The organism is Pseudonocardia sp. GCM10023141, from assembly GCF_042653605.1.
The window spans coordinates 1-108,510 of sequence record NZ_JBHSIR010000062.1 but is presented as its reverse complement, the minus strand read 5'-3'; the positions used below and the strand labels follow the sequence as shown (position 1 = coordinate 108,510).

The 108,510-nt window shown below is 70.4% G+C and carries 106 protein-coding genes and 3 pseudogenes; 59 read left to right on the top strand and 50 right to left on the bottom strand.

Annotation, left to right across the window (positions count from 1 at the left end; translation table 11 throughout):
* Nucleotides 1-65: 65 nt before the first annotated feature.
* The gene (locus ACFPFQ_RS35195; protein WP_379626761.1) at nt 66-266 is read right to left on the bottom strand and encodes a ferredoxin; all 201 of its coding nucleotides are present in this window, start codon (nt 264-266) and stop codon (nt 66-68) included.
* A 13-nt stretch (nt 267-279) separates the two neighbouring features.
* Nucleotides 280-1,395, bottom strand: coding sequence for an aromatic ring-hydroxylating oxygenase subunit alpha (locus ACFPFQ_RS35190; RefSeq protein WP_379626759.1), 1,116 nt, complete (start codon nt 1,393-1,395; stop codon nt 280-282).
* A 304-nt stretch (nt 1,396-1,699) separates the two neighbouring features.
* On the opposite strand from ACFPFQ_RS35190, the gene ACFPFQ_RS35185 reads away from it, so the two are divergent.
* The 9 genes from ACFPFQ_RS35185 to ACFPFQ_RS35145 all read left to right on the top strand — a co-directional run bounded on the left by ACFPFQ_RS35185 (nt 1,700) and on the right by ACFPFQ_RS35145 (nt 11,026).
* Nucleotides 1,700-2,944, top strand: coding sequence for a cytochrome P450 (locus tag ACFPFQ_RS35185; RefSeq protein WP_379626757.1), 1,245 nt, complete (start codon nt 1,700-1,702; stop codon nt 2,942-2,944).
* Nucleotides 2,945-2,954: 10 nt separating this feature from the next.
* On the top strand, nt 2,955-3,170 hold the full coding sequence (locus ACFPFQ_RS35180; RefSeq protein ID WP_379626754.1) for a ferredoxin: 216 nt from the start codon (nt 2,955-2,957) through the stop codon (nt 3,168-3,170).
* A 40-nt stretch (nt 3,171-3,210) separates the two neighbouring features.
* Nucleotides 3,211-4,053 (top strand): mycofactocin-coupled SDR family oxidoreductase, encoded by an 843-nt coding sequence (locus ACFPFQ_RS35175; RefSeq protein WP_379626752.1) that lies wholly within the window; start codon nt 3,211-3,213, stop codon nt 4,051-4,053.
* A gap of 98 nt (nt 4,054-4,151) precedes the next feature.
* Nucleotides 4,152-5,045, top strand: a complete 894-nt coding sequence (locus tag ACFPFQ_RS35170; RefSeq protein ID WP_379626750.1) for an AAA family ATPase — start codon at nt 4,152-4,154, stop codon at nt 5,043-5,045.
* 62 nt (nt 5,046-5,107) lie between these two features.
* Nucleotides 5,108-6,034 (top strand): vWA domain-containing protein, encoded by a 927-nt coding sequence (locus ACFPFQ_RS35165; protein ID WP_379626748.1) that lies wholly within the window; start codon nt 5,108-5,110, stop codon nt 6,032-6,034.
* A gap of 51 nt (nt 6,035-6,085) precedes the next feature.
* Nucleotides 6,086-7,318: an epoxide hydrolase family protein gene (locus tag ACFPFQ_RS35160; protein WP_379626746.1), complete on the top strand. Its 1,233-nt coding sequence runs from the start codon at nt 6,086-6,088 to the stop codon at nt 7,316-7,318.
* Nucleotides 7,319-7,328: 10 nt separating this feature from the next.
* A complete protein-coding gene (locus ACFPFQ_RS35155; RefSeq protein ID WP_379626744.1) occupies nt 7,329-8,546 on the top strand; it encodes an acyl-CoA dehydrogenase family protein in 1,218 nt (405 codons plus the stop codon).
* A 13-nt stretch (nt 8,547-8,559) separates the two neighbouring features.
* Nucleotides 8,560-9,720 carry an LLM class flavin-dependent oxidoreductase gene (locus tag ACFPFQ_RS35150; RefSeq protein WP_379626742.1) on the top strand — a complete coding sequence of 387 codons (1,161 nt, stop codon included), beginning with the start codon at nt 8,560-8,562 and terminating at the stop codon, nt 9,718-9,720.
* Nucleotides 9,721-9,730: 10 nt separating this feature from the next.
* Nucleotides 9,731-11,026, top strand: a complete 1,296-nt coding sequence (locus ACFPFQ_RS35145; RefSeq protein WP_379626740.1) for an MFS transporter — start codon at nt 9,731-9,733, stop codon at nt 11,024-11,026.
* 4 nt (nt 11,027-11,030) lie between these two features.
* On the opposite strand, the gene ACFPFQ_RS35140 is transcribed toward ACFPFQ_RS35145, so the two are convergent.
* Complete coding sequence (locus tag ACFPFQ_RS35140; RefSeq protein WP_379626738.1) at nt 11,031-11,798, bottom strand: SDR family NAD(P)-dependent oxidoreductase; 768 nt, start codon at nt 11,796-11,798, stop codon at nt 11,031-11,033.
* Nucleotides 11,799-11,850: 52 nt separating this feature from the next.
* On the opposite strand from ACFPFQ_RS35140, the gene ACFPFQ_RS35135 reads away from it, so the two are divergent.
* Nucleotides 11,851-13,047 carry a CaiB/BaiF CoA transferase family protein gene (locus tag ACFPFQ_RS35135; protein ID WP_379626736.1) on the top strand — a complete coding sequence of 399 codons (1,197 nt, stop codon included), beginning with the start codon at nt 11,851-11,853 and terminating at the stop codon, nt 13,045-13,047.
* A 12-nt stretch (nt 13,048-13,059) separates the two neighbouring features.
* Here the strand turns inward: ACFPFQ_RS35135 and ACFPFQ_RS35130 are convergent, their stop codons facing one another.
* A complete protein-coding gene (locus tag ACFPFQ_RS35130; protein ID WP_379626734.1) occupies nt 13,060-13,269 on the bottom strand; it encodes a hypothetical protein in 210 nt (69 codons plus the stop codon).
* Between the two features lie 29 nt (nt 13,270-13,298).
* Here ACFPFQ_RS35130 and ACFPFQ_RS35125 point away from each other — a divergent pair, with 29 nt between their 5' ends.
* Nucleotides 13,299-13,886 carry a FadR/GntR family transcriptional regulator gene (locus ACFPFQ_RS35125; RefSeq protein ID WP_379626732.1) on the top strand — a complete coding sequence of 196 codons (588 nt, stop codon included), beginning with the start codon at nt 13,299-13,301 and terminating at the stop codon, nt 13,884-13,886.
* Nucleotides 13,887-14,451: 565 nt separating this feature from the next.
* Here the strand turns inward: ACFPFQ_RS35125 and ACFPFQ_RS35120 are convergent.
* Together ACFPFQ_RS35120 and ACFPFQ_RS35115 are read right to left on the bottom strand one after the other, a co-directional pair.
* Nucleotides 14,452-15,237 carry a hypothetical protein gene (locus ACFPFQ_RS35120; protein ID WP_379626730.1) on the bottom strand — a complete coding sequence of 262 codons (786 nt, stop codon included), beginning with the start codon at nt 15,235-15,237 and terminating at the stop codon, nt 14,452-14,454.
* 574 nt (nt 15,238-15,811) lie between these two features.
* Nucleotides 15,812-16,852 carry an Lrp/AsnC family transcriptional regulator gene (locus ACFPFQ_RS35115; RefSeq protein ID WP_379626728.1) on the bottom strand — a complete coding sequence of 347 codons (1,041 nt, stop codon included), beginning with the start codon at nt 16,850-16,852 and terminating at the stop codon, nt 15,812-15,814.
* Between the two features lie 389 nt (nt 16,853-17,241).
* Between ACFPFQ_RS35115 and ACFPFQ_RS35110 the strand changes: the two genes are divergently transcribed.
* The 7 genes from ACFPFQ_RS35110 (at nt 17,242) to ACFPFQ_RS35080 (ending at nt 25,235) form a co-directional block, all read left to right on the top strand.
* Nucleotides 17,242-18,678, top strand: coding sequence for an amidohydrolase family protein (locus tag ACFPFQ_RS35110; RefSeq protein ID WP_379626726.1), 1,437 nt, complete (start codon nt 17,242-17,244; stop codon nt 18,676-18,678).
* A gap of 82 nt (nt 18,679-18,760) precedes the next feature.
* Entirely contained in the window at nt 18,761-20,137 is a 1,377-nt protein-coding gene (locus ACFPFQ_RS35105; RefSeq protein WP_379626724.1) for an MFS transporter, read from the top strand.
* Nucleotides 20,134-21,081 (top strand): fumarylacetoacetate hydrolase family protein, encoded by a 948-nt coding sequence (locus ACFPFQ_RS35100; RefSeq protein ID WP_379626723.1) that lies wholly within the window; start codon nt 20,134-20,136, stop codon nt 21,079-21,081. Before ACFPFQ_RS35105 ends, ACFPFQ_RS35100 begins: the two co-directional genes overlap by 4 nt.
* 19 nt (nt 21,082-21,100) lie before the next feature.
* A complete protein-coding gene (locus ACFPFQ_RS35095) occupies nt 21,101-21,631 on the top strand; it encodes a cupin domain-containing protein (protein ID WP_379626721.1) in 531 nt (176 codons plus the stop codon).
* Nucleotides 21,628-22,683 carry an amidohydrolase family protein gene (locus ACFPFQ_RS35090; RefSeq protein ID WP_379626717.1) on the top strand — a complete coding sequence of 352 codons (1,056 nt, stop codon included), beginning with the start codon at nt 21,628-21,630 and terminating at the stop codon, nt 22,681-22,683. The genes ACFPFQ_RS35095 and ACFPFQ_RS35090 overlap by 4 nt, the downstream gene beginning before the upstream one ends.
* Complete coding sequence (locus ACFPFQ_RS35085) at nt 22,647-24,185, top strand: AMP-binding protein (RefSeq protein WP_379626715.1); 1,539 nt, start codon at nt 22,647-22,649, stop codon at nt 24,183-24,185. The genes ACFPFQ_RS35090 and ACFPFQ_RS35085 overlap by 37 nt, the downstream gene beginning before the upstream one ends.
* 96 nt (nt 24,186-24,281) lie before the next feature.
* Nucleotides 24,282-25,235 carry a LysR family transcriptional regulator gene (locus ACFPFQ_RS35080; protein WP_379626714.1) on the top strand — a complete coding sequence of 318 codons (954 nt, stop codon included), beginning with the start codon at nt 24,282-24,284 and terminating at the stop codon, nt 25,233-25,235.
* Nucleotides 25,236-25,287: 52 nt separating this feature from the next.
* On the opposite strand, the gene ACFPFQ_RS35075 is transcribed toward ACFPFQ_RS35080, so the two are convergent.
* Both ACFPFQ_RS35075 and ACFPFQ_RS35070 read right to left on the bottom strand, forming a co-directional pair.
* Complete coding sequence (locus tag ACFPFQ_RS35075; protein WP_379626712.1) at nt 25,288-26,193, bottom strand: dioxygenase; 906 nt, start codon at nt 26,191-26,193, stop codon at nt 25,288-25,290.
* Nucleotides 26,194-26,286: 93 nt separating this feature from the next.
* Complete coding sequence (locus ACFPFQ_RS35070; protein WP_379626710.1) at nt 26,287-28,539, bottom strand: helix-turn-helix transcriptional regulator; 2,253 nt, start codon at nt 28,537-28,539, stop codon at nt 26,287-26,289.
* A gap of 146 nt (nt 28,540-28,685) precedes the next feature.
* Here ACFPFQ_RS35070 and ACFPFQ_RS35065 point away from each other — a divergent pair, with 146 nt between their 5' ends.
* Nucleotides 28,686-30,221: a 4-hydroxyphenylacetate 3-hydroxylase N-terminal domain-containing protein gene (locus tag ACFPFQ_RS35065; RefSeq protein ID WP_379626708.1), complete on the top strand. Its 1,536-nt coding sequence runs from the start codon at nt 28,686-28,688 to the stop codon at nt 30,219-30,221.
* 10 nt (nt 30,222-30,231) lie between these two features.
* Here the strand turns inward: ACFPFQ_RS35065 and ACFPFQ_RS35060 are convergent, their stop codons facing one another.
* Together ACFPFQ_RS35060 and ACFPFQ_RS35055 are read right to left on the bottom strand one after the other, a co-directional pair.
* Nucleotides 30,232-32,196 (bottom strand): LuxR C-terminal-related transcriptional regulator, encoded by a 1,965-nt coding sequence (locus ACFPFQ_RS35060; protein WP_379626706.1) that lies wholly within the window; start codon nt 32,194-32,196, stop codon nt 30,232-30,234.
* Nucleotides 32,197-32,198: 2 nt separating this feature from the next.
* Nucleotides 32,199-32,681, bottom strand: coding sequence for a flavin reductase family protein (locus ACFPFQ_RS35055; RefSeq protein ID WP_379626704.1), 483 nt, complete (start codon nt 32,679-32,681; stop codon nt 32,199-32,201).
* Nucleotides 32,682-32,837: 156 nt separating this feature from the next.
* On the opposite strand from ACFPFQ_RS35055, the gene ACFPFQ_RS35050 reads away from it, so the two are divergent.
* The 3 genes from ACFPFQ_RS35050 to ACFPFQ_RS35040 all read left to right on the top strand — a co-directional run bounded on the left by ACFPFQ_RS35050 (nt 32,838) and on the right by ACFPFQ_RS35040 (nt 36,975).
* Nucleotides 32,838-35,861 (top strand): BTAD domain-containing putative transcriptional regulator, encoded by a 3,024-nt coding sequence (locus tag ACFPFQ_RS35050; RefSeq protein WP_379626702.1) that lies wholly within the window; start codon nt 32,838-32,840, stop codon nt 35,859-35,861.
* A 151-nt stretch (nt 35,862-36,012) separates the two neighbouring features.
* The gene (locus tag ACFPFQ_RS35045; RefSeq protein ID WP_379626700.1) at nt 36,013-36,405 is read left to right on the top strand and encodes a YciI family protein; all 393 of its coding nucleotides are present in this window, start codon (nt 36,013-36,015) and stop codon (nt 36,403-36,405) included.
* A 39-nt stretch (nt 36,406-36,444) separates the two neighbouring features.
* A complete protein-coding gene (locus ACFPFQ_RS35040; RefSeq protein ID WP_379626698.1) occupies nt 36,445-36,975 on the top strand; it encodes a DoxX family protein in 531 nt (176 codons plus the stop codon).
* Between the two features lie 17 nt (nt 36,976-36,992).
* On the opposite strand, the gene ACFPFQ_RS35035 is transcribed toward ACFPFQ_RS35040, so the two are convergent.
* From ACFPFQ_RS35035 to ACFPFQ_RS35015, 5 genes are all read right to left on the bottom strand, one after another.
* Nucleotides 36,993-37,121 (bottom strand): hypothetical protein, encoded by a 129-nt coding sequence (locus tag ACFPFQ_RS35035; RefSeq protein WP_379626696.1) that lies wholly within the window; start codon nt 37,119-37,121, stop codon nt 36,993-36,995.
* Nucleotides 37,122-37,383: 262 nt separating this feature from the next.
* Entirely contained in the window at nt 37,384-38,154 is a 771-nt protein-coding gene (locus ACFPFQ_RS35030; protein WP_379626694.1) for a DeoR/GlpR family DNA-binding transcription regulator, read from the bottom strand.
* Nucleotides 38,155-38,175: 21 nt separating this feature from the next.
* Nucleotides 38,176-38,931, bottom strand: coding sequence for an alpha/beta fold hydrolase (locus ACFPFQ_RS35025; RefSeq protein WP_379626693.1), 756 nt, complete (start codon nt 38,929-38,931; stop codon nt 38,176-38,178).
* A 65-nt stretch (nt 38,932-38,996) separates the two neighbouring features.
* Nucleotides 38,997-39,851: a sugar phosphate isomerase/epimerase family protein gene (locus tag ACFPFQ_RS35020; RefSeq protein ID WP_379626691.1), complete on the bottom strand. Its 855-nt coding sequence runs from the start codon at nt 39,849-39,851 to the stop codon at nt 38,997-38,999.
* Nucleotides 39,848-40,888 carry a Gfo/Idh/MocA family protein gene (locus ACFPFQ_RS35015; RefSeq protein ID WP_379626689.1) on the bottom strand — a complete coding sequence of 347 codons (1,041 nt, stop codon included), beginning with the start codon at nt 40,886-40,888 and terminating at the stop codon, nt 39,848-39,850. The genes ACFPFQ_RS35020 and ACFPFQ_RS35015 overlap by 4 nt, the downstream gene beginning before the upstream one ends.
* Before the next feature lie 171 nt (nt 40,889-41,059).
* On the opposite strand from ACFPFQ_RS35015, the gene ACFPFQ_RS35010 reads away from it, so the two are divergent.
* The 6 genes from ACFPFQ_RS35010 (at nt 41,060) to ACFPFQ_RS34985 (ending at nt 47,047) form a co-directional block, all read left to right on the top strand.
* Nucleotides 41,060-41,971, top strand: a complete 912-nt coding sequence (locus ACFPFQ_RS35010; RefSeq protein ID WP_379626687.1) for an ROK family protein — start codon at nt 41,060-41,062, stop codon at nt 41,969-41,971.
* 85 nt (nt 41,972-42,056) lie between these two features.
* A complete protein-coding gene (locus tag ACFPFQ_RS35005) occupies nt 42,057-43,211 on the top strand; it encodes a sugar ABC transporter substrate-binding protein (RefSeq protein ID WP_379626771.1) in 1,155 nt (384 codons plus the stop codon).
* A 23-nt stretch (nt 43,212-43,234) separates the two neighbouring features.
* Nucleotides 43,235-44,017: an ATP-binding cassette domain-containing protein gene (locus ACFPFQ_RS35000; RefSeq protein WP_379626685.1), complete on the top strand. Its 783-nt coding sequence runs from the start codon at nt 43,235-43,237 to the stop codon at nt 44,015-44,017.
* Nucleotides 44,018-44,031: 14 nt separating this feature from the next.
* Nucleotides 44,032-45,465 carry a sugar ABC transporter permease gene (locus tag ACFPFQ_RS34995; RefSeq protein ID WP_379626683.1) on the top strand — a complete coding sequence of 478 codons (1,434 nt, stop codon included), beginning with the start codon at nt 44,032-44,034 and terminating at the stop codon, nt 45,463-45,465.
* Between the two features lie 30 nt (nt 45,466-45,495).
* Nucleotides 45,496-46,515 carry a zinc-dependent alcohol dehydrogenase family protein gene (locus tag ACFPFQ_RS34990; protein WP_379626681.1) on the top strand — a complete coding sequence of 340 codons (1,020 nt, stop codon included), beginning with the start codon at nt 45,496-45,498 and terminating at the stop codon, nt 46,513-46,515.
* A 76-nt stretch (nt 46,516-46,591) separates the two neighbouring features.
* Nucleotides 46,592-47,047 (top strand): RbsD/FucU family protein, encoded by a 456-nt coding sequence (locus ACFPFQ_RS34985; RefSeq protein ID WP_379626679.1) that lies wholly within the window; start codon nt 46,592-46,594, stop codon nt 47,045-47,047.
* A gap of 360 nt (nt 47,048-47,407) precedes the next feature.
* Here ACFPFQ_RS34985 and ACFPFQ_RS34980 read toward each other — a convergent pair whose 3' ends face one another.
* The 5 genes from ACFPFQ_RS34980 to ACFPFQ_RS34960 are packed head-to-tail and all read right to left on the bottom strand — an operon-like array spanning nt 47,408 to nt 51,929.
* Nucleotides 47,408-47,824 carry a tautomerase family protein gene (locus ACFPFQ_RS34980; RefSeq protein WP_379626677.1) on the bottom strand — a complete coding sequence of 139 codons (417 nt, stop codon included), beginning with the start codon at nt 47,822-47,824 and terminating at the stop codon, nt 47,408-47,410.
* Between the two features lies 1 nt (nt 47,825).
* Nucleotides 47,826-48,572, bottom strand: coding sequence for an SDR family NAD(P)-dependent oxidoreductase (locus tag ACFPFQ_RS34975; protein WP_379626675.1), 747 nt, complete (start codon nt 48,570-48,572; stop codon nt 47,826-47,828).
* Complete coding sequence (locus ACFPFQ_RS34970; protein ID WP_379626673.1) at nt 48,569-50,023, bottom strand: aldehyde dehydrogenase; 1,455 nt, start codon at nt 50,021-50,023, stop codon at nt 48,569-48,571. The genes ACFPFQ_RS34975 and ACFPFQ_RS34970 overlap by 4 nt, the downstream gene beginning before the upstream one ends.
* Nucleotides 50,020-51,057 (bottom strand): 4-hydroxy-2-oxovalerate aldolase, encoded by a 1,038-nt coding sequence (gene dmpG / locus ACFPFQ_RS34965; RefSeq protein WP_379626671.1) that lies wholly within the window; start codon nt 51,055-51,057, stop codon nt 50,020-50,022. Before dmpG ends, ACFPFQ_RS34970 begins: the two co-directional genes overlap by 4 nt.
* Nucleotides 51,054-51,929 carry an acetaldehyde dehydrogenase (acetylating) gene (locus ACFPFQ_RS34960; RefSeq protein WP_379626669.1) on the bottom strand — a complete coding sequence of 292 codons (876 nt, stop codon included), beginning with the start codon at nt 51,927-51,929 and terminating at the stop codon, nt 51,054-51,056. Before ACFPFQ_RS34960 ends, dmpG begins: the two co-directional genes overlap by 4 nt.
* Nucleotides 51,930-52,167: 238 nt before the next feature.
* Between ACFPFQ_RS34960 and ACFPFQ_RS34955 the strand changes: the two genes are divergently transcribed.
* The 3 genes from ACFPFQ_RS34955 to nphA are packed head-to-tail and all read left to right on the top strand — an operon-like array spanning nt 52,168 to nt 55,269.
* Entirely contained in the window at nt 52,168-53,190 is a 1,023-nt protein-coding gene (locus ACFPFQ_RS34955) for a VOC family protein (protein WP_379626667.1), read from the top strand.
* Nucleotides 53,191-53,200: 10 nt separating this feature from the next.
* Nucleotides 53,201-54,754 (top strand): 4-hydroxyphenylacetate 3-hydroxylase family protein, encoded by a 1,554-nt coding sequence (locus tag ACFPFQ_RS34950; RefSeq protein ID WP_379626665.1) that lies wholly within the window; start codon nt 53,201-53,203, stop codon nt 54,752-54,754.
* A gap of 29 nt (nt 54,755-54,783) precedes the next feature.
* Nucleotides 54,784-55,269 (top strand): NADH-dependent flavin reductase, encoded by a 486-nt coding sequence (nphA, locus tag ACFPFQ_RS34945; RefSeq protein ID WP_379626769.1) that lies wholly within the window; start codon nt 54,784-54,786, stop codon nt 55,267-55,269.
* A 22-nt stretch (nt 55,270-55,291) separates the two neighbouring features.
* Here the strand turns inward: nphA and ACFPFQ_RS34940 are convergent, their stop codons facing one another.
* Entirely contained in the window at nt 55,292-56,293 is a 1,002-nt protein-coding gene (locus ACFPFQ_RS34940; RefSeq protein ID WP_379626663.1) for an AraC family transcriptional regulator, read from the bottom strand.
* A gap of 165 nt (nt 56,294-56,458) precedes the next feature.
* On the opposite strand from ACFPFQ_RS34940, the gene ACFPFQ_RS34935 reads away from it, so the two are divergent.
* The 4 genes from ACFPFQ_RS34935 (at nt 56,459) to ACFPFQ_RS34920 (ending at nt 59,049) form a co-directional block, all read left to right on the top strand.
* Nucleotides 56,459-57,256: an IclR family transcriptional regulator gene (locus tag ACFPFQ_RS34935; protein WP_379626661.1), complete on the top strand. Its 798-nt coding sequence runs from the start codon at nt 56,459-56,461 to the stop codon at nt 57,254-57,256.
* Between the two features lie 86 nt (nt 57,257-57,342).
* Complete coding sequence (locus ACFPFQ_RS34930; RefSeq protein ID WP_379626767.1) at nt 57,343-58,068, top strand: 2-keto-4-pentenoate hydratase; 726 nt, start codon at nt 57,343-57,345, stop codon at nt 58,066-58,068.
* A complete protein-coding gene (locus ACFPFQ_RS34925) occupies nt 58,065-58,865 on the top strand; it encodes a 2-keto-4-pentenoate hydratase (protein WP_379626659.1) in 801 nt (266 codons plus the stop codon). The genes ACFPFQ_RS34930 and ACFPFQ_RS34925 overlap by 4 nt, the downstream gene beginning before the upstream one ends.
* On the top strand, nt 58,852-59,049 hold the full coding sequence (locus ACFPFQ_RS34920; protein ID WP_379626657.1) for a tautomerase family protein: 198 nt from the start codon (nt 58,852-58,854) through the stop codon (nt 59,047-59,049). Before ACFPFQ_RS34925 ends, ACFPFQ_RS34920 begins: the two co-directional genes overlap by 14 nt.
* A gap of 114 nt (nt 59,050-59,163) precedes the next feature.
* Here the strand turns inward: ACFPFQ_RS34920 and ACFPFQ_RS34915 are convergent, their stop codons facing one another.
* A complete protein-coding gene (locus tag ACFPFQ_RS34915) occupies nt 59,164-59,361 on the bottom strand; it encodes a BBE domain-containing protein (RefSeq protein WP_379626655.1) in 198 nt (65 codons plus the stop codon).
* A 70-nt stretch (nt 59,362-59,431) separates the two neighbouring features.
* Between ACFPFQ_RS34915 and ACFPFQ_RS34910 the strand changes: the two genes are divergently transcribed.
* Nucleotides 59,432-60,400 (top strand): ParB/RepB/Spo0J family partition protein, encoded by a 969-nt coding sequence (locus ACFPFQ_RS34910; protein WP_379626653.1) that lies wholly within the window; start codon nt 59,432-59,434, stop codon nt 60,398-60,400.
* Nucleotides 60,401-60,856: 456 nt separating this feature from the next.
* Here ACFPFQ_RS34910 and ACFPFQ_RS34905 read toward each other — a convergent pair whose 3' ends face one another.
* The 9 genes and pseudogenes from ACFPFQ_RS34905 to ACFPFQ_RS34865 all read right to left on the bottom strand — a co-directional run bounded on the left by ACFPFQ_RS34905 (nt 60,857) and on the right by ACFPFQ_RS34865 (nt 70,692).
* Entirely contained in the window at nt 60,857-61,987 is a 1,131-nt protein-coding gene (locus ACFPFQ_RS34905; RefSeq protein ID WP_379626651.1) for a hypothetical protein, read from the bottom strand.
* Between the two features lie 807 nt (nt 61,988-62,794).
* On the bottom strand, nt 62,795-63,802 hold the full coding sequence (locus ACFPFQ_RS34900; RefSeq protein ID WP_379626649.1) for a pyruvate formate lyase family protein: 1,008 nt from the start codon (nt 63,800-63,802) through the stop codon (nt 62,795-62,797).
* A gap of 138 nt (nt 63,803-63,940) precedes the next feature.
* A complete protein-coding gene (locus tag ACFPFQ_RS34895; RefSeq protein WP_379626647.1) occupies nt 63,941-64,552 on the bottom strand; it encodes an SPFH domain-containing protein in 612 nt (203 codons plus the stop codon).
* An 85-nt stretch (nt 64,553-64,637) separates the two neighbouring features.
* Nucleotides 64,638-64,739, bottom strand: a pseudogene (locus ACFPFQ_RS34890) (slipin family protein); the annotation flags it as partial.
* A 51-nt stretch (nt 64,740-64,790) separates the two neighbouring features.
* Nucleotides 64,791-65,690, bottom strand: a complete 900-nt coding sequence (locus tag ACFPFQ_RS34885) for a universal stress protein (protein ID WP_379626645.1) — start codon at nt 65,688-65,690, stop codon at nt 64,791-64,793.
* 530 nt (nt 65,691-66,220) lie between these two features.
* The gene (locus ACFPFQ_RS34880) at nt 66,221-66,940 is read right to left on the bottom strand and encodes a cold-shock protein (RefSeq protein WP_379626765.1); all 720 of its coding nucleotides are present in this window, start codon (nt 66,938-66,940) and stop codon (nt 66,221-66,223) included.
* Between the two features lie 30 nt (nt 66,941-66,970).
* Nucleotides 66,971-67,168: pseudogene (locus ACFPFQ_RS34875) on the bottom strand (cold-shock protein); the annotation flags it as partial.
* 165 nt (nt 67,169-67,333) lie between these two features.
* The gene (locus ACFPFQ_RS34870; RefSeq protein ID WP_379626643.1) at nt 67,334-68,551 is read right to left on the bottom strand and encodes a molybdopterin molybdotransferase MoeA; all 1,218 of its coding nucleotides are present in this window, start codon (nt 68,549-68,551) and stop codon (nt 67,334-67,336) included.
* Nucleotides 68,551-70,692 carry a molybdopterin-containing oxidoreductase family protein gene (locus tag ACFPFQ_RS34865; protein ID WP_379626641.1) on the bottom strand — a complete coding sequence of 714 codons (2,142 nt, stop codon included), beginning with the start codon at nt 70,690-70,692 and terminating at the stop codon, nt 68,551-68,553. The genes ACFPFQ_RS34870 and ACFPFQ_RS34865 overlap by 1 nt, the downstream gene beginning before the upstream one ends.
* 142 nt (nt 70,693-70,834) lie before the next feature.
* On the opposite strand from ACFPFQ_RS34865, the gene ACFPFQ_RS34860 reads away from it, so the two are divergent.
* Nucleotides 70,835-71,761: a helix-turn-helix domain-containing protein gene (locus tag ACFPFQ_RS34860; RefSeq protein ID WP_379626639.1), complete on the top strand. Its 927-nt coding sequence runs from the start codon at nt 70,835-70,837 to the stop codon at nt 71,759-71,761.
* Between the two features lie 65 nt (nt 71,762-71,826).
* Here ACFPFQ_RS34860 and purU read toward each other — a convergent pair whose 3' ends face one another.
* From purU to ACFPFQ_RS34845, 3 genes are all read right to left on the bottom strand, one after another.
* On the bottom strand, nt 71,827-72,705 hold the full coding sequence (gene purU / locus ACFPFQ_RS34855; RefSeq protein ID WP_379626637.1) for a formyltetrahydrofolate deformylase: 879 nt from the start codon (nt 72,703-72,705) through the stop codon (nt 71,827-71,829).
* Between the two features lie 244 nt (nt 72,706-72,949).
* On the bottom strand, nt 72,950-74,287 hold the full coding sequence (locus ACFPFQ_RS34850) for an aminomethyl transferase family protein (protein WP_379626635.1): 1,338 nt from the start codon (nt 74,285-74,287) through the stop codon (nt 72,950-72,952).
* Nucleotides 74,288-74,317: 30 nt separating this feature from the next.
* Nucleotides 74,318-75,187, bottom strand: a complete 870-nt coding sequence (locus ACFPFQ_RS34845) for a methylenetetrahydrofolate reductase (RefSeq protein WP_379626633.1) — start codon at nt 75,185-75,187, stop codon at nt 74,318-74,320.
* A 232-nt stretch (nt 75,188-75,419) separates the two neighbouring features.
* On the opposite strand from ACFPFQ_RS34845, the gene ACFPFQ_RS34840 reads away from it, so the two are divergent.
* The 3 genes from ACFPFQ_RS34840 to trxA all read left to right on the top strand — a co-directional run bounded on the left by ACFPFQ_RS34840 (nt 75,420) and on the right by trxA (nt 77,599).
* The gene (locus ACFPFQ_RS34840) at nt 75,420-76,016 is read left to right on the top strand and encodes a MarR family winged helix-turn-helix transcriptional regulator (protein ID WP_379626631.1); all 597 of its coding nucleotides are present in this window, start codon (nt 75,420-75,422) and stop codon (nt 76,014-76,016) included.
* A 253-nt stretch (nt 76,017-76,269) separates the two neighbouring features.
* Nucleotides 76,270-77,229 (top strand): thioredoxin-disulfide reductase, encoded by a 960-nt coding sequence (gene trxB, locus ACFPFQ_RS34835; protein WP_379626630.1) that lies wholly within the window; start codon nt 76,270-76,272, stop codon nt 77,227-77,229.
* A gap of 40 nt (nt 77,230-77,269) precedes the next feature.
* Nucleotides 77,270-77,599 (top strand): thioredoxin, encoded by a 330-nt coding sequence (trxA, locus tag ACFPFQ_RS34830; protein ID WP_379626628.1) that lies wholly within the window; start codon nt 77,270-77,272, stop codon nt 77,597-77,599.
* 282 nt (nt 77,600-77,881) lie between these two features.
* On the opposite strand, the gene ACFPFQ_RS34825 is transcribed toward trxA, so the two are convergent.
* The 6 genes from ACFPFQ_RS34825 to ACFPFQ_RS34800 all read right to left on the bottom strand — a co-directional run bounded on the left by ACFPFQ_RS34825 (nt 77,882) and on the right by ACFPFQ_RS34800 (nt 81,407).
* Complete coding sequence (locus ACFPFQ_RS34825) at nt 77,882-78,511, bottom strand: methylated-DNA--[protein]-cysteine S-methyltransferase (protein ID WP_379626626.1); 630 nt, start codon at nt 78,509-78,511, stop codon at nt 77,882-77,884.
* The gene (locus tag ACFPFQ_RS34820; protein WP_379626624.1) at nt 78,508-79,005 is read right to left on the bottom strand and encodes an RNA polymerase sigma factor; all 498 of its coding nucleotides are present in this window, start codon (nt 79,003-79,005) and stop codon (nt 78,508-78,510) included. Before ACFPFQ_RS34820 ends, ACFPFQ_RS34825 begins: the two co-directional genes overlap by 4 nt.
* Entirely contained in the window at nt 79,002-79,298 is a 297-nt protein-coding gene (locus ACFPFQ_RS34815; protein ID WP_379626622.1) for a hypothetical protein, read from the bottom strand. Before ACFPFQ_RS34815 ends, ACFPFQ_RS34820 begins: the two co-directional genes overlap by 4 nt.
* On the bottom strand, nt 79,295-79,840 hold the full coding sequence (locus ACFPFQ_RS34810) for a methylated-DNA--[protein]-cysteine S-methyltransferase (protein ID WP_379626620.1): 546 nt from the start codon (nt 79,838-79,840) through the stop codon (nt 79,295-79,297). Before ACFPFQ_RS34810 ends, ACFPFQ_RS34815 begins: the two co-directional genes overlap by 4 nt.
* A 168-nt stretch (nt 79,841-80,008) precedes the next feature.
* Entirely contained in the window at nt 80,009-80,515 is a 507-nt protein-coding gene (locus tag ACFPFQ_RS34805) for a helix-turn-helix domain-containing protein (RefSeq protein ID WP_379626619.1), read from the bottom strand.
* 472 nt (nt 80,516-80,987) lie between these two features.
* On the bottom strand, nt 80,988-81,407 hold the full coding sequence (locus ACFPFQ_RS34800; protein ID WP_379626617.1) for a VOC family protein: 420 nt from the start codon (nt 81,405-81,407) through the stop codon (nt 80,988-80,990).
* Between the two features lie 178 nt (nt 81,408-81,585).
* On the opposite strand from ACFPFQ_RS34800, the gene ACFPFQ_RS34795 reads away from it, so the two are divergent.
* Entirely contained in the window at nt 81,586-81,996 is a 411-nt protein-coding gene (locus ACFPFQ_RS34795; RefSeq protein ID WP_379626615.1) for a VOC family protein, read from the top strand.
* Between the two features lie 460 nt (nt 81,997-82,456).
* Here the strand turns inward: ACFPFQ_RS34795 and ACFPFQ_RS34790 are convergent, their stop codons facing one another.
* Nucleotides 82,457-83,389 carry an NAD(P)H-flavin reductase gene (locus tag ACFPFQ_RS34790; RefSeq protein WP_379626613.1) on the bottom strand — a complete coding sequence of 311 codons (933 nt, stop codon included), beginning with the start codon at nt 83,387-83,389 and terminating at the stop codon, nt 82,457-82,459.
* Nucleotides 83,390-83,705: 316 nt separating this feature from the next.
* Here ACFPFQ_RS34790 and ACFPFQ_RS34785 point away from each other — a divergent pair, with 316 nt between their 5' ends.
* Genes ACFPFQ_RS34785 through ACFPFQ_RS34760 form a run of 6 tightly spaced genes read left to right on the top strand, consistent with a single transcriptional unit; the run spans nt 83,706 to nt 90,167 of the window.
* Nucleotides 83,706-84,896 carry a 2-hydroxyacyl-CoA dehydratase subunit D gene (locus ACFPFQ_RS34785; RefSeq protein ID WP_379626611.1) on the top strand — a complete coding sequence of 397 codons (1,191 nt, stop codon included), beginning with the start codon at nt 83,706-83,708 and terminating at the stop codon, nt 84,894-84,896.
* The gene (locus ACFPFQ_RS34780; protein WP_379626609.1) at nt 84,893-86,230 is read left to right on the top strand and encodes a 2-hydroxyacyl-CoA dehydratase subunit D; all 1,338 of its coding nucleotides are present in this window, start codon (nt 84,893-84,895) and stop codon (nt 86,228-86,230) included. Before ACFPFQ_RS34785 ends, ACFPFQ_RS34780 begins: the two co-directional genes overlap by 4 nt.
* A complete protein-coding gene (locus ACFPFQ_RS34775) occupies nt 86,227-87,120 on the top strand; it encodes an acyl-CoA dehydratase activase (RefSeq protein WP_379626607.1) in 894 nt (297 codons plus the stop codon). The genes ACFPFQ_RS34780 and ACFPFQ_RS34775 overlap by 4 nt, the downstream gene beginning before the upstream one ends.
* Nucleotides 87,117-87,881: an SDR family NAD(P)-dependent oxidoreductase gene (locus ACFPFQ_RS34770; protein WP_379626605.1), complete on the top strand. Its 765-nt coding sequence runs from the start codon at nt 87,117-87,119 to the stop codon at nt 87,879-87,881. The genes ACFPFQ_RS34775 and ACFPFQ_RS34770 overlap by 4 nt, the downstream gene beginning before the upstream one ends.
* Nucleotides 87,878-88,501 (top strand): TetR/AcrR family transcriptional regulator, encoded by a 624-nt coding sequence (locus ACFPFQ_RS34765; protein ID WP_379626603.1) that lies wholly within the window; start codon nt 87,878-87,880, stop codon nt 88,499-88,501. Before ACFPFQ_RS34770 ends, ACFPFQ_RS34765 begins: the two co-directional genes overlap by 4 nt.
* A gap of 16 nt (nt 88,502-88,517) precedes the next feature.
* Entirely contained in the window at nt 88,518-90,167 is a 1,650-nt protein-coding gene (locus ACFPFQ_RS34760) for an AMP-binding protein (protein WP_379626601.1), read from the top strand.
* On the opposite strand, the gene ACFPFQ_RS34755 is transcribed toward ACFPFQ_RS34760, so the two are convergent.
* Together ACFPFQ_RS34755 and ACFPFQ_RS34750 are read right to left on the bottom strand one after the other, a co-directional pair.
* A complete protein-coding gene (locus ACFPFQ_RS34755; protein WP_379626763.1) occupies nt 90,168-90,542 on the bottom strand; it encodes an alpha/beta fold hydrolase in 375 nt (124 codons plus the stop codon).
* Nucleotides 90,470-90,751, bottom strand: a complete 282-nt coding sequence (locus tag ACFPFQ_RS34750) for an alpha/beta hydrolase (protein ID WP_379626600.1) — start codon at nt 90,749-90,751, stop codon at nt 90,470-90,472. The genes ACFPFQ_RS34755 and ACFPFQ_RS34750 overlap by 73 nt, the downstream gene beginning before the upstream one ends.
* Nucleotides 90,752-90,961: 210 nt before the next feature.
* Between ACFPFQ_RS34750 and ACFPFQ_RS34745 the strand changes: the two genes are divergently transcribed.
* A complete protein-coding gene (locus tag ACFPFQ_RS34745) occupies nt 90,962-92,149 on the top strand; it encodes an acyl-CoA dehydrogenase family protein (RefSeq protein WP_379626598.1) in 1,188 nt (395 codons plus the stop codon).
* Nucleotides 92,150-92,247: 98 nt separating this feature from the next.
* Here ACFPFQ_RS34745 and ACFPFQ_RS34740 read toward each other — a convergent pair whose 3' ends face one another.
* A complete protein-coding gene (locus ACFPFQ_RS34740; protein WP_379626596.1) occupies nt 92,248-93,003 on the bottom strand; it encodes a FadR/GntR family transcriptional regulator in 756 nt (251 codons plus the stop codon).
* Nucleotides 93,004-93,102: 99 nt separating this feature from the next.
* On the opposite strand from ACFPFQ_RS34740, the gene ACFPFQ_RS34735 reads away from it, so the two are divergent.
* The 9 genes from ACFPFQ_RS34735 to ACFPFQ_RS34695 all read left to right on the top strand — a co-directional run bounded on the left by ACFPFQ_RS34735 (nt 93,103) and on the right by ACFPFQ_RS34695 (nt 102,245).
* The gene (locus ACFPFQ_RS34735; RefSeq protein WP_379626594.1) at nt 93,103-94,197 is read left to right on the top strand and encodes an acyl-CoA dehydrogenase family protein; all 1,095 of its coding nucleotides are present in this window, start codon (nt 93,103-93,105) and stop codon (nt 94,195-94,197) included.
* 90 nt (nt 94,198-94,287) lie between these two features.
* Nucleotides 94,288-95,454 carry an acyl-CoA dehydrogenase family protein gene (locus ACFPFQ_RS34730; protein ID WP_379626592.1) on the top strand — a complete coding sequence of 389 codons (1,167 nt, stop codon included), beginning with the start codon at nt 94,288-94,290 and terminating at the stop codon, nt 95,452-95,454.
* A 13-nt stretch (nt 95,455-95,467) separates the two neighbouring features.
* A complete protein-coding gene (locus tag ACFPFQ_RS34725; protein WP_379626590.1) occupies nt 95,468-96,232 on the top strand; it encodes an SDR family NAD(P)-dependent oxidoreductase in 765 nt (254 codons plus the stop codon).
* A 1-nt stretch (nt 96,233) separates the two neighbouring features.
* Entirely contained in the window at nt 96,234-97,436 is a 1,203-nt protein-coding gene (locus tag ACFPFQ_RS34720; protein ID WP_379626588.1) for a thiolase family protein, read from the top strand.
* Nucleotides 97,437-97,438: 2 nt separating this feature from the next.
* A complete protein-coding gene (locus ACFPFQ_RS34715; RefSeq protein ID WP_379626586.1) occupies nt 97,439-98,653 on the top strand; it encodes an acetyl-CoA hydrolase/transferase family protein in 1,215 nt (404 codons plus the stop codon).
* On the top strand, nt 98,650-99,561 hold the full coding sequence (locus ACFPFQ_RS34710; RefSeq protein ID WP_379626585.1) for a hydroxymethylglutaryl-CoA lyase: 912 nt from the start codon (nt 98,650-98,652) through the stop codon (nt 99,559-99,561). The genes ACFPFQ_RS34715 and ACFPFQ_RS34710 overlap by 4 nt, the downstream gene beginning before the upstream one ends.
* 44 nt (nt 99,562-99,605) lie before the next feature.
* Nucleotides 99,606-100,364 carry an SDR family NAD(P)-dependent oxidoreductase gene (locus ACFPFQ_RS34705; RefSeq protein ID WP_379626583.1) on the top strand — a complete coding sequence of 253 codons (759 nt, stop codon included), beginning with the start codon at nt 99,606-99,608 and terminating at the stop codon, nt 100,362-100,364.
* A 55-nt stretch (nt 100,365-100,419) separates the two neighbouring features.
* Nucleotides 100,420-101,184 carry an enoyl-CoA hydratase-related protein gene (locus tag ACFPFQ_RS34700; RefSeq protein ID WP_379626582.1) on the top strand — a complete coding sequence of 255 codons (765 nt, stop codon included), beginning with the start codon at nt 100,420-100,422 and terminating at the stop codon, nt 101,182-101,184.
* Between the two features lie 14 nt (nt 101,185-101,198).
* Nucleotides 101,199-102,245 (top strand): LLM class flavin-dependent oxidoreductase, encoded by a 1,047-nt coding sequence (locus ACFPFQ_RS34695; protein ID WP_379626580.1) that lies wholly within the window; start codon nt 101,199-101,201, stop codon nt 102,243-102,245.
* A 35-nt stretch (nt 102,246-102,280) separates the two neighbouring features.
* On the opposite strand, the gene ACFPFQ_RS34690 is transcribed toward ACFPFQ_RS34695, so the two are convergent.
* The 4 genes from ACFPFQ_RS34690 to ACFPFQ_RS34675 form a co-directional block, all read right to left on the bottom strand.
* Nucleotides 102,281-103,417 (bottom strand): acyl-CoA dehydrogenase family protein, encoded by a 1,137-nt coding sequence (locus ACFPFQ_RS34690; RefSeq protein ID WP_379626578.1) that lies wholly within the window; start codon nt 103,415-103,417, stop codon nt 102,281-102,283.
* A gap of 14 nt (nt 103,418-103,431) precedes the next feature.
* Complete coding sequence (locus ACFPFQ_RS34685) at nt 103,432-104,232, bottom strand: enoyl-CoA hydratase-related protein (RefSeq protein ID WP_379626576.1); 801 nt, start codon at nt 104,230-104,232, stop codon at nt 103,432-103,434.
* Nucleotides 104,233-104,370: 138 nt separating this feature from the next.
* Nucleotides 104,371-106,050 carry an AMP-binding protein gene (locus ACFPFQ_RS34680; RefSeq protein ID WP_379626574.1) on the bottom strand — a complete coding sequence of 560 codons (1,680 nt, stop codon included), beginning with the start codon at nt 106,048-106,050 and terminating at the stop codon, nt 104,371-104,373.
* Between the two features lie 162 nt (nt 106,051-106,212).
* On the bottom strand, nt 106,213-106,488 hold the full coding sequence (locus ACFPFQ_RS34675; RefSeq protein ID WP_379626572.1) for a hypothetical protein: 276 nt from the start codon (nt 106,486-106,488) through the stop codon (nt 106,213-106,215).
* A gap of 32 nt (nt 106,489-106,520) precedes the next feature.
* On the opposite strand from ACFPFQ_RS34675, the pseudogene ACFPFQ_RS34670 reads away from it, so the two are divergent.
* Nucleotides 106,521-106,670, top strand: a pseudogene (locus tag ACFPFQ_RS34670) (TetR family transcriptional regulator); the annotation flags it as partial.
* Between the two features lie 209 nt (nt 106,671-106,879).
* Here the strand turns inward: ACFPFQ_RS34670 and ACFPFQ_RS34665 are convergent.
* The gene (locus tag ACFPFQ_RS34665; protein ID WP_379626570.1) at nt 106,880-107,944 is read right to left on the bottom strand and encodes a helix-turn-helix domain-containing protein; all 1,065 of its coding nucleotides are present in this window, start codon (nt 107,942-107,944) and stop codon (nt 106,880-106,882) included.
* A 60-nt stretch (nt 107,945-108,004) separates the two neighbouring features.
* Here ACFPFQ_RS34665 and ACFPFQ_RS34660 point away from each other — a divergent pair, with 60 nt between their 5' ends.
* A complete protein-coding gene (locus tag ACFPFQ_RS34660) occupies nt 108,005-108,220 on the top strand; it encodes a hypothetical protein (RefSeq protein WP_379626568.1) in 216 nt (71 codons plus the stop codon).
* A gap of 31 nt (nt 108,221-108,251) precedes the next feature.
* On the opposite strand, the gene ACFPFQ_RS34655 is transcribed toward ACFPFQ_RS34660, so the two are convergent.
* Nucleotides 108,252-108,510, bottom strand: a 259-nt coding sequence (locus ACFPFQ_RS34655; RefSeq protein WP_379626566.1) for an iron-containing redox enzyme family protein, incomplete at its 5' end; no start/stop codon positions are given.

Genomic DNA, 108,510 nt, shown 5'->3' with positions numbered 1-108,510 from the left:
TCAACGATCACCTGCAGCTACCAAAGCTGCCACGCCGTCACACCACCGGGTTCGACAACACCCTCTCAGTCGTTCTCGACGACGGTGATCGCTTCGCTGGGGCAGTCGTAGGCTGCTCGCTTGGCCGCGGCGAGACCGTCCGGTGCCACCGTGTGGCTGCTGAGGACGACCAGGCCGTCGTCGTCGATGTCGAAGAGGGTGGAATCGGCCAGCACGCAGTTGCCGTAGCCCTGGCAGACGTCGCGGTCGGCCTTGATGGTGATCATGAGCTCTCCCGGATCAGTGCAGGCGCGCGGCGACCTCGTCGTGAAATGCGGTCAGCCGGCTCTCGGCGGTGTTGAACATGTTGCGGCGGAAGCCCTTCGACCCGATGACCTTCGCGAAGTCGTTGATGACGCCCGTGTCCTCGTCGAGCACCTCGAGGAACTGCTTCCAGTCACGTTCGGTGCGCCGAGCCCACTTCTCGTCGGTCATGCCGTCCGGCGCCGGCCCGTTGAGCTGGTAGGCGCACAGGACGGTCTCGTCGGCCGAGACGGGCCAAGCCGACCACATCTGCAGGTGGGTGGGGAAGCAGCTGAAGATCGTGTTGGGGAACACCAGGTAGTGGCAGATGTGGTTGCGGCGGTGGTCGGCCGACTCCACCTTGTCGGTGAGGCCGCGCACCGGCAGCGTCATCCAGGAGTGCGGTGAGGTGATCTTGAGGACGGCCTCACGCCACAGCACGACTCCGCCGAGCGTCTCGGGGTGGGTGAAGGGCACGTGCCAGGTCTCGTTGAAGGCGTCGACGACGATCTTCCAGTTGGCCTTGAGCACAGCCGTTTGCCGGTGGACGGTGGTGTAGCTGTCCAGCCCGTAGCCGGACAGCTCCTCGCCGATCTCGCCGAGATAGGGGACGAGGTCCGGGATGTCGTCGGCCAGGGTCATCCAGATCCAGCTGCCCCACTCGACGACGCGCACCGCGGGGGAGCGCAACCCGGCCAGCTCGGCCTCGTCGAAGGAGCCGCGCAACGGGACCGCGCCGACGACGCCCTCGAGGTTGTAGACGAAACCGTGCCAAGGGCATCGGAACTTGCCGGTCGGGCAGCTGCCCGCGCCGTCGACCAGCCGGGCCCCGCGATGCTGGCAGACGTTGTGGAACGCCGCGACCGACCCGTCGTCGAGCCTGGTGACCACGACCGACTGGCCGAGCTGCTCCCACACAGCGTAGTCGCGTGCTGCCGGCACGTCCGAGGACGGGAACACGGGGTACCAGGCCCGCAGCAGCACGTCCTCGATCTCACGCCGGTACCGGGCGGGGTCGCGGTAGGTCTGTGCGTCGAGCAGCGAGGGTGCCAGCGGATACTGCATCTCCGCAGCGGTCATGGCGGTGTCGCGCTGGGGTGAGGTCTGGGTCATGGGGCCTCCTCGACCGGTGCGACGGGTATTGAACAATCATTTGTTTACAGGCTAGGTCCGGGCCCGTCGCGCTGTCAACCGAGCCCGTGATGGCCGGGACGTGGCTGTGCGGGTGTGGGCGTTGACACCCTGTGATTTGGGCCGCTACAGTCGAAACAACTGATTGTTTGTTCGCCACGAAGGCACGGACCACCGGGCCGGCGACTCGTTCCCGAGGTCGCCCTGCCCGACGCCGGTGTGTGCTCGTCCCTGGTCGGCTCCGACCGTCCGACCCGATGTCCCCGATGAAGGAGGCACCAACAGAATGGCCTACAAGTCCCAGGAGACCGTGTTCACGGCTCCCACCCAAGAGGACGTCGACGAGTCCATCCGCAAGTACGGCCGTGACATCTACAACGACTTCGACCTCGACGACCCGGTCTTCAACGACCGGAACTCCGAGATCATCGACGACCTGGTGGAGAAGTGCCCGGTCGCGCACAGCAAGACCGGCAACGGCTACTACCTGGTCTCGCAGAACAAGCTGGTACGCGAGGTCGGGCAGGACTGGCGCACGTTCTCCGCGGCCGGGGGCTACATGCCCAACCGTCCCGACGGCCTGCCCTACCTGTTCCCGGAGGAGTGCGACCCGCCGCTGCACACCGCATGGCGTTCCGAGCTGAACCCGTTCATGGGCCCGGGTGTCATCAAGGACTACGACGCCCAGATCCGGTCGGACGCCAACGCCCTCATCGACTCGTTCATCGACAAGGGTGAATGCGAGTTCGTCAGCCAGTTCTCCGCGGTGCTGCCCGGGTGGGCCTTCTTCAAGAACGTGCTCGGGGTGCCGATCGCCGACCTCGACAAGCTGGTCGACGGCGTCGAGTCGGGCACGTTCTCACCTGATCTCGAGGAGCGGGGCGCGAAGTTCGGGTTCGTGTTCCAGTACCTGGGCGAATACCTGAAGCAGCGCTCGGAGGAGCCGCCGCGCGGCGACATGGTGGACATGATCGCTGCCGGGGTCACCTACGACGACGGCACCACGTCGCCGTGGGAGGACCGCGTCTCGGTCCTCGTCGACATGACCTTCGGCGGCATCGCGACCACCACCTACGTCATCTCGTCGGCCATCAACTGGCTGGCCGAGAACCCCGAGGCCAAGAAGTTGCTCCTCGACGACCCGGACACGTACATGCCGCGGGCGATCGAGGAGTTCGCGCGGGTGTTCGCGCCGGTGGTGGCGCTGGGTCGGACCTGCACGAAGGATGTCGAGCTCGGCGGTCGCGACCTGAAGAAGGGCGACTTCGTGATGATGGTCTACGCAGGCGCCTCGCGGGATCCCCGCGTCGTGGAGGACGCCAAGACGATCGACATCACCCGTGAGACGGTGCTGCACTCGGCGTTCGGTGTCGGCATCCACCGGTGCATCGGCTCGAACCTCGCCCGGCTCGAGCTGCGGGCGACCTTCGAGGAGTTCCTCAAGCGCATCCCGGAGTACCGCGTCGTCGAGGAGCCGACCTACGTGAGCGGGTACCTGCGCTCGATGCGGACGCTGAAGCTCGCCTGGTGAGGAGTGCGGCGTGAAGGTCCACATCAAGCTCGGCGACGACGGTGGCCAGCAGGGCTGCACGGGCCACGCCCGGTGTGCGGCGATGGCCGGCGACTTCTACGAGGTCGACGACGAGGGATACAACCTCCGCCGCGGCGAGACGGTGGATGTCCCGCCGGACATGGCGGAGACGGCCCGGTTCGGTGCCACCGTCTGCCCGGAACGGGCCATCGTCGTCGAGGACTAGCACGAACGGAAAGACGCGAAGACCACCACGAGGAGACTTCATGGGACAGCTCGACGGCAAGGTCGCCCTGATCACGGGAGCGGCACGCGGCCAGGGACGGTCGCACGCGATCCGACTGGCGCAGGAGGGCGCGGACATCATCGCGATCGACATCTGCGGGCAGATCGAGTCCGTGTCGTACCCGATGTCGACCCCCGACGACCTGAAGGAGACCCAGCACCAGGTCGAGGCGCTGGACCGGCGGATCGTGACCCAGCAGGCCGACATCCGCGACCTCACAGGGCTGCGCGCGGCGGTCGCGACAGGCGTCGCCGAGCTCGGACGGCTCGACATCGTCAGCGCCAATGCCGCCATCTGGTGCGTCCACCCCGAACAGCAGCCGAAGGATCCCGCCGTGCGCGCGGCGATCTGGAAGGACACGATCGACACCAACCTGACGGGCACCTGGCACACGCTCGAGGCGACCGTGCCCATCCTGGTCGAGCAGGGCCAGGGTGGCGCCGTCATCATCACGAGCTCGACGGCCGGGCTGAAGGGCTCGACCTACAACGACCTGTCGCTCACCGCGTACGTCGCGGCTAAGCACGGTCTCACCGGGCTGATGCGCGGCTACGCCAAGGACTACGCGCAGTACTCGATCCGGTTCAACACGGTGCACCCGACCGGTGTGCACACGCCGATGCCGGAGAACGAGATCATGGCGGGCCGGATCGAGAGGGACCCCGACCTGCTCGCGGTCATGGCCAACGCGCTGCCGGTGGACGCCGTCGATCCGGTGGACATCAGCAACGCCGTGCTGTACCTCGCTGCCGACTCCGGCCGCTATGTCACCGGTGTGGCATTGTCGGTCGACGCGGGGTTCAACGTGTCGGCCGCAGGCTGACGTTCGCGCGAACCGGCACGTGAGGTGGGTGCGCCGATCCGGCGTACCCACCTCGGTCCTCATGCACAGGAGAAGATCGTGAACGAGAGCCGCTTGCTGTGACGACGACATCGGTCTCCGCCCGCGACGAGATCGCCGCGGCGGTGGTCGGGCGCTCGCGCGAGCTGAACTTGGTGCTGGCCGCGGTGGCCGCGGGGCGCGACATCCTACTGGAGGGTCCGCCTGGCACGTCGAAATCGACGATGCTGCGCGCGATCACCGCGAACTGGGGCGTGCCGTTCGTGCTGGTGGAGGGCAACGCCGAGCTCACGCCGGCGCGGCTGGTCGGGCACCACAACCCGGCCAGGGTGCTGCGCGAGGACTACTCGGCGGAGAACTTCGTGGCCGGCCCGCTCGTCGAGGCGATGCAAGCCGGCGGGTTCCTCTACATCGAGGAGCTCAACCGCGCGCCGGAGGACACCCTCAACACGTTGCTGGGGGCGATGTCCGAGCGGGCGGTGACGGTGCCGCGCGTCGGCACGATCACGGCCCGCTCGACGTTCCGGGTGCTGGCGTCGATGAACCCGTTCGACAACGTGGGCACCGCACGGATCTCCGACTCGGTGTACGACCGGTGGTGCCGTCTCGCGGTGGGCTACCAGGACGCGGCCGAGGAGGCCGACATCGTCGCGGTCCGCACGGGCTGCGCCGACCGGGCCCTGATCGACGACGCGGTGGCGCTCACCCGGGCGAGCCGGATCCATCCCGAGCTACGCCGCGGGTCGTCGGTACGGGGCGCGATCGACCTGGTCGCGATCGCCGTCGAGCTGGAGAAGCTGGGCTCGCATCCCGACCGGGAACGACGGATCCTCGACGCCGCGTTGCTCGCGTTGTCGGCGAGGATCGGCGTCGACGAGGCGTCGGACGCCAGCCCGGAACAGGTGATCACCGAGATCTGGGAGAGCCATTTTTTCTCCGTCCCCGGCGGGCAGCGCCGGGACCGCACCGCCTGAAGGTCGACAACGCCGTCGCGCTGCCCACCGCCGAACCCGGTGAGCGACGGAGCCTGGATCCCTTGCGGCGCAAGCCCAAGCGGCTCGCGGAGGCGCCGACCGTGTTCGAGGCGGGCAAGGGCTCGCCGGTGGTCGCCGAGCTCGATCCCGACCGCACCGGCGCGGTCGGCGCCGGGCCCGGCGGCGGCCAGGGCGTTCTCGTCACCACGCAGGCCGCCCGTCGTCGCGAGCTCGCGGAGCTGCTGGCGGACGGGCCCGTCGACCACGAGGTGGCCGCCATGGCCCAGCGCATCGCCCGGCGGCTCTCGATCCGGCGCCGGCCGCGCGACGCTCGTGCCGAACGGGGGACGGGCGCGCTGGCGTCGGTGCCCTACCGCTACCGCTCCGACGACATCGACCTGGACAAGACGATCGAGGTGCTCACCGAGCGGCCCTTCCCCGCCGACACCGACATCGTGGTTCGCGAGCGGATGAGCCCGCGCCGCGCGGCCGTGCTGATCGTGGACGTCTCGGGGTCGATGCGCGGCGAGAAGGTGCGCATCGCGGCGGCGACCGTGGCGGCGCTGTCGGCCGATCTCGGGGGAGCGGGCGATCAGCTCGCGGTCCTTGCGTTCTGGTCGGACGCCGCGCTGCTCAAGCCGCTGACCACGCCCGCGACCTCGGCCAAGCTGCTCGACCAGCTGCTGCGCATTCCGGCCCGCGGGCTCACCAACGTCGGGTTCGGGTTGCAGGTGGCGCACGCCGAGCTGGGCCGCTCGGCGGCCCGGCGACGCACCGCGGTGCTGCTGACCGACGCCGTGCACAACGCCGGTCCCGATCCGCGGGCGATTGCGCGGCGCTTCGCCGAGCTGCACGTGCTGCTCGAGACCGACGGCGAGCACGACGCCCCGCTGGCCCGCGACATCGCGCGCCTCGGGCACGGGCGCCTCGCCCCGGTGCACACCCACCGCGACGTCGCCCCGGCCCTGAACCGCCTGCTCACGACCTGAGCGCTCCCACACTTGTTGAAAACAACTGTTTGTTGTTAACGTCTCCGCGGGGTGCTCGACGACGAGGAGGCGGCCGTGGTCCACGCAGGAGTCCCGTTGCTCGGCCACGGCGACCCGGAGCCGTTCACCGTCGCCGTGTCCGACGCCGACCTCGACGATCTTCGCTCCCGGCTGCGGCGCACCCGCTGGCCTGCCGACGCGGGGAACGCCGACTGGTCCTACGGCGTGGAGCGGTCGTGGTTGCAGGACCTCGTGGGCTACTGGGCCGAGGAGCACGACTGGCGCGCGCAGGAGAAGGAGATCAACACCTTCCCCCAGTACCGGGTCGACATCGGCGGCACGCCGATCCACTACGTCCACGTCCGCGGCAAGGGGCCCAACCCGACGCCGATCATCCTGTCGCACGGCTGGCCCTGGACGTTCTGGGACTGGCGCAAGGTCATCGGCCCACTCACCGACCCGGCCGCCCACGGTGGCGACCCGGCCGACTCCTTCGACGTCGTCGTACCGTCGCTGCCGGGCTTCGGGTTCTCGGTGCCGCTGACCGGCACCGGATTCGGAGCCCGCGCGATCGCCGACCACTGGCACGTCCTCATGACCGACGTGCTCGGCTACGACCGTTACGCCGCGGGCGGCGGGGACTGGGGCTCGACCATCACCGGCGAGCTCGGCCACGGCTACCCCGAGTCGGTGATCGGCGTCTGGCTGACGCTGCCGAACGTGCCGGGGGTGCGGCTGTGGGACGTCACCGGGGACGACTTCGAACCGGACGAGCAGTGGATGTGGGACCGCTGCCTCGCGGCGCGACCCACGATCACCAGCCACTCCACCGTGCACCGCAATGAGCCGCAGACCCTGGCGTACGCGCTGACCGACTCGCCTGCCGGGCTGGCCGGCTGGATCCTCGGGCGGCGCAAGAACTGGGGTGACTGGCGCGCGGTCGGGGACAGCGTGTTCGACCTGTTCGACCGCGACTTCCTGTGCACCACCGCGTCGATCTACTGGCTCTCGGGATCCATCGGGTCCTCGATGCGGATCTACCACGACCACTACACGAACAACCTGCCGCCGCCGCCGCGCCACGACCGCACGCCGGCGATCGGCGTGCCCACGGCGTTCGCGGTGTTCCCGAAGGAGCTGCTGCTCCTGCCCCGGAAGGTCGCGGCCGCCGCGTGCGACCTGCAGCGCTGGACCGTCATGCCCCGCGGAGGTCACTACCCGCCTGCCGAGCAACCCGATCTGGTCGTCACCGAGCTGCGCGAGTTCTTCCGCGGCAGAGACTGAGGTGTCCCCGATGCACAAGCACACCCCCGAGATCACCGCCGACGAGCGCGCGAACCTGCTGGACGAGGCCCGCCAGCTCGGCAAGACGTGGGAGCCCATCGGCCGCGAATGCGATGTGGAGAACCGGTTCCCGATCGAGACCGTTCAGGCGTACAAGCAGAGCTCGATCACCGCCATGTCGGTGCCGAAGAAGTGGGGCGGCCTCGGCGCCGACATGCTCACCGCATCGCTGGTCGGGCGGGAGCTGGCCAAGGGCGACCCGAGCATCGCGCTGGCCTACAACATGCACCAGGCGATGGTGGGCATCTTCCGCAACACCCCGGCCCTCGGCGAGGACATCCGGGAGTCGATCATGCGGCGGGTCGCCGAGGACCGGGCCATCCTCTGTGGACCGTTCAGTGAGGCGCGGGCCGGGCTGTCGGGGCTGGCCGACACCGTGGCGATCCCCGATCCTGCGGGCGGGTGGCGGATCACCGGCAACAAGAACTGGTCGACCCTTGTCGAGGGATCGGACCTGATCGCGCTCAACGCCACCGTCACCGACGCCGACGGCACCATCCCCGAGGACTTCCGCGAACACGCCCAGCGGGAGACCTGCTTCGTGATCCCGAAGCTGTCGGACGGCCTCACGATCGACCACACCTGGGACACGATGGGCATGCGCGCCACCGGCAGCCACACCATCGTCATGGAGGGTGTGTACGCCGCACCGGAGACGAACGCCGGCAACTTCCGGCAGGGCCTCGTCGGTGAGGCGGAATGGGCGGCGATGCTGTTCGGCGGCGTCTACCTCGGGCTGGCCGACAAGGCGTACGAGGCGGCGCGGGAGATCCTCAAGGAGAAGCACCTCGGCGCCACGCTCGGTGCGCAGGACACCGACGTCAAGCAGGTGGGCTACGTCCAGTACCTGCTGGGGAAGATGCGCGGCGAGCTCGATGTCGCCGAGCGGGTGCTGGAGGCGACCGGGCAGATCGCGATCGACGGTCGCTACGAGGAGTGGCCGATCAGCGTGCGCAAGGCCAAGTGGGACCTGGTGAAGGTCGTCACGACCGAGACCGGCATGAGCATCACCGACGAGGCCTTCCGGCTCGTCGGCGGCTCCGCCTTCCGTCGCGGCCACATCCTCGAGCGGCTCTACCGCGACGCGCGCGCCGGATACCTGCACTCGTTCACCACGAACCAGCTCTACGACTACTGGGGCAAGTTCGAACTGGGGCTGATGGGTTGAGGGGGCTGGGCTGATGTCACTCAAGTTCGGTGTCTTCTATCCGCCGCAGAACGTCGTCGGGCTCAATCCCACCCTCGCGCTGCGCCGCTCCGTCGAGCTCGCCGTGCACCTCGACCAGCTCGGTTTCGACGAGATCTGGTTCGGCGAGCACCACTCCGGCGGCACCGAGCTGTCCGCGTCCCCGGAGCTGATGATCGCCGCAGCTGCCGAGCGCACCACCCACATCCGGCTCGGCACCGGGGTCATCTCGCTGCCCTACCACCACCCGTTCCAGGTGGCGGCGCGGATGGTGCAGCTCTCGCACCTGACCCGGGGCCGCGTCATGTTCGGCGCGGGGCCAGGGCAGCTGCCGACGGACGCGGCCATGTTCGGGATGGACGCCACCGCGCTGCGCCCGCGGATGGAGGAGGCGCTCGACGTCATCGTCCGCCTGCTGGCGGGGGAGACGGTCACCGCGAAGTCCGAGTGGTTCAACCTCCAGGAAGCGGTGCTGCAGCTCGCGCCCTACGGCGACCTCGAGACCTCGGTCGTCGGCACCGTCTCGCCGTCGGGACCGAAGCTCGCCGGTCGCTACGGGCTCGGGTTGCTCTCGCTGGCCGCCACCGATCCGACGGGCAACGACCAGCTGCCCGTGCACTGGGGGATCGTGCAGGAGGAGGCCGCGCGGCGCGGGCGCACCGTCGACCGCTCGCGGTGGCGGCTCATGGGCCCCATGCACATCGCCGAGACCGAGCAGCGGGCTCGCCGCAACTGCGACTACGGCCTGCGCTGGCAGTACGAGTACCTCTCGCACATCACGCCGTCGGCGATCGCGGTGCCGGACACCACCGACGAGCTCGCCGACGTCCTCAACTCCACCGGGCGCGGCGTCATCGGCACCCCGGACATGGCCGCCGCGCAGATCGAAAGACTCGTGGAGCGCTCCGGCGGCTTCGGCACCTACCTGTTCCAGGGCGCCGACTTCGCCAACTGGGCCGACACCCTGCGCAGCTACGAGCTGTTCGCCGAGGAGGTCATCCCGCAGTTCAACGGCCACCTCGCGCCGGTCATGAAGTCCTACGAGCACGTACTGGCCGAGACCGAAGCCAACCGTGCCGCTACCACCGCCGCCCGCTCCGCCGCCACCGCGCAGTGGCAGCACGAACGGGGACAGCACGAGCGCGGCGCGCGCTGAAGGAGATCTGATGTCCAGCGATACCGACGTGAGCAGTGCACCGGAGCTGCGTGCGTCCCGGTCCCGGGTCGTTGTCTCGTCCCTGCTCGGCTCGACGATCGAGTGGTTCGACTTCTACATCTACGGCGCCGCCAGCGCCCTGTACTTCGCCACCGAGTTCTTCCCGAACGCCGACCCGCTCGTCGGGGTGCTGGCGTCCTTCGCCGCGCTGGCGGGCGGCTTCCTCGTCCGCCCGATCGGCGGCCTGATCGGCGGGCACATCGGCGACCGGTACGGCCGCAAGAAGGTACTCGTCGCCAGCATGATCGTGATGGGGATCAGCACCGTACTGGTCGGACTGCTGCCCGGCTACGCGACGATCGGGGTCTGGGCGCCGCTGCTGCTGGTCGTGCTGCGGGTGGTGCAGGGCCTCGGCGCCGGGGCGGAGTGGGGCGGCGGCGTGCTCATGGTCGTGGAGCACTTCGCCAAGGGCCGCCGCGGATTCTGGGGCAGCATCGGTGTGCTGGGGGTCTACACCGGGATCACCCTGTCGACATTGCTGTTCTTCCTGCTGTCCCGGTTGCCCGCTGCCGATCAGGCGTGGGCGTGGCGGATCCCGTTCCTGTGCTCGGCCGTGCTCGTGGTCGTGGGTCTGTGGATCCGACTGGGGGTGGCGGAGAGCCCGCAGTTCGTCAAGCGAACCGAGCGGCCGCGGATCCCCGTGGTGGACCTGCTGCGCCGGCACTGGCCCCGGGTCCTGATCGCGATCGCGCTGGCCATCGGGCCCGCCGTGCCGTACCAGGTCTACGTGACGTTCGGGAACTCGTACGGCAAGCTCGTCGGCTTCGACGTCTCGACGCTGCTGCTGATGCAGTTCGTCGCCTCGGTGCTGGCCATGATCATGGCGCCGGCCTTCGGGGCGCTCTCGGACGTCGTCGGGCGGCGGCCGGTGGTGATCGCCGGCTGCGTCGTGCTGTGCCCGGCGGGGTTCTGGTTCTTCAGCGCGCTGAACGGCGGCACCGTCGTCGGTGCGATGACGGCGCTGGTGGTGCTGGAGATCGGGCACTCCGCGATCTACGGGCCACAGAGCGCCATGCTGTCCGAGCTGTTCGGCACGAGCACGCGCTACACCGGTGCGTCCCTCGCCTACCAGGTCGCGGGCGCCCTCTCCGGTCTCGCCCCGCTCATCTCGGCGGCACTGCTGTTCGCCGGTGGCGGGGCGCCGCACGTGACGCTCGTGCCGGCGTTGCTGTTGCTCACCTCGGCGGGTGCGGTGGTCGCGGCGCTGGCCGCCCCGGAGACGGCAAGAGCGCCGCTCGCACCCTGACCGGCTAACTCTCAACGGCGATGGTGAGGCCGCCGTCGACGACGATCGTCTGGCCCGTAACGTAGGAGGCGTCGGGCCCGGCCAGGAAGCCGATCACGCTCGCCACCTCCTCTGGCCTGCAGAGCCTGCTGAGGGGAACCCTAGCCGACAGCTCCCGCCCGCGAGCCTCGCCCATGCGAAGGTCGAAGCCCGCGGTGCGGACGTAGCCGGGGGCGACGGCGTTGACGCGGATGCCTAGCCCGGCCCACTCGACGGCGAGCACCCGGGTCAGCGAGACGACGCCGGCCTTCGCGGCGGCATACCCCGCTCGTCCCGCCATCCCGACCAGCGCTGCCACTGACGCCATGTTCACCACGGCGGGCGCAGGCGCGGCGCGCAGCAGCGGCAGGGCAGCGCGCGAGCAGCGCAGGGTGCCGCCGAGGTTGATCTCCAGTGCCGCGTGCCAGTCTCCGTCCGTCAGCGTCGCCACCGGGCCCGACACCGGCAGCCCGGCAATGTTCACCAGCGCGTCGAGCCGGCCGAACCGCTGCCTGACGGCGGCGAGCAGCGCGTCGACGTCGGCGGTGCGGGTCACGTCTGCGCCGACAGCAAGGGAGTCCGAACCGGGGCCGTCGAGCGCGGCGCGCTCCTTCTCGGCCCGTTCGCCGTCGAGATCGGCGAACGCGATCCGCCAGCCGCGTCGCCACAGCAGGATCGCTGTCGCGAGACCGATCCCGTTCGCCGCGCCGGTCACCAGCGCGACGTTCTCCCGGACCACCACGGGCACCTCCACGACGTTGAACAAATGTTTGCTTTCGCGCCTTCCGCCAGGCTAGCGTCGAGGGATGAGCAGCGCGACCACGTACACCGGGTTGCGGGTGGTGGAGCTGACCACGACCATCGCCGGCCCCTACTGCGCGATGATCCTGGGTGATCTCGGTGCGGATGTGATCAAGGTCGAGCGGCCCGGTGGCGGCGACGACGCGCGATCGATGCCACCGCATCGCACCACCCCGGACGGTCGCGACGAGAGTGCCGTTTTCCACGCCGTGAACCGCAACAAGCGCAGCGTCGTGCTCGACCTCAAGACTGACGCCGGCCGCGAGGCGTTCCTGCGGCTCGCCGATGGCGCCGACGTTGTCGTGCAGAGCTACCGGCCCGGCGCCGCCGACGCGCTGGGCGTCGGCTTCGACGTCGTGCGCGCCCGAAACCCGCGCGCGGTCTACTGCTCGGTCTCGGCCTTCGGCAGCTCCGGTGCCGCGGCCGGGCTGCCCGGCTACGACCCGCTCATCCAGGCCTTCTCGGGCCTGATGAGCATGACGGGGGAGCCGGGCGGCGCGCCCGTCCGGGTCGCTGCGTCGCTGATCGACCTGACCACCGGCATGTGGTCGGCGATGGCTGTGATGGCCGCACTCGTCCGGCGGGACGCGACGGGAGTGGGCGAGCACGTCGGCGCGACGCTGATCGACAGTGGCTACAACCTGTTGTGCCACCAGATCATCGGCATGTACGCGACCGGGGAGGTGCCCGGCCCGCTCGGCTCGGCGTCGCCCATCACCGCCCCCTACGAGACGTTCGCGACCTCCGACGGCTGGGTCATGATCGCGGCAGGCAACAACGGGCTCTGGGCGCGGTTGTGCACTGCCCTCGATGTTCCCAAGCTGCTCGCCGACGAGCGCCTCGCCGGCTCTGCGGGACGGGTCCGCCACCGAGACGAGGTGCACGCGGCGATCCAGGAACAGGTCGGAAAGCGCGACACGGCCGGCTGCCTGGCGTTGCTGCGCGGGGCGGGCGTGCCGGTCGGGCCGGTGCACGACCTGCGGCAGGCCGTCGAGCACCCCGTTGCCGTCGAGCGCGGCATTCTGGTGGGCGAGAGTGTCGACGAGCTCCCGCTCGTGCGCCTCCCGATCGACGACGACACCGCGCACTACCGTCGACCGCCTCGACTGGGCGAACACACGGCGGAGGTGCTGCACCAGGCCGGGTTCACCGCTGCCGAGGTCGCCGGCCTGGCCCAGGTCCAGCGCCCGCCTCGCGCGTAACCGCGCCCAGCTCTAGCGGACCCGAGGCGAGGCGGCTGGGATGAGTGGCCGGCGCTTGTAGGTGACGGTGCTGACCCGGTCAGCCGGCTCGGACGGGATCGCCCAGTCGTCGGGGGCGCCGGTCGTGCTGGGGTCGTGGGCGGCGGCGGCCTCGATGACGGCTTCGACGTCGGCGACGGCGATGGCGTTGAACCGGATGCCGGCCTTGCCCGGTCCGTCCACGGCGACGACGGCGTCTTCGGGGAAACCGCATGCTGGGGATCGAACAGTCGCTGCGCACGCTCGTGACCGAAGGTGCGCAGCAGGGAACCTGGGGTCCCGGGTCGACGTTGCCGACCGAACGTGCCCTTGTCGAGCAACTCGCCGCGCCCCGCAGTGCCATCCGCCGGGCCCTGGAATCACTCGAGCGCGACGGGCTGGTCATCCGCCACGTCGGACGCGGCACGTTCCTCACCGATGCCGTGCTCACGCAGGGTGAGGCTGCGCCCGCCGACACCGGTCCCGCTGAGATCATGCAGGTCCGCCTCCTGCTCGAACCCCAGGTGGCCACCCTCGCCTCCCGCGTCGCCAACCAGGCCGACCTCGACCGGATCGGCGAGTGCCTCGCCGCCGGCGGCGGGAGCACGGACTTCGAAGGCTTACACCTGCGCCGCTGGGCGGTTGGCCGGCTGCCGAGGTCCCTGGAGACATCATCGGGGGACGATCCTCCGCAGGCTGTAACGCTCCCGGCAGCCGACGAAACGCCGGGGGAGTGGTGTCCCTGGAGGTGTGTTCGGGTTATCGAACGACTGCTGCGATGGTATCGATATAGGTTGTGGAGCGGGCATTGCTCGGACTGAGTGGGTTAGGGTGGTTCCCACTCGTGCATCGGAAAATGACAGTACCGTGCTCATGCCGGTAGGGCTGGTCAGTCGCACTCGGCTGTACTGCATGATCGGCAGTTGCCGGTTGTTCTTGAACCGTCGATCGGGTCCGCCGTTCTTGTTGACGAACTTCCAGGTTGTACCGACGACGGCGGCGTCTCCGGGAAGGCGGCCGTCCTCGATGAACCTTTCGAGGTCGGCCGCAACCGACAGTTGGTCATACGACTGCTCGGCATACACCGACCCGTCCTTCACCAGGACCCTGTCGGGGAGCAGATAGACCCATCGGGACGACGACTGCAAGGTGGGAATCGCGATGTTGCCGGCCATGTGCGGTGGACCTGCGTAGTTGTCGCAGATCAGGTGCACGTCCAGCTCGGCGGGCACGGTCTTGTCGATCGTGATCAGGAAACGTGCGGAACTCGATAGCGCGGTGCTTGCGGTGCAGCTCGCCCAGCGGGCCGCGCAGCCGGGGAGCCCCCTCGCGAGCGGAGACCAGCTTGCGGAGGGGGTTTCAACCGAGATGCGGCTTCGCTCCGTGTCAGGCCCGGACCGTCCTCTCCAGCGCGGGCTGGTCCACGTCGACCGTCGCGCGTCGGGTGGCCCAGCCTTCCGCGACGTGCGCGACGGCGCGGATCACGGCAAGGCACAGCGCCACCGACAACGCTGCGGCCCCCCATCTGGCGATCTCGGGCAGGTCGGAATAGTTGGAGACGTAGAGCGGCCAGGTCGTGGCGGCGAAGGTCAGGGGCAGGGCCGCCACGATCCGGGACCCCGCGCCCATGTTCGAGACGAACACGTAGTAGATCAGCGCTAACACCAGTGGCATCGCTGCCATCTGCACCGTTCCGCCACCGAGGTGGCCCCGCCATGCGGTCTGGCCGTAGTACGCCCACGCGTGTAGCCCCGCAGCGTTGATGATCTCTGTTGCGGCGACCGACGCGCACAGGCCGGCTGCGATCAGATAGAGGGTCCGGCGGGGCAAGCCGGCGTGCATGCGCCGCATCACCACGTAGGGAACGAGACCGACCCAGGGGATGTAGCCGATGACGAGGAACCACGGGATCGAGCGGCCGAAAGCCGTATAGGCGACTGCCGCCGGTGGCAGAACCGGATAGCCGATCTTCGCCAGCACATCGAAGATCGGTTCGTTGAAGGCACAGATCATCGCGCCGACGCAGGCGGCCACCGGCAGCGGGTCGCGGTTCCGGACGGCGAGACGGGTGGCGAGGACCACAGCGACGAGGGCGACGCTGCCGAACATCGCCAGGGCGAAGGTGGGATCGAGCGGCATCTCGTAGACAGGTGGATCAGGGATCGAGGACATGCGGACCTCCGACGTGGGCGGGTGACGAGCGGAGCGGCCACGGCCGGGTCGCTCGGTAGTGCCCGCAGGATGCGGAGCCAATGTCGACGGCCGGACAGTTGCCTCCGCGAACTGTAGGGCGAGATCCGGTCCTGATCAAGACATTGCGTACCATACCGGCACATCTGATACGCACTCTCTACTTGAGAACGTCGGCGATGCCAGCGCGTCAGGGGCCCCACACGCGACCTCTGAGGTCCCAATCCAACGAGGACGCCCGCGTAGGATTTGCGGCCCGCCCGCACTCGAGCACATCCGGCGACATCCAGCCTCTGAAGATGCGTAGTACAACAGCCTCGCCGGTACGCATCGAAGCATTTTCGCTCAGGCCGCTCGCGGTGCACCTGATCGACCAGCTCGTCGGCGTTCCGCACGAGGTGAGCAGGCCACGACACGCTCGAAGCCCGGGCCGGCCGGTTCCCGACGGATCTGCCCCTCACCTCCGCCATCACCGCCCCGTCGTCGCCGAATCCGACCCCAGCGCCCGCCGCTGACGAGACCGTGTGCGCCTCGCCGGGCCGTGCGGCCGGCGCGCTCAGGCTGGGAAATGCTTGAGAAAGGGGTCGAAGCGGACGATGTCGATCATCTCGAGGACATCGACGTCGAGGACGCCGTTCAGACTGCGCACCGATCGCTGCACGATGCCGACCAGCTGCGCGTGATCGGCCACCGCGAGGACCACGTGCAGGTCGGCGCTCCCGATCGTGGTCGCCGCAACGGCGACCTCGGCGATCGTCGACACCTTGCTGGTGACCTCGTGAAGCAGGTCGCGACGGACCTGGATCGCGAGATGGGCGATCAGGCCGGCCATCCCCACCGCGACCGGGTTGACCATCGCCACCAACTTGACCAGTTTGGCGTCCAGCAACCGTCCCAGACGCGTCCGCACTGTCCCTTCCGACACCGACAGCGTGCGACTGATCCGGCGGTTGGACTGACGACCGTCCTCCATCAGCAACTCGACGATCGCGACATCGAGGGCGTCCATCGACACGACCGGCCGTGGCAGGCGGAGGTCCTCCGTTCCTACGGCGAGGAAGGTCGTCTCCCCGAGCATCGTGACCGTGGTGGCCAGAGCGATGTCCGCGGCGACGCGGGAGATCCCCTCGACGGCATCCAGCCTGGCGCCGAGGAGATCTCGCACCTCCGCCCTGTCCGCGACGAGGAAGTAGCCCAGGACGTCGGCGGCGCCGAACACCGCACTCGCCGCGATGCACCCGGGCACCGCGCCCACCTGCCTCGCGACCTCGACGGGGTCCCGACCCGTCACGGTGATCCGACAGATCACGAACCAGTCGTACCCGGCCGCCTCCCAGTCGATGACGGCCGTGAAGACCAGGATGTTCTTCGCCACCAGGCGTCGCAGGCGAGAACCGACGGTCACCTCGCTGACGGCAACCATGCCGGCGAGCGCACGATTGCCGAGCCTGCCGTTCTGCATGAGGTGCGAGACGAGCTGCAGGTCGAGCGCGTCTAGCGTGGGGGGCTCCACAGTGGGCGACGACGGCGCCGACCCGACGTCCTTGATCCGTGCAGGAAGCCGGACGCGGACCGCGCGCTCGTCCCCGTCCGTCACGTTCGGGCCACATCCCCTCGGTCGATGTCGACGATCGTAGTTGGCCGCCCTCCGACCGGAGCCCGGCGATGACCGTAGCGCGCACTGGTCACCGGGCTCGGCGACTCGGCGCGTCGACGTGCCGCGCGGCCGAACCCGTCCGGGACGGAGGCGCCCGCCCCTCCACCGTCCCGACCCGGGTCAACGAGGCCCGGCAACCGTGACGACGTCGCCCGCGGACGTCAAGGAGGACAGGCTCGGTATTCTTTGCAGGAATGGACGCCATGGGTTATTGGCATTAGCTCAACGGTTGCAGCGGTGCTAGCCTGGTTTCGCGGCCGGTTTCGACGTCGAATAATGGTGAGATTGCGAATCGGGCATCGGTGCGCGAATCGCGGAATCGAGGACTGATGAGTGCTGGCGGGAATGCGCTTGCGGATCGGGCCGGCGAGCGCCGGCTCGAGGCCCTCATCGAGCGGCACGCCGCCCGCGAGCCTGCTGCGGTGAATTCCCAGCAGATCCTCGTCCAGGGGGGATCGGTGCTGTCGATGGACAGCGGTGTGGGCGACTTCGCCGTCGGTGACGTGTTGATCGTCGGGGACCGGATCGCCGAGGTCGGGGCCGCGATCTCCGCGCCGGGCGCGGTCGTCATCGACGCGCGCGACCACATCGTCATGCCGGGCTTCTGCGACCCGCACATCCACTGCTGGGAAGGCTCACTCGGCCGGATCATCCCCGAGAACATCCCCCAGACGACCGAGGACGCCGTCGGTGGGGCACCGGTCTCGGGCCGCAGCTACATGTACGCCGCACACCGGGCGTTCGGGCCGGCGTGCCGACCCGAGGACATCTACGCGGGAACGCTGATCACGCTGCTGGCCGCGCTCAACGGTGGGATCACCACCGTCGTCGACAACATGCACAACGCCCGCTCGCCCGAGCATTCGGACGCCGGGATCGAGGCGCTCCTCGAGTCCGGATTGCGGGGTGTGCACGCCGTCGGGCGCCCCCGCGCGGGAGCCTGGGCCGAGTCGTTCCCCGCGGATGCCCGGCGGCTGCGGGACCGGTACTTCCGCGGCGCCGACGACCTGTGCTCGATGCGGCTGTACGCGGCCGGTTCCGACAATCTCACCGACCTCCTACCTATTCGCAAGGAGCTCGATCTCTGGTTCTCCTTCGACAGCGGGATCGAGAAGCAGGATCTCGCGGCGTTGTACACGGACGGTTCTTTCGACGGGCGGGAGGCGATCAACCACGCGAACTTCCTCGCACCCGAGCAGCGACGGCACGTGATCGACAACGGTGCGCAGGTGAATGTGTGTCCGCGCATCGAGAGCCAGTTCCGGTACGGCCGGATTCCCTACAACGAGTGGGTCGAACAGGGGCTGCGGCCGGGCCTGAGCAACGACAACCCGATGACCTACGCGATCGACATGTTCGCCGAGATGCGCACGCTCTACCAGATGCAGCGGGTCGACCAGCACCGCTGCGGGAGCGTCTCGGCCACGCTGCGGGAGATCCTGCAGTCCGCCACGCAGCAGGGCGCGAACAACTGCGGCGTGGGGGACGTCGCGGGCTCCCTGACGCCGGGCAAGAAGGCCGACCTCATCCTCGTCGACACCTCGGCGCCGCACCTGTTCCCGCGCAACAACGTGCTGGCCTCTGTCGTACAGGGCGCCGGGGTCGAGTCCGTCACCGCCGTGCTGGTGAACGGCCGGGTCGTCAAGTGGGACGGCCGCCTGATCGGCGTCGACCTGGACCGGGCCCGGCGCCGGGTGCAGGAGTCCCACGATCACCTGATCGACGCCGTGAACTGGCCGCACGCTGCCGTCGACTTCGACGACTGACCCGACGGGCCGGTCGGCTCCACCGCCTCGCGTGCCTCGGTGTCCGCCCGACGGCGACGCACTCACAGAAGGATGCTCTGCAATGACGCGATCATCGTCGGCCGAGGCCGAACGGAGAGCCAGGCGCAACATCCGCCTGGGTTCGTTGGGCGCCGCTCTCGAGTACTACGACTTCGTCGTCTACCTCTACGTGGCGACCCTGATCGGCCAGGCCTTCTTCCCGGCGGACCTGTCGCCGACGATGCGGCTGCTCCAGACCCTCGGCGTCTACTCGATCGGCCTGCTGATCAGGCCGGTCGCGGGAATCCTCATCGCCCGGGTGGCCGACCGGGTGGGACGCAAGCGCATGTTCATCCTGACCGTCGCCGTGATGTCGGTGGCCACGCTGCTCATCGGGTTGCTGCCGACCTACGACCACATCGGCTGGCCCGCGCCGGTGCTGCTGTTGCTGCTGCGCGTCGCCCAGGGCTGCGCGGTGGGGGGCGAGCTCCCCGCGGCCGCGGTCTTCGTCACCGAGCACGCCCGGCCGGACGGTGTCGCGCGGGCGGGTGCGTTCCAGCAGATGACGGCGTACAGCGGGTTCCTGCTCGGCGCAGGGGCGGCGTTCGTGGCGGGTCTCGTGGCGACGCACCTGACGCCGGACCTGCCTTCGCTCGCATGGCGTCTCCCATTCCTCGTCGGCGGGTTGCTCGGTGTCGTGTCGATCTACCTCAGGCGCCGGATCGACGAGACGCCGGCGTTCGTCAGCGAGACCGTCGAGGAGGGGCGGCGTCCGGCTGCGCCGGTTCGTGAGGTGCTCGGCAGGCACCGCAGGTCGGTCCTGTTCGCGGTCCTGCTCGTCGTCGCGCTGACGCTGGTCAACATCACCTACTTCAACTTCTGGGCGATCTACCTCCAGACTGCTCTCGGCTACACCCCGACGACGGCGCTGATCGCCAGCCTGATCTCGATCGCGGGAGCGATGGCGTCCATGCCCGCCTGGGGCTACGTCGCTGACCGGTACGGCTGGAGCCGGATGCTGTTCTGGGCGGGAGTGTCGACCGCGGCGACGACGGTGCTGCTGCTGATGGTCGTCCCCACGCTGCCTCCGGGGTCGGAACTCGCCGTGTGGATCCAGCTGCCCGCCGCGTTGACGGCGGGTGGGATCGCGGCCGCCGTCCCGGGCATGGTCTCGGTGGTCTTCCCGACCGAGGTGCGCCAGACCGGCTACTCGGTCCCGTACAACATCGTCGTCGCCGTACTGGGCGGCTTCCTCAACCTGATCCTGGTGTGGTTGGTGGCGAGCGTCGGCCTCGGGGCGCCGATGTACGTCGTGCTGGTCGCGTGCATCCTGACGATCGTCGCGTCCTTCGCCGTCCTGCGGGTCCCCATCCATCTCGGCCGGGGCGCCCGGCCGGTCGGTGGGTTCTCGACGGCCGCTGTCGCCACGACCGCCGGCGACGCGGCGGTGACCGGATGAGGTGGGTCACCTACGAGGCGGGCGACGGCGTCCGCACCGGCGTCATCGACGGAGAGTCCGTTCGTGGGCTCGCCGCGGGCGCGACCCTGGAGGGACTGCTGGCCGACGACGCTCTCGCCGAGGCGGGAGAGGACGCGCGGCGTGCGCCCGCAGAGGTCCGGGGGCTGGACGCGGTTCGGCTGCTCGCCCCGTTGCGCCGTCCGCCGTCGGTGCGGGACGGCCTGTGCTTCCTCGACCACCTCCGCGGGTGCTACAAGGCACTCGGCCGCGACGTCGAGCTGGCCGAGGTGTGGTCGCAGAGCCCGGCCTTCTACTTCGCGAACGCGGACGCGATCGTCGGGCCGTACGACGACGTCCCGATCGCGCCGGGTTCGACGATGTTCGACCTCGAGCTGGAGGTCGGGGCGGTGATCGGGCGCGGCGGCCGTGACCTGCACCCGGACCGGGCCGAGGAGCACATCGCCGGATTCACCCTCTACAACGACTGGACCGCGCGGGACCACCAGGTCGTGGACATGGCCCAGGGCATCGGCATGGCGAAGAGCAAGGACAGCGCGATCACGCTGGGGCCGGCGCTGGTCACCGTCGACGAGCTCGAACCGCACCGCCGCGACGGGCGGCTGGTGCTCGAGCTGTCCGCGACGGTCAACGGTGTCGAGCTGACTCGCGACACCCTCGACCGGATGGACTGGACCTTCGGCGAGCTCCTCGCCTACATCTCGCGGGGGACCGACCTGCGGCCCGGGGCGGTGATCGGGTCCGGCACGGTTCCCGGTGGCTGCCTGCTCGAGCACGTCGACACCGCCGAACTCGGGGACTTCACGGGCTGGCTGCAGCCGGGGGACGTGGTGGGCCTCAGCGGGGTCGGGCTGGGGGAGACGCGGCAGACGGTGACCGAGGGGATCGACGTCGTGCCGCTGCGCGCCGCCGGCCGACCGCGCTGACCAGGGAAGGACGAACTCGATGAGCTTCAGTTTCCGGCGGGTCGTGACCGGCCACTCCGAGGACGGGAAGGCCGTCGTCAGGTCCGACGAGATCGTGGGCTCGGCTCCGCGCCTGCCCGGCTACGAGGCGCGGGTCGTGTGGTGCACGGGGCAGCTCCCCGCCAGCAACGACGAGGACGGCTTCGACGACGGCACCCCCGGTCCCCGGGGCGCACGGGTGCTCTTCCGCGTCGCGGAGTTCGATCCGGCGGCGGCCGAGCACACGAACATGCACCGCACCGAGACCCAGGACGTCGCCCTGGTGCTCTCGGGTCGGCTGGACATGGTCCTCGACAGCGGTGAGGTCGTCGAGCAGCTGACCGCGGGCGACGTCCTCGTCCAGCGGGGCACCATGCACTCCTGGGTCGCCCGGGGCGACGAGCCGGTCCGGGTGCTGTTCGTGCTGATCGACGCGCTGCCCGTACGGATCGGCGACGTCGTCCTCCGGGAGGACCTGTCGGCGCTGGCCGGACGGGCCTCGCCCATGCCGCAGGGCGGCGACCCCGGATGACGGGCTCGCCGGGTGCGCCGCGGTTCACCGCGGTGGACGTCCACGCGCACCACCTGGGGCCGGGGCTCCCCGCCCTGCCCAGCGGAGCACCGCGACTCGTCCTGGAGGACGGCGGCGGACGGATCGTGCGGGGGGACGGCGGCTCCCGTGCCGTGCCGCCGGCGCTGTGGCACCTCCCGACGCGGTTGGCGGAGATGGACCGGGTGGGCCTGTCCCATCAGGTGATCTCGCCGGTCCCGGAGATCATGGAGCAGGCGTGGACGGACGATCCCGCCTACGCCCGCGCCGTGAACGACGCGATCGCGACGGCCTGCCGGGCGGCGGACGGTCGGCTGATCGGCCTCGGGTGCCTGCCCCGGTCCGATCCGGCGACCGAGCTGGCCCGGTGCCTGGACCTCGGCCTGCGCGGTGTCGAGATCGGCACCCGGATGGACGGCCACGACCTGGACGCCGCGCAGCCGTCGGTGGTGTGGACGATCTGCGAAGAGGCGGCCGCATGCGTCCTCGTGCATCCCGTCGATCGCGGGCGCGGGGTGCTGCACCGGTCCGGGCCGCAGCTCGAGATCGGGCTCGGCATGCCGGTGGACGCCGCGGCCGCGGCGTTCGCTCTGGTGTTCGGGGGCGTCCTGGAGCGGCATCCCGGCCTGCGCGTCGCGCTCACCCACGGGTGTGGTGCCTTTCCGTGGGTCTATCCACGGCTGCGGATGGCGGCGGACGACGGTGTCCCCGACCGGTGGGACGCCCTGGTGCGGAGGATGTTCGTCGACACGCTGGTCCTGGATCCCGAGCAGGTGCCGCTGCTCGCGCACCGGTTCGGGGCCGATCGGCTGCTCCTGGGGACCGACAGCCCGTTCCTGCCGGAACAGCTCGACGAGGCGGCGCGGATCGCCGATGCCCTGCCGGACCCGTGGCGTCGCGCGGTAGCGGTGCACAACGCTCTCGCCTTTCTCGGTCTTCCTCCGGATCCCCACCGGGGCGACGATCCGTTCCACACACCCGACCCGAGGAGGAGTCCTTGCCGGACATCGAAGACACCGTCGGGCGCTGGCTGAGCGAGTACGCCGCGCCCGGGGCGACCGTCGCGACCCTGCTGTGCGACCGACACGACCCCGACGCCGTCGCGTTCCGGTTCGTGGACGAGGGCCTGGCCGGTACGACCATGACCTACGGCGAGCTCGCCGACCGGTCCCGGCGGCTCGCGACGGCCCTCGCCGAGCGCGGGGTGAAGCGCGCGGAGCGGGTGGCTGTGCTGATGTCCAAGCGGCCCGAGCTCGTCGTCACCCTGCTGGCGATCTGGCGGCTGGGCGCCGTGCACGTGCCGCTGTTCACGGCCTTCGCCGACGGCGCGATCCGTCTGCGGGTGGAGAGCGCGGCGGCGCGGCTGGTCGTCACCGAGCCGGAGCAGCGGGCGAAGCTCGACTCCCTCGCGGGCGTCGACGTGATCGAGACCGGCGTGGACTTCGACCGCCTCGTCGCCGACAGCACCCCGTCGACCACGTCCGAGGTCGTCGGCGGCGACGGCGCCTTCCTGCAGCTCTACACCAGCGGTACGACCGGGAAGCCGAAAGGCGTCGTCGTGCCCGTGCGAGCCCTCGCCGCCTTCCACAGCTATCTGCACTACGGGCTCGACGTGCAGGCGGGGGACGTCTACTGGAACGCGGCGGACCCCGGCTGGGCCTACGGGCTCTACTACGGCATCGTCGCGCCGCTCGTGGGCGGGCGGGCCAACCTGCTCTCCCGCGGGGCGTTCACCCCGGAGTCGACGGCGGCGGTGATGCAGGGGTTCGGCGTCACCAACTTCGCCGGCGCCCCCACGATGTATCGGGCGATGAGCAAGTCGGCGGCAACCGGCCGGATCGCGCTGCGCCGGGCCTCGTCGGCCGGGGAGCCGCTCACCCCGGACGTGGTGGAGTGGGGGGAGACGACCTTCGGGGTCCCGATCGGGGACCACTACGGCCAGACCGAGCTGGGCATGGTCATCGGCAACCACTGGCACGACGACGTCGTGCGGCCCATCCGGGCCGGCTCGATGGGACGTCCGCTACCCGGCTTCGTCGCCGGCCTGGTGGACGGCCAGATCGCGATCGACGCGTCCGCGAGCCCGCTGTTCTGGTTCGACGGCTACCAGCACGAGCCGGACAGGACGGCCGAGCGCTTCGCCGAGGCCGGACGGTGGTACCTCACCGGCGACACCGGCCGTGCGGATGACGACGGGTACTACTTCTTCACCGCCCGCGACGACGACGTCATCCTGGCGTCGGGGTACCGCATCGGTCCCTTCGACGTCGAGAGCGTGCTGATCACCCATCCCGCCGTCACCGACGTCGCCGTGGTCGGCAGGCCGGACCCCGAGGGCATCCGCGGGGAGATCGTCGAGGCGTTCGTCGTCACGAGCGCGTCGCCCGATGCGCGCGACGCGCTGGCCCGGGACCTCCAGACCCTCGTCCGGGACACCTACTCGCGCCACGCCTACCCGCGGGTCGTCCACTTCGTCGAGGCGCTGCCGAAGACGCCGAGCGGCAAGATCCAGCGGTTCCTGCTGCGGCGCGGCTGAACGCCCCACCCTGTCGGCGGTGGACCGTTCCGGCAGCATTCCTGGATGGAATACGGTCGCGACGGTGGCGCAGATCCGCCAGGAACGGGTGACGCGATGGACGTGCGGCAGTTCCAGTCCTTCTCGGCGATCGTGCGCGAGGGGAGCTTCAGTCGCGCGGCCCGGAAGCTGCACGTCGGCCAGCCGGCGCTCAGCAAGCAGATCCAGGCGCTCGAGCGGGAGCTGGGCGTCGAGCTGCTGGTCCGGCTGCCCGACGGCGTCCGCCCGACGGTCGCCGGCACCCGTCTGTACGAGATGGCCCAGACCCTCCTCACCTACTTCGACGACATCAGGTCGGCGGTGCGGGAGGCTGCCACGTCGCTGGTCGGCACCGTGCGACTCGGCCTGTCACCGTCACTCGTCTCCGCACTGGCGGGCTACCTCGAGGCGAGGTTCGCCGAGGAGCATCCGCAGGCCCGCGTCGAGATCGTCGAGGCGCTGCCGATGTTCCTCGGGGAGCGGGTCGAGGAGGGACGGCTGGATCTCGGCATCTTCACCCACCAGTCCGAGCACACGAACCCGCACCTGTCGGTCACCGAGATCGGATCCGACGAGATGCTGCTCGTGGGGAAGCCGGGCACGCTCTGCGGCATCGGGGACCACGTCACCCCGAGCGTGCTCCAGTCCCTCCGGCTGGTCCTGACCCCGGGATTCCGCGATCTCCTGCTCGCGAGCGTGGAGCCGGGCCAGGTGCCGGGCGACATCGGTTCCCGGACCGACTCCATCCATCTGGTGCGAGACATCGTGGCCCGGGGTGAGTACTGCTCCGTCCTGCCGTACACCTTCGTCCGGGACGACCTGGACGCAGGCATCCTCACGGCGATGGCGTTCGCGCCCGTGTTGGAGCGACAACTCGTGGCGGTGACCCGTGCGGGACGCCAGCCCGCGCCCGCCGTGCGTGTCGTCATCGAGATGAGCCGTGTCCGGCTCGGCGAGCTCGCCGAGCACCGTCGATCGACTCGACCAGGTCCAGTCGGGTCTAGCGGTCATGGCGCAGATCTCGCGTTCTGAATCACTGCGCCGAGGCCGAGCCGCCGACGACCATGGGCGAATGCCGGGACGATCACGCGCTCGCCCGGTCGAGGACGACGGCGAACTCGACGGTGCGGAAGGGGTTGGGCATGCCCGACTCGGCGGCCCGGGCCGGGTCGTCGATCGTCGGGAACTCCCGCACGAGGCTCTCCTTCACCCCGAACACGGCGTCGGAGTCGAGGTAGGGGCTGCCGTCGACGAACAGGTGCGTGGTCACGGTGCGCATCCCCGGCGCCGAGACCTCGAAGTGGATGTGCGCGGGTCGGTTCGGGTGCCGGGACGTGGCCTGCAGCAGCGTGCCGACCGTGCCGTCGGACGGGATCGGGTAGTACCGCGGGACGATCGTGCGGAACCAGAACCGGCCCTGCTCGTCGGTGGTGAACAGGCCCCGGAGGTTGTCCTCGGCCGCGAGATCGGGCTGCTGGACGTCGTAGGAGCCATCGGCGTCCGCCTGCCAGACATCGACGCTCGCCCCCGGCAGGGGGCGTCCGTGCGCGTCGGTGACGGTGCCTTCCACCAGGCAGGGGTCGCCCTCGGCGGCGCCGCAGATGCGCGCGCCGAGCTCGCGTGGGGGCGAGTCGACCATGTGGAACGGTCCCTCGACCGTCGTCTCGGTCAGCACCCCGTCGGAGCGGTTGTTGATCGTCTCGACCAGCATGGAGGCTCCCAGCACGTCGGACAGCAGGATGAACTCCTGCCTGGTGTCGGTGCACAGCCGGCCGGTCTCGGTGAGGTACCGGATCGCGGTCTCCCACTCGGCCCGCGTGAGCTGGACGTCCTTGATGAACTCGTGCAGGTGCCGGACGAGCGAGACGATGACGCGCCGCAGCCGCGGGTCGGGGGTCGAGGCGAAGCTCGCCGCCACGACCTCCACGGACCGAGCTTCGGAGAACAGCTCGCCTGCCTTGGCCGCGGTGCGGTCCGGTTCGTCGTCCATGGTGTCCTCCTGGCGGCCTGCGAGCGTGCGGGATGCCGGCCGATTGTCGGCAGGCGCGGAGGCTCGCCACATCACGCATTCACGCGATGTGCGCTACCCGGGTCGGCGGCCGTGCGTCAGCGCCATGCGGGTCAGCTCGACGCGGGTGTTGATGTCGAGCTTGGTGAACGCATGGCGCAGGTGCGTGCCCACGGTGTGGATCGAGACGTGGAGCTGCTCGGCGATCGCGCGGTTGGTGTGCCCGTCGGCGACGAGTGCGGCGACCCGCAGTTCCGAGGCGGTCAGGCTGCCCCACCCCGACGCGGGGCGCTGCGCTGTCCCCGTGGCGGCGATCCGCGGGTGCGTGGACCCGGTGGCGGCGGTGACGACCGCGTGCTGGTCACGCGCGGCGCGGGCGATCTCGGTGAGCGCGCCGCGGACCCGACCGCGCGACCGGTCGGGATCGACGAGGCTGGGCCACACCGTCGGCGCCAGCGACATCATCCGGGCCACGTTGGCGTGCCGGTCGAGCCAGCGGCGGGCCTCGTCCGCCCCGTCGGGAGCCAGCCGGACCTGCGCGGCCGCCGTCCAGATGTCGTAGGTGCCGGGCCGTCGGGGGAGCGTCCGGCCGTCGAGGACCCGCCGTGCAGCCGCGTCCCGGCCACGCTCGGCCTCGATGATCGCCAGTACGGCCTGGGTGAGCTGCCGCGGACGGACCATGTCCAGACGGGTCGCGGCGTCCAGCGCGGTCTCGGCCTCAGCGGCCGCGTCGTCCAGCTCGTGCCGCATCCACCGCTCGATCGCTCGCACGGTGTGCCAGTACGGCGCCGACCATCCCAGACCGCGCCGCTCGTAGTGGCGCTGCCCGTCGAGCAGGAGCTCCGACGCCTCGTCGAACCGGTCGGACGACAGCAGCACCGTGGCCAGCCAGAGCTCCGGGATCCGGGGGGCGTGCAGCGGCCGGGTGGCCGAGACCTCGACCCCGGACGCCGCCTGCTCGGCCAGGTGCAGCGCGGTCGTCACCTCGGCCCGGCCGAACGCCAGCTGCGAGGCGAACAGGTCGGCGCTGACCCGCGTCGCCGGGTCCGGGCTGCTGCGCGCGGCGCTCAGGATCGGGCGGGAGACGTGCTCGGCGGCGTCGACCTCGCCCAGGTTGACGTGGCCCGCCGAGCGGATCTTGAGCAGCGCGAGTTGCACATGGCCGTCGACGGCGGGGAGGGCCAGCGCGCGCGTCACGTGCTCCATCGCCGCGATGTCGTCGCCCGCGGCCTGGTGGAGATGGGCGGAGACGAGCCGCAGCCGGGCCTCCTCGCGGGTGGTGAGTCCACTCACCGCCAGGCGCTCCAGCATCGACAGCGCTTCACCGGCCCGGCTGGTCCTGCCGAGGTGCGTGGCCCCGGTGATGACGAACTCGACGTGGTGCGGATCCGGTGACGGGTAGAGCCCGCTGATACGGAAGGCGAGTTCGGCGGCGTCCTCCGGGGAGACCGCGGCCAGCCGCCCGATCGCGCCGCGGACCACGGCCAGATCCGCCGTCGAGAGCCGCCCGGTCGAGCGGGACAGGTGCCAGACGGCCTTGACCTCCTCGCCCGGCCACGCCAGCCGGCACCGGGCGATCTCGTGGTGCAGTGCGCGCCGCACGGAGGAGGGGAGCGCGACGTAGAGCCGGTCTCGGTAGCGCAGATCGGCGAACCGCAGGGCCGCGCCGCGGTCCACGAGCACGCCCTCGGCCAACGCGCTGTCGATCTCACCGAGGATGCTGCCCACCGGGCGGCCGAGCACCTGCGCGGCCAGCTGCGGGTCGAACTCCGCCCCGATGACGGCCCCGACCTGCAGCAGCGCGACCCGATCGCTGCCGGTCGCCGGCCGCTCCGGCGTGTCCGCGGGCACCGTGAGCGCACCCAGCCGCTCCAGCGGTGCGATGGCCCGATCGGCTCGTGCGTCGCCTGCCGCCAGCCCGATCACCCATCCGATCGGGAGATGTCCCAGCTGTTCGGGAACGGTGCGGAGGGCGAGGAGGGTCCCCGGGTCGGTCCACCCCGCGTCCTCGACGATGACCACGACCGGAGCGCTCTGCGCCGCTGCGTCGAGCAGCTCGGCCACCCGGTTGGCGATCGCGCCGCCGTCGCCGACCGGGTGCTCGGATCCGGTCAGCGCATCGAGGAGGCGTGGTCGGGCCGAGAGCTGGTCGCTCTCGACCGCCCCGACCGTGACGGTGCGGTACCCCGCACCGCTCGCCGCGGTCCGCAGCTCGGCGAACACTCCCGAGGCGCGGGTCGCCGGATCCAGGTGGACGACGAGGACGGACGGCGTGCCCCGGTGCAGGCGGCGCAGCGCCTCGGCGATCTGGGCCGACCCGGCGGACATCGCGCCAGCATGCCCGTCCGCGCCGCGTCGGTGCACCGGCCGATCGTGGCCTTTCACCCGGGTGAAAGGCCGCGACCGGCGGGGATCTCACCCCGACCGCGATGACACTCCCGGCGACCCGAGAGCCCGACAGGCAAGGACGCCCCATGCGAACTGGCAAGCAGTACCTGGAAGCGCTCGACGACGGCCGCCGCGTGTGGGTCGGTGACGAGCTCGTCGACAACGTCGCGACCCACCCCAAGACGCGCGCCTTCGCCCAGCTGACCGCGGACTTCTACGACCTGCACCACCGTCTCGACCTCGAGGACGTGATGACCTTCGTCGACGACGACGGCGTCCGCCGCTCGATGATGTGGTTCAAGAACACCGACAAGGCCGGCCTCAAGCGCAAGCGGCACTACCACGAGACCGTCGTCCGGCTGCTCGGTGCCGGCTCGGCGCCGCGATCCCCTGATGTCAACAACTCCGTGCTGCGCACCTACGTCGACGACCCCGCACCGTGGAGCGATCAGTCCATCGGCACCGACGGGCGCGACCTGACCGCTGGCATCCTCGATTTCTTCGAGGAGATGCGCGCGGGCGACCTCAACGCCGCCATCGCCTTCGTCGATCCGCAGACCGACCGCTCCCGCGAGTCCGCGCAGGCGGAGTCCCCGGCGCTGCGCGTGGTCTCGCGATCGGACGACGGCATCGTCGTGACGGGGGTCAAGGCCATCGCCACCGGCGCCGTGTTCTGCGACGTGCTCAACGTCGGGGTGTTCTTCCGGCCCGGCATCCCGCAGGAGCAGATCATCTTCGCGGCGGTGCCGGCGAACGCCCCCGGCGTCACGATGGTCTCGCGCGAGAGCAACGTGCGCGACGGGGAGACCGTTGAGCACCCGATGGCGTCGCAGGGCGACGAGCTCGACACGACGGTCATCTTCGAAGAGGTCTTCATCCCGTGGAACCGGGTGTTCCACCTCGGCAACCCGGCGCACGCGTCGTACTACCCCCAGCGGGTGTTCGACTGGGTCCACTACCAGGGTCTCGTGCGGGAGATGGTCCGCGCGGAGCTGATGCTCGGGCTCGCGCTGCTGATCACCGAGCACACCGGCGTCGGTCAGCTGCCACCGGTGGCGGCGCGGGTCTCCCAGTTCGCCGGTTTCCATCAGACGCTGAAGGCGCACCTGGTCGGCTGCGAGGACGAGGGTTTCCTGACCCCGGGCGGGACCTACAAGCCCAACGTGCTGATGTTCGACTTCGGCCGCGCCTACTACCTCGAGAACATCGCGCGGCTGAGCGCGGAGCTGGTCGATCTCGCCGGCCGGGCCGCGCTGGTGTTCCCGACCGAGGGCCAGTGGCAGCAGCCGCAGCTGCGGCCGTGGCTCGAAGCCCTGCACACGGGTCCGGTCGGCCGGCCCTACGACCGACTGAAGATCAGCAGGGTCATCCGCGACCTGTTCCAGTCGGACTGGGGCGACCGCATGGCGACGTTCGAGAACTTCAACGGCACCCCGCTGCTGACGATCCGCACGTTCACCATGCGGCGGGCCGAACTCTCCGCCGCAGGCCCGATCGCCGATCTCGCCCGGCAGATCTGCGGCATCGAGACGGTGCGCGCCGACGACAACGACAACGACCGGACCGAGTACCTGACACAGGCGGAGTACGCGCGCCGGCAGGACAGCGCGGCGGCGGTCTGACCCAGGCCCCTCAGCGCTGCATCGAGCCCCACGATCGGGCGGCTGCGACTGCGCCCGCCCGATCGTGGACACCCAGCTTGCGGAAGATCGCCCGGACCTGGCTCTTGACCGTGTTGTGCGAGACGTAGAGCTCGGCGGCGATCTCCCGCAGGGTCAACGGGCCGCACAGCGCGCGCAGCACCCGCCGCTCGCGCACCGACAGGTCGGCCGGCGCTGCGCGCGGCCGTGTCGGCGACGTATCGAGGGATCCGAGGATCTCCCGGGCACGGGCCCGGGTCCGCTGCTCCAGCTCGTCGGGGTAGCCGCCGAGCACCGCCAGCGCCTCGGCAGCGGCGTCGCGCGCGCCACGAGCGGCACCGGCGGACAGGTGTGCGGTCGCCAGCGCGAGGTGGGCGTTCGCCACCACCCAGCGGCAGCCGGGCGAGAGGCGGTCGGCCACAGCGATCGCCTCGTCGGCCGGCAGGAGCGCGTCGCCGCCGTCGAGTGCAGCAGCGAGGGCGAGACCGGAGAGGGCATGGACGAGCGCGAGCTGATCGCCCGAGACCCGGGACGCGGTCTCCGCGCGGCGGAAGCGGCGGGTCGCGCCCGCGTGGTCGCCCGACCACAGCAGCGCGAGCCCGTCGGCGACCTCGGAGATGGCGCTCCACAGCCCGCGCAGGGGGTGCTCGATCGGGCGGGTCGGGACCGTGCCGGACGTCACCGCGCAGGTGAGCCGGTGCGAGACCGCCACCGCCACACCGACCGGCGTGCCCGGCTCCAGCTCCACGCCCGCCCGAGCCTCGGCGGGGTGGGCCTCGGCGACATCGACCCAACGCCGCCACGCGCGGACGTCCCCCACAGCGAGGTGCACCATGGCCAAGACGACGCACAGCCGCGGATCGCTGGACAGCCGCTCCGGGAGCAGCTCGTCGAGCGCTGCGCGGACCACCTCGGGGTGGCCCGACAGCACGACCCGCTGCCAGCGGGCGAGCAGCGAGCTGCACGCCGTCGCGGCGTCCCCCACGGCGAGGTACTCGCGGGTCGACAGGTCCAGCCGGTCCTGCTCCGCGAGCCACGCCGCGTGCCGCTGCCGGAGCGCGACGAACGGCTCCCACTCGGTCGCGAGCTCGTCGCGCAGGTGCCGGGCGAGGACCGGGTGCAGCGTGAACAGCGGGCCCTCGGTGACGGTTGCGAACTGGGTGGTGTCGGCGAACTGCGTGAGCAGCCTGCCGGCGGCCGGGTTGCCCGAGATGTGGATGGCCGCCGCCGGGCAGACCGCACCGGCGACCGACGCGGCGTGGAGCAGGTGGCGCACCTCGGTCGTCACCCGGTCGGTGACCTCGGCGCGGAGGAAGTCGTGAACGGCCGCCCGGGCAGCGGCGTGTCCCAGCTCGGCGGTGAGGCCGACGCCCAATGCCCAGCCGGCGTACTCGGGCAGGTCGGCCCCGAGCAGCGCTGTCACCTCGGCCGGATCGAGCCGCAACTCGTCCGCAGCGATGATCGACGCGCCGCCGCACGCGCGACGGCGGACGACCCAGCTCGGGTTGCGGTGGCGGGTGGTCACCAGCAGGCGCAGCGTCGCCGGCCGGTGCTCGACCAGCTCGCGCAGCAACAGCTGGGCGTCCGGGTCGGTGACGGCGTCGGCGCCCTCGAGGACCAGCCAGTACGGGCGGTCCGGGGTGTCGAGCTCCGGCGAGCCGGTGATGGCGGCGAGCCAGCTGCGCACGTCGTCGGGGTCGATCCCGGCGGCCGCGATCCCGAGTGCGTCGAGGATCCCGTCGAGCAGCGCCGCGGCCGTGTCGTGGCGCCGCGTCACGCTCAGGACCCGGACGTTCTGCTCGCTGCGCGCCCAGCTCTCGACGAGGGTCGTCTTGCCGGCACCGGCCGGCCCGCTGATCACCACGACGGGATCGGGGCACGCCCGCAGCCGGTCGACCAGCCGCTGCCGGACCGGCGCTGGTCTGCCGGGCGAGACCGGTGCCCGGCCGCGCGTCACGCTCAGGCGATCCGGCCGAACTCGCCGCAGCAGTGGACCAGGGGACGACCCGCGGTGCTGTGCGCGAACCGCCGAGCGGTGCCGACGAAGATCGTGTGGTCGCCGCCCGGCAGCTCGGTGGCCACCTCGCAGAGCACGCTCGCGATCGCCACGCGGAGCATCGGGACGCCGTCCTCCTCGTCGTACGCGACCCCGGCGAAGCGATCGCCCTTCGCCGCGAACTGCCGGGCGAGCTCCTGCGAACCCTCGCCCAGGACGTTGACCCCGAACATGCCGTGCGCAGCGATGGCCTTCCTCGTGAAGAGGCGGTTGCTCACGCAGACCAGCAGCTGCAGCGGTTCGAGCGACAGCGCCGTGACGGAGCTGGCGGTCATGCCCACCGGGAGGTCGCCGGCCCGGGTCGTGATCACCGAGACCCCCGAGGGCAGGCGTGACATCGTCGCCCGGAACGCGCGGGCCTGGTCAACGATGGTTGAAGCGGTCACGGCAACCTCCGGGGCTGGTCGTGGATCCGCTGCGGCCCCTGCCGCGCGGTTCCTTGGGTCCGTCCTGACTGCGGACGACCATGCCCGGGCAGCGGTGGGCGTCACATCGCGTGAACACGTGATTTCCGCGCGCCCGGATGCGGTGGTGAGGTCCCGATGACCGGGGTGGTGGCGGCGAGGTCGCGTGTTCTCGGACACCGGCCGGTCATCCGGCGCAAGCTGGAGATCCCGGCGAGCGTGCGGGCGGCGGTGCCCCGCCCGCGCGTCGCCGACGCGCTCCGTGCGCTCCTCCGGGAGCACCGCGTCGTGACGGTGTCCGCGTCCGCGGGGTCGGGCAGGTCGACCGCCGTCGCGGACGTGGTGCGCACCCTCGACCGTCCGGTGGCCTGGGTGTCGCTCGACGGGACCGAGCAGCCGGCCGCTCGGCTGCTCGCCTATCTGGAGGCGGCTGTGGCGCCGCATGTGCCCGCGGCGGGCCAGGTCGCCGGCGACGCGCTCCGCAGCGGCCTGCACGTCGGGGAGGCGGCCGGCCTGGTGGCGGAGAGCCTGCACGGCAGCCGGCTCGTGATCGTCCTCGACGACGTCGAGCAGGTGATCGGGGACGACGGCGCCCGTGCCGTGCTGGAGGGGCTCACCCGCTACCTGCCGGACGGGCTCAGCGTCGTCCTGATCTCGACCACCGACGTGGTCCTGCGATCGCAGTCGGCTGCCGACTGCGCGGTCGGCAACCTGACGGAGGCGGACCTGGCCTTCACCGTCGAGGAGGCAGCCGCTGTGCTCGAGCGGGCGGGCCGCGGCGACGTCGATGCCGTCGAGGCGGTGCGCCGTGCCGGGGGTTGGGTGACCGGCGTGCTGCTCGGATCGGCCGACGGCGACGACGGGCCGGGTACCCGGCTCGCCGGCTACCTCACCGGCACCGTGCTCGGGGCGCTCGCCCCGGCGCACCGCACCTTCCTGCTGCACACGAGCCTGCTCGACGAGGTCACGGCGCCGGGCGCGCGGGCACTGGGGCAGGCAGGCGCGCCGCAGACCATGGGACGGCTGCGCGCGACGCACCTGCCGGTGTCGTGGTCGCACGACGGCACCCGGATGACCCCGCACCCCCAGTTCCGCGCGTTCCTGCGGGAGTTCCTGGCCAGGGAGGATCCCGAGACCCACGTGCTGCTGCACCGGCGGCTCGCCGACGTCCTGCTCGCGCGGGGCGAGGGCGAGGGAGCGGTCGATGCCCTGCTGCAGATCGGTGACGTCGACAACGCCTGGGACCGGGCGGCGGAGGTGTTGCCGGACCTGGTCGCGCGGATGGACTTCGCGCCGGCGGTCCGCTGGCTCGACGAGGTCGGGGCGTCGAGCCGGTGTCCGACGCCCCGCGCCGGCGCCGCGGTCCTGCGCGTGGCGTTCGCCCTGGAGCGGTTCGATCGTGCCGGGAAGATCCTCGACAGGTTCGGTGACCGGTGGTTGCCGGGACCGGGAGCACCCGACCACGAGGAGGCGACCGTCCTCGCCGCGTGGTGCCGCTGGCACCTCGGGCGCGTCGACGAGGCCGCGGCACTGGCGTCCCGGCTGCCCGCGGGACGGGCACGGGACACCGCGATGGTCCTCGTGGGTCTGGCGACGGGCGACGGGCCCGCGCTCCCGGCGGCTGCCGGCCCACCGGCCGGACCTCTCGACGGCATCCTCGTCAGGTGCACCTACCTGCGGGGGCGGGTCGCCGGTCTCGGTGAACCAGTGCCCTCCGATCCCTGGCGCACAGTGCTCGGCGCTCCCTGGGTGGTGGCCGGCCTGCGGGCGAGCGGGCGGCTGGACGAGGCCATGGCGATGTACGAGGCGCGCCGGACCTCGGACCGGCCGCTCTGGCTGCACGCTTTCGACGCCGTGGAGCTGATGCTCGACCTCGGCCGCGGCGCGGACGCGTGGGAGACGTTGCGGGCCGGTCGTGCCCTCGCCGTCGCATCGGGCTCGATGATCTACCGCGTGCTGAGCCTGCTCCTGGAGGCGAAGCTGTGGCTCCGGCTGCACCACGACGCGGAGCGGGCCGACCGGGCACTCGACGCCGCAGCGGAGGCGGGCTCGGGGAACTACGCCTTCGCCGCCGAGGTCGGCGGGATGTGGCGCGGGCTGTCCCTGCTGTTGCGCGACCGCAACGCCGAGGCCCAGGAGGTACTGGAGGCGGCCGTCACGAGCATGCAGCGCGGCGACCGCAAGCTCGAGCTGGCCACCGCAGCGGCCTACCTGGCGGAAGCGCACTGGCGGATGGGTGCGGAGCACCGGTCGGACGCCGCCGCGCAGCTGGCGCTGGACGTGTCGGCGGAACACGATGTGAAGCACCTGCTGCTCGCGGCCCTCACCGACGTCCCCGACGTGGCCACCCGCTCCGCGGACGCGTCGCCGACGCGGATGTCGCGCTGGCACGAGATCACCGGTCAGCTCGCCTCGCCGGGGGTGATCCGGCTGCGGACCAGCGCACCGCGGCTGGTCGTGGAGGAGTTCGGGGAGCCGTGCCTGACGGTGGACGGCGCGGTCGTCCAACCCGGCCTCACGAAGAGCGTCGAGATCCTGTGCTTCCTCATCGGCGCACGCGGGCAGCGGGCGACCCGGCAGCAGATCCTCGACGCGGTCTTCGACGGCCGCACCGACGCGGCGGGCCGCAGCTACCTCCGGCAGGCACTGTTCAAGCTCAGGGCCGTGCTGCCGCACGACCTCGCGCCACACCAGGACGGTGCGGTGTACGCGGTCCCCGGCGACCACGTCGTCGGCACGGCGCAGAGCGTGCTGGACCTGCTCGCGCTGGGCGCGCGGCAGCCGGATGAGCAGCGGTTGGCGACGCTGCAGGACGCGATCGCGCGCACCTCCCCCGGGCCCTACCTCGCCACGCTGGCGAGCGAATGGGTCCGCACGCGGCGGAGCGAGCTCGACGAGGAGCTGTCCGGCGCCCGCGTCGACGCCGCGCGGATCGCGTTCCGGCTCAGCCGCTACGCGCTCGCGAGGCAGCTGCTCGGCGACGTCCTGCGCGAGCACCCCGACCGGGAGCAGGCGTGGCAGCTGGCCATCTCGGTCGCGCACGCCACGGGCAACGACGACGCGGTGCTCGCCGTGTTCCGCCGCTACGCCGCCGCGATGGGTGAGCTCGGCCTCGGTCCGTCCGCCGAGGTGCGCCGGCTCGTCACGTGGCTGCGCGGTTGAGGAGATACCCGTTAATGCGCTGTGAAGACTGTTTGACCAGGTGCCGGCAGAAATGGTTCGGTCTGATCACTGCTCGATCGCCGGCGTATTGATCAGCGCTATTCGCGAATTCGTCGCAGTTCCATCACCTACCGATCGACAGGAGAATGTCATGTCCACGGATACTGCCGGAGCCAAGCCGGACGAGCGGCACTCCGGCGCTCAGTTCGTCGTCTTCCTCTGCTTCACCGAGCCCGCGGCCGGGGTGTCCTCGGAGGAGGACATCCGTCCCCACCTCGGCGTCCACAAGGAGTGGCTGGCCGGCGCCGAGGCCTCAGGGGAGCTGCTGTTCGCAGGTCCGATGCTCGACGGCGAGTACCGGTACTCGGGATCGGGCCTGCTCGTGCTGCGCGCGACCTCGGTGGCGGAGGCCAGCGCGATCGTCGACCGCGATCCGCTGCACGAAAAGGGCCTGCGCGTCTATCGGATCGTGCCGTGGCAGATCAACGAAGGCGCGTTCGACGTGCGCCTGACCTTCTCCTCGACGCAGTTCCGGATCGTCTGATCCAGCCCGAGCGGCTGAATTCCAGGAAAGGAGAGCGCCATGGCGGTGGACGTCGGTGTGCTGGTGGTGCGCATGGTGGTCGGGTTCGTCCTGTTCGCCCACGCCACCCAGAAGGTGATCGGCTGGTTCCACGGTCCCGGGCTCGACAAGGCCGCGGCCGTGTTCGAAGCGCTGGGGCAGCGTCCCGGACGGCGGATGGCGGTGCTGGCCTCGCTCTGCGAGTCCGTCGCCGCCGCGCTGCTCGTCCTGGGCGTCGCGACGCCGCTGGGTTCCGCGGTGGGCGCCGGAACAATGCTCGTCGCGGCCGCCGCGACGACGATGAAGTCCGGTTCGCGGTGGAACACCGGCGGAGGCGGCGAGTACCCGCTCGTGCTGGCGATCGTGGTGGCGGCGCTCGCCTTCACCGGGCCCGGCCGGTACTCCGTCGACGCGCTCGCCGGGCTGCCCACGGCCGACCCCGACCTTCGGGTCGGCCTGACTGCGGTTCTGGTCGCGGTCGCCGTCGCTGCCGTTCCGATCGCGCGGACCCGCCGGCAGCTCCGATCGCGGGTCGGGGTCACGGACGGCTGACCGACCCGACGGCCGGGTCAGGCGAGGAAGGTCACCAGCATCTCCTGGCCGGGGCGGCCGACCGCGCTCCGGCTGCCGACGATGCGGGGCCGGCCGTCGAAGCTGCCGATGGCGACGCTGCGCTCGTGGCGGCGCACATCGTCCATGCTCACGACGGAGGGAGGGGTGAGGGTGGTCGCAGCTGGTGGGTCCTCGAGCGGACGGACTGACCGAGGAGCAGCTACTCGCGTCGCTCGAGAGGATCGGTGGCGGTGGCAGGCAGGACGCGGGGCTGGCAATAACGCTGACGTGAGGCGTATCGATCGCCCCGTCGGCCGCGGGGGGCCCGTATCCGCGATAGCGCCACTGGTAGGAGCGTGGCGCAGCGTCGGCGGACAAGCTGTCCGCCGGCGTGACCCTGGTCGTCGCTCAGGTGACGATGCGCAGCTTGATGCTGTTCAGTGCGCACAACGCCTGGATCTCAGCACTCGCGCGCTCGGTGATGACGGTGTCGATCGGCCCGAGATCGCACACGGTGACGAAGTCATTGACCCCGAACTTGCTGCTGTCGATCGGCACGATGACTCGCCGGGCACGTTCGATGACGGCTTGCTTGACCTGCGCGTCCGCGACGTCCGCGACAGAGATCCCCTCCGCGGTGAAGCCGCTGGCACTGATGAAGGCGATGTTCACGGTGAACCGGCCGAGTGTGTAGAGCGCGACGGGGCCGACGATCGTGCCGCCCAAGGGGCGGAGCGATCCACCCAGGAGGGTGTGTCGAATCCCCGGCTTCTCGGCCAACGTCGTCGCGACACCGATCGCGTTCGTGAGCACATTGACCGACTGCTGCTCCAGGTGCTCGGCGATGCGCTGCACGGTGGTGCCGCCGTCCAGATAGACGGAGTCGCCTTCAGCGATCTCCTCCATGCAGGCGCGCGAGATGAGGTCCTTCGCATCTCCGTGCAGGCCGAACCGGTCATCGATGGTCGGCTCGAAATGTGGCCGCACGGCGATGGCGCCCCCGTGGGTGCGCCGCAGCAGCTTCTGTTCCTCGAGAGTGGTCAGGTCCTTGCGGATCGTGGGCTCGGAGACGCCCATCATGGTCACCAGCTCGGCGATCCGAACCCGGCCCTGCGCGTCCAGCATCGTCAGGATTCTCTGACGACGCTCCTCAGCGAACACCGGCTGTTCCTCGGTCATCGGCGCGACGGTAACAGGAGGTCATGTCTGCTCGTCGAGGTAGCTGTGGACCGCCCGGCGCAGCGCGGCTTCGTGCGCGGTCGGGTCCTGCAGCTTTCGGGGAAGGCGCCCCACACGAGCATGCGGCAGGTACTCGGCAAGGCGGAGCCCAAGTTCGAGCGGGTGAACAGGGTCCTGCGGCGCGACGAGCACCAGCGTGTCGGCTGTGATCCCTCGGTACGCCTCCCGGTCGGGCAGTGGCAGGCTGCGCGGGATCTCAGCAAGCACCCGTGAGCGCTTGCGCGCTTCGGGCCTGCGGAACTGTGCGAGAAGCGACCCGGCCATCGCCGGCGCCTCGCGTTCGATGGCAGCCCACATGGCGCTGGCTGCGAATGCCCGCTCGGCCGCTTCGGCCTCGAACTCGTGCAACAGCTCGGCTATGGCCTGGAACGGCGCCAGGTTGGCGGCCGGGGTGCGGACCAACCACGATGGCCTGATCAATACGAGGCGCTGAACGAGGTCGCGGCGCGCGGCGGCCAGCGCCAGCGCTACGCCGGCGCCCATGGACACGCCCACGACAGGGATCGGCTCGGACGGAATGCGCCCGGCTGCAACGAGGTGGTCGAGGAGGTCTGCGGTCAGTTCGGCGAAGTGCGCGAAGGTGATCGGCTCGCCGTCCTCGATGCTGGTGTCACCGTGGCCGGGCATCTCGGCGGCAATGCGAGTGTGGCGGTCCGCAACCGGAATCAGGCGCAGCGCCTGCTCCCGGTCCCCACCGAGACCGTGCAGCAGCAGCACCGCCGGGCCGTCGCCAGCCACGACGTGCGCAAGCCGTGGTACGCGATGGCGTGCGTTCGGTGACGTCATGGGCCGACGGCCGCAGCGTGCCAGCGCAGCAGGTCGTGGCGCACGCGCTCCGCGTCTGCTTCGGTGGCGTCCTGGACGACGAGCGGCACGGCCGCCAGTCGCTCGAGCAGCCGGAACACCAGCGGATAATCCATCAACCCAGCCCCAGCGGCGGAATACCCGCTGGCTACCACGTCCTTCGCCTGCACGCCGACGACCCGCGGGCCGAGTAGATCGACCGCCTCGGTGAGTATCCGCTGCTGATACGGGATCGTTTCCGGAACAAGCAGATTGGCGGGGTCGAGAACGATGCCGATCGGTGCGGAATCGCCGAGTTCATCGAGCAGCCGGGCAGCCGCGCGGGCGTCCGCGACCACATTGCCCCGTTCCGGTTCGACGCCGAGCACGACCCCGGCTCCAGAAGCCGCCGCGAGCAGGACGTCGAGCCCGGCCCGCATGTCCCGCCACGCGTCCGGATCCGAATTGCCCGGATGCGCGCGCCACATGTTCTCCGTGTCGCGTGTTCCGGTGCAGAGCGTGACCACCTCGACGCCGAGCACACCCACCCTGCGGATCAGCTTGACCGCCTCGGCGAGGCGCAGGGCGCGCAGCTCTGCATCGGGGTGAGCGAGGTTGAACGTGGCGGAGGCGCTGGGGATGGCGATGCCCGCCCCGTCGAAAGCAGCTCGAACCCGGTGAAACTCTGCGTCGTCGACATCGACCGCGAGCGTCGGCAGCCCGATGGCCGCGAAGTTCCAATGCGCAAGCGCGTACCCCGTCGCCCCGACCGCTGCGGCCACCTCGGCCGCCGTTTCGCGGGGAAAGGTACGAGCGAAGATTCCGAGACGGGGGGAGAGTCCGTGGCCGGTCACAGCTCCACCTCGCTCCCCGAGGTCACCGACCGCTGGACGGCATCGATGAGGCGGACGGCCGCGAGCCCGTCGGCCGCGTCCGGGTCTGGCGAGGCCTCGCCGCGCACGGCACTGGCGAACGCCTCGGCCTGACGCTCGTAGGCGTCGGTGTCGTCGGGCACGGGGGAGACGGTGAGCCCGTCCTCCGACGAATAGGCCAGCACGTCGGACGCGCGCCGGAAGAAGGGGAAGTGTGTGTGGGTCGTGGAGTGCCCCAGCGAACCGAACACCTGGATGCCTTCGGCGCCGTCGCCCGGCACGTCGACGGTGATGGTGGCAGTGCCGATCGCGCCGGAGGCCATGGTGACCAGGAGGTTCCACACATGATCGCGACCGAACCCGCGGTGCGTGGCCGTCACGGAACGCACCTCGCCGAGCAGATACCGGACGGTGTCGAACACGTGCGAACCGTGGGTGGCGAGCAGGTAGCGCTCGCGGTCGGACTTGAACTCGGCCTCCACTTTCCGTGCCGCCGGGTCGTCGAAGGTCCGGGGGAAGAGGGTTGCCTCGATCCCGGGTCGCAGGGAGCCGATCCGATACCAGGCGTTGAAGGACCGGACCTCACCGACCTTCTCGCGGACGAAGCGTCGGGTGAACTGCAGACCAGGGTCGTGCCGCTTCATGGAGCCGACCTGGAGCGTGACGCCGGCCGCCGCGACCATCTCGACCAGCCGCGCCGCCTGCTCGACGGTCGATGCGATCGGCTTCTCGATCAGCACGTGCTTGCCGGCCTCGAGCGCGTCCTCGACGAGGTCGAAGTGGAAACGGTCGGGAGCAGCGATGAGAACGGCCTCGACGCCCGGATCGGCGAACACCTCCTTCGCCTCGATGTGGACGGCGTCGATGCCGTACCGCGCCGCGACCGCCAGGGCGACGTGCTCGCTGGGGTCGCACACGGCGACGAGCTCGATCCCGTTGGCCTTCTCGAGCGCGGGTAGATGTGCGACCTGGGCAATGCGACCGCAGCCGACCAGGGCCACGCGAACGCGATCGGTCACTGTTCCTCCCGTGGGGTGTACTGACTGCTTGCGTTTTGTCGAGGAAATCGGTTCGATACGCTCGAAACCAAAGCAGTTCGAAAGTCGAGCTGTCAAGGTGTCCGCCCCTCACCGCAGACACGAGAGGTCTTCACATGTCCGAAATGTCGCTTCCTCTTCCCCGGCCGTCCCATGGGTGATCCGACCCTCGGGATCGACGTCGGTGGCACGAAGATCGCGAGTGGGCTCGTCGATGCGGCGGGCGGTCTCGTCGAGTTCCGGCGGGAGGCGCTGGCCGGGCCGGGCGAACGCGCCGTGACGCAGGTCGTGGCGATCGCCCGCACCTACCTGCGGCACCACCGTGCGGCCACGGTCGGAGTCGCGTTGCCCGGCGGGATCGACCCGGCGACGCGTGCCGTCGTAGCGGCGCCGAACCTGGGCTGGACGCATCTTGCGCTGGTCGAGCGGCTGCGCGCCGAGCTGGGGCGTGAGGTCGTGGTCGAGAACGACGGGAACGCCGCGGCCTGGGCCGAGCACCGCTTCGGCGCAGGCGCGGGATCGGCGAGCACCGTTCTGGTCGCGGTCGGCACGGGGATCGGGGGCGGGCTCGTCCTCGACCGCCGGCTCCATGTCGGCGATCGCGGCTTCGGCGGCGAGCTGGGCCACCTGCTCCTCGTTCCCGGTGGCAGACAGTGCGTCTGCGGTGCGAGCGGATGCTGGGAGCAGTACGCGAGCGGGTCGGCGCTGGTAGCCGAGGCGAGCGACCGAGGGTGGCGGCGTGACCCGTTCAATGGCGAGGACGTGCTCGCCGCGGCGGGGGACGGTGACCCGGTCGCGCTGGATGTGGTCGAGAAGCTCTGTGGCCATCTCGCGCACGGGCTGACCGTGTTGGGGGCCTGCTTCGACATTGCGGGCATCGTGCTCGGTGGCGGTTTGGGGACCGATCCGCGCTGCGTGGCGGGGGTGCAACGGGCGCTGGACCGCGTCGCGCCGTCGACATCTCGGATGCCGGTGAAGGTGGCGGCAGCGTGGCTCGGCGCTGCCGCTGGTGTCATCGGCGCGGCCGACCTGGCGCGCCTAGGCGCTGGTCCCTTCCGAAAGTAACCGTTGACACAGCTCCTCCATGATGGTGTGGTCTTCGGAACCCACAGTCTTCGGAACAAATCGAAACAATTGGAAAGGTTCTGTGATGGCGAACGCAACGGTGCGACACATCAGCCGAGTCGGCGTGCTCCGGTCGGCAGCCGCCCTCGCCGCGGGAGTACTCGTGCTCGCCGGCTGTGGGGCCAACGCCTCCGCTGGCTCCTCCAGTGCTTCCGGGCCGGCGCCGGCTCCGGCTGAGTCCAAGGGCACGATCGGGGTGATCCTCCCCGAGACCGCGACATCGGCGCGCTGGGAGGCGTTCGACAAGCCCTTCCTCGCCGACGCGCTGAGCCGGGCCGGCTTCACTGCCAATATCCAGAACGCTCAGGGCGACGTGCAGAAGTTCGCAGGCCTCGCCGACGGCATGATCGCCTCCGGGGTCAAGGCGTTGATCATCGCTTCTCCGAACGCCCAGGTCGGTGCGACCGTCGAGCAGAAGGCCAAGCAGGCCGGCATCCCGACGATCGACTACGACCGGCTCAACACCGGCGGCAGCGCCGACTACTACGTCACGTTCGACAACGTGAAGGTCGGGGTTCTGCAGGCGAATGCGCTCGTCGCCGCGCTGAAGGACAAGCCCGCGGCTGAGGTGATCCAGATCGAGGGCGCTCCGGACGAGAACAACGCCAACCTCTTCCACCAGGGCCAGATGAGCGTTCTCGACCCCCTGTACAAGTCTGGACAGCTCAAGCTGGTGCGCGACCAGTTCATCCCGGACTGGAACAACCAACTCGGCGGCACCACCTTCGAACAGATCCTCACCGCCAACGGCAGCAAGGTCGACGGCGTCGTCGCGGCCAACGACGGCATGGCAGGCGCGGTCATCACCGTGCTGCAGAAGAACGGTCTCAACGGCAAGGTCCCGGTGACCGGGCAGGACGCGACACTCGCCGGCCTGCAGTCCATCCTCCGCGGCGACCAGAGCATGACCGTGTTCAAGGCGATCAAGTTGGAGGCCGACGCCGCCGCGAAGCTCGCCGCACTCGCTGCGGTCGGCGACACCGCTGGCGCTGATACGTACGCGAAGCAGCAGAGCGTGGACCCGAAGTCGGGTCGCAACATCAAGTCGGTTCTGCTCGATCCGGAAGTGGTCGACAAGAGCTCGGTCAAGAAGGTCGTGGACGCCGGCTATGTGACGGCTGCTCAGCTGTGCACCACCGACCTGGCGACCGTCTGCCGGAGCCTCGGCATCACTTCCTGATCCACGCCCTCCGGGAGACCACCATGACCGAGCAACTGCTCGAGCTGCGCGGGGTGAACAAGGCCTTCGGGCCGGTCCACGTCCTCTACGACATCGACTTCGACGTGCACGGCGGAGAGGTTGTCGCACTCGTCGGCGACAACGGCGCCGGCAAGTCCACACTGGTGAAGTGTGTCGCCGGCATCCACCCGATGGATTCCGGCACAGCCCGGTTCCGCGGGGAACCGGTGCATCTGAACGACCCGAAGGCGGCCTCGGTGCTGGGTGTCGAGGTCGTCTACCAGGACCTGGCGCTCGCCGACAACCTGGACGTCGTCCAGAACATGTTCCTCGGGCGGGAACGTGGCTCGCGGTGGGCGCTGGACGAGATCACCATGGAGGCAGCCACCCGGGAGACCCTCGCGTCATTGTCGGTGCGCACGGTCTCCTCGGTGCGACTCCCGGTCGCGGCCCTGTCCGGTGGCCAGCGCCAGACGGTGGCGATCGCGAAATCCGTGCTGTGGGAATCGACCGTCATCCTGCTGGACGAACCGACAGCAGCGCTGGGAGTCGCACAGACCCGGCAGGTCCTCCAGCTGGTACGCAGCCTCGCGGATCGCGGCATCGGCGTCGTCCTGATCAGCCACAATCTCGCCGACGTCTTCGAGGTGGCGGACCGCATCGCGGTCCTCTACCTCGGACGCCTCGTCGCGGAGGTCCGCACTGCGGAGGTCACCCAGGCTCAGGTCGTCGAACTGATCACCGCCGGCCGCTCGGGCGATCTCGGCCTGAGCCGGCCTGGTGCCGCCAGCATCCCCGGACTGTGAGAAGAGCCGCCGCCATGACCGAAGCCCCCACCACCGACGCCCGGAAGATCCCGCCGCCGGCCGAGCTGCGTGCCGCCGATTTCGCTGGGGACACGACCAAGCAGACGACCCGACAAGCCGTGCTCGACTACCACGCCAGACTGCGTTCCGGGCAGCTCGGCGCGCTACCCGCCGTGCTCGGCCTCGTCGCGTTGGTCATCGTCTTCGCGCTGAGCTCGCCGGTCTTCCTGTCGCTGACCAACCTCGCGAACCTCATGTCGCAGGGTGCGGGCCGCATGATCATCGCGATGGGTCTGGTGTTCGTCCTCCTGACCGCCGAGATCGATATCTCGGCGGGCACCGCGTCAGGTGTCACGGCCGCGGTGCTGGCCCTGCACTACGTCAACGACGGCAACCTGCTGGGCGGCATGGGCGACACCGTCTTCGTCGTGTTCATCGCGGTACACGTCCTCGCCATGGCACTGGCGCTCTGGATGAGGATCTGGTTCGCAGCGATCGTCGCCCTTGTGCCCATCGGCATTCTCGCCCTCGGCTTCACGGCGAACCCGTGGATCGAAATTCTGCTCGCGGTTACCGTCGGTACGGCGATCGGTGTGGTCACCGGCTTCATGGTCGCCAAGGTCAAGATCCCGTCGTTCGTGATCACGTTGGCCTTCTTCCTGATGTGGCAGGGCGTCATCCTGCGGTTGATCGGCCAAGGCGGCGTGCTCGGCATCAACACCTCACCTGTCCTCAACGCCGTCGCCGGTGGCAACCTCTCGACTGCAGGCAGTTGGGTGCTCTTCGTCGTGGCAGGCGTGCTGTACGCGGCGACCTTCTTCGGAAGGCACCTGTCTCGAGCGCGCAGGGGCCTTCACGCACAGTCGTCCGTGGTCGTGGTAGCCAAAGTGGTCGCAGTACTGGTGATCGGAGCAGTCGCCACCGTGGGCCTCACCGCCAACCGCTCGCCGAACGCCGCTGTGCAGATCGCTGGTGTTCCCTACGTCGTCCCGATCGTCCTGGTGCTGCTCGCGATCGGCACCTACGTTCTGGACCGTACCCGGTTCGGTCGCTACGTCTACGCCATCGGTGGCAACGCCGAGGCCGCCCGCCGCGCCGGCATCGACATCACCAAGATCAAGGCCGGGGTGTTCGTGGTGTCGAGCACCTTCGCGGCGATCGGGGCGATCGTCTACTCGTCCAAGGTCGGCTCGGTCGACCCCACAGCGGGTGGGCTCAACACGCTGCTGTTCGCCGTCGGAGCTGCGGTCATCGGCGGGACGTCGCTCTTCGGCGGGCGTGGCAGGCTCGTCCACGCTGTCATCGGGGGTCTCGTGCTGGCAGTGGTCGAGAACGGACTGGGCCTGCTCAACCAGCCTGCGGCGACCGTCGCCATCGTGACCGGGCTCGTACTGGCGCTCGCCGCCACCGTCGACGCACTGTCTCGCAGGCGCTCCGTCACGGGCTGACGATCCGATACCCGACACGAAGGACGTGCGATGAGAGCCATCCGCTACGACCACCCGTTCGACCACTACGTCGCCGACGTCCCGGACCCCGACCCGGCGCCCGGTGAGGTGCTGATCGCCGTGCGCGCCACCGGCGTGTGCGGCACCGACGTCCACCTGCACGGCGGCGAGTTCGGGCCCGTGTACCCGCTTACTCCGGGCCACGAGGTCGTCGGTGAGGTCATGGCACTCGGTGATGGCGTCACCCGGCTCACAACGGGGCAGACCGTCGCGGTGGACAACATGGTGCCCTGCGGCAGCTGCGACAACTGTCAGCGTGCCCAGCCTGCCTACTGCCGTGTCCTACGGGCCTTTGGTGTGACCGCCCCCGGAGGTTTTGCCCAGTTCATGGTCACTCCGGCTGACCGGTGTCACCCGGTCGACGACCTCGACCTCGACACCGCAGTCCTGGCCGAACCGCTCTCCTGCGCGATTCACGGGCTCGACGTGCTCGGCCCCCAGTCCGGTAGCGACGTCCTGCTGCTCGGTGCCGGCCCGACCGGATTGATCCTCACGCAGGTCCTGCGCAGCGGTGGAGCCGGCCGGCTGACCGTGTCGGCGCCCACCGCGTTCAAGCTCGATCTGGCCCGTGGCTACGGGGCCGACGAGACCGTCCGGACCCGTCTCACCCCGGATCCCGCGTCGGTGTCACCGTTGCGCGCATTGGCCCCCGACGGCTACGACGTCGTCATCGACGCGACAGGCTCGGTCGACGCCATGGGACACGGCGTCGGACTGCTCCGCAACGGAGGGACGATGCTGGTCTACGGCATGGCGGGGGAGAAGCAGCAACTGCCGATCAGTCCGTACGACGTCTTCCGACGAGAGCTGACGATCACCGGTTCGTTCGCCCGTTCCTACGGGTTCGACCGCGCGGTGCGGATGCTGCGTACCGGCCGAGTTCGGGCGGAAGGCTTCGTGACCCATCGGTTCGGGCTGGGCGACTACGGGCGAGCGATCGACACGGTCGCCCACGACTCGTCCTGTCTCAAAGCCGTCATCGAGCCCTGAGCTCGATCTGCGCCCGCCAGTGACCGACGACTCCTGCACGCTGCGTCGTCGACGACGCTCGCCCGAAAGGTAACCCATGCTCATCGGTGTTCACCCGCTGCTGTCACCCGACCTGTTACACGCATTGCGGTCCATGGGACACCGCCACGACATCGCCATCGTTGATGCGAACTTCCCGTGCGACCCCGACCATCGCCGCGTTGTGCGCCTCGACGGTGCCTCAGCCGCGGATGTCCTGGAAGCCGTGCTCACCGTCCTGCCGGTCGAGACCGAGGAGCCTGCCAGTGCGTGGCGCATGATTGCCTACGACGATCCCGCAATGATGCTGCCCATCTTCGATGAGTTCGCTGCACTCGTCCGAAGCCATGCACCAGACGGGGTCCTCGCGGCGGTCGAGCCCAACGAGTTCAAGCAGCGCGCCGGCGCGAGCTACGTCGTCGTCGTGACCGGGGAACAGCGACTCTACGGCGGCGTTGTGATCCGCAAGGGAGTTGTCACAGCACCGGACACGCGGACTGACCACCGTCGATGAGTCGGTCGCACCTCCTGGGCGACCTGACCCGGGAGCAGGGCGAACACTGCCTGGTAGCAGCAGGTCAGCACCCTGCGTCCTTGCGAGTGCTGCGCTCACGGCGTTCGGCGCGCAGCCAGGGGCTCCCCGCCTGCGTTCACCGGGCCCTGGCGCCAGTCCGCCCGCCCGATCGGGCCGCCAACTCAAACGTTCTCTCGGAACGAGCTACCAGCATGATCTTGTCGAGATCACCTCATTGCCGTACCGGCGTCGCCGTGAGCCCGCTCTGCTTGGCCACGATGATGTTCGGCCCGCGGGGCAACGCACGCGGAGCGGGTGGCCGCGCTGCGAGCCCCTCCTCGACGACGAGGACGCGTCGGACTATCGCGACGGAGGAGTCCCCGTCCGGACCGGCGCTCGCACCGCGCTGGCAGGCTCGCCGCCGATGCCCCAGTCGTCCGGGGACACCTCGATGATCCGACCCCGGACCGTGGGCCTGGAGGCATTGAGGATCTCCACGAGCAGATCGGTGAACCGGCGGAGCAGCTCGGCCCGTTGTGCGGCAGGCCGTCCCTCGAGGACGACTGCGGTGAAGTACGGCGCGGGCTCGCCTCCGTCGGCGACGAGCGTGCCCCCCACGGTCATCGCGCCGGGCTCGACGGGCGCGAGGTAGGTCCGGATCCGCTCGAGGGGGGAGTCGAGGACCTCGGCGTAGACCTCGGCGGCCCGGACCAGCAGCCTGCGACCCTGGTCTGGGGTGAACGTGCTTCGGACGAGATGGAAGTGTGCGATCGGCATCTCATTGCACCCCGTGCCGCGTGCCGCCGTCGACGGTGATCACGCCGCCGTGCAGGGCGGCGGCCTCGGGCTGCAGCAGGGTCGCCACGAGCCAGGCGATCTCGTCGAGCGTCGGCAGCCTGCCGAGGCTGGTCTTCGCCAGGTAGCCGGCCCGGACCTCGTCCTCGGCGACGCCGCGCTCCCGCGCCTGCGCGGCGATGATCGACTCCATGCGCGGGGTGTCGACCGGGCCGGGGGCGATGGTGTGGGTCGTGACGCCGCGGGGTCCGTACAGGGCGCTGATCTGCCGCATCAGGTTGAACACCGCTGCGTTCGCGGTGCCCGGCCCGGCATCCAGGGGGCCGGGCTCCAGGCCGAGGGACCCGGCGATCGCGACGAATCGCGAACCGGGCTCGAGGCTGTCCCGGACGCCGTGGAGCAGCCGCAGTAGGCCGCCGGCCTTGAGGTTCACCGCGGCCCCGAGGTCGTCGGGGGCGATGGTGTCCGCGGACCCGCGCACGGGCAGTCCCGCGGCGAACACGGCCATCCGGACGGGTCCGTCGACGCTGTCCCGGAGGGTGGCGATCGAGTCGTCGACCCCGATGTCGGCGACGCACGGCCGCACACCCGGGTTGTTCGCGACCAGCTTGGCCAGGGCCCCGGCGTCTCGCCCCACGGCAAGGACCGTGGACCCGGCGGCGGTGAGCCGGGCGGTGATCGCCGTGCCCATGGCCCCGCTCGCGCCGACCACGACGCACTGGCCGCTCACGACCCGCACCGCAGTCGCAGCATCACCGCGCGCGGTTCGGTGAAGAACTCGCGGGAGTACTGCCCGCCCTCGCGGCCGAGCCCGCTGATGCCCTCGCCGCCGAAGGGCAGGCGCAGGTCACGCTCGAAGAAGGTGTTGATCCACACCGTGCCTGCCCTCCAGCGTGCGGCCATTCGGTGGGCGCGATCGAGGTTCTGGGTGAACAACATCCCGGCCAGCCCGTAGGGCGAGTCGTTGGCGATGGCGAGCGCCTCCTCCTCGTTGTCGAAGCCGAGCACCGTCGCGACCGGGCCGAAGATCTCCTCGCGCGCGGTGCGGTCCTGGTTGGTGAGCCCGGTCAGCACGGTCGGCGGGTAGTAGAAGCCCGCGGCGTGGTCCGCGTCGGCGAGCCGCTCGCCGCCCACGACGACCTCAGCGCCCTCGGACCGCGCGAGCTCGACGTAGCCGTGGACCTTCTCCAGGTGTCGCGCCTCGATGAGCGGGCCCATGAACGTGTCGTGGTTCTTGGGGTCGCCGACGACGAGGGCGCGGGCCTGCGCGGTGAAGCGGGCCAGGAACTCGTCGCGCACGGAATTCTGGACCAGCAGCCGGGAGCCCGCGAGGCAGACCTGCCCGTTCCCCGCGAAGATCGCGCGGATCGCGTGGGGGACGGCGACGTCGAGGTCGGCGTCGGCGAACACGATGTTCGCGGACTTGCCGCCGAGCTCGGCCGACACCGGCGTGTGGTTCGCCGCGGCGGCCGCCAGGATGTGCACCCCGGTCGCGGACGAGCCGGTGAAGGTGATCCGGTCGACGCGCGGGTCGGAGGTCAGCGGACCGGCGACCTCGTCGCCCCCGAATCCGTGTACGACATTCAACACGCCCTCCGGCAGGCCCGCGTCGAGCGCGATCTCGGCGAAGCGCTGCGCGGTGAGCGGGGTCTGCGGCGCGGGCTTGAGCACGACGGTGTTGCCGAACGCGAGCGCGGGCGCGATCTTCCAGGTCGCGAGCATCAACGGTGCGTTCCACGGGCTGATCGCCGAGACGACGCCGGCGGGCGGGTAGAGCGTGTAGGACAGCAGCGAGCCGTCCGGGTACGCCTCGTTGGGGGCCATCGCCGCGTAGTCGGCGAAGAACCGCAGGTTGAGGGCGACGCGGGGGATCTCGGCGTGCTGGGACTGGGTGATCGTCTTGCCGCCGTCGCGGGTCTCCAGCAGCGCCAGCTCGTCGCGGTGGGCGTCGACGGCGTCCGCCACGGCGTGCAGGATCGTGGCACGTTCCTTGGGTGACATCGTGGGCCATGGACCGTCGTCGAAGGCGGTGCGGGCGGCGGTGATCGCGGCGCGGCCGTCCTCGGCGGTACCGCGGGCGACGGTCGCCAGCAGCGAGCCGTCGTGCGGGTCTCGGGACTCGAACTCGACGCCGTCGGAGGCGTCGCGCCACTCCTTGCCGATCAGGTGCTGGACGGTCATCGTGGGACCCCCGCCGCGACGGGGGTCTGATAGGTGCGTCCGGCCAGCTCGGAGGCCACGTCGATGATCATGTCCTCTTGGCCGCCGATGACGCCGCGCCTGCCGAGCTCGAGCAGGATGTCGCGGGTCGGGACGCCGAACTTGGCGGCGGCGCGCTTGGTGGGGTGGAAGAAGGTCGAGTAGACGCCCGCATAGCCGAGTACCAACGCCGTCTCGTCGACGATCTGGGGCTCTGTCATCAGCGGTGCCACCACGTGCTCGGCGACCTCGATCAGTCGGAACAGGTCCACACCGGTGTCCCAGCCCGCGCGTTCGAATGCGGCCGCCAGAACTTCGGTCTGGGCGTTTCCGGCGCTGGCCCCCAGACCGCGCAGGGACCCGTCGATGAAGGTGGCGCCGTTCTCGGCGGCGGCAAGGGCGTTGCCGATCCCGACGCCCAGGTTGTTGTGCGCGTGAAAGCCGATCCCGGCTGAGACGGCCGCGTGCAGCGCTGCCACCCGGGCGCCCGCTTGCTGCGGGACGAGCGCACCGGCGGAGTCGACGACGTAGATGACGTCCGCGCCGTAGGAGGCCAGCTTGCGCGCCTGCTCCGCAAGGGCGCCGGGCTCGAGCTTGTGGCTCATCATCAGGAACGTCATGACCGTCAGGCCGGCGTCCTTCGCCCACTCGACCGGCTGCTGCGCGCAGTCCGCCTCGGTGCAGTGCACCGCGACGCGGACGGTGCGGATCCCCGCATCGACCGAGTTCTGCAGGTCGGTGAGTGTTGCGATGCCGGGGACGTAGAGCACGGCGATGTCGGCGTTCTCGACGGCCCCGACGGCGGCGCGTACGTAGTCCGGGTCGGTCTCGGCCGCGACGCCGTACTGGATGGACGAGGCGCCGATCCCGATGCCGTGGGCGACCTCGATCGTCGGGATGCCCGCCCGGTCCAGGCCACCGGCGATGGCGGCGACGTTCTGGGCGGTGAACCGGTGCGACACGCTGGACATGCCGTCTCGCAGGGTGGTGTCGACCAGGGTGATCCGGTTGCTCATGAGGTGGCTCCGGTGAGGGTCTGGGTGGCGAGGACGTCGGCCACGCGGACGGCGGCGGCGGTGATGATGTCGAGGTTCCCGGCGTAGGTGGGCAGGAAGTCGCCCGCTCCGACGATCTCGAGCATCACCGTGACCAGGTCGCCCTCGACGTCGACCAGGCGCAGCGTGTAGCCCGGCACGTACACCTGGACGCGGGCGACCATGTCGACGACGGCGCGTTCGACCAGCGCCGCGTCGGGCCGCCGGACCCGGGCGTAGACGGTGTCGCGCATGTTCATCGGCGGCTCGGCCGGGTTGATCACGGAGATGGCCTTGGCGCGGTCGGCACCCGCGACCTGGGCCAGTGCGCGGCCGGTCTTCTCGCTGAACTCGCTCAGGTTCTGCCGGGTGCCCGGCCCCGCGCTCTTCGAGGCGATGGCGGCGATGATCTCGCCGTACGACACGTCGGCGGCCTCGTTGATCGCGGCGAGGATCGGGATCGTGGCCTGTCCGGCGCAGGAGACCAGGTTGAGGTTCGGCGCCCCCAGGTGCTCGTGCAGGTTCACTGCGGGCACCACGTACGGGCCGACCGAGGCCGGGGTGAGGTCGATCGCGGTGATTCCCGCCTCCGCGTAGCGGGGTGCCGCGGCCGCGTGGACCCCGGCCGAGGTCGCCTCGAAGACCAGGTGGGGGAGCTCGGGCTGCGCGAGCAGCCAGTCGACCCCGCCCGCGGAGGCGTCCAGGCCCTCGGCGCGGGCGCGGCGCAGGCCTTCGCTGCCCGGGTCGATCCCGACCATGGCCACCGGGTCGACGTGCTCCGAGCGGAGCAGCTTGTACATCAGGTCCGTACCGATGTTCCCGGACCCGACGATCGCGGCTTTGAGCCGACTCATCCGTTCCTCCTCCGCGACGGCCCCTCCACGACACATCGGGGCGCTCGCCACCGACGCTAGGAAGCGGACCGGTGGCCGAGCCCGGTCGTCCGGGTGACCCGGACAGCACGGCAGGCCCTGCGCCCCTGCTGTCCGGGATGCCCGGACGGCGCTGGTCGGCGACCGACACCGGGTTGACCGTGACGGGCACCACGAGCGAGGCACCCCTCGCTCCCGGCATCGACACACAGGAGTACCGATGACCGACATCAGCCCGCCGCACGAGGTCTCCCACCTCGCCCGGGTGGAACTGCTGAGCCCGAAGCCGCAGGAGACGCTGGACTTCTTCACCCGCCTGCTCGGCATGTACGTCACCGGCCAGGACGGCGGATCCGTCTACCTGCGTGGGTACGAGGACCCGTACCCGTGGAGTCTGAAGATCACCGAGTCGCGCACGGCGGGGATGGGCCACGCCGCCCTGCGGACCTCCTCGGCCGACGCGCTGGAGCGTCGGGTCGGGTCGCTGCGCTCGGGGAACGTCGAGGGCACCTGGGCGGAGGACGAGTTCGGGTTCGGCAAGACCTTCTCCTACCAGAGCCCGGACGGCCACGACCTCGCCCTGGTCTGGGAGGCCGATACCTACCAGGCCCCGCCGGAGCTGAGGAGCAAGATCCTCACGCGGGCGTCGAAGAAGCCGTTGCAGGGCATCCCGATCAAACGCATCGACCACCTCAACCTGATGGCCTCGGACGTCACCGCGGTGAAGGAGTCCTTCGAGCGGCACCTCGGCTTCAAGACCACCGAGCGGGTCGTCGACGGCGCCACCGAGATCGGTGCCTGGATGACCGCCAACATCCTCGGCCACGAGGTCGCCTGCATGCGCGACGCGACCGGCGGGCGCGGCAAGCTGCACCACGTCGCCTTCTACTACGGCAACCAGCAGCACAACGCCGACGCCGCGGAGATGTTCCGGGAACACGACATCCGCATCGAGTCGGGTCCCGACCGGCACGGCATCACCCAGGGGCAGTTCCTCTACGTCTTCGAGCCCGGTGGCAACCGCATCGAGCTGTTCGGAGAGCCCGGCTACCTGCACCTGCAGCCCGATGCCGAGACCAAGACCTGGCTGATGTCGGACTTCGACACCGCACTGGCCATCGGCGGGGCGAAGCTGCCCATGGAGACCTACTTCACCTATGGGACCCCGAGCCCGTTGTCGCTGGAGGACCACGAGGCGCAGTTCAGCGCGCCCGCCGCCCAGCCCGCGCCCGCCGCCGTCTGAGAGGCCGACGATGACACTCACCGAGGACCACACGAGCACCCGGAACGACGTCCGGCCGATGACCGGGGACGAGTACCTGGAGTCGCTGCGCGACGGGCGGGAGGTCTACTTCCGCGGCGAGCGGGTCGAGGACGTCACCACGCACCCGGCGTTCCGCAACTCCGCCCGCTCGATCGCCCGGCTCTACGACGCCATGCACACGCCCGAGGCGGAGGGCGTCCTGTCAGTGCCCACCGACACGGGCAACGGCGGCTTCACCCATCCCTTCTTCAAGACCGCCACCAGCGCCGAAGACCTCGTCACCTCCCGGGACGCGATCGTCTCCTGGCAGCGCCTCGTCTACGGCTGGATGGGCCGGACCCCCGACTACAAGGCGTCCTTCCTCGGCACCCTCGGGGCGAACGCCGACTTCTACGGCGAGTACGCACCGAACGCGCGGCGCTGGTACAAGGAGACCCAGGAGCGGGTGCTCTACCTGAACCACGCGATCGTTCATCCGCCGATCGACCGGGACAAGCCCGCCGACGAGACCGCGGACGTCTGCGTCCACGTGGTCGACGAGACCGATGCCGGCCTGATCGTCTCGGGCGCGAAGGTCGTCGCCACCGGGTCCGCGATCACCAACGCCAACTTCATCGCGCACTACGGGCTCCCGTTGCGCAAGAAGGAGTTCGGCGTCGTGTTCACGGTGCCGATGGACTCGCCGGGCCTGAAGCTGATCTGCCGCACCTCCTACGAGATGAACGCGGCGCTCACCGGGACCCCCTTCGACTACCCGCTGTCGAGCCGGTTCGACGAGAACGACTCGATCATGGTGATGGACCGGGTCCTGGTGCCGTGGGAGAACGTGTTCTCCTACGGCGTCGAGGCGGCGAACAACTTCGTCATGGCCTCGGGCTTCCTGCCGCGCTTCACCTTCCACGGCTGCGCCCGCCTCGCCGTCAAGCTGGACTTCATCGCCGGATGCGTGATGAAGGCCGTTGAGCTGACCGGCACGTCGAGCTTCCGCGGCGTGCAGATGCAGGTCGGCGAGATCCTCAACTGGCGGGACATGTTCTGGGGTCTGTCCGACGCGATGGCCAAGTCGCCGCAGGAATGGGTCAACGGGTCGGTCCAGCCGAACATCAACTACGGGCTGGCCTACCGGACGTTCATGGGCGTCGGCTATCCGCGGATCAAGGAGATCATCCAGCAGACCCTGGGCAGCGGCCTGATCTACCTCAACTCGCACGCCGCCGACTGGAGCAACCCGGACATCCGGCCCTACCTCGACCAGTACGTCCGCGGCTCCAACGGGGTCGAGGCCATCGACCGCGTGAAGCTGCTCAAGCTGCTGTGGGACGCCGTGGGCAGCGAGTTCGGCGGCCGCCACGAGCTCTACGAGCGCAACTACGGCGGCGACCACGAGGCCGTGCGCTTCCAGACCCTGTTCGCCTACCAGGCCTCCGGCCAGGACCTGGCGCTCAAGGGTTTCGCGGAGCAGTGCATGTCCGAGTACGACGTGGACGGGTGGACCCGTCCGGACCTGCTGAGCAACACCGATCTCGAGATCGTCCGTAGGTGAGCCCGGTGGTGGCTCCGTCGTCGCTCGACATGCGAAAGGCGCTGGGCCGCTTCGCCAGCGGGGTCACGATCGTCACCACCGCTGAGGACCGCTGCGAGACGTCGATCCACGGGATGACCGCCAACGCGTTCACCTCGGTGTCGCTCGACCCACCGCTGGTGCTCGTCTCGATCGCCAACCGCGCGAGGATGAACGCCCGGATCACCGAGACCGGGCGCTACGGCGTCTCGGTACTCGCCGGGGACCAGGAGCCGCTCTCGCTGCACTTCGCCGGGGCCCCACAGGATGACCCGGACCTGGTCCGATTCGTCTGGCGCGGGGACGTGCCGCTGCTGGACGGGGCTTTGGTGCACCTGGCATGTTCGGTGGAGGCCTCGCACCCGGCGGGGGACCACACGCTGCACATCGGGCGCGTGGAGCAACTCTGGTACGACGACGGGCAGCCGCTGGTGTTCTACACCGGTTCCTTCCGGGCGCTGGAACTCCTGGGGCGAGACGACCCCTGGGGCTTCTGAACTCCGTTCGGATGCCGGTTTCTCAGCTCGGCGAGGAACCGACATCCGGGCTGTCCGGTGTCGATTTTCGGAATGCTCCCGGCGCCATTCCCACGCGCTTGCGGAACGTTCGGTGGAAATGTGAGTACTCGCGGAAACCGCAGCGGTAGGCGATCTCCTCCGCCGTCAGCGCCGTGGTGCGCAGGAGCTGGCGGGCCCGCTCCACGCGCTCCTGCAGCAGCCACTCGCTCGGAGTGGTTCCCGTGTCGGCGAACAGCGTCTGCAGCCGCCGCTGCGACGTCCCCAGCTCGCGGCAGACCGCGGCCATCGACCGGTCGGCGTCGTGCAGTCCCGCCCGCAGGACGGCTTTCGCGCGCTGGAGGTCCGCGCGTCGAGCCAGCTCCGCCGAGCCGGTGGCCGCGAGCCTCGCGGTCAGGGCCTCCATGAGCAGGTCCAGTGTGGAGCCGACCAGCACCGGTGAGGACCGCTGGACGCTCTCGGCGTCGAGGCGCGGCACCTGCTGGACGAACTGGCTGAGCATCCCGCCGATCCCGGAGCGTCCGGGGAGGGCGCGGGCGGTCGTCCCGGAGAGCGCGGACTCGGGCAGTCGGGCGAGCAGCTGGCCCCGCGGGACCCGCACCACGACCTGCTCGAAGTCCTGGGGCAGGCGGAACTCGAAGGGCTGCTCGCAGTCCAGGAGCGTCACCGCGCCGTCGCTCAGCACACAGGTGCGGTCGTCCTGGCGGACCTCCGCCAACCCCCGGGTGACCAAGCACAGCAGGAAGTCCGCCCGGCCGTCCGACGCGATCATCGCCGGCGTACGGACGACGGTGTGGGCGGCGGACTGCATCCAGGTGAAGTCCAGCCCGCCGACCGGCCGCGAGAACAGGCTGCTGTCGAACCGCTGGTCCGGCCGGGCGATCGTGAGGTCCAGCTCGCAGTACTGGCTGGCGATCGCGTCGCTCCAGACCGCACGCCCCTCGCGCGGGCCCAGCCCCGTGGTCGTCACCAGCGCGACAGAACCGCCGGGTGTGGTGCGCTCCACGCCAGGTTTCCGTGCGCCTGCAGCCATGTCGCGGATCCACTCCGATCCCTACCGTGACGAACGCGGTGACCCCGGCCACTCCATTCTAGCCCGATAGCGGGCGACTCGGTACAGGCGTTCTCCATGGTTGCCGGACACGAGCAGGGACGCTCGAAGGAGAAAGACATGGCGAATCTCCAGACGATTCAGAAGATCGGCCCGATCCTGGACCTGTTCACCGCGGAATGCCCCGAATGGGGAGTCCGGGAGGTCGCTGCGAGCGTCGGGATCCCGCGGTCGAGTGCTCATTCGGTCATGGCCAGCCTGGTCGATACCGGGCTCCTGCAGTGCCGGACCCGCGGCCGCTACCGGATCGGGTGGCGGGTCGTCGAGCTGTCCGAGGCCCTCCGCGGCACGGTCGACGTGCGGTCCTGCGCCACCCCGTTCCTCGACCGGCTCGTGGAGGGCTACGGCGAGACCACCCACCTCGCCGTGATGGAGCGCGGTCGGGTGCTCTACGTGGACAAGCTCCTCGGCACGCACAACATCTCCGTGCAGGGAGCCAAGGTCGGCTCGAGGCTGGAGGCGCACAGCACCGCAGTCGGCAAGGTGCTCCTCGCGCAGCTCGAGGAGGGCGAGCTGGACCGGATGATCGGGGCCGGGCCGCTGCGGCGGCTCTCGCCCACGACCATCACCGACCCGGTGTCGTTGCGGGCGATCCTGCGCCAGGTCGGCGGCGTCGGCTATGCCGTCGACCTGGGGGAGACGATCGCCGAGGTGTACTGCGTAGCCGCTCCGGTCCGCGACGAGCTCGGCTCGGTGGTCGCGGCGCTGAGCGTCAGCGTGCCCTCCACCCGCTTCCGGAGCCGGCGGGCCGAGCTCACTCGGGCCGTCGTCGACACCGCCCGCGCGGTGTCGCGCAGCCTGGTCGACGCCGACCCGCGCCCGACCGGGGTCGTGACCGTCGCGAGGAGTGCCTCGTGAGCAGCGCCGTCGTCGACAGCGAGATCGAGACCGTCCTCGCGGAGCGGCTGCTGCAGGTCTACCGGGACGGTAGGCCCGTCGCGCCCCTGAGTGCCGAGCTCGGTGCGGAGGTCGGCTTGGACCTGGCCTACCGGATCCAACAACGGCAGGTCCGGGAGTGGGAGAGCCGGGGCGACGTCGTCCGCGGCCACAAGGTCGGCTTGGCGTCCCGCGCCATGCAGCGCCAGCTGGGCGTCTCCCAGCCGGACTTCGGACATCTCACGGCGAGCATGTTCCACGCCGAGCATCAGCCGATCCCCGTCGACCGCTACCTGCAGCCGCGGATCGAGCCCGAGGTGGCGTTCGTGCTCGGTGCCCCGCTCACCGGGCCCGGCGTGACCGTGGCCGATGCGGTCCGGGCGGTCGAGTTCGTGCTGCCAGCCCTCGAGATCGTCGATTCTCGTATCGTGGACTGGCGGATCGGGATCTTCGACACCGTCGCGGACAATGCCTCGTCCGGCGGGGTCGTGCTGGGCAGTCGCCCGGTCCGCCTGGATCAGGTCGACCTCCGGCTGGCCGGCTGCACGCTGCACATCAATGGCGAGCTCGCCGTGACAGGCGCGGGCGGCGCCGTCCTCGGCTCGCCGCTCGCCTCCCTGGTGTGGCTCGCGAACACGGTCGGGCCGCTTGGCGTCACCCTCGAGCCGGGGCACGTCGTGCTGCCCGGCTCGATGACCAGGGCGTTTCCGATCGCCGCGGGGGATACCATCGTGACCCGCATCGCCGGCGTCGGGGACGTGACCGCGGTGCTGGCTGGGGAGGACCCGAGATGACCACGGCGTGGACCGTCGACACGGTGGCCGCCGAACTCCTCGCCGCAGCCGACGCGCCGCGTTCCCGCGGCTCGATCAGTGCCACGTGGCCCGGGCTCGACGTGGGTACCGCTTACGCCGCGCAGGACCGTGCACTCAGCCTGCGGTTGGCGCGCGGTGAGCAGCTCACCGGGGTGAAGCTCGGGGTCACCTCCCGTACCAAGCAGCGGCAGGTCGGCGTCGACCGGCCGTCCACGGCCTGGCTGACCGACGAGATGGTGCTGCCCGCAGGGGCCCCGGTCCCGCGGAACCGGCTCGTGCAGCCCCGGGCCGAGCCGGAGATCGCTTTTGTGATGGGCGAGCGCCTCGCCGGGCCGGGGGTCACGGCCGCGTCGGCGCTGCGGGCGGTGCTCTACGTAGTCGGTGCGATCGAGATCATCGACAGCCGGTTCTCCGGCTACGAGTTCTCGATGGCGGACGCCGTCGCGGACAACAACTCCTCCGGCTTCTTCCTCACCGGCCCGGTCGTCCGCCGTCCCGACACACTCGACCTGGCCATGGAGGCCTGCCTGCTCGAGGTCGACGGGGAGATCGTCGACTCCGCGACCGGGGCTGCCGTCTACGGCAACCCCGCCGAGGCACTCGCCTTCGCCGCCAACACCCTCGCCGAGCGCGGGCGGGCGATCGAGGCGGGCTGGACCGTCCTCACCGGCGGCATGACGGACGCCGCCCCGATCGCACCGGGAGCCCGGATCGCCGCGCATTTCACCCATCTCGGATCCCTCACCCTGGACGGAGGCGGACATGCCGATCATTGAGGTCACCCTCGCCGAGGGCCGCACCCCGGCCCAGCTCCGGGCGCTCATCCACGCGCTCACGGACGCCGCCCACCGCGCGCTCGATGCCCCGGTCTCCGCGGTCCGGGTGATCCTGCGCGAGACCCCGAGAACCCACTTCGCGGCGGGCGACGTCACACTCGCCGAGCGCAAACAGGCGACCTGACCTGCAGTCCCACCAACAGGTGATCGCGAAGATGTGCGCGAACATCGACCAGATCAGCAACGGCCGATTCCACGTCGACCTGATCTCCGCCACGTACCGCCCCGGGCGGAGCACTCAGGACGAGCCGGCGCCGACGATTCGGGCGGGCTTGATGTTCTGGTTGTGGTGGAAGACGTTCTCCGGGTCGTACCGCGCCTTGATCCGGGAGAGCCGGTCGTACTTCTCCGGGCCGTACGCAGCTCGGACGCGGTCCTCGTCGTACTCGTTCATGTTGTTGATGTAGCTGCCGGAGCTCATGCCGAAGGGGCGCATGTCGGTCCAGAACTGCCGGACCCACTTGCGGTCGTCGGCGAGTTCCGCGGCCGTCTCGCAGGTGGCGGTGATGATGAAGTGGGACGCGGCGTCGCGCGGGCTGGTGGTGCAGTTCGGGCAACGCCGCAGCCTCGCCCCCTTGCAAGCCGGGCGGGAGTCGGTGCCGGTGTTCGTCGTTGACCAGCTGTCCGACGTCGACCGATTGACGGATCAGATCATCGAGAACGACCAGCGCGTGGACCTGTCCACCGCGGAACGTGTGAAGGGGTGGGAGCAGCTCGCGGCGTTCGGGCTCGCGGCGTCGGTGATCGCGAAACGGACCGGGGCGAAGAAGGCGCAGGTGCAGACCGGGCTCAAGGTCAGCGCCTCGGAGCTGGCGGCGAAGGCGGCGCAGCGCTGGGATTTCCTGGACCTGGAGCAGGTGGCTGCGGTTGCGGAGTTCGAGGCTGATCCGGCGGCGGTGAAGGCGATCGTGGCGGCGGCGAAGTCGGGCCAGTTCGACCATGCCGTGCAGCGGCTACGCGATGACCGCGCCGACGCTGCGGCGCAGGAGGCCGTGCGCGTGCAGCTCGTCGAGGCCGGGGTGGCGGTGATCGAACGCGAGGAGATGGCGTGGCCGATGGGACGGCTCGACAACCACCACCTCGACGCGGTCGAGCACGCGAGCTGTCCCGGGCATGCCGCCTACGTGTCCACGGTCTGGAGCAGTGAGCTGCAGGGTCAGACCTTCGCGGCGATCTACGTGTGTCGTGACGTCGTTGCGCATGGTCATGTCGACCCGAAGACCGCCAACGCTGACGGGGGTGCGCGGACGCCGATGAGTGAGCAGGACAAGGCCGATCGGAAGGTGGTGATCGAGCGCAACAAGCAGTCGGCGTCCGCGACCACGGTGCGCCGGGACTGGCTGCGCGGCTTCGTGGCGCGTAAGAGTGCTCCGGTGGGGGCGGAGCGGTTCATCGCGACGGTCCAGATCGCTTCTTCTGCTTGCCGTCGGGGTCACGCCATCTGGCGAGCCATCGTCCGTCCCGCGTGTCCCTGACGGCGTCGTTGCCGAGATGCCGACGATGTAGGTGTCCTGGCGGGGAGTCGATCAAGACTCGTCGCGGCGGAGAGATTCTTGGCTCCGGTCACGTGCACAGCCTCGGCAGGCATGCCGTCTACCCGGGTGACCACGGATTGACCACGTGGAGACAGCACCTGTTCTGAACCGTGAGGGATCGGCTCACCAAGCGGATGGAGACCAAATGTTGCGCGTGCGGCGGGCTCGGCGGCTGGGCTTCGCACTGATCGTCGCCATCGGATTGTCGACTTGTCGCAGAAGCTGGCTGCAACCCACGTCGGCGGTGCCGTGGCGGGCTGCCCGGCGGCGCCCACCCGCACCCAGGTGAGGATGAGCACGCCGAAACCAGGACGAGCGGCCGGACCCGCACACTCGTTGGGCGAGGTGCCGGCCGCTCGTGCTGGCGGAGAGCTCGTGGCCCGCCGTGTGGGTTGATCAGCAGCCGATCAATCCCCGGATGCGACTTGCGTCGGCGATCAGCTGGTTTGCCGTGGCTGTCGGGATCTTCTTGCCGGACTGGGCCTTGACCTCGTTGATGAACCCGGTCAGAGAGCTGCAAGTACCCGCGGTGTCACCCGCGGCCAGGGAGCTCCGCGCGGAGGCGATCTTACTGGAGAGGCTGTTGCCCGGGCCGACACCCTGAACGGCGCTCGCGAGAGCACTCAACTGCGCCGCAGCGCCGTTGTTGGCAGGCACCGTGTAGGAGATCGTGATCGATGCCGGGTCGCCGGCCACGCTCACCGTGCCGCCGCTGGGGACGAGTGATGACCCGCCGCCCCCACCGCCGGCCGACACGGCGTCGCCGCCGCCGCTTCCGGCCGTGTCGCCGCCCGAGCCGCCACCATAGAGCCCGCCTCCGCCGGCGCCGGCAAATCCTGATGTGCTGGCACCAACGCCCTGTGTGCCGGCGTTGCCCGTGCTTTGCACCTGTCCGTCAACTGACGAGGTTCCGCCGACTCCTCCCGCGCTCGCGGTTCCGGCGCCACCGCCGGTGCTCGCCCCTGTCACGCCGGGACACACCTGTCCGGGTCCGCCCGCGCTGCCTCCGTTGCCTCCATCGCCGCCGGGCAGGCGCGCCGCGTCGCAGGCGCCTGCGGTGGATGCTCCGCCGCCACCGCCCGCGGCGACCACGACGCGGGACGCCAATGACCCCGCGGCGCTCTGCGTCTGCGTTCGGACATCGGACGCGCCACCGCCGCCGCCGGCGAACAACGGGTTGCTGCCGCCGCCGTTGAACCCCCCGTTGCAGGTCACGGTCGAGTAGCAGTTGCTGCCGCCGGTTGCTGCTCCCCCAACCTCGACGTAGAGCACCTGGCCTGCGGACAAGCCGGGCAGAGTGCCGCTCACCCGGGCCCCTCGCGATGGGGTGTTCCCGTCGACGCTCACGCCTCCGCCACCGCCAACCGCGACGACCTGTACCTGGGTGACTCCGGACGGCACCGTGAACGTCTGCTCGGAACCGGTGGAGCTGTAGGAGCAGGTCACCACCCCGCCACTGCTGGGAGCGGAGCAGGGATCGGCCGCCCATGCCGTGCCGGCCAACGGCATCACGCCGACGCCCACCACGAAGGCCGCTGTAACCGCGCACCTCCGGAGCCATCGAGATCGGCGCCCTGCAGATTCGAACAAGTCGTTCATAACCCGGCCCCTAACGTCGCGCGTACCTGCACGTCGGCCGTTGCTCGTCGCGTCGCGGAGCGGCTCGTCGAGCGCTCCACCGACCCTGACTCCAGCCCACGCGGGCAATCTCGAGATGCCGAGTAGGTACGTCGGGATCCACCCTGCGGCGTTACGGGTTGGCCCAATCCGTTGAATGTGTCGGCGCGGGCTCGACCCTGCTGCATCAGGGCTGGGGCGAGCCCTGCGACTCCGACAGTGACGGCGATGGTGGCTCAGGGGCGGCTGGACGAGCACCACGACCAGTCCGGCGAGCATCGCCAGTGCGACCGAAGGTTCCCGCAGTCGGCGGGGCAGCAGCAGTGCTCCGAGCAGTCGGACGACGACCACGACGCTCAAGGCGATTGCCGCCACGATGCCGGGCCACCCGGCCAGCGCCCACTGCAACAAGCCGATGGTGCAGCGGGGCGTGCTCGGCACTCGAGGACGAGAACGGCGTTGCTGCGGGTCGTGGGAGCGGTGGAGACGCTCTCGCACCGGCGGCGACGGGTCCGGTTGCACGTCTGCGACGGCGGCGCTGCACCGACTCGTCGGGAGACCGTCGCTGCCATCGCGGAGCTGTCCGGGTTGGTGGACCACGTTGCCATCCGATGGGCGGATCGGGCTCTACCGGATACCGAGGTGCTGCTGGTCAGCCGTTCGGTCGGGCCCCTAGGTATTAGGTAGGCGCGGTTGCCTCGAGATGAGTAGGCCTTGTCAGCCAACACCCGGTTCGGGCGCGAGCGGGCCCGACCTGATCCCACTCGAGCCACCCGGATGCGTTCCAGAACCGTGACGAGCTGCGGGCTGGCGCCTCGCTGCGTCGAGATCGCGCTGCAGGTAGATGTCGAGGAAGGTCGACGTGCGCAGCGACATCGCCGCGCCGTTCTGCTCCTTCACCGCGGCCAAGTAGCCGAAGTAGACCCACTGGATCGCCTCCTGCCCGGTGGCTGCCGGGCCCGAGATGTCGATGCCGTAGGAGGCGGCCATGGTGTGGAGGTCGCCCAGTGCTCTGATCTGCTCGGCGAGCTCCTCGCGGTCCCGGATGACGTCCTCGCTGGAGGTCAGCGCGTCGAGTGCGGCCTTGACCATTCGCTTGACTGCGACGAGCCGGTCCACGCCGTAGAGCGCGACCCGGCGATAGTCACCGATGATGCGGCCGCGGCCGTAGGCGTCCGGTAGCCCCGGTGATGATGTGCGAGCGCCGCGCCGCGAGGATCTCTTCGGCGTAGGCGTCGAAGACACCGTCGTTGTGGTCTTGCGGTACTTCGTGAAGTTCTCCTCGACCCGCGGGTCGATCGCGTAGCCGTAGGTCGCCAGGCTGGTCTCGACGACGCGCCAGCCGCCGTTCGGCATGATCGCGCGCTTCAGCGGCGCGTCCGTCTGCAGGCCGACGATCAGCTCGCTCTCGCGGTCGATCCACCCAGGAGCGTGCGCGGTGATCGATGACGGGGTGTGGGCGTCCACGTCGTAGACGCCCCGCTCCCGTTCGGCCGGGAACATCGCGGTGAGCCGCGCCCACACGGCTCTCGTCCGCGCGGTCGCACCAGCCAGGAACGAGGCATCACCCTCGTAGAGCGTGTAGTTGTCCTGCAGGATCCGCCGGGTGTCGATCGCATCGCGCCACGTCGTCCCGTGGAAGCCGCGCCACGGGTCTTGCCGCTCGGTGCCGGCAGCAGAGCAGAAGGTCCCGTAGGTGCCAGTCGGATGGCGGGGGCAACACAAGCCAGGTTCAGGGGGCTCACCTGCATCGCAACACAGCGGGCCCGCGGGGTCACGACGATCGCCGACGATCGCCGACGATCGCCGCGCCCATCCCGTTGACCCGCTGCGGGAGGGCGCTTGGTCCGCGGCTCGCCGCTTTCAGCCGACCGCAGCGGCTCCGTTCGAAGCCACCGCCGGAACCGGTCGACCGGCAATCGGGGCCGTCGGCGCAATGGCTGCAGCCGCCGTCTCTCGTGCGAGGAAGGAGCCGAGCTCCCCGATGGTGCTCATGAGCGGGGCGGGGAACACGACAGTGGTGTTCTTGTCGACGCCGATCTCGACGAGGCTCTGCAGGTTGCGCAGCTGCAGCGCGAGTGGGTGCTGCATCATGATGTCGGATGCCTGACCGAGTGCCTCGGCTGCCAGGGACTCGCCCTCGGCGTTGATGATCTTGGCGCGCTTCTCCCGCTCTGCCTCGGCCTGGCGCGCCATGGCGCGCTTCATGCTGTCGGGCAGCTGGATGTCCTTCAGCTCCACCAGCGTCACCTCGACGCCCCAGTCGACGGTGGTGACGTCGAGGATCTCGCGGATGTCCTTGTTGATGCGGTCGGTCTCCGAGAGAGTCTCGTCGAGGGTGTGCTGTCCGACGACCTTGCGCAGCGTGGTCTGGGCGATCTGGTCGATGGCGGCGTAGACGTCCTCGATGGCGACGACGGACTTCACCGCGTTGACCACCTTGAAATAGGCGACGGCCGACACGTCGACGCTCACGTTGTCGCGGGTGATGATGCCCTTGGGACTGGATCGGCATGGTGATGATCCGCAATGACACGCGGTGCAGGACGTCGACGATCGGGATGATCAGGCGCAGGCCGGGATCGCGGGCGCCCAGCACGCGGCCGAACCGGAACAGCACGCCTTGCTCGTACTGCTTGACGATCCGCACCGCCAGCCACATCGCCACCAGGGATGGCGGCCACCACGACGACGAAGACGGTGACGGCGGTGCTCATGAGGTCTCCCCGACGTGCGAGCGGACGACGGCCACCGGGCAGGGGGCCTTGTGCAGGAGCGCGTTGCTGACGGATCCGAGCACCACGCCGGCGAAGTCGCCGCGGCCTCGCGAACCCACGACGATGAGCTGGGCCCGTGCTGCCAACCTGAGCAGGGAGTGGGCCGGGTTGTCACGGGTGATCTGTCGCTCGAGGGCTACGTCGGGGAACTTCTCCGACCACCGGGCGAGCCGCTCGGACAGGCGTGCGCTTTCCTCGGCCTCGATCGCAGGCCAGGAGACCATGACCGACGCCATCGCGGGATCGAAGGCCATGTCCGACCAGGTGTGGGCCGCGATGAGCGGCACCTTGCGGGCTGCGGCGGCCTCGAAGGCGAACGCGAGCGTCGGGTCGCCGGCCGGGGTTCCGTCGACACCGACGACGATGGGGAGGAGCGCGGTCTCTGCCGGGTCCCGCTCCGGCCCGCGGACGACGACGACGGGGCACGACGCGTGAGTGGCCAGTGCGACGGTCACCGAGCCGAGTAGCAGCCCCTCGATCCGGCTCAGCCCGCGATCGCCGATCACGACGAGCTGCGCGTGCCGGGACTCGACCTCCAGGACGTGCAGTGCGGATCCCGCCACGAGCTCGTGCTCGACCTCGATGCCGGGCGCTTCCTGCTCGGCCACGACGACCGCGGCGGCGAGCTGGATGCGTGCGCGGTCGGTCATGACGTCCACATAGGCGTTGCCATGGCCGGCGCGGTCGGTCCCGACCGGCCAGCCGAAGGCGATGACCAGCCGCAGCGTTATCCGGCGCCGGGCAGCTTCGGCGGCGCCCCAGCGCACCGCACGCAGCGCGCAGGGCGAGCCGTCGACGCCGACCACCACGGTCTGGCGGATGTCGGGGCTGTGCATCGTTTTGCGCTCCTCGGGATCGGGTTGCACCTGACGGTCCTCGCGAACAGCGGAGCGCGGCAGCGGCACTCGGCCCGCGCGGGCGGGGTCCTTCGACCTGTCCGGTACCGGGCGTTCAAGGCAGCGGCGGATCAGCCCGCAACGGAAGGGATGGACCGAACGGCCCGTTCCGGACCTATCGGCGGTCCGCGCAAGCCATGTCCGGCGCGCCGAGTCGCCGGACGTCCGTCGCCGCCTCCCCGTGAGGATGTGCCGGGCCGTGGAGCCTCGGCCTCGCGCTGCGGCGGCGTGGATCTTCGCAAGCACGTTGGCGATGTAGGTCGACCTACCGCAGCCGGCCCGCGTACCTCGACGCGAGCCGCGCGGGCGCCGTGACCTGGACCTGGTCCTCGGGTCGGCACGGGCCCCCGTCACCACGAGGGAGAGCGATCTCCTGGAGGAGGCTGCAGCCGCGTTGCTGGCGGCACCATCGACGGGGACGAACGAGCACTCTCGTCGGGATGTGATCAGCCATCGGTGGGGCCGCCTCTTCAGAGGCGTTCGATGCGGTCGGCCTGCGGGCCCCGGTCGCTCTGACGCACCGCGTACCGGACCCGGTCACCCTTCTGCAGCGGCTCCGACCCCATGATCACGGACACGTGGGCGAAGAGATCGTCGCCGCCTGCGTCCGGGGTGATGAAGCCGAAGCCGCGGTCGCCGTCGTAGCGCGCGACGACGCCCTCGCCGCCTCGCACGGGCACGTCCCGCGCCGCCGGCCCTGCGGCCGCGGCAGGTGCCGACCGCTGCGGCGCCGTCTGGGGCTCGGCGCCCCGGACCAGGTGCACGTCGCGGGCCTGCGGGCCCTTGTCTCCACTAGCCACCTCGTAAGCGACGCGGTCGCCCTCCGCGAGCCACGTCAGCCCCTCGGCCAGTGCCCGGGCGTGAACGAAGACGTCCTCGGCGCCGGAGTCGGGGTTGATGAAGCCGAAGCCCTTGCCCTCGTCGTACCAGGCCACCGTGCCGTCGGCACCGTCCGCGGTGCCGTCCGCGGCGCCCAGTCCGGCCCCCGCTCCCAGCGGGATCACGTGCCCGGCCTGCGGGCCGCGCTCGCCTTCGACGATCAGGAAGGCCACCCGCTGCCCCTCGGTGACCACGCCGCCGGTCACGATGGCGGAGCTGTGCACGAAGATGTCGGCGCCGCCGCCGTCCGGCGACGCGAAGCCGTACCCCTTGCCCGGCTCGTACCAGTTGACGGTGCCGAGCAGACCCACGGCGCTGCCGGTGGCCGCATCGGCGGTGACGCGAACGCGCAGCGCCTGGGGCCCGCGGTCGTTCTCGCCGACCTCGAACACGACGGCCTGACCCTCGCGGAGCACTTTCGCGCCGCCGTCCCCGACGATCTCGGAGGCGTGCACGAACACGTCCGGCGAGCCGTCCTCGGGCGCGAGGAAGCCGAAACCCCGTTCGGCGTCGAACCAACGGACGGTTCCCTGCGGCATCAAAGGCTCCATGTAGAGAGGGCGGGCACTGGCCCCCAGTCTCTCTGACGGACCTCGCGGTCCGTCGGGCCGGGCCCACAGGCGGGCGGTGCGGAGCCAGTGGCGGGCCGTTGGTCCACCTGGCGACACGCCGAGTTCGAGACCAGGTCTGATTCCCCGCTGTGGTCACACGGCCGTGAGGTGCTCGTTGTGTCTGCACCGCGTGCTCGACCCCGCTGCCCATCCCGGGCCGTCGAGCAGATGGGCGATGACCACGTCCCCGGCTTCGTAGCCGGCACATCCGGCGTCGAGGTGGAACGCGGCGTCGGCTTGTGCCAGCGCCGTGTGCGCACCGGCTCCGCGGCCCAGCGGTTCTGCCGAGCCGTCGTCGTGCAGGGTGACCAACACGTACTCCTCCACACCCGGTCGGCTGGGCACGTCGGTGCGCAGCCGGGCCGTGACCGGCGGCCGTCGGGAAACCTCGCGGTGTTGCATCTCGGCGAGCAGTGGGATGGCGAACAGGTCGACGGCGACCGCTGCGGAGATCGGGTAGCCGGGCACACCGATGACGGGTACGGCCGGGTCTCCGTGTCGGATCCCCAGCAGCACGGGATGTCCCGGCCGTACGGCGACACCCTGCACGACCACCGTGCCGACGGCGCGTAGGACGTGGGAGGTGTGGTCGTCGCGTCCGGCGCTCGATCCGGCGAGCACGAGCACGAGGTCGGCGGCGGCTGCGCGCACGGCGTCCTCGATCATGCCCGGATCATCGGGCTGGATGGCGGTGACCACGACGTCACAGCCGAACTCCTGCAGCATGGCGACGAGGAGCAGCGAGTTCGTGTCGTGGAGCTCGCCGGGCGCGAGCGCGGCGCCGATCGGGCGTACCTCGTCGCCGGTGGGAATGATCGTCACGACCGGTCGGCGCCGGACGTCGACCGCGCTCACGCCGCCGGCCGCCGCAGCTGCCAGGTCGGCCGGTCGCAGCACCCGGCCGGCGGCGGCGAGCCGGTCGCCTGCGCGTACGGACTCGCCGACCTGCCGGACGTGCTGGCCCGCGCGGGCGGGCTCGCGCAGGTGCACCGAGCCGTCCGGTCGGCGGCGCAGATGCTCCCGCACCACCACGGCGTCGGCGCCCGGTGGTAGCGGATCGCCGGTGTCGACCACGGTGAACCGGTCCGCGCCCACGACGCGAGACGCGGTGCAGGCGGCGGTGACGGCGATCCCGTCCATTGCTGCGCACGCCACGGCGGGCACCGAGATCGCGGCGTGGACGGCGGCGGCGGTGACGCGCCCGGCGGCGGCGGTGATCGGGACGCGTTCACCGTCGACGAGATCGGCGCATCCTGCGGCCGCGCGGGCGGCGCGCCAGGCCGCCGCCGCCGCCGCGACGGAGAGTGCCATCAGACGGCCTCGACCTCGACGCGGGTGTCGGAGAACGTCGGCGCGTTGCCGAGGTCGGCGAACGCGAAGGGGTTGACGGCGTTCACCGTCGCCTGGTCCTTCGCGTTCTTGCGCCACGCACCCATCGGGGACAGGACGACGCCGGGTGCGATCTCGTCGCTGACCTCGACGAGCGCGAGGTACTGGCCGCGGTCGTTGAACACCCGCACGTACTGCCCGGTGACGACGCCGCGCTCCTCGGCGTCCTGCGGGTGCATGATCACCGACTGCTCGCCCTGCACGCGCTTCTGCTTGTCCTGGTCGCCTGCGCTGGAGTTGACGTAGGCGTGTGACTTGGGCGAGATGAGGTTGAGCCGGTAGCCGGAGTCGGCCGTCTCGCGCGGCGGGATGTAGTGGGGGAGCGGGTCGACGACACCGCCGGGCTGGAACTCCTCGCAGCCCTGGCGGAACAGCGGCACGACGAAGTTGCCTGCGGCTTCGGCGATCGACGACCTGAACTCCGTCTTGCCCGACGGTGTGGGGAAGTTCCCCTCGGCGTGGGGTGCGTACTCGTCGGGGCTCGGGAGGTTGAGCCGTGCCCAGCCGGTCTCGCGCAGGGACTCCATGGTGATGCCCGCCATCGCCGGGGCGTCCCAGTCGAAGGCCTCGGCCATCATGTCCTCGTCGGTGCGCGTGAAGCACGGCTCCGTGAAGCCCATGCGGGCGGCGAGCCTGCGGAACAGCTCGGTGTTGGAGATCGCCTCGCCCATCGGCTCGACGGCCGGGGTGTTGAGCGTGACGTAGAAGTGCCCCCAGCTGAACATGATGTCGTGGTGCTCGAGCTGGGTGGTGGCGGGCAGCACGATGTCCGCGTAGCGCGCGGTGTCGGTGAGGACGTGGTCGCTGACCACGGTGAACAGGTCCTCACGGGCGAGCCCGGCCGCCATCTTGTCCTGCTCTGGGCACACCACGAGCGGGTTCGAGTTGTAGACCATCAGCGCGTTGATGGGCGGGTCGAGCTCCATCTCGCCGTTCAGTGCGCGGCCGAGGAGGTACTGGTTGACCACGCGCGTGCCCGGTGTCTGCAGCTCGGGGTGCATGTGCGCACCCCAGTTCACCGGGAACGCCCACAGCGGCAGCTGCAGCAGCCCGCCGCCGACCTTGCGCCATGCGCCGACGAGCGCGGGCAGGCAGGCGATCGAGCGCACCGTCTGGCCGCCGCCCGCGTGGCGCTCGATCGCGACGCCGATCCGGATCATCGACGGCTCCGACGTCGCGTACTCGCGGGCGAGGGTGCGGATGTCCTCGGCCGGGATCCCCGTCTGCTCCGCTGCCCACTCCGGTGTGTGCTCCTGCACGCGCTCGACCAGCTCCGCGTAACCCACGGTGTGGTCGCGGATGTAAGCCTCGTCGGTCAGGCCCTCGTTGATGATCACGTGCATCATCGCCAGAGCCAGCGCGCCGTCGGTGCCCGGCCGGATCGGGATGTGCCAGTCGGCCCGTTTGGCGGTGCGGTGGCGCATCGGGTCGATGACGACGACCTTCGCCCCACGGCGCTGGGCCTCGGCGACGAACGGCCACAGGTGCAGGTTCGTCGAGACCATGTTGCAGGCCCAGATGATGATGTAGCGCGAATGGACGAGACTCTCCGGGTCGACGCCCGCGGTGGCGCCGATCGTCATCGTGTAAGCGGTGCAGGCGCCGGAGTCGCAGTAGGTGCGCTCGGAGATCGTGGCACCGAGCTTGTTGAAGAACGGGTCGCCGACGTTGAGGCCGTTGAGGATGCCCTGGGTACCGAGGTAGCTCACGGGCATGATCGATTCGGGACCGTTCTCGGCGATCGTCGCCCGGAAGCGGGTGGTGATCTCGTCGAGCGCCTCGTCCCAGGTGATCTCCTCGAACCGGCCGCTGCCCTTGGGGCCGGTGCGGCGCAGCGGGTGCAGGAGCCGGTCGGGGTGATAGACCTTGTCCTGGTAGTTGTTGACCTTGACGCACAACCCGCCGCGGGTGAACGGGTGGTCGGGATCGCCGCGTACGCCCGTGGCCTTGCCGTCGGTGACGGTCACGAGCATCGCGCAGGTGTCGGGGCAGTCGTGCGGGCACGCGGCCCGCACCGTCGTGGTGGAGACGTCGGTGACGGGAATGTCGTCGATCGCGGTCATCGCCTCATGGTGGGGGCGCCACGCCGTCCCCGGTTGGCGTGGTGTGACGACCCTGTTGTCATCCAGTGACGGGTTCGCCTCGCCGTTGACGCTGGTTCGACCCGCTCCTAGCCTGGGTCGACGCCCGAGGAACCGAGGCCACATGGATCCCACGACGACCGATCGTCTGGATGCGTGGCGCGACATCATCCGGGAGAACTTCGTCGCGCTCGACATCCACGCCCATCGCCGCGAAGGCTTCGCCGGGTCCGTCCGCAGCACCGAGGTGGGGCACCTCAAGGTGGCGTCGGTCGAGTCGGTCGCGCAGGGTTTCAGCCGCACCCCCGGCCTGGTACGCCGCGATGACGACGCCTACCTCCAGGTCGGGCTGCTCGTGAAGGGTGCGGCGCAGGTGGTGCAGGACCGTCGCGAAGCGGTGTTGCGTCCTGGGGACTTCGCGGTCTACGAGACCGGCCGCCCGTTCTTCTGGGGGCTGCAGGGCACCTGGGAACTGCTCGTCTTCGCCTGGCCGCGCCGCAGCATCGCGCTCGACGCCGCCACGTCGCAACAGCTCACCGCACGCGCGCTCCGGGGCAACAGCGGCCTGGGAGCGCTGGTCGGGCGGCTCCTGCGCGATCTGTGCGCCACCCCGCCCGACCTCAGCAACACCGGCAGCGTCCGGCTCGCCGACGAGGTCGCCGAGCTGGTCACCACGGTCGCAGGCGAACAGGTACGACCCGCCGAACCCACCCGGGCCACCGACGCCCTGCTCCGCCGGATCGACGCCTACATCGTCGAGAACCTCGCCGATCCCGACCTCGGCCCGGCCGGCATCGCCGCCGCCCACTTCATCTCTCCCCGCCACCTCCACCGGCTCTTCGCCCACCGCGACAACACCGTCGCGCAGCACGTTCAACGGATGCGGCTGGACCGCTGCCGTCGGGAGCTCCTCGACAACGCCTCGATCACCGACATCGCCTACCGCTGGGGCTATCCCGACCTCGCCACGTTCAGCCGGGCCTTCCGCGCGGCCTACCGGATGTCACCCAGCGAGTGGCGTGCGTCGCGACCCGGCACGGGGGGAAGCTGACCACGGTGGTGTCGCAGGCCGACAACCTCAGTTCCGTGGGCGTGAGGGTGCCGTCCGTCCGGTGCTCACGAGAAGACGACCGTCTTGTGCCCGTCGAGCAACACGCGGTTCTGCGTGTGCCAGAGCACCGCCCGCGACAGGGCCATGCACTCGGTGTCGCGGCCGAGCCTGGTCACGGCGGCGGCGTCCATCGAGTGGTCGACGCGGGCGACGGCCTGCTCGATGATCGGCCCCTCGTCCAGGTCCGAGGTCACGTAGTGCGCGGTCGCGCCGATGAACTTCACGCCGCGCTCGGCGGCCTGCACGTAGGGCTTGGCGCCCTTGAAGCTCGGCAGCATCGAATGGTGGATGTTGATCGCTCGGCCCTCGAGCGCCTTGCACAGCTCGGGGGAGAGGATCTGCATGTAGCGGGCCAGTACCACCAGGTCGATGTCCAGCTCGTCGACCAGCTGCAGGAGCGTCGCCTCAGCCTCTGGCTTGGTGTCCTTGGTGACCGGCACGTGGTGGAACGGGATCCGGTAGTGGTCGGCCATGGTGGCCAGGTCGGGATGGTTGGACACGATCGCCGGGATCTCGACGTCGAGCGCGCCCGAGTTGGCCCGGAACAGCAGGTCGTTGAGGCAGTGCCCGAACTTGCTGACCATGATCAGCACGCGGGGTCGCTCGCTGGTGGTGTGCATCCGCCAGGTCAACGAGAGGTCGGCGGCGGTGTCGGCGAACGCCTGGCGCATCGATGCCAGATCGAGCGCACCACCGGCCTCGCCCGCCGCGGGGGCGAACTCCACCCGCATGAAGAAGCGGTTCACATCCCGATCGGTGAACTGCTGGCTCTCGGCGATGCTGCAGCCCTGGTCCACCAGGAAGCGGGACACCGCGTAGACGATGCCGGCGCGGTCGGGGCAGGACAGGGACAGTGCGTAGTGGTCCGGAGCGGGAGTGCTCATGTCAGGAGACCTTCTGTGCTGTTGGGGACGCTGTCGAGGTGGACGCTGTGTGGGCGGCGGCGAGGGCGGTGTTGCGGATCAGCCAGACGTCCGTGACGGGGCCGACCCCGTCTGGGACCGGGGCGATGGCCCGGGCGCGAGCGCGGCGACCACCAGCACCCCGCTGGTCGCCGGGTCGTGGTGGAGCCGGCGGATCGCTCGTCTGCCACCCGCGCGCCGGCGAGCTGGGTCACGGCTCGCCTTCTCAGCCGGCGAGTGAGGTGGTGCTCAAGGTCGCGCGGATCTCGATCTGCTGGTGCGCCTCGGCGATCGGCTTGCCCGTTGCCTCCGGTTCACCCCAGACCACGGTGACCTCGCGGCCGTCTCGCACCTCGGCCTCGTCGATCATGGCGAGGGAGGACCAGCCGCCGACGTTGGTGGTGTAGCCGCTGTAGGTGGAGAGCCCGACCTGGCGTCCTCCGACGTGCACCACGTCGAACGGACAGGTCGAGTACACCGACGACGGCACTCCCAGTCGCTTGGTCCGGTCGGCTCCGCCGAAGTAGCTCCGCGCGATGGCGGTGGTCACGTCGTCGTCGTTCCAGCGCAGCCAGACCTTCTGCCGGTGCGGCTGGTCGGCCAGCTCCTCAAGGGCCGCGCGGCCGATGAAGTCGTGGTCGAACTTGACGTGCCGTCCGTAGCCCAGGTCCCACGGGGTCTGGTAGTAGCTCTCGATCGAGTCCGCGACGTAGCTGCCGCCGAGCGAGGCCATGCCCTCCCAACTCGCGCCGGGCAGGTACTCGCGGTAGGCGCGCATGCCGTCGCCGGAGTAGATGGCCGGGGTCGGCGACGGGATCCAGCCGCTCTCGGTCGGGGTGGTGGCGTAGGACAGGGCCCCGCCCTCGCGCAGCCCGAACTCCTGACCGGCGGTGAGCAGTGCCTCCTTGACCTGCGCCGAGAACTCGGACGGGCCGGTGATCTCGAGGCCGGTGTGCCGGGACATGGTGTGGTTGAGTGCCCGGACCTGCACCCCGGCGATCTCGAAGTGCCCGATGTTGAAGAACTTGACCTGCGGAAGCTCCTTGCCGTAGGCGGCGGCCAGCACCTCGAGTGCGTTCGGGCCCTGAAGCTGGTAGCGGAAGATCAGCCGCCGGCCGTTGCGCTCCAGGCTGCGGACATCCCGCGTGACCTCGATGTCGAAGTCGCCGGTCTCGGCGCGGAACGCCGCGTAGTTGGGGGCGGTCGGGCGCCCGACCAGGCTGAACTCCTCCTCTCCCAGTCCGAAGAGGATGCCGTCACCGATCACGTAGCCGTCCGGGCTGACGGTCACGAGCTGCTTGGCCTTGTCCGGCCCGAACGTCGCGAAGCTGTTGACGGCGATCGAGGCGAAGAACTCCATGAGGCGCGACCCGCGGAAGTACACGTCGGTCATGTGGAACGACTGGTCGAACAGGACCGCGGTCTCCTTCCACGCGGTCTGCTCGTCGCCCCAGTTCGAGAACTCGTCGGGGATCGGGAACTCGTAGTGCCCGGCGGGGGAGTTGCGCATCATCGTGACGGGGTCACCGATGCGCTGGATCTTCTGTTCGAGGCTCTCGGCCATGATGTGCCTTTCTCCGGCGACTGCGTTGTCTCAGCTGTGGGGCGTGGTCTCAGCTGTGGGCGCGGCGACGCGCTGCTGCCACGCGACGGTGGCGGCGACCTGGTTGAACGAGAACAGGTGCAGGCGCTCGACGTTCAGCTCCGGCGACGTGAGGTCCGCGCCCATGCCCTCGAGCACCTGCTCGGGGCGGTACGCCTTGCCGCGCAACAGGTTGCCGACCAGACCGTGCTGCTTGGACAGGTATCGCAGCGAGGAGCCGACACCGATCCGGAGGGAGAGCGCGGCGAGCTTGCGCGTCTCCATGGGGGCCGCGAGGCCGATGTGCAGCGGAAGATCGATCCCGGCCTTCCGGGCGGCCCGCAGCCAGCACACGAGCGTCCGCGCGTCGAAGCACAGCTGGCTGACCATGTAGTGCGCCATCGGCTGCTTGGCGCGCAGGGCCTCGGCCAGCACGTCGTCCGGGATGCTCGGGTGGCCCTCGGGGTAGCACGCGACGCCGATCGAGGTCAGACCGTGGTCCAGCCCGGCGAGCGACTCCAGCAGCTCCGCAGAGGAGGTGTACTTGCCGGCGGGCTCGGCCGCGTCCCCGGCGATGACGTACAGGTTGGTCACCGCGGCGGCCTCGAGCCTGCGGACGAACTCCTTGAGCGTGGCCTCGTCGGCGACCTGCCGGGCGGCCAGGTGCGGCACCACGGTGTAGCCCACGGCGGCCGCGTACTCGGTGGCCGCCAGCGTGCGCTCCAGACCGAACTTCGGCGAGCACGTGATGGTGACGGTGGTGCCGGCCGGGACCTCGGCGAGCTGCGCCTCGTGGCCCTTGGTCGGGATGATCTCGATCTTGGCGTTCCGGACCAGCGTTCGGATCTCGGGCGTGGTGGCAGGGCTGCCGCGAAGGCTCATCGACCTCTCCAGGTGGTTCGAGCGGTCGGCGGCGCGTCTCGCCATGATCGAGCCACGTCGTGACGTCATGGGCGGGGGTGCCGTCGCTGAGGCATACTCTCTCACGAGAAAGGTTTCTCGACAACTAGTTGGAGTGGTGGCGGAATCCCCGGGCTCGTCTCGTGGGGCAAGCCGGATGATCTCCGATCTCGCCGCTCTCGGTGACGGGAGTACGGGGACTACCCTGCTGACCATGACGGGGAGGGGCCGGAAGGCGGCCGCGAGCGACACGGGACGAGACCTCGTCGACGGGTTGACGAGCGCGTGGCGCCGGGAGATGCCGGAAGTCGACCTGGCGGTGGTGGAGCTGACGCGACGAGCTGCGAGGCTCGGCGTGATACTCCAGGATCGACTGGCGGAATGCCTTGCTGCCTGGGAGCTCACGCGGGCCGACTTCAGCGTGCTGAACGTGCTCCGCGGGTCGGGAAGCCCCTTCGAGATGCGCCCCTCGGAGCTGCGCGTGCGCCTGTTGCTCTCCTCCGGTGGCGTGAGCAACGTGCTCAGCCGCCTGCAGCGCCTGGGTTACCTGGAACGTCGTCCTGATGCCCGGGACGGGCGCGGCTGGCTCGTACGCCTGACGCCCGAGGGTGTCGACACGGCCGAGGCGACGATGCGCGCCTGGGCTGCGGCGCAGACGGAGCTGTACCGCGGCGTGACCGACAGGCAAGCGAGCTCGGCGTCTGCGGCCCTCCGTGAGGTGTTGCTGGCCATCGGCGACAACGAGCCGCAACCGCCGCGTTCCCGATCGTCGCCGGCAGCCGATGACACCGCGCTCACGAAAGCCGAGTGAGAGACGCGATCGTCTGTTTCCTTCGTGGGGTTGATTTCCGGTGGCGCCGGCATTTCTCGCCGGCCGATGGCTGCGCAGAATAGTTGCGCAGAATAGCTGCTGCCATCGATCGACTCAGCATGCTCGGCGATGGATCGAGGCATCGAACATCTCGATGAAGGCATCGAGATGTTCGAGAGCTCTTTCGGGCCGGATCGGGATAACCTCGGTCGGAGTGCTGACCTGTTGTCAATGGTGATGAATGGATGGGCCAATGGTAGACCTGCGAGACGTCATCATCATCGGTTCTGGTCCTGCCGGCTACACTGCTGCGATCTATGCAGCCCGCGCCCAGCTGAATCCCTTGGTTTTCGAGGGCTCTCAGTTCGGTGGCGCATTGATGACCACGACCGAGGTCGAGAACTATCCCGGCTTCGTCAACGGCATCGCGGGGCCTCAGCTCATGGAGCAGGTGCGGGGACAGGCCGAACGGTTCGGTGCAGACCTGCGCCCCGAGGACGTCGATCAGGTCGCCCTGACGGGGCCGATCAAGAGCGTGCTCGCGGGCGGGGTCACTCATCACGCTCGGACCGTCATCCTCGCGATGGGGGCGGCCGCCCGCTACCTGCACGTTCCGGGTGAACAGGCGCTGCTCGGACGGGGTGTGAGTTCCTGTGCCACCTGCGACGGTTTCTTCTTCCGCGATCAGGACATCGCCGTGATCGGTGGGGGTGATTCGGCGATGGAGGAGGCGACCTTCCTGACCCGGTTCGCGCGATCGGTCACGATCGTGCACCGGCGATCCGAGTTCCGGGCCTCACGGATCATGGTCGAGCGGGCCCGGCGAGACCCGAAGGTGCGCTGGGCGACCGAGTCGGACGTCGTCGAGGTCGTGGGCGAGGGCACCGTCGGCGGGTTGCGCCTGCGTCACACCGGCACCGGGGACGAGCGCACGCTGGCCGTCACAGGCGTGTTCGTCGCCATCGGACACGAACCGCGCAGCGCACTCGTCTCCGCGCAGGTGCCGACAGATGACGCGGGGTACGTCCGCGTGGATGCACCGAGCACCCGCACGGTCGTTCCTGGCGTTTTCGCCTGCGGCGACCTGGTTGACCGGACCTACCGGCAGGCGATCACCGCCGCCGGATCCGGTTGCTCGGCGGCGATCGACGCGGAGCGTTGGCTCGCCGACGTCGAACACGCGGTTGTGCCTTTTGCCGCAGTTTCCGGCTGAAGTCCAGATCTTCACGCAGCAGCTCAGAACGGGAGAAACGATGGGGCGCAACACGATTGACGTCACCGATGCCACCTTCGACGCAGAGGTGCGTCAGAGCGGCAAGACCGTGGTCGTCGATTTCTGGGCCACCTGGTGTGGTCCGTGCACGATGGTCGCGCCGGTGCTCGATGAGATCGCCGGTGAGCATGCGGATCGTCTGACGATTGCCAAGATCGATGTGGACGCGAACTCAGCGACGGCAGTGGCTCATGGCATCAAGTCGATCCCGACGATCATCGTCTTTCAGGCGGGCGAGCCAGTGCAGCACATCGTCGGGGCCCGCACGAAGGCCGAACTGCTGGAGGACCTCGCGCAGTATCTCGGCTGACCGAGCTCCGACGCGAGTCCGCAACTCTTCGACACTCGTCCCGCGTCAGGTGGAGCTCGACTTGTCGGCATCGGCTGCTGCCGACCGGCTACTCGGTGGGGATCAGACCGAGCTGCCTCCATCGAGGCGCCCCATCAGGAAGCGCCGGCGGCGCCGATGATGTGAGATGAATCCGCTGAAGGATCGTGCTGGGATGCGAAGCCGCTGGTGCGAACACGGGGATTCCGGCTCCGGTCGCGGATGTGCGGGGTGAGCGGCCCGGCGACGTCCGGGTGTGGTGTGTCATGTGTGGGCCTTCCCTGGCGCCTCCTCGAGGGTGAGCAGGGCGCGTTTGGCGTCGACCCCACCCAGGTAGCCACCCATGGACCCGTCGGAGCGGACCACGCGGTGGCACGGGACGACGACCGGGAGCGGGTTGGTGGCGCAGGCCGTTCCCACTGCGCGGACAGCCTTCGGGTTGCCGGCCAGCGCGGCGACGGCCGCATAGCTGGCGGTGTGTCCGTACCCGATGTCGGAAAGGCGGTGCAGCACGGTGGCCCGGAATCCGGCGGACAGGCGCCAGTCCAGTGGCAGGTCGAAGGTCCTGCGCGCGCCGGTGAAGTACTCCTGCAGCTCCCGGGCCGTCGCGTCCAGCCGTGCGGGGGCGTGCAGGATCCGTGGGCTGACGCGGTCGGCCAGTGTCTGCAGGACCGTGTCGTGGTCCTCGCGCTGGTAGGCGACCCGGACCAGGCCGATGTCGGTGGCGGCGAGCAGCAGGGATCCGACCGGGCTGTCCACGGTGCGATAGGCGATGTCGAGGATGCCGTCGGCCGCTGCGGCCGTCGCGAGGCGCGTGCGCAGCCGGTGCAGGTGGTCGGGGGTGTCGGGGTAGGACTGCGCCAGGCGGTGTGGCAGGTCGTCGTGGGTGCTCATCGGTGTTCCCCTTTCCTGGCGATGGCGGGTGGGTAGATGCGTCGCAGGGTGGCGATGCCGTCAGCGGCTGCGCGCCGGGCGGCATCGGCGCTTCCGCCGACGATCGCGGCGACGTCGGCGTGGGGCAGTCCGGCCAGGTAGTGGTAGGCGACGGCCTGTCGTTGTCGGGGCGGGAGCCGGGTCACGGCAGCGGCGAGGTCCGGGTCGGGTCCGTCGGAGGCGGGCGGGGCCGCCACCTCGGGCACCTGGTCGGTGGGTATCGCGCGGCGACCCGCGGCGCGCAGGACGTCGATGGCTTTGCGGTGGGCGATCGTGACCAACCAGGCCTCGACGTTGGCGTCGGCCGGGAGGTCCGGGTAGGCGCGCATCGCCGCCAGGAACGTCTCCGACCACGCGTCGTCGGCGTCGGCAGGCCCGAGCAGGGCACGGCACACGCGCAGCACGGTGCGTCCGTGCGCGTCGACGACGGTCTCGAAGGGCTGCGTGCTCGTCACAGGAGGTAGACGCCTCGCGTCTCGGATTCGTGAGATCGGACGTCCGGATTCTCCTCATCACGGCCGACACTGTGGCATTGCTCCTCGTCGACGAGGAGAGCATCGGCAACTCGCATGATCAGATCGCATCCCAGCTGGTGGCCGAACACCATCCAGGACAGCAGCTCCTGGCTCAACAGCTCCCCGACCGCGCCGGGATAGCGCCGTGGGGCCAGCCGTGCGGCCGCGCGCAACCTCTCCTTCGTCTCGAGACTCATCGGCGCCACTCGAGCAGCATCGTCGCGGCGGGTCATCCGGCACCGACCGCGGGGCCCGGGTGATCTCGGAACAGCAGGGAAGGCGGTTGCGCGGACTGCTCCAGGTCCAGAAGGTGCTTCTTGCGGGCCAGGCCACCGGCGTAGCCGGTCAGCTTGCCGCCTGCGCCGACAACCCGGTGACACGCGATGACGATGCACAGCGGGTTGCGGGCCACGGCGGCGCCGACCTGCTGGGCCGTCGCACCGTCGCGAAGGCGGCCGGCGAGATCGCCGTAGGTCACGGTGTCGCCGTAGGGAACCTGCCGCAGCTCGTTCCACACCCTCCGCTGGAACTCGTCACCACCCGGTTCGACGGCGAGGTCGAAGCTGTGGCGTCGCCCCTCCAGGTATTCGTCGAGCTGCTCGATCTCGCGGTCGAAACCCTCGTCGCGGCGGGGCCCGAACGCCGCGGGATCCGGCCGGCTCCAATGATGCGGGAAGTACAACCCCCGCATGGCGCGCGCATCACGCACCAGCGTCAGCTCCCCGAGCACCGTCGGAGTCACCGTGTGCCACGTCGAGACAGCGTTCACCGCCACCGTCTTCCCCTTCTCGTCGAATGGTCTTCGTCGTGAAGACGTGGCTGCGGTGCCGAACGTGAGCACCACATCCTGCACGACCCGGCTAGCGACGGCGTGGCCTCGCCTTGGCTCCACGACGGGATGCCCGCGGGCAGCGTCGCTTCGACTGCCTCAGCGGGTCGTGCCTCAGCGGTCGTGCAGGGCGGCCGTCGGTGGCACGCCGTGGAACCGCAGGAAGGCGCGGCTGAAGTTGGACAGGTGGGCGTAGCCGACGCGCCGCGCGACGCTGCTCGGCGACATCCCGCGCTCGTTCATGTCGGCCGCCGCGCGCATCCGGGCCATGTGCTCCCAGCTGCGCAGCGGCATCCCGGTCTCCCGCCGGAACGCGGCGTCGAGCCCGGTGCCGGCGCGCCGAGCGGTGTGCGTGATCGTCGACGACGCGATCCCACGGAGGACGTCTCGGGCAGCGGCGAGTGCCAGCGGATCGGTGGGCATCGGGAGCGCCCCGGCGAACCTCGCCTCGCGAGCGGGGATGTCACCGACCGGGACACCCACCGAGCCCTCGGGTGAGCCGGTCTGGTTGCGCATCCCGGCGGGCAGCCAGATCGCGTCACCCCGGGTGAGCAGCGCGACCCAGGTCGCGTTGATCCGGCTGATGGCCGCACGTCGGCCGGTGAGGACATCGACCCGCACGGCCGATCGAGACCGAGGCCGCCCGAGAGGGCGAGCCGGTCCGGCGGGGCGAACGGGTCGCCGTCGGCGACGTGCACCTGGACCGGCGTCCCGGCTCGGATGCCGTCGGGAACCGGGGCCGTCGTGTGGAGGAGGAAGACACCCGCAGCCCCGAGCCTGTCCGGCCACAGGCTGCCGACCACGCCCACTCCCATCGAGAAGCCGCCGAGTACGGCGTCGGCAGGCAGGTCCTGGACCGCGGCGCGGGCCCTGGTCCCGATCGTGTCCCAGCCGATCCGCGCCATGAGCGAGTTACCGTCGTCAAGGGTTGGGAGCGTGCCTGGACCGGCGGCGACCTGGCCCGCGAACAGGTCGGGTGTGATGACGTGGTGGCCGGAGGCGCGGAGTCGGGCGGCCGCGGCCAGCTCAACGGGCCGCAGCCCGAACATCGAGTGGAACAGGGCCACCGCGACGGGAGTGCGGGCATTGCGGCTCATGACGACCGGTGGGTTGCTTGCCCGAGCGCGAGGAGGTTGCCCTCGCTGTCACGGAAGAACGCGCCGCGTTCCCCGCTGCCCTTGCTCGGGTAGTTGTCGGGAACGTCGACGATATCGTTCTCGATCTCGAAGCCGGCGATGTCGAACGGTTCGAACCGCACCCCGCGGGCGCGGAGCGCGGCCACCGTTTCGTCGATGTCCTCGACTTCGAAGCCGATCTGCGTCGACGTGCCCGAGGCTGCGCCGGATGATCGGAACAGGTGGAACTCCGTGGTTCCGCACACGTAGCGCAATCCGCCCGCGCGCTCCTCGACGGCCTCGAGCCCGAGAAGATCACGGTAGAACCGGCGTGCTCGATCCAGGTCCTGAACGGGAAGCTTGGTCACGGCGCGCACGGCGGCGAGCGGACCGGCCATCGGCGCATCTCCTCATCGTCGTTGCTGGGCAGGCAACGGGTGGACTGTGCGCCGAGCCGTTTCTCAGTGGTGACCACCGGCTTTCCGGGAGTGTCGGGTTCTCGCGGCAACGAAGCGCTGATCGGGACCGGTCAGGAATCGAGAAGCACGTGGGCGGGAAACCGCTAGCGTGACCGCCATGGACATCACCATCCACACGACGGTCCTGCCGCACGAGGACCCCGACGCCTCGCTGGCGTTCTACCGCGACGTCCTCGGTTTCGAGGTCCGCAGCGACGTCGGGAGCGGCACGATGCGCTGGATCGCTGTCGGGCCGCCCGGTCAGCCCGGCACGTCCATCCTGTTGGCACCCCCGTGTGCCGATCCCGGAGTCACCGAGATCGAGCGCCGCACCATCACCGAGATGATGGCCAAGGGCACGTACGGATGGATCATGCTGGCCACCGGTGACCTCGACACCACTTTCGACAGGGTGCAGGCAGCGGGTGCCGAGGTCGTCCAGGAGCCGATCGAGCATCCCTATGGCGTGCGTGACAGTGCCTTCCGCGATCCTGCCGGGAACCTGGTTCGCATCCAGCAACTGCGGTGAACCGCGGGGCGCCGGTGGCGGTGACGTACGACCCGACGAATCTGTTCCACCGCAACGCCAACATCCCACCTGCGTAGCCACGGCGCCGACGAGTTGTCCACGGCGCCGACGTCTCGACATCGGCGCCGTGGCCAACCGGTTGGCGCGGTCGGATCGAGGGACGGGCACACCGCGGCGGCGCTCGTGTCCATAGGGGAGCAGGGAGCAGCTCGATGGCAACCTATGTGCTCGTCCACGACGCGTGGTACCGGCGAGGTCTGGTCCCATGTGGCGGCGGCGTTGCGGGCGAACGGTCACCGCGTCGAGGTGGTCGACCGGTTGCCCAGCGTCGGGCCGCACCCGCAGGGCCTCGGCGACCTCACCGCCGACGCCACCCACCTGCGAGAGCTCCTCGACACCTCGAGGACGTGGTGCTGGTCGCGCACTCGTACGGGGGCTTCCCGGTGACCGAGGTCGCCGATCACCCGGCCGTGCGCCACAGCCGCTCGGGGGGCAGGCCGGCGCGGCCGGTGAACGCGTCGTGGGCGGCAGCGGTCATCGCCGGGTTACCGCAGGCGTAGACGTCGTGGCCGCGCAGGTCGGTGACGTCGGCGAGCACGGCGTGCTGGAGGTGGCCGGTCCGGCCGGGCCAACCGGGGTCGGGATCGGACAGCACCGGGGTGCAGGAGAACCAGTCGTGGGTGTCGGCCCACCTCGCGGCCGCGTCGGCGAGGTAGAGATCGGGTTGCCTGCGCGCGCCCCAGTAGGGGTGCAGCGGGCGGTCATCACCGCGTTCGACCTGGTCCTCGACGATGGACCGGACCGGGGCGAAACCGGTGCCGGTAGCGAGGAGCAGCACGGGGCGACGGGTCTGCGTGTCGAGGCAGAACTCGCCGAACGGCAGCTCGACCTGCAGCGTGTCGCCCTTGGTCAGCCGGTCGAGGATCTCGCCGGAGAACCGGCCGCCGGGCACCCTGCGCACGTGCAGCTGCACGCCGTCGTTGCGGTGGGGTGGGTTGGCCATCGAGTAGTTGCGGGTGTCGCCCCCGGGCAGGGTGACGGTGAGGTACTGCCCGGCCCGGAACCTCGCGCGGACCCCGGTCGGGAACCGCAGCGCGACGACGGTGACGTCCGTGGTCGGCTGCGTGATCTTGTGGACCTTCGCGGTGAGGACCTTGCGGTCGGGTGGCTCCCGGCGGGCGATGCGCTGCGGAGCGATCTCGAGGTCGGAGCGCGGCCGGGTGCGACACAGCAGAACCACGCCCGCAGGCACGGCCGACAGCGGGTCGAGTCCACCCAGGACACCGAGGACGCGTGGGGCGAACACCTCCGTGAGGCGGCCGCGGCGACCCTCTATCCGCGATCGCAGAGACATCACCTCGTGGCTGCCGGCGAGCTGTACCAGCCGACACATCCCCACTCCCCGGGCGGCAGTGCGATGTCCTCCGTCGCGTGACGTTCAGCAGCCCTGAACTCGCGGCGGCGAAGGTGATGGAGGCCGGGCGCGACTGATGCTGCGAGACCCTGGATCACCGTCATCGCGTTCTCGACGGGACGGCAGCGGCGCTGCCCCCGCACCGAACGTGGCCCGGTAGGCCCCGGGGAGCATCCCGAAGTGGTCCCGGGTGGCAGTGGCCCCTGCTACTGATGAGTCGGACTCACTTGTTAGTTGAGTCGGACTCAGCTAACGTCTCCGGCAGTCGCTCGACCGGCGCTCGGGGAGAGGTGTCATGACTGTCGTTTCGGACGCTGCGCTCGGTGCGCTCGCGACCCTCCAGGGGGTTGCGAGCAACCCGGACGGCTACGTGCAGCAGTGGAAGGTGCGAACCGGCGGGCGGGTGATCGGGGTCCTCCCGATGAACTTTCCGCGGGAGGTCGTGCACGCGGCCGGAGCGCTGCCCGTGCTGCTGCAGGAGAACCGGGAACCCGACAGCCTGGGCCGGCACCTGCTGGCCGAGTTCTACTGCGGGTACACGCGCAACCTCGCGGACTCCGCGGCGAAGGGCACGCTCGACATCTACGACGGGTTCTTCCTGGCCGATCAGTGCACCCAGCTGCTCGGTGCGGTCGACGTGGTGCGCTCCGCGGTGCCGGACGCGCCGGTGTTCCTGGGTCCGCTGCCGACGTCGCTGACCGACGACTGGGCACGGGATCAGACGCGCCGGACGGTGCGGTCGTTCATCGCGGAGATGGGCCTGTTCGCCGGGTCTCCGATCACCGAGACCGCGCTGGCCCGCTCGATCGCGCTGTCCAACGAGAACCGGCGCCTGCTGCGCGGGCTGTTCGCGGCCCGGCGGGCCGGCAACGCCGCGCTGTCGGCGCCGCAGGTGCAGGCGCTGGTCAAGTCCAGCATGGTGATGGACCTGGCGGAGCACACGGTGCTGCTGCGACGCGTCCTCGCCGGGCTGGGCACCGTGCCGCGCGACGGCCGGATCCGCATCCACCTGTCCGGGCACCTCTGCCACGCGCCGCGGCCCGAGCTGCTCGCCGTCATCGAGGAGTGCGGCGCGGTCGTCGTCGACGACGACCTGTTCACCGGCTCCCGGTACCTCTCGACCGATGTGGCCGAGGGCATCGACCCGGTCGAGGCCCTGACCGGCTGGTACCTCGAGCGGGACGCGACGGCGCCCTGCCCCACCCGGGTCAAGCACGAGGCCGACTGGGAGGACACGTTGATGGCCGCCGTGGAGTCCTCCGGCGCCGAGGGTGTGATCGTGCTGATGGCGCGGTTCTGCGAGCCGCACATGCTCTATTACCCCGAGCTGCGCCAGCGCCTGAACGAGCGCGGCGTGCCGCACCTGCTGATCGAGACCGAGCACGAGGGCCTGCCCGTGGAGACCGTCCAGACCCGTGTCGAGGCGCTCCTCGAGCGGATCCGCCGCTCGCCGTCGCCCCGCCCGATCCAGGAGGTGACAGCGTGACCACCGCGACGTCCGACAAGTCCAGCAGGCTCGCGATCAACAAGGCCGGGTCGAAGATGGTCGCCGACTACTGGGACCGGATCTTCACCGCGCGCGAGCGCGGCGAGAAGGTCGTCTGGTACAACGGCTCGGCCGTCAACCCGATCTTCCAGGCCGCCGGCATGGCGTGGTGTCACGGCGAGGCGTTCTCCGCCCGCCTCGCCGCGCAGCACCTGGAGGGTCCCGCCCAGCTTGCCGGCCAGGAGTACGGCTACATCGGCGAGCTCTGCTCCTACGCGCGCACCCACCTCGGCTGCGCCGTGCTGAGCAGGAAGCGGGCCACCGGCAGCGCCAACGGGACCGGCATGGTGGGGCTGCCCGAACAGGCGGAGCTGGCCAGCCGCCTGCCCACGCCGGACATCTTCGTGAACGCCTACGCCGGCTGCAGCACCGGGCAGCAGTGGGACGACATCTCGTTCCGCGTGTTCGGCAAGGACGTGCCGATCTTCAACGTGTCGATGCCGTTCATGTGGAGCAACCGGTCGGGCGAGGGCTACATGGTCGGCGAGGAGTGGGAGCGCTCCTCGCGCTACGTCGCCGACCAGCTCCGCGAGCTGATCACCGTGCTGGAGACGATCACGGGCCGGCCGTTCGACTGGGACGCGTACCGGCAGAACATGTCCTACATCAGGCAGGCGTCGCAGCTGCGCCAGGAGGCCATGCGCCTGTGCCGGCTCACCCCGGCCCCCGCCACGTTCTGGGACTGGATCGCCAGCGTCGCGCACATCAACTTCCTGCCTGCGAGCCAGGACCTGGTGGACTTCTTCGCCGCGGTGAAGGCGGAGATCGAGCAGCGTGTCGTCGACGGCGTCGGGGCGGTGGCCGACGAGCGCTACCGCGTCTACTTCGACGGCTTCATGAACTGGAACCACCTGGGGCTGCTGGCCAAGAAGTTCGCCGCGCACGACGTCGCCGTGGTCGCCGGCCGCTACACCCACCACGCGTTCTGGCAGGAGCCGCAGCTGATCGAGCCGGAGGGGGACGTGCTGCTGGGGCACGCGCAGAACAACCTGCTGTGCCCGATGAACCACTCCACGAAGACGATCGAGCAGCTCGTCCTGCGCGACTGCGACTACTACGGCGTGGACGGCATCGTGTTCCACTCGACCCGCACGTGCCGCGCGTTCACCAACCCGCAGCGGTTGGTGGCCAAGGCGGCGCAGGAGAAGCGCGGTCTGTCCACGATGTTCTTCGAGGGCGACATCGCCGACGCGTCGTTCTACAAGGACGAGGTACTCGACAGCAGGCTCGCCGCGATGCTCGAGGGGATCGACGTGCGACGGGCCCGAGCATGACCCATTACCTGGGCGTCGACCTCGGGTCGACGACCGCCAAGGTCGTCGTGCTGGACGGGCGCGGCGACATCGTCGCGGCCGAGGTGGTGCAGATGGGCGCGGTGAGCCGTGCGGGCTGCGCGGTGGCGCTCGACACGGCGCTGGCGACGGCCGGCGTGACCCGCGAGGAGATCACCGCGTCGATCGCCACCGGCTACGGACGCAGGCTCGTCCCGGACGTCGACCGCACGTTCACCGAGATCACCTGCCACGCCCGGGGCGCGGCGGCGATGTGTCCGGGAGTCCGGCTCGTCGTGGACATCGGGGGGCAGGACAGCAAGGCCATCCTCGTCGACGACGACGGCATCGCGCAGGACTTCGCGATGAACGACCGCTGCGCGAGCGGCACCGGCCGCTTCTTCGAGGTGCTGGCCAGAGCCATCGAATGCGATCTGGACGAGCTCGCCGGGCTGGCGCTGGCGGGGGAGAAGGAGCTGGAGGTGAGCAGCATGTGCGCGACCTTCGCCGAGACCGAGCTCATCTCGCTGCTGGCACAGGGTGAGCGCCGCGAGGACATCGCCGCGTCGGTGCACCGCGCGGTCGCCACCCGCACGGTCGGGCTGATCGCCCAGGTCGGACGGCACGCGCCGGTCGTGATGACCGGTGGCGTGGCCCGCAACGCCGCCGTGGTGCGCGTGCTGGCGCAGGCGCTGCGCACCGAGGTCACCGTGCCCCGGGAGCCGCAGATCGCGGGCGCCTACGGTGCGGCTCTGCTTGCTCGCGACGGTGCCGGCGCGCGCGGTGCGGGGGAGCGGGCGATCGATGCCCGGGAACCGGCGCGGTCGTGCTCGACCTGCGAGGTCGCCGCCGAACACGGAACCGTCGACCTGGCGCTGGGGATGCCGCGATGAGCGGCCGGGGTGTGGTGATCACGGGTGGGACCTCGGGGGTCGGGCTGGCCACCGCGCAGCGCCTGGCAACCGACGGCGCCACCCGCATCGCGCTGGTCGGCCGCAGTGTCGAACGCGGGGAGAAGGCCTGCGCGGCGGTCCGCGCCGCACACCCGGAGTGCGACGTGCACTTCGTCGCAGGCGACGCGAACGACGCCGGCCAGGCCGTCGCGGCGGCCACGGCCGCGCGGGACCTGCTCGGTGACGTCGACGTGCTGGTCAACTCGACGACCGCCTTCTACGTGCCGCGATTGCTGCGCGACACCCCCGTGGAGGAGATCGCGGCGATGCTCACGGATCAGGCACTGGCTCCGCTGCACATGTGTCGCGCGGTGCTGCCCTGGATGGCCGATCGGCGCAGCGGCTCCATCGTGAACGTCGCTTCGGACGCGGCCAAGGTGCCCACACCGGGGGAGACCGTGATCGGGGCGGCGATGGCCGCGATCGTGACGTTCACCCGGACGCTGGCCGTGGAGGCCAAGCGCGACGGGATCACGGTCAACGCGGTGACGCCATCGCTGATCGAGGGCACCCTCACCGGAGACCGGGCGCTGGCCGGCGGCTTCTCCCGCAAGCTGTTCGAGAAGGCCAGGACGCAGGCGCACCTGGGCCCCACCGAGGTGGGCGACCTCGCCGAGCTGATCGCGTTCCTCGTCGGTCCCGGTGCTGCGAAGATCACCGGTCAGGTGATCAGCGTCAACGGAGGGATCTCGGTGGCATGACGACCCGATCAGGTGCCCGGTTGCGGCCGGACGAACGCATGGCGGAGCTGGTCGCGGCCTCGCGGATCCTCCTCGCGGAGGTCGGCTACGAACGCTTCCTCCCCGCGGAGGTCGCCCAGCGCTGCGGCGTGTCCGAGGCCACGGTCTACCGGTACTTCCCGACCAGGCGCGCGCTACTCGTCCGGGTCGCCGAGACGTGGTTCGACGAGATCCTCGATGCTCTCGATCCCGGTGTCATGCAGCAGGAGAACACGTTCGAGCGGTTGCGCTACGTCATCCGGTACGCCGTGGAGGTGGTGCGCCGCGAGCCGACGCTCACCCGGTACATCTTCAACGAGCTGCGTCCCGACCCCGATTTCCGGTCCACCACGATCTACCGGCTCAACCGCCGGTTCACCGGCATCGTGCGGCAGGTGCTGACCGAGGCCGTCGCCCGTGGCGACTTCCGCGACGACGTCGACGTCGAGCTGCTGCGGGACCTGATATTCGGCGGGATCGAGCACCAGGCCTGGGCGTACCTGCGCGGAGAGGGCGACTTCTCGATCGACCGCACGACCGATGGCATCACAACGGTCATCTTCCGGGGGATGGCGACCGACGGCACGTCGATACCGAGCTGACGAAGGGGTCCTCGCTATGCGCACCGAGTCCTACTGGCCGGCCGAACCCGGCGAGGTCCGCGATGTCACCGTCTGCGACGTCCTCCGGCACGCGGCAGCCACCGTGCCCGACCGCGTGGCGCTCGTCGACTGCGTCGTCGACCCGGCCGGCCGTCGGCAGTGGACCTGGGCGGAGTTCCTCGGCGACGCCGAGCGGGCCGCGCGGGCACTGCTCGCCCGGTTCGCGCCCGGCGACCGGATCGCGGTGTGGGCCCCGAACAGCGCCGACTGGGTCGTCCTGCAGCAAGGTGTCGCGCTGGCCGGCATGGTGCTGGTGGCGCTCAACCCGGCCTACCGGACCCGTGAGCTGCAGTACGTGCTGCGGCAGTCCGGCGCAGCCGGGCTGTTCTGCGTGGACTCCTACCGCGGGTTCGCGATGCGGGAGCTCGCCGAGGACCTGCGTTCGGCCCTGCCCGAGCTGCGGGAGATCGTCTCCTTCGCGGACTGGGCGGACTTCCTCGCGGGCGCCGATCCCGATCGGGCCCTGCCGGAGGTGACGCCGACCGACGTCGTGCAGATCCAGTACACCTCCGGCACCACCGGCTTCCCCAAGGGCGCGATGCTGCACCACAAGGGCCTGGTGAACGAGGCCACGTTCGTGGCCGAGCGGGCCGGCATGGGCGACGGCGGTGTCTACGTCAACGCCATGCCGATGTTCCACATCGGTGGGGGCGCGGTCACGTCGTTCGGGGCCTGGGCCAAGCGCGGCACGTTCGTGGTGCTCCCCGGCTTCGACCCCGGACACGTGCTGGAGGCGCTCGAGACCTACCGCGGGACCCACTCGCTGCTCGTGCCGACGATGCTCGTCGCGATGCTCGACCACCCGGACTGCGGCCGGCGCGATCTCTCCGGCTTCCGGACGGTCCTGAGCGGAGCGGCGGCCGTGCCGGCGTCGCTCGTGCGGCGCACCATGCAGGAGCTGGGCTGCGAGTTCAGCATCCTGTTCGGGCAGACCGAGACGCACGGTGTGATCAGCCAGACCCGCGTCACCGACGCACCCGACGACCAGGCCGGCACCGTCGGACAGCCGCTGCCGCAGCTGGAGGTGAAGATCGCCGACCCGGAGTGCGGCGATCCGGTGCCGGTCGGGGACCAGGGCGAGATCTGCTGCCGCGGCTACCAGAACATGCTCGGCTACTACGCGCAGCCCGATGAGACCGCAGCCACGATCGACACCGACGGGTGGCTGCACATGGGCGACATCGGTGCCATGGACGACCGCGGCTACGTCACCGTCACCGGCCGCGTGAAGGACATGATCATCCGCGGTGGCATGAACCTGTACCCGGTCGAGATCGAGGGCGCGCTCACCGACCATCCGGCGATCGAGAGTGCGGCCGTGATCGGGGTGCCCGACGACCGCTGGGGCGAGCAGGTGGGTGCCGTCCTGCGGCTGCGGGCGGGGCGCGACCGTCCCGGTGTCGAGGAGCTGACGGCGTTCCTGCGCGACCGGATCGCGCCCCACAAGACACCGGTGTTCTGGGCCGTGCGCGACGAGCTCCCGCTGACCCCGTCCGGGAAGATCCAGAAGTTCGTCCTCCGGGAGGAGCTGGTCAAGGGGCTCCTCGTGTGGGACGAGGTCCGCATGACCAGCTCCGACGGCGTCGGCTCCGCGCCGGCTGTGTGATCAGGGGGTGCGGGGGGCGATCCGGTCGAGCCAGGTGAGCAGGTCGCCCTCGACCTCGTCGCGGGAGAGCCACTCGAACCCGGTGCGGTGTTCGAAGGGGGCGTTGAAGGCCTCCAGGCTGACGCCGGCGTCGAGATCGAGCGCCGGTTCGATGAGGTCGAGAGCACTCGTGCCGGACAGGGCGACGGCGTCGACGCGGTCACTGTGATCGAGCAGGTACTGCTGGGTGGCGAAGGAGCCCATGCTGTGGGCGAAGAGCACGAGTGGCAGGTCGGGGAACTCGGCGCGGCCGCGGTCGACCATCACGTCGAGGTCCTCGAGGGTGCGGGTCCAGCCGTCGGCACCGATGACGCCGGGTTCGGCAGCCGTGGCGATGGTCTGCCCGTGGCCGCGGCTGTCGTGGCCGTGGACGAAGAACCGGCCGCGGTGAGGGACTGCGCAAGGTGTTCGTAGCGGCGTAGGTGGTCCCCGACGCCGTGGGTGAGCTGCACGACCGCGCGCGGCGGCCCGTCGGGCTCCCAGCGGTAGCCGGTGATCCGCAGGCCGTCGCGGCCCTCGAAACGGAACTCGGTCCTGGTGCTCATCGAGCCACCTCCACGTGTTTCATCGGCGCCGGTCGGTACGCGACGGTGCGGGGCACTCCTTGACAGCGGAGGGGCCGGCGCACGAAACTCGTCATTCGGCCTGACCATTAAAACTATCGACAGTGCTCGAGCCGGTGGGCGTGGAGTTGTCAACGGCTCCCGGGTGCGCGCAGCAGTACGCAGAAGCAGCGGTACGCGGAAGGAGCATCCATGGATCTCGCAGACTCCCCGGACGAGGCGCGGTTCCGCGTGGAGGTGCGGGCGTGGCTCGCGGAGTCGCTCCCGCGCCTCGCGTGGCCCGAGCCCGTCGAGCTGACCGAGAAGCTGCCGTTCTGGCGGCAGTGGCAGCGGATGCTCTTCGACGGCGGGTACGCGGGCATGTCGTGGCCGCGCGAGTACGGCGGCCAGGGCGCGAACGCCACGATCCGCGCCGTGTTCTCCGACGAGGCGGACCGCGCGGGCGCGCCTGATCGGCTCAACACGGTCGGCGAGGACTTCGCGGGCCCCACGATCATCGCCTTCGGCACCGACGCGCAGAAGGAACGCTTCCTGCGCCCGATCCTGACCGGCGACGAGCTGTGGTGCCAGCTGTTCTCCGAGCCGGACTCGGGCTCGGACCTGGCGTCGCTGCGCACGAGAGCGGAGAAGGTCGACGGCGGCTGGCGGGTCACCGGGCAGAAGATCTGGACCAGCCGTGCGCACCTGGCGACCAACGCCATCCTGCTGGCCCGCACCGGCGGCACGGACCTCCCGCGGCACAAGGGGATCAGCTACTTCCTGCTGCCGCTGGCGAGCGCGGGCGTGACCGTCCGGCCGCTCGTCCACATGCTCGGCGAGGCCGAGTTCAACGAGGTCTTCCTCGACGACGTGTTCGTGCCGGACGAGCTCGTGCTCGGCGAGGTGAACGGCGGCTGGCGCGTCGCGATGGCCACCCTCGGTTTCGAGCGCGTCGGCATCGCGACCGGCCGGGTCAACACGAAGCGCGCGGTCGACGACATCGTGGCCGAGATCCGCGACATGACCGACGCCGCGGGCGCACCCCTCGGGGCCGACCCGACCGTGCGGCAGCGGATCGCCGATCTCTACGGAAGGGCCTTGGTGCACCACGCGATCGGCCAGCGCGTGCTCACGATCGCGGCCGACGGCGGCCCCCCGGGGCCCGTCACGTCCATCGGCAAGCTGTACTTCTGCCCGCTCGTGGAGGACCTCGCGGACTTCCGGCAGTCGCTGTCGCCACTGGGTGGGCAGCTCGCGCCCGATGAGCAGTCACCCGCCGAGAGTCGCTGGCAGCGGCTGGCCTACCAGGCCCGCGGCACCGCGATCGCAGGCGGATCGACCTTCATCCAACGCAACATCGTCGCCGAGCGGATGCTTCACCTGCCGCGGAGCGGATCGTGAACCGGTCGGGACCGGTGGCTCTGGATGGCAGGAAGGCCACCTTCCCGCAAGGATCTTGCGGGAAGGTGGCCTTCCTGCAACCCGGCAGGCCGCCACTCCTAGTCCTCGGGGACCGCCACCACCGTGCGCTCGTCCACCGCGAGCGCGGCCGCGGCGTAGGAGTGGACGTGGCGCTGCATGCGACGGACCGCGGCGTCGGCGTCCCGCTCCCTGATCGCCCTGGTCACCGACCGGTGGGCTCGGAGCGCGAGGGAGCGGACCTCGTCGTTGACGAAGCCCTCGTTGTTCGTGGTGGTGTAGATGGCCCGGGAGAGCGCCATCATGATGCCGGTCAGGATCTCGTTGTGGCCGGCCGTGGCCACCGCGATGTGCCAGTCGACGTTGGCGAGCAGGAAGCTGTCGAGGTCCGCGCTGTCCACGATCGCGTCGTTGGCGGCCTCGAGGCGCTGCAGGTCGCCTGCGGTCCGGTGCAGGGCAGCGAGTCCGGCGCAGGGGGGCTCGATGGCCTCTCGGGTCTCGTGCACCGAGGCGAGTCGCAGCTGACGTCCGCGGATGAGCAGGTCGAGCGTGCTGGCGACGTTCTCCTCGCCCGGCTTCTGGACGAAGGCACCGCCGGCACGACCTGCCTTGATGCGGATGAGGCCCTGCACCTCCAGTATCCGCAGCGCCTCGCGCACCGTGGTGCGGCTCATCCTGGTCTGCACCACGAGCTCGCGCTCGGGCGGCAGGGGAGTGCCCTCGACGTACTCGCCAGAGAGGATGCGTTCGCGCAGCTCGTTGGCCAGGACGTCGGATGCCTTGGGGACCTCCATGGGGGAGAGTCGGATCACCGACCTGGCTTCGCCGGAGCTCATGGCCGCCCTCTTTCCTGGTCTAAAGGTCAGACCCAATCTAGCATTGCCGATGCGGGCGCCGTGGTAGCACCGCCTCCGCGAGTCGAGTAGGAGCCCGCCATGCGTTGGGAACTCTCTGCCGAGCAGGCCGACTTCCGCGCGGTGTTCGCGGAGTGGTTGAGCGAGACGTGCGCGTCCGAGACCGTCCGCGGGTGGTTCGACTCGGGTGACCACTCCGGGTTCGACGAGCGCATGGTCGCCGACGGCTGGTTCGGGGTCGGGTCGGCCGAAGACCTCGGTGGGGAGGGTGGCGGCCTGGTCGAGCTCGCGCTCGCGGCCGAGGAGTTGGGCCGGGTCGCGGCGCCGGCTTCGGCCTGGCTCGGCTCGATGCTGGCCATCCCGACCCTCGCGTCGATGCCGGAGGCGGCGAAGGCGCTGCTCGCCGACGGCGTGACGACCGTGCTGGCGGTCCCGGCCGGCACGTTGCCGGGGGGCGGACCTGGAGTCACTGACTGCGACGGCGCGCTCGTGGGCACCGTGGCGACGGTGCTGGCCGCGCAGCGCGCGCAGCGGTTCGTCGTCCCGGTGGCCGATGAGCACGGGCCGGCTCTGCGCCTCGTGGAGGTCGACCAGCCCCGCGTGCAGCTGCGCAACCGGGCACTGACCGACCGTTCCCGGTCGGTGGCCGACGTCGTGCTCGACGGCGCCACGGGCACGGTCATCCCCGTCGACGACGTGGCGGCCGCGTTGGAAGGTGCGGCGCTGCGGGCGGCGGTGCTCGTCGCGGCCGACGCGCTGGGGGTGATGGAGCGCATGCTCGACGACACCGTGGAGTACGTGCAGCAGCGCAAGCAGTTCGGCGCGCCGATCGGGTCGTTCCAGGCCGTGAAGCACGCGGCGGCGGAGATGCTCGTCAAGGTCGAGGCGGCCCGCTCGATCGTCTACTTCGCTGCTGCGTCGGTCGGGTCCGGGCACGCGGATGCGAGCCTGCACGCTGCTGCGGTCAAGGCGCAGGTCTGCGGATCGGCGGCGCAGGCCGCGGACGCGGCGCTGACGCTGCACGGCGCCATCGGCTACACCTGGGAGCACGACCTGCAGATCTTCTACAAGCGGGCCAAGCTCGACGCCGAGCTCTTCGGCTCACCCGGATCCTGGAACGACCTGCTGGCGGACCGGCTGCCGTTGGTATCGGCTCGCTCCGAGGGGTCAGGGTGACCGGGCGCACGGGAACGCACGATCCCGTTTGGTCTGGCCTTTGTTAGGATAGGACCGAACCTAGGCCAATGTTGGCGTGGAGGTGCCGCGGTGGACTTCGACCTCACCGACGATCAGGCGACGATCCGCAGGGCGATCGCGGAGCTCGCCCACAAGTTCGACGATCAGTACTGGATGGAGCACGATCGCGACCACGAGTTCCCCACCGAGTTCTACGACGCGCTGGCCTCAGGCGGCTGGCTGGGCATCACCACTCCCGAGGAGTACGGCGGGCACGGGTTCGGGATCACCGAAGCGTCGATCATCCTGGAGGAGGTCGCGCGCTCGGGCGGAGGTATGAACGCCGCAAGCTCGATCCACCTGTCGATCTTCGGGATGCACCCGGTGATCAAGCACGGGTCGGAGGAGCTGAAGCGGGCCACGCTGCCGCGGATCGTCGACGGCTCGCTGCACGTGTGCTTCGGGGTGACCGAGCCGGGTGCGGGCCTCGACACCACCCGCATCACGACCTTCGCGAAGCGGGAAGGCGATCACTACCGCGTCAACGGGCGCAAGGTGTGGATCTCCAAGGCGCAGGAGTCGGAGAAGGTCCTGCTGCTCACCCGCACGTCCAAGATCGAGGACGTCGCGAAGAAGACCGACGGCATGACCCTGTTCCTCACCGACCTGGACCGGTCGAAGATCGACATCCGGCCGATCCCGAAGATGGGTCGCAACGCCGTCACGTCCAACGAGTTGTTCATCGACGACCTGATGGTTCCTGTCGGGGACCGGGTCGGCGAGGAGGGCAAGGGCTTCACCTACATCCTCGACGGGCTCAACCCGGAGCGGATGCTGATCGCCGCCGAGGCGCTCGGGATCGGCCGGGTCGCCCTGGACCGGGCGGTGCGCTACGGCAACGAGCGGGTGGTGTTCGGGCGCCCGATCGGGATGAATCAGGGGCTGCAGTTCCCGCTGGCCGACTCGCTGGCCCATCTCGACGCGGCCGAGTTGGCCCTGCGCAAGGCTACCTGGCTCTACGACCAGGGCAAACCGTGCGGGCGGGAGGCCAACACGGCCAAGTACCTGTGTGCAGAGGCCGGGTTCACCGCGGCGGACCGCGCGTTGCAGACGCACGGCGGGATGGGCTACTCCGAGGAGTACCACGTCGCCCGCTACTTCCGGGAGGCCCGGCTGCTCAAGATCGCCCCGCTGAGCCAGGAGATGGTCCTGAACTACCTGGGCTCGCACGTGCTCGGCCTGCCCCGGAGCTACTGATGGAGAGTTGCTGATGCCCGCGCTCGACGTGTTCTCCCTCGACGGCCGCACGGCACTGGTGACAGGTGCGGGCGGTGGGATCGGGGCCGCCGTCGCGTCGGCCTTCGCGGCCGCCGGAGCCGCGGTGCTGGTGACCGACCTCGACCCCGACGCCGCGAAGCAGGTGGCGGCGCGGATCGTACTGGCCGGCGGCACCGCCGAGAGCGCCGCTCTCGACGTCCGCGACCGGGCCGCGGCCGATGCCGCCGCCGCGCAGGCCGCCGACCTGGGCGGTGGCACCCTGCACATCCTGGTCAACAACGCCGGGGCGATCGCGCCCGCGATGTTCGGAAAGCTGACCGAGGACGCGTTCCGCACCATCGTCGAGATCCACCTGATGGGCTCGTTCACCTGCTCCCAGGCCGCACTGCCCTTCCTGCCCGCCGACGGGTCGGGCCGGATCCTCAACGTCACCTCGGCCGCCGGCCTGGTCGGCACCATCGGCCAGGCCAACTACGGAGCGGCCAAGGCCGGGATCATCGGGCTGACGAAGTCGCTGGCCAAGGAGTTGGCGCGCAAGCAGATCACCGTCAACGCGCTGGCGCCGCTCGCGGCCACGGCGATGACGCAGGGCATCCGCGACAACGAGAAGCTCGCGGCCAAGACCCTGGAGCGGATCCCGCTGCAGCGCTGGGCCGATCCGGAGGAGATCGCGGCGAGCTTCGTGTTCCTCGCCTCGCCTGCCGCGGCGTACATCACCGGCCAGGTCCTGCCCGTCGACGGCGGGACGGTGATCTGACGTGCCGCTGACCGGCAGGGACGTCTTCGTCGTCGAGGGGGCCCGCACTCCCTTCGGGCGCTCGCACCCGGAGAAGGGCTGGTACCGCGACACCCATCCCAACGAACTGCTCGGCGCGGTCTACCGCGCACTGCTGAGCCGCGCCGACGTCGCAGCGGAATCCGTCGAGGACCTCGTCGTCGGTTGCACGGCGCCGTTCGGCGAGCAGTCGCGCAACATCGCCCGCAACGCCTGGCTGCAGGAGGGTTACCCGCCCGAGGTGCCGGCCGTCGTGCTGGACCGCCGCTGCGGGTCCGCGCAGACCGCGAGCGAGATGGCAGCTGCGCTCGTCGCGTCCGGCGTGCACGATCTCGTGATCGCCGCCGGGGTCGAGCACATGGGGCACGTCCCGATGAACTCCCCTGCGAAGATCTCCGAGCTCTACGGCGAACCGTGGACCGCGCGGATGTGGGAGCGATACGACTTCGTGTCACAGGGGGAGAGCGCCGAGCTGATCGCGGAGCGCTGGGACATCTCCCGCGCGGAGATGGACGAGTTCGCCGCCCGTTCCCATCGGCTGGCCGTCGATGCGCTCGAAGCGGGCCGGTTCGACGCGGAGTTGATCGAGACAGGGTTGATCGAGACAGGGTTGATCGACGGGGAGCTCGACGGCGAGGTGCGCCGGGGTGACCAGACGATCCGGCCCGGCACCTCGGCCGAGTCGCTGGCCGGGCTCCGGACTGTGTTCCGACCCGAGAACGGCCGGATCACCGCGGGATCGTCCTCCCCGATCTGCGACGGCGCGGCGGGCGTTCTGCTGGCCTCGCAGCGCGCCGTTGACGAGCACGGGCTCACACCGCGGGCGCGGATCCTCGACCAGACGACCGTTGGCGTCGATCCGGTGATCATGTTGACCGGCCCGATCCCGGCGACGCACAAGCTGTTGCAACGCAACGGGTTGAGCATCTCCGACATCGATCTGTTCGAGGTCAACGAGGCGTTCGGCTCGGTCGTGCTCGCCTGGGCGCGTGAGCTGGAGCCGGACATGGACCGGGTCAACGTCAACGGGGGAGCGATCGCGCTCGGGCACCCCGTCGGTGCCACCGGTGGACGATTGCTCGCCACGATCGTGGCCGAGATGGAGCGGCGCGACGTCGAGCTCGGGCTGGTCACCATGTGCTGCGGCGGTGGGCTGGGTACCGGCACGTTGCTGCAGCGGGTCTGATCATGATCGATCTGAGGCCGTATGTGCGGACCGGCGACGGTGTCTGGTGGAGCCAGGCGGGCGCCGAGGCCGTCCCGCTCGTCGACGCCCTGCTCGACCAGGTCGCCGCCATCGGGCCGGTGCGCGCCTTCAGCGGGCTGAGCTTCAACCGCAGGCTGCGTGCGGTGCCTCCGGAGATCACCCTGATGTCCTACGGGGCGATGGGGGAGCTGCGGAAGGCGCGCGGGTTGGAGGTCGTGCCCGCGCACTACTCGGTGCTGCCGCGGTTGTTCGCCGAGCGCGCGCTGCCCGGGGACGTCGGGCTGGTGCAGGTCTCGCCTCCTGCGCGCGACGGTGTGTGTTCCTTCGGGATCGGCGTGGACTACGCCGCCGACGCCGCGCGGCACAGCCGGGTCCTGATCGGCGAGATCAATCACCGGATGCCTGCCACCACCGGCACCCCCGGCATCCCGTTGGACCGGTTCGCGGCCACGATCGAGACCGACCGCCCGCTCCCGGAGGCCCCGGACCGGCAGCCGGACGCCGTCGACGAGGCGATCGCCGCGAGCGTCGCCGAGCTGGTCGAGGACGGCGACACCGTCCAGGTGGGCGTCGGCGCCCTGCCGTCGGCGATCATGGACGGGCTGGCGGCCCATCGCGACCTCGGCTTCCACTCCGGGATGCTCACCGACGGGGTGCTGCGGCTGGTGGAGAAGGGCGTGCTCACCGGGCGGCACAAGGAGATCGACAACGGGCTGCTGGTCACCGGCACCGCGATCGGCAGCGCCGAGCTCTACGCCCGGCTGGGCGAGCTGCCCGTGGTCTTCAAGCCGGCGAGCTACACCCACGACCCCGGTGTACTCGCGCAGCTGCGCCGGCTCGTCGCGATCAACTCCGCCATCGAGGTGGACCTGGGCGGCCAGGTCGGCAGCGAGGTCGCCGGCGGGCGCTACCTGGGAGGCATCGGTGGCCAGGCCGACTTCTCCGGTGCGGCGGCCTGTACGGGCGCCCGGTCGATCATCGCGCTGCGCTCCACCGCGGGCGGCGCGTCGACCATCGTGCCCGTGCTGGGCGGCCCGGTCTCCACCGCCCGTGCCGACGTCGACGCCGTCGTCACCGAGCACGGGGTCGCGTGGCTGCGGGGGTGCCCGCACACCGAGATCGGTCGCCGCCTGGTGACCGTCGCCGCCCCCGAGCACCGGGCCGAGCTCGAACGAACACTCCGGGAGGAATCGTGACGAGACCCGACAAGGTCCACATCCGCGAGGTGGGTCCCCGCGACGGGTTCCAGAACGAGCCCGAGCACATCCCGACCGACGACAAGGTCCGCCTCATCGACGCGCTGGGGCGTGCCGGGTTCACGCGCATGGAGGTGGCGAGCTTCGTACGGCCGGACGTCATCCCGCAGCTCTCCGACGGTGTCGAGGTGCTCCACCGCATCGATGTCCCGGAGAACGTGCGGCTGATGGTGCTGGTCCCCAACAGCAAGGGCCTCGACAACGCACTGAAGGTGCGGGAGCGGTTCCACGACGCCGCGATCTTCGTGAGCGCCTCGGAGACGCACAACCAGAAGAACGTCAACCGCGCGATCGCGGACACCATGGCGGACAACGACGTCATGGCGAAGCGCATCTGCGCCGAGGGTCTCGGCTGCGCGGCCGTCATCGCCACCTCCTTCGGCTGCCCCTACGAGGGCAGGGTCGAGATGGGCCGGGTCCTGTCCCTCGCGGAGCGCTTCGCCGAGGCGGGCGCCACGGAGGTCGGGTTCGGCGACACCACCGGCATGTGCAACCCGGCGTACGCGCAGGAGTTCTTCGCCGCGGCGCTGGAGCGGCTGCCGGACGTCGAGGTCACGGCGCACTTCCACAACACCCGCGGGCAGGGCCTGGCCAACGCCTACGCCGCGCTGGAGGCGGGCTGCACGAGCTTCGAGTCCAGCTTCGGCGAGCTGGGCGGCTGCCCGGTGCCCCAGGGCTCGACCGGCAACATCGCGACCGAGGACCTGGTGGGCATGTTCCACGAGATGGGTGTGGACACCGGGCTCGATCTCGACGCGGTGATCGACGCGGCCCGCGCGGCGCAGCGGGTGCTCGGTCGCACGCTGACCAGCCACTCGCTGATCGCCGGACCCGTGAACTGGCACTGACCGGCACTTGCACACCATCTGACCATCCCCGAGGAAGAGGACTCATGAGCAACCGCACCGCGTTCGTCACCGGTGGCGCGCAGGGCATCGGCAAGGGCATCACCACCACGCTCGGCGCACAGGGCTTCGCCGTCGCCGTCGTGGACCTGAACGCCGAGGCCGCCCGGGCAACGGCAGGCGAGATCGTCGAGGCGGGTGGCCGGGCGATCGCCGTGCAGGCCGACGTGACCGACACCGCGTCGGTACAGGCCGCGGTGAAGACCGTCACGGAGGAGCTCGGCCCGGTCGAGATCGTGGTGAACAACGCGGGCTGGGACGACTTCATGCCGTTCCTCAGCACCACCGAGGAGTTCTGGGACCGCATTCTGGAGATCAACTTCAAGGGCATGCTGCGGGTGACGCAGGCGGTCGTGCCGGGCATGGTCGAGCGGGGCTTCGGCCGTGTCATCAACATCGGTTCGGACGCCGGGCGCGTCGGTTCCTCGCTGGAGGCGGTGTACTCCGGGGCCAAGGGCGGCACCATCGCCTTCACCAAGACACTGGCCCGCGAGATCGCGACGAAGGGCGTCACCGCCAACACGGTGTGCCCGGGCCCCACCGACACCCCGGCGCTGCGCAAGTTCGCCGATGCCTCGGGACAGGACGCGGAGAAGGTGATCGGCGGGATGGTCCGCGCAGTGCCGATGAAGCGGCTGGGGCAGCCGGCTGACATCGCGGCCGCGGTCGCGTTCTTCGCCTCCGACGCGGCCGGCTACATCACGGGCCAGACGCTGTCGGTCAGCGGCGGCCTGACGATGGCGTGAGGGGTCGGGCCCCGACCTCGTCTTCTTCCCGCGCTGCGCCTGAGAGGGACAAACGATGACCGTGACCTGGGAGGACGCCGCTGACGGCGTCCTCGTCGCGACGATGGACCACCGCCCGGCCAACGCGCTCGGGCCGCCGATCATCGACGGGTTGAACGCGCTGCTCGACGAAGCGGAGGAGCGCGACACCCGCGTGCTGGTGCTGACCTCGGCGATCCCCGGGTTCTTCGCAGCCGGCGCGGACATCAAGCACCTGGGCACCGTCGATGCGGCGTCCTTCACCGCCTACGGCAACCGGTTGCGCGACGTCGTGGAGCGGCTCGCGGCGGCGGACCTGATCAGCATCGCCGCGATGGAGGGGCTGGCGCTCGGCGGCGGTCTGGAACTGGCGATGGCCGCCACGATGCGCGTCTCGGGCGCCGCCGCCGCCTTCGGGTTGCCGGAGGTGCGGCTCGGCCTGATCCCGGGTGCGGCCGGCACGCAGCGGCTGCCGCGGCTGGTGGGTCGAGGGCGGGCGATCGACATCATGGCGACCGCGCGCCAGGTACCCGCCGACGAGGCCGCAGCGATCGGGCTCGTCGACCGGCTGGTCGCGGTGGGGGAGGCGCGCGCCGCCGCCGTCGAGCTGGGCGGGTCGCTGGCCCGGCTCTCCCGGCCCGCGCTCGCCGCCGTGCTGCGGACCGTCGATGCCGCCTTCGACCTCCCGTTCGCGCAGGGGAAGCGGTACGAGGTCGAGCAGATCCAGGAGCTGTTCGAGACGGGTGAGGCGCGCGAGGGGATCAGCGCCTTCCTCGAGAAGCGGCCACCGAAGTTCGCCTGACCGGAGGGCGCACGATGCACGAGAAGTACGGGCTGACCATCTTCACCGGCGGACGCGGGCCGCGGCGCTTCCGGGCGGCGGCCGACCTGGCCCGCCGGGCGGAAGCGGCGGGCTTCGGCGCGGTCTGGACCGGCGAGCTCTACAACCGGTCCGCAACGATCCCGATGGCCGTGCTGGGGGCGGCGACCGAACGGGTCGCGATCGGCTCGGACATCGCCTACGGGGTGGGCCGCTCGCCGCTGATCTGGGCTGCGGAGGCCCGTGACCTCGACGAGCTGACCGACGGCCGGATCATCCTCGGCCTGGGCAACGGCACCGCCGGCATGATGGAGAACTGGCTCAACACGAGCGGCGAGGCACCCGCGGTGCGGATGGAGGAACTGGTCACCCTCCTGCGCAAGCTCTGGCGGCTGCACGAGGGCCCGGTCCACCACGACGGCCGCTTCTACCGCCTGCACCTCGTGCCCACCGCGGGCACTCCCGCTCCGATCCGGGAGCACCTGCCGATCTGGACCGCGGGCGTCGGCCCACGGATGGTCCGGGCCGCCGGCCGGGTCGCCGACGGGCTCGTGTGCCACCCGATGACCACCCCCGACTACCTCGACGCGGTCGTGCGGCCCGAGTTGGCCGGTGGTGCCGAGGACGCGGGTCGCTCGCTCGACGGGTTCGTGGTGAAGGGCATGCGGATGGTCGCCCTCGACGCGGACGAGGAGGCTGCGCGGCAACGGATGGCGTTCGCGATCGCCCAGTACGCCGCCTCCCGGGTCTACGACCGCCTGTTCGCCCTGCACGGCTGGGACGGGGCGCAGCAGCGGATCCGGGCCGCGGCGAAGGCGGGCGACGTGCAGGGTGCCGCCGCGGCCGTCCCCGACGCGGCGATCGACGCGATCGGCATCGCCTGCACTCCCGCCGACCTGCCGCGCCGGGCCGCTGCCCACGCCGCGACCTTCGATCACCTGAACCTGTGTGCCCCGCCGTGGGGACTGGTGCCGGAGGAGCTCGAGGAGGCGACCGAGGAGATCCTCGCCGCACTCTCGCCCGTGCCGCAGCCGGCGCCCTGACCCGAGCGGCTGCGCCACGGGCGTCGGGTCGTGACCTACAAGCCCAGGCTCCTGCTGATGATCTCCCGCTGGATCTCGTTGGTGCCGCCGTAGATGGGCGGCGCGAGTGCCTTGCGGACCTGCGCCTCCATCCCGTACTCGCGGGCGTAGCCGTAGCCACCCATGAGCTGCATGGCCTCCAGCGCCGTGGCCTTCGCCGCCTCGGTGCACCGGATCTTGGCCGTGGAGCTGTCGCGGGACAGGCACTGCTCATCGCCGGCATCGAGCCGGTCGGCCACGTCGTAGAGGAACGTCCGGCACAGCGCGATCTCGGTGGCGAGGTCGGCGATCCGGTGCCGAACGGCCTGGAAGCTGCCGATCGTGCGGCCGAACTGCTCGCGCTGGCGAACGTAGCCGAGCAGGTCGTCGAACGACCGCTCGGCGGCCCCGATACTGGACGCGGCGATGATCAGCCGCTCCACCCCGAGACCGCGGTTGAGCTGGCGCCAGGCACTGCCCACGGTGCCGACGACGGCGGTGGCGGGCACCCGGACGCCGGTGAAGTACAGGTCGTTGACGGTGTGCCCGTACATCGTGTCGATGGCGCGGATCTCCAGGCCGGGCACGTCGGCCGAGACCATGAGGAGTGTCAGACCCTCGTGCTTGCCGCCGGAGGTGTCGGTCCGCGTGAGCACCAGGATGTGGGTGGCCAGGTGCGCGGCGGTGGTCCAGGTCTTCTGCCCGTCGAGCACGAACTCGTCGCCGTCGCGCACCGCGGGCATCCGGGCCGCGGCCAGGTCGGACCCGGCGCCCGGCTCGCTCAGGGCGATGGCCTCGAAGTTCCCGGCGCAGATCGACTCGACGATGGTGCGCTTCTGCGCGTCGGTGCCCCAGTGCAGGTAGGTCTGTGCCGCGGTCAGCCCGGTGCCGTAGGCGATGACCGGGGCGAGGCCGCGCGCGGTCTCCTCCAGGAACAGGCACTCGTCGACGAACGTGCCGCCCTGCCCGCCGTGCTCGGCCGGCAGGGAGATCCCCAGCCAGCCCAGTTCGGCGAGCCGGCGCAGGAGGGTCGGGCTGTCGGCCAGCGCGCCGCCCTCGGTGAGGGCCGCACGCTGTTCGGCGGTGCCGCACTCCTTGGCGCAGAAGGCGCGGACCGCCTCGGCGAACTCGCGCTGCTCGGCAGTGAACCGCACGTCGGTGCTCGCTCTCAGTGGGTGCGGAACTGGGCGAACTCGGGCGCGCGCTTCTCGTTGAAGGCGGTGATGCCCTCCCGTGCCTCCTCGGACTCGCCGAACAGCTTCAGTGCCGAGTAGGCCATCTGCCCGATGCCGGCGAAGTGCTCGGTGTCGGAGTTGAAGGACTGCTTGAGCACCTTGAGCGCGGTGGGGGAGAGCTTCAGGATCTCGTCCGCCCAGGACCGCACCTCGGCGCGCAGCTGATCCGCCGGGACGACCTTGTTGACCAGGCCCCACGCCTCGGCCTGTGCGGGGGAGTACTTGCGGCACAGGAACCAGATCTCCCGCGCCCGCTTCTCGCCGATGGCGCGGGCCATCAGCCCGGTGCCGAACCCGGCGTCGAACGACCCGACGCGCGGCCCGTTCTGTCCGAACACGGCGGTGTCGGCGGAGATGGTGAGATCGCAGAGCAGGTGCAGCACGTGTCCGCCGCCGATGGCGAAGCCGTTGACCGCGGCGATCACGGGCTTGGGCACGTCACGGATGACGCGGTGCAGGGCGTCGACCTCGAACAGGCCGGTGGCCGAGGGGCCGTAGTCGCCCGTCTCCATCCGCTGCTTCTGGTCGCCGCCCGTGCAGAAGGCCTTCTCTCCGGCACCGGTCAGGGAGAGCACCCCGACCTCGTCGTCGGCCCAGGCCAGCTTGAAGGCGTGCACGAGCTCGTCGACGGTCTGGGCGCGGAAGGCGTTGTACCGGTCCGGCCTGTTGATCGTGATCCAGGCCAGGCCGTTGTCGACCTCGTAGGTGATGTCGGTGAACTCGTCGGGCTTCATGCTGACCTCTTCCTCGGCGGTGGGTGGGACGCGAGCGAACGCCGATGCCCACGACGGTGCCGGTGGCAAACTTTGGCCAGACCTTTATATCATCGGTCCGAAACCGGGGGAAGCTCCCGCCGGTCGGGAGTTGGTCGCTCAGGCGCCCGCGCGTGCGACGTCGCGGAGCAGGAACTTCTGGACCTTGCCGGTGAGGGTCGTCGGGAGCCGGTCGACGAGAACGATCTTCTCCGGCAGCTTCTGGACGGAGATGTCGCGTTCCTTGAGGAAGGACGTGATGTCCTGCAGCGTCGGCTGCTCGCCGGGCATCGGCACCACCACGGCGCAGGCCTTCTCGCCGAGTCGCTCGTCCGGGTAGGGCACGACGGCGACCTGCGCCACGGCGGGATGGGCGGCGACGTAGCCCTCGATCTCGGCGGCGCTGAGGTTGGTACCGCCGCGGATGATGATGTCCTTCAGCCGACCCGTGACGCGCAGGTAGCCGGCCTCGTCGAAGCGTCCGAGGTCGCCGGTGTGGTGCCAACCATCGGCATCGATGGTCGCGGCCGTGCGCTCGGGGTCGCGCCAGTACCCGAGAACGGCGCCTGGACCGCGGTAGCAGATCTCGCCCTCCTCACCCACGGATGCCGGGTCGCCGTCGGGGCCGAGCAGCTTGAGCTCCACGCCGGCGAGCGCAGGTGTGCCGTCGGATCCGGCGCGGCGTTCGAGCGAGTCGCCGGGATGGCAGCAGGTGACGGCGAGCAGTTCCGTGCAACCGTAGAGCGGCATGAGGACGCCGCCGTCGAACGCCTTGTCGAAGTCGATGGCGAGAGCCTCGGGGATGGGCGCGCCGGCGCAGAGCCAGAAGCGCATGGAGGAGAGATCGCGCTGGGCATCGGGCTGGGCATCGAGCGCCATGCGCACGAACGGCGTGGCGGTGGCCGACGCCGTACAGCGGTAGTGCTCGATCCGCCGCAGTGCCTCGTTCGGCTCCCAGACGTCGATCAGGTGGGTCTCGGATCCGGTTGCGAGGGGCACGAGTACGCCCACGAGGAGCCCGGTGGCGTGCGCAACGGGCGACGGCATGAACATGACGTCGTCGGGGCGGGTCTGGAACACATCGCGGGCGAGCCCGTGCGCCGAGAAGGCGATGGTGTTCCAGGTGTGCACGCACCCCTTCGCGGTGGACTCGGTGCCCGATGTGTACACGATGATGTGTGGCTCGTCGGGTTCCGGGTACGGGCCCAGGTCTGTCGCCCCCAGGCCTGTCGCCCCCAGGTCTGGCGACTGCGCTGTCGTGGAGCTCGCGGCGTCGAACGCCAGCTCGCCCTCGTGCGGTTCGGACCGCGCGATGATGAGCGTGGCGAGGGTCGGTGTCTCCCGTTGCAGCGCCCGGAACATCGCGGAGTGGTCGAAGCCCCGGAATGCCCCGGTGGTGATCGCCGCGACGGCGCCGGAGTTGTGCAGGACGTGCGCGACCTCGGTCTGCCGGTACACGGTCATGATCGGCACCGTGACGGCGCCGATGCGGGAGATGGCGAGGTAGGAGATCACGAACTCCGACCAGCTCGGCAGCTGGATGATGACGCGGTCCCCCCGCTTCACGCCCTGGCGCAGCAGGCTCGCACCGAGGGCATGCGCGCGGTCGCGGAGCGTGCCGTAGTCCAGCTCGGTCGTGCCGTCGGACACGAACCGTCGGGTGGGCGTCTCCGCGGCCCACCGGTCCAGGAGGGCGGCGGCCGAACCTCCCTGCCACCACCCGTTCTCGCGGAAACGGGCCTGCGACGCCTCGTCGTAGCGATCGTGCACCGTCAGGGCTGGGGTCTCGGCAGTGACCATCCGTGTCATCTCCGCTTCGTCGCACGCGCCTCGGTGTGATCGGGGGCACGATGCTAGCGAGAAATCATCGAACTTATCAATGGTCAGGCCAAAAGTTGGACCAGACGGCGTCGGTCGGCATGGCGATCCCGGGTGATGGGCCAGGACTGGTGGGAAAAGGGGTCAGGCCGCGAGACCGGTCTTGAGTGCACCGGCGATGGTGACGGCGCGGCTGGCTTGGAAGGCGACGGCGGCGAGCTCGGTGTCGCCGGGTGGCACGGTGCCGTTGTTGGAGATGTGGCTGGTGCCGTAGGGGTTACCGGCCGCGAACTGGATCGGGTCGGCGTAGCCGGGCGCCACGACGATCGCGCCCCAGTGGTAGAAGGTGTTGTTCAGTGCCAGCACGGTCGACTCCTGCCCGCCGTGCGCGGTGGCCGTCGAGGTGAACGACGTGGCCACCTTGTTGATCAGCTTGCCCGCGGGCCGATGCCATGGAGGACACCCGTCGCCGGATCATCGAGGTGACGGTGGATCTGCACGGCACCATCGGCCCCGCGCGCACCACCGTCGCGGCCATCGCGGGCGCGGCGGGTGTACAGCGGCACACCGTCTACCGGCACTTCCCGACCGACGAAGATCTCTTCGCCGCCTGCTCCGCGCACTTCTGGGCGCTCAATCCGTGGCCGGATGCCGACGGGTGGGACGAGGTCGCCGATCCGCACGAGCGGCTGGCAGTCGCGTTGGGCGAGCTGTACGCGTTCTACCGTCCCATCGCGACGATGATGACCAACGTGCTGCGCGACGCCGACGTCATGCCCATCGTCTCGCGGGCCGTGCAGTCCTACTTCGACTACGCCGACGGTGTTGCGCTGCGGCTCGCGACGATGCTCGCCGGCGACGAGGTGACCGTGGCCGCGGCGCGGCACGCGGTCGACTTCCGCACGTGGGAGTCGTTGATCGGGCGGGGTGGCCTCGACCCCGCCGCGGCGGTGGCGCTGATGGTCGCGATGGTGGACTCGTCCACTCGCCATCCGGGAAGTCCGTAACCGACCACGTCCGCGGGTAGCTCGTCACGCGAGGCCGGTCTGGCCTTCCCGGTCCGGTCCGGCCCGGCTACGTCGCCGGTCGCCTCGCGGTCGATCGCCGAGAGGGCGAGACGGATCGTCGCCGCGTCCCAGGGCACCGTCGGGTCCAGCCCTGTCAGGTCTCGGAACCGGCCGAGCCGCTTGAGCACGGTGTTGCGGTGGCAGTACAGCAGCTGTGAGGTCTCCAGCAGGGAGCCGGTCCGCATGTAGGTCTCCGTGGTGGCGCAGATCTGCCGCTGGCTCTCCGGAGTCAGCGCCCGCAGCTGCCCGATCGCATCGGTGCGGATCGTCTCGGCCAGGTCGGGGAGCATCGTGTCGATCAGGAACGGCCTGCCCTCGGACAGCGTCCGGGGGTTCCGCGAACCCGACGGCGTGGCGATCAGCAGTCCGTGCGCGATCCGCCACGCCGCAGGGACCCCGGCCAGGCTGTCCACGACCGGCGACAGCGCAAGGGGGATGTCATCGGCCCAGGTCGACACCTCGTGCGTGGGCTGCGGGCCGGGGATCAGGATCATCACCGCGTCGCCGCGCGGATGGACCTGGGCCCGGCCGTTGGCGATGCTCAGTCGGGATCGGACCGTGGCGATCGCGGAGCCTGCCGCGGCGGCGACGAGGAAACGATCGTCGGCGGCCAGTGCCAGCGTCCGCGCGACACGCATGGTCAACGCATGATCGATGCGGCTGCGGCCGAGGAAGTCGGAGAGCAGGATCGTCACCTCGGTCTCGCGGTCGCGGCGTATTCGTGACACCTCGTCCAGATATCCGGCCTGGACATTGACCGTGTGGTATTCGATGTACGGCGGAATGGTCGAGCGCGTTGCGTTGCGCATCGGTTGCCCGCCCGTGCAGTGCCGTCCACAGCAAGTTGTTCGATGTAGCTGTCGGCGAGGGTGTCGAGGTGCTCCAAACATCACCTGACCAGCTACCCCGGCTACATCGACTCCCGGTTGTTCGTCCTCTACGAGGGCCTGCCGACACTGGTCTACGGTCCGAAGGCCGAGGAGATCCACGGCTACGACGAGCGCGTCAACCTCACGTCCCTGCGTCGGGTGACGAAGACGATCGCCCTGTTCATGGCCGCATGGTGCGGGGTTCGACGCGCCTGACCCTCGCGGTTCGGGGGTCGGAGCGCCGGGGTCAGGCGGCCTCGGTGACGTTCGTCGTCGCCGGCAGCAGGGAGCTCTCGCCTCGTTCCCAGCACGTCATCAGGTAGCGCGTGAGCGCTCCCTCGACCGCGGTCACCGCTTCGGCTCCGAAGATGATGTCGGTGGCGAGCTGCGGTTCCTGCTCGGCGAGCCCGACGGCCAGCTGTTGGGCGGCGACGGTTTGGTGGTGGGCATCGGCGACGACGTGCACGTCGTAGAAGTGTCGGGCGGCGGCGCTGGCTCCGTGGCGG

What these genes read in the sequence shown, in the direction of transcription:
- ACFPFQ_RS35195 (WP_379626761.1), bottom strand. Translation starts at nt 266, where the DNA reads ATGATCACCATCAAGGCCGACCGCGACGTCTGCCAGGGCTACGGCAAC.
- ACFPFQ_RS35190 (WP_379626759.1), bottom strand. Translation starts at nt 1,395, where the DNA reads ATGACCCAGACCTCACCCCAGCGCGACACCGCCATGACCGCTGCGGAG.
- ACFPFQ_RS35185 (WP_379626757.1), top strand. Translation starts at nt 1,700, where the DNA reads ATGGCCTACAAGTCCCAGGAGACCGTGTTCACGGCTCCCACCCAAGAG.
- ACFPFQ_RS35175 (WP_379626752.1), top strand. Translation starts at nt 3,211, where the DNA reads ATGGGACAGCTCGACGGCAAGGTCGCCCTGATCACGGGAGCGGCACGC.
- ACFPFQ_RS35155 (WP_379626744.1), top strand. Translation starts at nt 7,329, where the DNA reads ATGCACAAGCACACCCCCGAGATCACCGCCGACGAGCGCGCGAACCTG.
- ACFPFQ_RS35150 (WP_379626742.1), top strand. Translation starts at nt 8,560, where the DNA reads ATGTCACTCAAGTTCGGTGTCTTCTATCCGCCGCAGAACGTCGTCGGG.
- ACFPFQ_RS35145 (WP_379626740.1), top strand. Translation starts at nt 9,731, where the DNA reads ATGTCCAGCGATACCGACGTGAGCAGTGCACCGGAGCTGCGTGCGTCC.
- ACFPFQ_RS35135 (WP_379626736.1), top strand. Translation starts at nt 11,851, where the DNA reads ATGAGCAGCGCGACCACGTACACCGGGTTGCGGGTGGTGGAGCTGACC.
- ACFPFQ_RS35125 (WP_379626732.1), top strand. Translation starts at nt 13,299, where the DNA reads ATGCTGGGGATCGAACAGTCGCTGCGCACGCTCGTGACCGAAGGTGCG.
- ACFPFQ_RS35120 (WP_379626730.1), bottom strand. Translation starts at nt 15,237, where the DNA reads ATGTCCTCGATCCCTGATCCACCTGTCTACGAGATGCCGCTCGATCCC.
- ACFPFQ_RS35110 (WP_379626726.1), top strand. Translation starts at nt 17,242, where the DNA reads ATGAGTGCTGGCGGGAATGCGCTTGCGGATCGGGCCGGCGAGCGCCGG.
- ACFPFQ_RS35105 (WP_379626724.1), top strand. Translation starts at nt 18,761, where the DNA reads ATGACGCGATCATCGTCGGCCGAGGCCGAACGGAGAGCCAGGCGCAAC.
- ACFPFQ_RS35100 (WP_379626723.1), top strand. Translation starts at nt 20,134, where the DNA reads ATGAGGTGGGTCACCTACGAGGCGGGCGACGGCGTCCGCACCGGCGTC.
- ACFPFQ_RS35095 (WP_379626721.1), top strand. Translation starts at nt 21,101, where the DNA reads ATGAGCTTCAGTTTCCGGCGGGTCGTGACCGGCCACTCCGAGGACGGG.
- ACFPFQ_RS35090 (WP_379626717.1), top strand. Translation starts at nt 21,628, where the DNA reads ATGACGGGCTCGCCGGGTGCGCCGCGGTTCACCGCGGTGGACGTCCAC.
- ACFPFQ_RS35080 (WP_379626714.1), top strand. Translation starts at nt 24,282, where the DNA reads ATGGACGTGCGGCAGTTCCAGTCCTTCTCGGCGATCGTGCGCGAGGGG.
- ACFPFQ_RS35075 (WP_379626712.1), bottom strand. Translation starts at nt 26,193, where the DNA reads ATGGACGACGAACCGGACCGCACCGCGGCCAAGGCAGGCGAGCTGTTC.
- ACFPFQ_RS35070 (WP_379626710.1), bottom strand. Translation starts at nt 28,539, where the DNA reads ATGTCCGCCGGGTCGGCCCAGATCGCCGAGGCGCTGCGCCGCCTGCAC.
- ACFPFQ_RS35065 (WP_379626708.1), top strand. Translation starts at nt 28,686, where the DNA reads ATGCGAACTGGCAAGCAGTACCTGGAAGCGCTCGACGACGGCCGCCGC.
- ACFPFQ_RS35050 (WP_379626702.1), top strand. Translation starts at nt 32,838, where the DNA reads ATGACCGGGGTGGTGGCGGCGAGGTCGCGTGTTCTCGGACACCGGCCG.
- ACFPFQ_RS35045 (WP_379626700.1), top strand. Translation starts at nt 36,013, where the DNA reads ATGTCCACGGATACTGCCGGAGCCAAGCCGGACGAGCGGCACTCCGGC.
- ACFPFQ_RS35040 (WP_379626698.1), top strand. Translation starts at nt 36,445, where the DNA reads ATGGCGGTGGACGTCGGTGTGCTGGTGGTGCGCATGGTGGTCGGGTTC.
- ACFPFQ_RS35035 (WP_379626696.1), bottom strand. Translation starts at nt 37,121, where the DNA reads ATGGACGATGTGCGCCGCCACGAGCGCAGCGTCGCCATCGGCAGCTTC.
- ACFPFQ_RS35030 (WP_379626694.1), bottom strand. Translation starts at nt 38,154, where the DNA reads ATGACCGAGGAACAGCCGGTGTTCGCTGAGGAGCGTCGTCAGAGAATC.
- ACFPFQ_RS35010 (WP_379626687.1), top strand. Translation starts at nt 41,060, where the DNA reads ATGGGTGATCCGACCCTCGGGATCGACGTCGGTGGCACGAAGATCGCG.
- ACFPFQ_RS35005 (WP_379626771.1), top strand. Translation starts at nt 42,057, where the DNA reads ATGGCGAACGCAACGGTGCGACACATCAGCCGAGTCGGCGTGCTCCGG.
- ACFPFQ_RS35000 (WP_379626685.1), top strand. Translation starts at nt 43,235, where the DNA reads ATGACCGAGCAACTGCTCGAGCTGCGCGGGGTGAACAAGGCCTTCGGG.
- ACFPFQ_RS34995 (WP_379626683.1), top strand. Translation starts at nt 44,032, where the DNA reads ATGACCGAAGCCCCCACCACCGACGCCCGGAAGATCCCGCCGCCGGCC.
- ACFPFQ_RS34990 (WP_379626681.1), top strand. Translation starts at nt 45,496, where the DNA reads ATGAGAGCCATCCGCTACGACCACCCGTTCGACCACTACGTCGCCGAC.
- ACFPFQ_RS34985 (WP_379626679.1), top strand. Translation starts at nt 46,592, where the DNA reads ATGCTCATCGGTGTTCACCCGCTGCTGTCACCCGACCTGTTACACGCA.
- ACFPFQ_RS34980 (WP_379626677.1), bottom strand. Translation starts at nt 47,824, where the DNA reads ATGCCGATCGCACACTTCCATCTCGTCCGAAGCACGTTCACCCCAGAC.
- ACFPFQ_RS34970 (WP_379626673.1), bottom strand. Translation starts at nt 50,023, where the DNA reads ATGACCGTCCAGCACCTGATCGGCAAGGAGTGGCGCGACGCCTCCGAC.
- dmpG (WP_379626671.1), bottom strand. Translation starts at nt 51,057, where the DNA reads ATGAGCAACCGGATCACCCTGGTCGACACCACCCTGCGAGACGGCATG.
- ACFPFQ_RS34960 (WP_379626669.1), bottom strand. Translation starts at nt 51,929, where the DNA reads ATGAGTCGGCTCAAAGCCGCGATCGTCGGGTCCGGGAACATCGGTACG.
- ACFPFQ_RS34955 (WP_379626667.1), top strand. Translation starts at nt 52,168, where the DNA reads ATGACCGACATCAGCCCGCCGCACGAGGTCTCCCACCTCGCCCGGGTG.
- ACFPFQ_RS34950 (WP_379626665.1), top strand. Translation starts at nt 53,201, where the DNA reads ATGACACTCACCGAGGACCACACGAGCACCCGGAACGACGTCCGGCCG.
- nphA (WP_379626769.1), top strand. Translation starts at nt 54,784, where the DNA reads ATGCGAAAGGCGCTGGGCCGCTTCGCCAGCGGGGTCACGATCGTCACC.
- ACFPFQ_RS34935 (WP_379626661.1), top strand. Translation starts at nt 56,459, where the DNA reads ATGGCGAATCTCCAGACGATTCAGAAGATCGGCCCGATCCTGGACCTG.
- ACFPFQ_RS34925 (WP_379626659.1), top strand. Translation starts at nt 58,065, where the DNA reads ATGACCACGGCGTGGACCGTCGACACGGTGGCCGCCGAACTCCTCGCC.
- ACFPFQ_RS34920 (WP_379626657.1), top strand. Translation starts at nt 58,852, where the DNA reads ATGCCGATCATTGAGGTCACCCTCGCCGAGGGCCGCACCCCGGCCCAG.
- ACFPFQ_RS34915 (WP_379626655.1), bottom strand. Translation starts at nt 59,361, where the DNA reads ATGCGCCCCTTCGGCATGAGCTCCGGCAGCTACATCAACAACATGAAC.
- ACFPFQ_RS34910 (WP_379626653.1), top strand. Translation starts at nt 59,432, where the DNA reads ATGATGAAGTGGGACGCGGCGTCGCGCGGGCTGGTGGTGCAGTTCGGG.
- ACFPFQ_RS34885 (WP_379626645.1), bottom strand. Translation starts at nt 65,690, where the DNA reads ATGCACAGCCCCGACATCCGCCAGACCGTGGTGGTCGGCGTCGACGGC.
- ACFPFQ_RS34870 (WP_379626643.1), bottom strand. Translation starts at nt 68,551, where the DNA reads ATGGCACTCTCCGTCGCGGCGGCGGCGGCGGCCTGGCGCGCCGCCCGC.
- ACFPFQ_RS34865 (WP_379626641.1), bottom strand. Translation starts at nt 70,692, where the DNA reads ATGACCGCGATCGACGACATTCCCGTCACCGACGTCTCCACCACGACG.
- ACFPFQ_RS34860 (WP_379626639.1), top strand. Translation starts at nt 70,835, where the DNA reads ATGGATCCCACGACGACCGATCGTCTGGATGCGTGGCGCGACATCATC.
- purU (WP_379626637.1), bottom strand. Translation starts at nt 72,705, where the DNA reads ATGAGCACTCCCGCTCCGGACCACTACGCACTGTCCCTGTCCTGCCCC.
- ACFPFQ_RS34850 (WP_379626635.1), bottom strand. Translation starts at nt 74,287, where the DNA reads ATGGCCGAGAGCCTCGAACAGAAGATCCAGCGCATCGGTGACCCCGTC.
- ACFPFQ_RS34845 (WP_379626633.1), bottom strand. Translation starts at nt 75,187, where the DNA reads ATGAGCCTTCGCGGCAGCCCTGCCACCACGCCCGAGATCCGAACGCTG.
- ACFPFQ_RS34840 (WP_379626631.1), top strand. Translation starts at nt 75,420, where the DNA reads ATGACGGGGAGGGGCCGGAAGGCGGCCGCGAGCGACACGGGACGAGAC.
- trxB (WP_379626630.1), top strand. Translation starts at nt 76,270, where the DNA reads ATGGTAGACCTGCGAGACGTCATCATCATCGGTTCTGGTCCTGCCGGC.
- trxA (WP_379626628.1), top strand. Translation starts at nt 77,270, where the DNA reads ATGGGGCGCAACACGATTGACGTCACCGATGCCACCTTCGACGCAGAG.
- ACFPFQ_RS34825 (WP_379626626.1), bottom strand. Translation starts at nt 78,511, where the DNA reads ATGAGCACCCACGACGACCTGCCACACCGCCTGGCGCAGTCCTACCCC.
- ACFPFQ_RS34815 (WP_379626622.1), bottom strand. Translation starts at nt 79,298, where the DNA reads ATGACCCGCCGCGACGATGCTGCTCGAGTGGCGCCGATGAGTCTCGAG.
- ACFPFQ_RS34800 (WP_379626617.1), bottom strand. Translation starts at nt 81,407, where the DNA reads ATGGCCGGTCCGCTCGCCGCCGTGCGCGCCGTGACCAAGCTTCCCGTT.
- ACFPFQ_RS34795 (WP_379626615.1), top strand. Translation starts at nt 81,586, where the DNA reads ATGGACATCACCATCCACACGACGGTCCTGCCGCACGAGGACCCCGAC.
- ACFPFQ_RS34790 (WP_379626613.1), bottom strand. Translation starts at nt 83,389, where the DNA reads ATGTGTCGGCTGGTACAGCTCGCCGGCAGCCACGAGGTGATGTCTCTG.
- ACFPFQ_RS34785 (WP_379626611.1), top strand. Translation starts at nt 83,706, where the DNA reads ATGACTGTCGTTTCGGACGCTGCGCTCGGTGCGCTCGCGACCCTCCAG.
- ACFPFQ_RS34775 (WP_379626607.1), top strand. Translation starts at nt 86,227, where the DNA reads ATGACCCATTACCTGGGCGTCGACCTCGGGTCGACGACCGCCAAGGTC.
- ACFPFQ_RS34770 (WP_379626605.1), top strand. Translation starts at nt 87,117, where the DNA reads ATGAGCGGCCGGGGTGTGGTGATCACGGGTGGGACCTCGGGGGTCGGG.
- ACFPFQ_RS34765 (WP_379626603.1), top strand. Translation starts at nt 87,878, where the DNA reads ATGACGACCCGATCAGGTGCCCGGTTGCGGCCGGACGAACGCATGGCG.
- ACFPFQ_RS34760 (WP_379626601.1), top strand. Translation starts at nt 88,518, where the DNA reads ATGCGCACCGAGTCCTACTGGCCGGCCGAACCCGGCGAGGTCCGCGAT.
- ACFPFQ_RS34750 (WP_379626600.1), bottom strand. Translation starts at nt 90,751, where the DNA reads ATGAGCACCAGGACCGAGTTCCGTTTCGAGGGCCGCGACGGCCTGCGG.
- ACFPFQ_RS34745 (WP_379626598.1), top strand. Translation starts at nt 90,962, where the DNA reads ATGGATCTCGCAGACTCCCCGGACGAGGCGCGGTTCCGCGTGGAGGTG.
- ACFPFQ_RS34740 (WP_379626596.1), bottom strand. Translation starts at nt 93,003, where the DNA reads ATGAGCTCCGGCGAAGCCAGGTCGGTGATCCGACTCTCCCCCATGGAG.
- ACFPFQ_RS34735 (WP_379626594.1), top strand. Translation starts at nt 93,103, where the DNA reads ATGCGTTGGGAACTCTCTGCCGAGCAGGCCGACTTCCGCGCGGTGTTC.
- ACFPFQ_RS34725 (WP_379626590.1), top strand. Translation starts at nt 95,468, where the DNA reads ATGCCCGCGCTCGACGTGTTCTCCCTCGACGGCCGCACGGCACTGGTG.
- ACFPFQ_RS34715 (WP_379626586.1), top strand. Translation starts at nt 97,439, where the DNA reads ATGATCGATCTGAGGCCGTATGTGCGGACCGGCGACGGTGTCTGGTGG.
- ACFPFQ_RS34705 (WP_379626583.1), top strand. Translation starts at nt 99,606, where the DNA reads ATGAGCAACCGCACCGCGTTCGTCACCGGTGGCGCGCAGGGCATCGGC.
- ACFPFQ_RS34700 (WP_379626582.1), top strand. Translation starts at nt 100,420, where the DNA reads ATGACCGTGACCTGGGAGGACGCCGCTGACGGCGTCCTCGTCGCGACG.
- ACFPFQ_RS34695 (WP_379626580.1), top strand. Translation starts at nt 101,199, where the DNA reads ATGCACGAGAAGTACGGGCTGACCATCTTCACCGGCGGACGCGGGCCG.
- ACFPFQ_RS34685 (WP_379626576.1), bottom strand. Translation starts at nt 104,232, where the DNA reads ATGAAGCCCGACGAGTTCACCGACATCACCTACGAGGTCGACAACGGC.
- ACFPFQ_RS34680 (WP_379626574.1), bottom strand. Translation starts at nt 106,050, where the DNA reads ATGGTCACTGCCGAGACCCCAGCCCTGACGGTGCACGATCGCTACGAC.
- ACFPFQ_RS34665 (WP_379626570.1), bottom strand. Translation starts at nt 107,944, where the DNA reads ATGCGCAACGCAACGCGCTCGACCATTCCGCCGTACATCGAATACCAC.